Genomic DNA, 111099 nt, shown 5'->3' on the forward strand with positions numbered 1-111099 from the left:
GCCTGCTGTTGCCGCGCGCCCGCGCATTGCTGGACGCCGCCGCCGACGTGCAAGGCTTGTTCGCGGGCGACGCGCTGGCGCTGCGGATAGGCGCCAGCACCACCATCGCCAACTATCTGCTGCCGCCGCTGCTGGCGGCATTCCGGAAGGATTGGCCGCGGGCGCGGCTGGAGCTGGAGGTGGCCAATACCCGCGACATCGTCGAGGCGGTGGCGGCCTTCCGCGTCGATTTCGGCCTGATAGAAGGCCCGTGCCACCATCCGGAGCTGCTGGCCAGCGCTTGGCGGCAGGACGAATTGCTCGTGTTCGTCGGCGCCGGCCATCCGCTGGCCGGGCGCAAGGTGGCGGCGGCGGAACTGGCCGAGGCCGAATGGATATTGCGCGAAGCCGGCTCCGGCACGCGCGAGGAGGTGGAGCGGGTGCTGCTGCCGCACTTGATGCGGCTGGCCATCAGCATGGAGCTGGGCCATTCCGAGGCGATCAAGCACGCGGTGGCGGCGGGCCTGGGCGTCAGCTGCCTGTCGCGCCACGTGGTGGCCGACCTGCTGGCGGCGGGCGTCGTCGTCGAGGTGGACGCCGACTTGCCGGCGCTGACGCGCATCCTGTACCGGATACAGCACCGCGACAAGGCGGTCAGCCGCGGCATGGCGGCGTTCGGCGGCCAGCTGCGATGAAAAACGGGCGGGGCCGCAAGGCCCTCGCCCGTTGTCGCTTCGGCGATCTGAAACGACCGTCAGTGCGCGCCGCTGTCGCCGCCGGAGGCGGAGAACGGCGGCTTGGCGAACCAAACCAGGCCGATCAGGATCACGAAAAGGATGCCGGACAGCCAGAAGATCTCGTTGGCGGCCATGACATAACCCTGCTTGGTGACCTGCAGCTGGGTCAGCGCCGCCTGCTGGCCGGAGTTCAGCCCCAGCTTGTCCAGTACGCCGAACCACTCTTGCGAGGCCTGATCGTACAGGCTGACGTGCTCGGTCAGCTTGGAGTGGTGCAGCGCCTCGCGCCGGTCCCACATGGTGGTGGTGATCGAGGTGCCGATGCTGCCGGCCAGGATGCGCAGGAAGTTGGACAGGCTGGAGGCGCTGGCGATGCGCGACGCCGGCAGGCCGGACAGCGTGATGGCGGTCAGCGGCATGAAGAAGCAGGCCACGCCTATGCCTTGCACCACCTGCGGCCATACCACGTAGGAAAAGTCCATGTCCGGGTTGAAGGTGCTGCGCCAGAAGAAGCAGATGGCGTAGACGCTGAAGCTCACCGTCACCACCCAGCGCATGTCCCAGCGGTGCGCGTTCTTGCCGATGATGGGCGACAGCACCACCGGGATCAGGCCTATCGGCGCGGCGGCGAGGCCGGCCCAGGTGGCGGTGTAGCCCAGCTGGGTCTGCAACATCAAGGGCAGCAGCACCACAGTGCCGAAGTACAGCATGAAGCCCAGGCTGATGGCGATGGTGCCGACGGTGAAGTTGCGCCGGCTGAACAGCGACAGGTCGACGATGGGGTGTTCCTCGCCCAGTTCCCAGATCACCAGGTAGACCAGCGCCAGCACCGCCACCACCGCCAGGGTGACGACCTCGACGGAGTTGAACCAGTCCAGCTCCTTGCCGCGGTCGAGCACCATTTGCAGCGAACCGACACCGATCACCAACAGCGCCAGGCCGATCTTGTCGATCGGCAAGTCGACGGTGTCGGTTTCTCGCGGCTTCATGATGCGCCAGGAAATGAAGGCCGCCGCCAGTCCCACCGGCACGTTGATGAAGAAGATCCAGCCCCAGTGCCAGTTGTCGCTGATCACCCCGCCCAGAATCGGGCCGAATACCGGCGCGACGATCACCGTCATCGCCCAGAGCGACAGCGCCAGTCCTTTCTTGGCTGCCGGATAGCAGGAGAGCAGCAGGCTTTGCGACAGCGGAATCATCGGACCGGCCACCGCGCCTTGCAGTATGCGGAAGAAGATCAGCATTTCCAGGCTGCTGGACATGCCGCACAGCCAGGAGGTGAGCACGAACAGCAAGGTGGAGGCGGTGAACAGCTTCACCTCGCCGATGCGTTTGGCCAGCCAGCCGGTGAGCGGCACCGCGATGGCGTTGGCCACGCCGAAGGAGGTGATCACCCAGGTGCCCTGGCTGGTGGCCGCGCCCAGGTTGCCCGATATCGTGGGCAGCGCCACGTTGGCGATGGTGGTGTCCAGCACCTGCATGAACACCGACATCGACAGCGCCAGCGTGATCCAGACCAGTTTCGAGCCGGTCAGTGGCGGATGGTTCATGGCGAAGGGTTCCTTACTTGCCGGCTTCGGCGTTGGCGGCCAGGATGTCGGCCACCAGCTTGTCGGCCTGCTTCAGGTCGGGCAGCGTGTTGTTGTTCTCGCTGGGGGCGTGTGCCGGAGCGGCCTCGGCCAGCGACTTGCCGTCCTGGTTGCTGGTGTCCACCACCGCGTCTATCGACAGGCCGACCCGCAGCGGGTGGTCTTTCAGCTCCTGCGCATCCAGCGCGATGCGCACCGGCACGCGCTGCACCACCTTGATCCAGTTGCCGGTGGCGTTCTGCGGCGGCAGCAGCGAGAAGGCGCTGCCGCTGCCGGCGGCCAGGCCCTGTACCTTGCCGTGGTAGGTGACCTTGCCGCCGTAGAGGTCGGACTTGATCTCCACCGGCTGGCCGACGCGGATCTTGGCCAACTGGCTTTCCTTGAAGTTGGCGTCCACCCACAGGTTTTCCAGCGGTACTACCGCCATCAGCGGGGTGCCGGCGGCGATGCGCTGGCCCACCTGCACGTTGCGGCGGGCGATGGTACCGGAGAGCGGCGCCTTGATCTCGGTGCGCTGCAGATTGAGCCAGGCTTCCTTCAGGCGGCTGGCGGCGGCCTTTACCGTGGGCTGCTGCGCCAGCGCGTCTTTGCCTACCAGGGCCAGGCCGGCCTTGGCCTGCTCTTGGGCGGCGGTGAGGGAGGCCTGGGCTGCGGCGACCGCATCGTTGGCATGGCCCAGCTCTTCGGCGGACATCGCCTCGCTGCCGGCGATCTGCTTGCGGCGTTTCAGGTCGGCTTCGGCGCGGGACAGCTCCGCCTGGCGCAACGCCACCTGGGCGTTGAGCTGCTGGGTGTTGGTCATCAGCTGGCGGGTCTGGCGCACGGTCTGGGCGAATTCGTTGCGGGCGCGCTCGAACGCCAGTTGGGCGTCGCTGTTGTCGTAGCTCAGCAGCAGTTGGCCGGCCGTCACTGCCTGGGTGTCGTCCACCAGGATCTTGGCGACGGTGCCGCCCACTTCCGGCGTGACCTGCACCAGGTGGCCGCCGACGTAGGCGTCGTCGGTGTTTTCCTGATGGCTCAGCACCAGGGTCCAGTAGGCGCCGTAGCCGATGGCGATGGCGGCGAACAGGGTGGTGGCCACCAGCAGATTGCGTTTGCGGTTGTTCGCGGTTTCTATTTTCTGATCCATTGCTTGGTGTCCTTAGTGGCTGGCGGGCAGGGAGTCGAAGCCGCCACCCAGTGCGGTATTCAGGGAAGCCCAGGCCAGACGGTTGGCGGCCTTGGCGTCGATGTAGGAGGATTGCTGGCTCAGCAGGGCGTCCTGAGCGTCAAGCAGCGACAGCTTGTTGACCAGGCCGGCGCGCAGGCGCGAAACCATCGCGTCGTTGGCCCTGCGGCTGCTGGCGAGCGCGCGCTCGGCCTGCTTCAGCTGGCGCTGGCTGTTCTGCCAGCCGGATACCGAGTCGGCGGCGTCGCGCAGCGCGTCCAGCACGGTCTGGTTGTACTGCTGCACCGCCATGTCGTAGCCGGCCTGCTGTTTGGACAGGTTGGACTGCAGCTGGCCGGAGTGGAACAGCGGCAGATTGATCGCCGGCATGAAGCCCCACAGCGAAGAGCCGCTCTTGAACAACTGGTCCATTTCCAGCGAGCTTTGGCCGGCGAACACCGTCAGCTTCACATTGGGGTAGAACTCGGCACGGGCTTCCTTGACCGAGCTGTCCATTGCCTCGACGCGCGCGCGCTGGGCGGCGATGTCGGGACGGCGGCCCAGCAGATTGGCGTCCAGGCTGTCCAACTGCGGCGCCGGCGGAACGTCCAGCTTGCCAGGTTGCAGCACGGCCTGGGCTTGCGGGCCCTGGCCGGTCAGCGCGGCCAGCGCGTGGCGGCTGCGCTCGATGTCGTTGGCGAACGCGCTTTGCTGCTGCAGCAGCTTTTCGATCGACACCTCGTTGCCGCGCTGGTTGTCGCCCGGCAGCAGGCCGGCGTTGATGCGGGCTTGGGTCAGCTTCTCGCGGCTTTGCGCGATGGCCAGCCGTTGCGTCAACAGATCGGCCTGGGCCTGGCTGCGCTGCAGCTGGGTGTATTGGGCGATCACCGCGTGGGTCAGCGTCAGGCGGGTCTGCTCGCCTTCAAAGGCGATCGCTTGTTGCTGGCCGAGCGCGGCGCTGACCGCGGCGTGGTTTTTGCCCCAGAAGTCGAATTCCCAGCTGCCGATCAGCGCCGCGGTGTAGGCGGTGACGTAGTCTTCATGCAGCAGCGGTTTGAGCTGGTCGGTGTGGATCTGCGCGATGTTGGCGGTGGCATCCAGCTGCGGGCCGTCCTTGCTTTCAACGATGCCGACCGCGGCGCGGGCCTGACGCAGGCGCGCGGCCGCCAGTTTCATCGACGGCGCGTCCTTCAGCGTGCTCTCCACCAGCCGGTTCAGCGCAGGGTCGTTCAGTTGCTGCCACCAATCGCCGCTCAGGCTCTGTTTGCCGGGCGCGGCCAGCTTCAGCTGTTCGGCGCCCAGAGCCTGGTCGGGGGTGACATCGGGGCCGAAGCTGGCGCAGCCGCCCAGCACGGCGCTGATCAGCAGCACGCCGGCGGTCTGTGGCCAAGATTTCTTGTTCACCTTGTCGGTCTCCATCAATGATGTATGCGATGCTGTGATATATCTGATGATAATCACACAAGTTATTATTTGGGCGAAAAAAGCATCTACTAGCTCAACCGCCGAGCTTGCTCAGCAGCTTGCGCATCAGCCGTTCCATCTGCATTTTTTCTTCGTCGTCAAAATCGGCCCACAATTCCTTGTGGATCTTGCGGGAGTAGGGCAGCAGGCTTTCCACCAGGGTTACGCCCGCTGGCGTCAGCTCCAGCACGATCTTGCGGCGGTCCTCGGAGCTGGTCGAGCGCGCCGCCCAGCCGTTCTTCACCAATTCGTCGGCGATGCGAGTGGCGTTGGTGCGCGAGGAGTCCAGCGTATCGCTGATGTCGCTCGGATTGAGCGCCTGGTTCGGGCAAGCGTACAAGGCCAGCAACGCCATCCACACGGTTTCGTTCAAGCCGTGTTGCTTCAGGCTTTCGCACATATGGCTGCTCAGCCGCGGCACGATGTGGAAGATCAGCCTGGTGAGGATCACTTCCTGGCGCGGCACGCCGGGAAAGCGGGCCTCGACGTGGTTGATCGCCTGTTCCAATTGGGCAAAGGACTTGTTTGGGCTCATGTCGGATATTTTAGTAACGTACGGTATTATTTTGCAAGTAATAATAAACCCGTTAATGGCTCATCTGCGCGAGCTGTGGTTAAGATGCCAATGGCATTGAAGGTGGTGTGGTCTTGCGCCGCGAGCGAGGCGTGGGAGAGCCATGCAAAACGGCCTGCGCCGTGAAGGGCAGGCCGCGGGATGGCAAGCGCGGGCGCTTATCGGGTCAGCAGGAGCAGCACCTGTTCCGGCGGACGGCCGATGATGGCGCGGTTATCGCCGATGGCGATCGGGCGCTCGATCAGATTGGGATTGTCCACCATCGCGGCGATCAGATGCTTGCGTTCCAGCGTGATGTCGTCCAGATAGAGGTCAGCGTATTCCTCTTCCTTCTGGCGCATCAACTCGCGCGGTTCCAGCCCCAGCAGTTGCAACAGCCGATCCAGCTCCTCATGGCTGGGCGGGTGCTTCAGGTATTCGACGACTTCGATCTCGGCGCCGGCCTCTTCCAGCAGGGCCAGCGCCGCGCGCGACTTCGAGCATTTGGGATTGTGGTAAAGACGGATCATGTGGCTTCTCCCTTGTTATGGGGCGGGGATCTGCGGCATTGACGCAGCATAACCCTGTCGCTGGGTGATGGGAAGATGGCGGCATCGTGGCATGAAAGACCGCGCCTGCCAAGCCTGCTGCTAGCGTTTGGCAAGCGGAGTGCTTATCGTTAACATGACGATATTGCTTATGATTATTGCCTCATGTCCTCATCATCGCGCAGTCATTTCGGCTTGGTCTTCCTGCTGGCAGCCCTGTCCACCATCGGTCCTTTTTCCATAGATACTTTTTTGCCGGCCATGCGCGCCATCGGCGACAGCCTGGCGGCGACGCCGCTGCAGATGCAGCAGGCGCTGACGGTTTATCTGTTCTGCTACGCGCTGATGATGTTGTGGCACGGCTCCATCTCAGACGCGGTGGGCCGTCGGCCGGTGGTGCTGGTCACCACGCTGCTGTTCGGCCTGGCGTCCCTGGGCTGCGCCTTGTCCGACAGCCTGGCCATGCTGCTGCTGTTCCGCGGTTTGCAGGGCTTGTGCGGCGGGGCCGGCCTGGTGGTGGGGCGGGCGATCATCCGCGACCGGCTGGACGGCGCGCATGCGCAGCGGCTGATGTCCCAGGTGACCATGCTGTTTTCCTTGTCGCCGGCCATCGCGCCGGTGGTGGGCGGCTGGTTGTTCGGCGCCTTCGGCTGGCATTCCATCTTCGTGTTCATGGCGCTGGTGGGATTCGCGCTGTTTGCGCTGTGCTGGTTCGGCCTGGAGGAGTCCCATGCCCATGAAGCCCGCCAGCCCTTGAAGGCGCGCCATCTGCTGGCCAATTACTGGCAAGTGGCGAAGAAGCGCGACTTTCAGCTGCTGACCGCCGCAGTGTCGTTCAATTTTGCCGGATTTTTCCTGTATGTGCCGTCTGCGCCGGTATTTCTGATGCAGCATCTGCATCTGGGACCCAGCCAGTTTCTGTGGATGTTCGGGCCGGCGGTGTCGGGCATCATGTTCGGCGCCTACTTGTCCGGGCGGATGGCCGGCCATTTCTCGCAGCGCGAGATCGTGTCGCGCGGTTATTGGCTGATGTTCGCCGCGGCGGCGCTCAACCTGGGCTATAACCTGGCAGCCAGCCAGCTGGCTTTGCCGTGGGCGGTGCTGCCGCTGGCGCTGTACACCACTGGCATGTCGCTGGCGGCGCCGTCGATCACCATCAATCTGATGGATCAGTTTCCTTCGCTGCGCGGCACGGTGTCGTCGCTGCAGGGTTTTTGCCAGACCATGCTGTCCAGCCTGGTGGCCGGGGCGATCGCGCCCCTGGCCTGGTCCAGCTCTCTGCGGCTGGCGCTGTGGATGTGCCTACTGCTGGTGCTGGGCTTTGCCTGCCGGATGGGTTACCGGCTGCGGATGAGGGCGTTGGGGCGATAGGGGCCACCGCCGCCTGCCGTCCATTTGGCAGGCATCCGGCTGGCGTCTTTGCTCAGTTGTTGTTCTTCATCGCCAGGACCATTTCGCGCTGGTGTCCCTGCTCTTGCTGTTTCACCAGGCGGTCGCGCAGCAAGGCGGTCAGCACGCCAAGGCACAAGCCGGCGAACAGGCCCAGCGCCATGATCAGGCTGCGCTTGGGTTTGCTTTTCAATTCAGGCGGCACCGCCGGGTCCAGCACCTGGATCAGCGAGGAGTCCTTGGCTTCGTCTATCCGCGCCAGTTCGTATTGCTTGGACAGCAGTTCGAAGATGGTTTCCTGGTACTTGACTTCGCGCAGCTTGCGCAGGTATTCCAGCCCGCTTTGCGCCACCTTGCCAGTGGGAACCAGCAGGTCGTGGCCGTTGCCGTTGCCGGTCTCCATCTTCGAGAGTTGTTCGCGTAGTCCCGCCAGTTCCTGTTCGGTGCGGATGTAGAGCGGGTTTTGCGCGGTGGCATAGCTCTTCATCGCCTCCAATTGCACCTCCTTGGCGGCGATGTTGGCGCGCAGCTGGGTGATCGAGCCGACGATGGCCGGCAACTGGCCTTCCGGCAGCACCATGCCGGTGCTTTCCTGGGTCTTGCGCAGCGCGATTTCGGCGTCGGCCAGTTGGTCCTTGATCTGCTTCAATTGCTGCTCGAAGAACAATCTGCGCTTGGCGGCATCGGTCACCGCCAGCGACTGGTTCAACGCCTTCAATTCCCCGACATAGCCATTGGCCAGCATGGCGGCGAATTTCGGATCGTGATCGTCGACGCTGATGGTGATCAGTCCGTCCTTGCCGTTGCTGAAATTGCTCAAATTTTGCAGCGCCTTGCGGGTGCCATCCAGAGTGTTTTCCTGATAGCGCTGCTTCAACTGATAACGCTGGATCAGCTTGTCCGCCACGCTGCGGCTTTGCAGCATGCCGACGTAGAGATCATTGGGGTTTTTCAGTCCCGAGAGCCCTCCCGCCGTGCTGGCCAGCCCGCCCAGCTGTCCCAGCAGCGCGCTCATGCCGTTGTTTTGCTGCTGCGGCGGCATGATGCTGGTGGTGGCGGTGAACACCGGCCTGGCCAGCAGGCAGTAGGCCAGCGCCAGCGCGCCGAGCAACAGCGTGCAGCCAAATATCCAGCGTTTGTGGCGGGTCAGCCGCAGCAGCAGGGCCAGCAGGTCGACTTCGTTCTTGTCGGCGGCGTGGGTTGCGTTTTGCATCTGCGTCTCCTTCTCGATCTGGCCGTTGCTCACTTCAGAACCTTCAGGCCGGCGGCGCCTAGGCCGAATTGGTACAGGATGGAAGTCCATTCCTTCAACGCCTGGGTCCAGCTGCCGGCGTTCAGCTCTTCCGGCACGACGATGGTGTCGCCGGGGTTGATGCGTTTGCCGCCGACGCCGGAAAACCAGTTGCCGTTGTTGCTGCTGGCTACAGTGCCGTCGGCGCGCAATACATAAATGGAGGATTTGTCGCCGCTGTCGACTACGCCGCCGGCCAGCGCCAGATAATCGCTGACCGAGCGCTGCGGCCTATAGATGAAGGCATTGCTCTGGTACACCGCCCCCAGCACGTTGACGGTGCCCGGGCGGCGCGGAATCTCCACCTGGTCGCCGTCCTGCAGTTCCAGATCGGGCAGATCCTTGACCTGGGCGTTGGCGTCTTGCAACTCCAGCACCACTCGGCCCTCGGCCTTGACCGTGCGCATCTTGGCGGCGATCTGGCGCTGGCGCTCCACCTCGGCGGTGACCGAGGCGATCGCATCCTTGTCGGTGAGCCGGGACAGGCGGCCGGCGGCGTTCTGCTCCAATTCCTTTTCGAAACGGCCGGAAACCTCGTCCAGCTTCTGCTGCTGCATCTGGCGTATGCTTTCGCGCTTGAGTTGGGTGGCGAACACATAGCCGTCGTCGTTGACGCCGCCCAGGCGCATGATCAGCTGACGCAGGGTTTCGCCCTTGCGGATCTGGAAGGTGCCGGTGTGTTCGACCTCGCCGCCCACGCTGACGAATTCGTCGTTCTTCTGCACGCTGACCGGCTGGGCGCCGGGCACGTGCAAGCGGAAGATGTCGCCGGCGGTGAGGGCAAGGCTGGACAGCGTCTGGTAGTCGCCTTGCAGGCGGCCCACATTGGCGAAGCGGTTGTTCACGCTTTTCTCTATCCAGAGCTCCTTGCCTTCGGCGGCGGACTCCAGCCCGCCGGCCCAGTGCAGCAGGTTGCGGACGTTTTCGCCGTCGCGGAATTCGTAGATGGCCGGCGTCTTGACATCGCCAAGCAGCGCCACCCTAGGTCCGGCGGCGGGAATCTGGATCACGTCGCCGTCGCGCAGGGTCTGATCCTCGGATTTGTCGCCATCCACCAGGATCGCGTATAGGTCGACCTTGGCCACTTCCTTGCCATCGCGCATCAACGCGACGCGGCGCAGGCTGCCGCTGTCGTCGGGGCCGCCGGCTTTCAGCAGGGCGTTGAGCAGCGTGCTCATCGCATTGAGCGTATAGCTGCCAGGCTGGCGGGCGTGCCCGACCACGTAGACCTGGACGGAACGGCTCTGCGCCAGGCTGACGCTGAGATCGAAGTTGTTGAACACCCGGCTGACGCTTTTTTTCAGCAGGCCCTGCAAGTCGCGGTAGCGCACGCCTGCCACGGCGATGCTGCCGACGCGCGGCAGATAGATGGAGCCGTTGCGATCGACGGTCAGCGCCAGGTCGATGTCCACCATGCCCCAACCCTTGACCTGCAGCTGGTCGCCGCTGCCGATCACATAATCGGGATTGACCTGCACGCCGTCGGCTGATTCGAAATTATTGTATGGATTGCGGAACAGTTTGCTGCCGAATATCGGCAGGGTTTTCTCGGTGGCTTTCTGCACATAGTCGGTGAACGGCGGCAGCTTGGGCTTGCCGTCAAGCGGGTTCAGCTCATAGCCGTTGTCGTCCAGATTGAGCGGGATGCGCTGCGGGTAGGGGGAGTTGCCCCGGCCAGTTTGGGGCGTTTGCGGTTGTTGTTGCCTGTCGTAGCCCGCCTGGGTTGCGGGAAAGGCGTTGATCGATGGCAGCCCGTTGCTGTTGTCGGTTTCATAACCGGGCATGGTGGTGCTGGGGTAGCTGACATTGCCGCCGCCTGCCGCCTGCAAACCGCTGCTGGCCGCCAGCAGGCATAGCGCGAGTATGGTTTTTCCGCTCGATTTCAAGATGCTTGCAGTCATGGCTTGGCTTCCCGCTATTGAGACTTATTGAATAGGAACTTGGACCTGTACCCCAACCTGCTTCGGACTGATGATCACATTGCTGCGGTAGCGGCTGTCGTCGCGCTGGGCTTGCCATAGCCAGTTGCCCATCACATAGCCGAGCAGGCCGCCGACAGCGACGTCCGACAGCCAATGGTCGCGGCTGGCCAACCGGCCGGCCGCGCCGAAGGCGGCGACGCCGTACAGCCAGGGTTGGTCGTACTCCTTGGCGAACGGGGTGACGGCGGCGAACATCACCGCGGCGTGGTTGGAGGTGAAGCTGCTGCTCAACCGCGACTGTCCGGCCGGCTGCGTGCGCCACGGACTGTCGCTGCTGCCCGGCCGTTCGCGATTGACCACGCCCTTGAGCAATTCGCTGCCGGCCAGCGCCGCGGCGCTGGACTCCAGCGCGATCAGGCCGGTATTGCTCAGCCTGTCGTCGCCCAGCGCGAAGGCCGCGCCGGAGAGGGCAACGGCGGCATAGGGCAGATCCTTGCCCAGCTTGCCCCAGTCCTTGACCAGGCGATTCTGCTGGTGGTTCTGGAACAGCCGGTTCACCGGGCGATCCAAGCCCATGGCCGCCAGCGTGGCAACCGCTGCCGTGCCCAGCGCGGCGGCCTTGTCGTCGATCTGCAGCCATTGGGTGCCGGAATCCTCCAATCGCATCCGTATCATCGGCCACGGGTGATAGCTGGGCTGCGGCGGATTGACGGCCGGTAGGCTTTGCTCATCGGGCCGTTCGGCAAAGTTGCCCAGGCCGTCGTAGGAGTTGATGTCGCGTTTGGGGTCGCTGAGAATCTCGTATAGATCGCCCGGCGTCATCACCATCTGGCCGACGTCGCGGGTCCAGGGCGATAGCGAGAAGTCGCCGGCGGTGCGGCTATCGAATGTCAGCAGGCTGTTGAGCGGGATGGTGAAGAACATTCCCTTGTCGTTGTAGGGCTTGGCGGGGGTGCCCGGACTGGTGATGTCGTTGCCGTTGGTCTTGGTGTACCAGAAGCCGGCTTCGATGCCGGAGTGGAATCGCCGCTTGAGTTCGAAGCGCACGCCGTCGTCCTTGGCCAGGAAGCGGCCGGCGCGCATGGTGGCGGTCACGCCCATGGGCAACTGGTAATGCAAGGCAGCCAGCGCGGTGATGGTCTGGTAGTCGCGCTTGCCGAACCAGCCCTGAACGTCGCGTTGCTGCAGCGCGTCCACGGTCAGGTCTAGCGCCCAGTTCTTCACGCTGGGGTAATACAGGATCTGGCCGCCAGCGCCGCGGAACATTTCCTCGTAGATGCCGGCCGAAGCCCGAGCATAGGTGTTGGGAGTCAAGGCCATGTACTGGCTGAGCAGGAAGCGGTTCAGCTTGGGCGTCTTGATACGCTTGTAGTCGGCGATGTCGGAGCGGACGTGGGGCAGCAGGCTGTTGGACGGCTGCGTCACCGCCGTGATGGTGTTGTATAGGTCGGCGCTCAGCGCGCTGTCCAGATACAGGCCGCTGCCCAGGCGACGCTTGTAGGTGGCTTCCGCCATGATGTCGTAGTGGAAGGCGCCGCTGGGGTCGTTGAAATAGACGCCGAACTTGGGCGCCAGGTGGAAGTGGTTGTCTTCCGGGTCGTTGCTGGTGACCTGGACCAGATCACCTTCCTGATTGGTCAGCAGGTTGAGCTGGATGTTCTCCTGCAGTCCTTGGGCCAGGGATTTGCTTTCCAGCGGCTGGGTTTCCTCGTCGCGTCCCGGGCGGATGTTCACGGTTTCGAGAAAGCGGTTGCGATTGACCTTGCCCAGCAGATAGTCGTTGAGCGTCGGCATGTCGTAGAAGCTGTAAGTGGCCACCGGCTGTTCGAACTCGGTGTAGACCACCTTGATTTCCCGTGTTTCCAGCGGCGCGAAATAGAGCGCGGTACGCACCGCGCGGCCTACCGCGCGGCCGACATTGGAGATGCGGCTATTGCTCAGCTCCATCACCAGCGCGTCGCGCTGCATGCCGATGCGAATGTTTTTGAAGTCCTGCTTGCTGAGGGCCGTGGCGAGTTGGCTGGCGTAGTCGGGACTGTTCTTCCATTGCGCCAAAGTGGGGCGGGCAGGCAGATCGGGGCCGCCGCGGAAGTAGTCGGGCTCCTGGATCTTGGGAACGAATTCCTTCACGTTCAGCGGGATGTCGATATGGGCGTTGATGCTGTTGAGGGTTTTCTGGCGGGCGACCTGCAGCCCCAGCCAGCCCCATTGGTATTCGATGCCGACAACCGGCCCCTTTTTGCGGTCCGCAGCCAAGGTAGTCGATTCGTAGGGGTCCTGGCGGTAGTTGTTAGCGTCGTATTCGGCTACCAGCGACCAGTTGGGTAGCGCCTGAGGGGTGTAGCGCAGGCCGCCGAACGCGCCCTGTATGCGGTCTTTGCCGTAGCCCAGCGATGCTTCCAGACCAGGCAGCAGGTTCTTGCTGGCAACCAGGTAAGTGCTTTTCCACAAGCGGTTGCCGACGATGTCGGTGGTGCCCAGCGCAATTTCCGGCATCAGGCCGGACTCGTCCCACAGCTTGAATTTCAGGTCTATGGCCTTGTCTTTATAACGGCCATAATTGCCGCCGTATTGCGGATTGTCAAAGCCAGGAATGCCCGAGATGGAGGTATAGCGGCCGGATACCTCAAGCCAAGGCAATACTGTGGTGGAGGTCCACAGGACGCCGTATGGCTTGTCGTAGCCGTAACCAAGACTGAAGGTGCCATCTTCGCCCACTCTAGCCGATGGCATGTTGATATAGCCGATCTGTCCAGTCAGAGATGGCTGGGCAAACGCACCGCAGGCCAAGATGAGCGGCAGCCCTCCTTGCAGCACCCCCGTAACCAGATAGCGTCTGGATTTATTCTGCATTACTGCGGTCCGGATTTATTAGATGCAGCTGTCGCTGCTTATGTGCCGGCCTGATCGGCGGCCCCCTTTATATGCATCATCAGCGATAAGCAAGAGAGGCCTGAAAACGGTGAGGGTGATCCTGTGCGAACCGGTGGCTGCCGTGCATCTCTAGACGGGTGTGACCGGAATGCAAAACGGATCAAACTTTCAGAACAGTCCCTTGAGTCGCATCAGTTGCGGTATTGCTTGACGGTGTATTTTGCTGTTTTTCGTGTTGGAAGTAATGCCAAAAAATATTATTAAATCTTATTTAAACTCTTTGGCATTTTGCCAGGCGGCACGGTGTAGACCACCAGCCTGCCTGGCGTTTCAGCAGTACGGTTTGCATCCGTGCTTAGTGGTGCGTGGCAGCGGAGTGGGAGGACGAGGAGTTGCTGTTGCTGGATACCGCAACGGCCGCGGCAACGGCGGCGCCGATGGCCGCGATGGTACCGATGCTCAGGCCTGCCAAGCCTGCGGTGGTGCCTGCTACGCCGGCGGCGGCGGTAGTGGTGCCCACGGTGCCGGCAGTACCAGCCGTACCGGCAGTACCAGCCGTACCGCTAGTTCCCGCAGTGCCGGCAGCTTCTTCAGCGGCGAAGGCCGGAGTGGCGAGCATCACGGCCAGGGTAATGGTGATGATTTTTTTTAGCAGCATGATGAATCCTTTGCTCAAGTTGAACTACGGAAATCAAAAAACAGCTACTACTCATCACTGATGGTATGTGAATTTTTACGATTTTCAAGTCGAATCCGATGACAACATTGTGAACGTGGCAATGAGGTCACCGGACAGCCGACTCAGTCCAGCCAGAAATCTACCCGTTGATGGTGGCTATGCAACAGATCGCGGAAGATGGCGGGGTCCTTGGTGTAGGTCAATTCGCCGGTCACCGGCTGGTAAAGATCTTGCAGGCGGGATACCCAGAAACGCAGTGCCGCGGCGCGCAGCATCACCGGCCAGCTGTCGCGCTCGTCCTGATTGAGCGGCCGCTCCGATTGATAGCCGTCCAGCAGTGCTCGGGCCAGGGCGTCGTCGAGACTGCCGTCGTCGCGCCGCGCCCAGTCGTTTACCGCGATGGCGACATCGTACAGCAGGATGTCGTTGCAGGCGTAATAGAAGTCGATGAAGCCGGCGATCTGATCGCCGTCCATCAACACATTGTCGCGGAACAGGTCGGCGTGGATCACACCCGATGGCAGGTGATCGAAGCGGCGGCTGTCCTGGAACTGGATCTCGGCGCGCAGCGTCTCCGCCTCGTCAGCCGGCAGCTGCGGATACAGCCGCTGCGCGATGCGGTTCCACCAGCGCGGCCCGCGAGGATTCTTCATTTGCAGCGGGAAGGTGGCCGAGGCCTTGTGCATTTGCGCCAGCATCTCGCCCACGGCACGGCATTGGGCGGGGCTGGGCGCGCTGACATCGGCGCCTTGCAGGCAACTGACCAGGCAGGCCGGCTTGCCGGACAGCAGCGAGGCAAAGCGGTCGGCATGATCGGCGATCGGAGCCGGACAGGCGACGCCGTGCCTGGCCAGGTGGCTCATCAGCGACAGGTAGTAGGGCAACTCGTCCAGTTGCAGGGTTTCGAACAGCGTCAGCACATAGCGGCCGTGGCTGGTGGTGACGAAGTAATTGGTATTGGTGATGCCTGCGGCGATGCCTTGCAGTTCCTGCAGACTGCCCAATGCATAACCCTGCAGCCATTGCTGCAGGGTTTCACGGCTGACCGTGGTGTAAACCGACATGCAAACTCCTCAGAAACGCACCAGCACCCAGCGTGGGATGAGGATGCGTGTGGCCGGGTCGACCTGTTTCATGGTGCCGGAGCCGTTGTCGTCTATCAGGTAATACGGCACGCCATGGCCCGGCGTCACCTTTATCATGTACAACTGGCCGTTCAGCCGGTACTCCTCGATCTTCTCGTCGCCCTTCTGGATCAGGCGCACTTCCGGTTCCGATTCGGCGGAGTTGTCCGGGCTGATGACGGGCGGCGGCGGCACCAACGCCTTGGCCGGCGCGGATGCGTCGGCGGCGAAGGCGGGGGCCAGCGGCAGGAGGAGAAGCAGGGCGGTGAGGCGGCGCATAGATTGTCCTTATTGATATGCGTTATAGGTTGAGCAGCTGTTCGCGTTCTTCGGGCAGCGCGGCGAAGCCGCGGGTTTCGTAGTGCTTGAAAATGGTGTCGACGATTTGCTGCGGATCGTCGATCAGCTGGATCAGGTTCAGGTCGTCGGCGTTGATCATGCCTTCGCTGACCAGGCGGTCCCTCACCCAGTCCAGGAGGCCGGCCCAGAATTCGCTGCAGCACAGGATGATGGGGATCTTGCGGCATTTGCCGGTCTGGATCAGCGTCAGCGCCTCGAACATCTCGTCCAGCGTGCCGAAGCCGCCGGGCATCACCACGTAGGCGATGGCGTGCTTGACGAACATCACCTTGCGGCTGAAGAAGTGGTTGAACTTGACCGACAGATCTTGGTAATCGTTGGGTTTTTGTTCATGCGGCAGCACGATGTTGAGCGCCACCGACAGACTTCTGCCGTAAAATGCCCCTTTGTTGGCGGCTTCCATGATGCCGGGGCCGCCGCCGGATATCACCGAGAAGCCGGAGTCGGACAGACGCCGCGCCACATCCTCGGTCAGTTTGTAGTATTTGTGATCGCGCGGTGTGCGCGCGCTGCCGAATATGCTTACCGCCGGGGTAATGCCTTGCAGTTCCTCGGCCGACTCGACAAACTCCGACAATATCTTCATCACGTGCCAGGCCTCGCGGGAACGGAAGCGCTGCATCATGGCGTGACGGTCACTGGTCTGCGGCAACTTATCGGACAAGCTCATACTTCTGCCTCTTATGAAAACATTGTTATTGATCGACGGCTCTTCTTACTTGTACCGCGCCTTTCACGCGATGCCCGATTTGCGTTCTCCGGACGGCCGACCGGTGGGAGCTGTCTATGGCATGGTGAACATGCTCAGGCGGCTGGAGAAGGAGGTTGAGTTCGATTATAGCGCCTGCGTCTTCGACGCGAAGGGCAAGACCTTCCGCGACGACCTGTACCCCGAATACAAGGCCAATCGCCCGTCGATGCCCGAGGAGCTTGCCTCCCAGATTACGGCGGTCCACGACGTGGTGCAAGCTTCGGGCTGGCCGATGCTGGTGGTGCCGGGAGTGGAGGCCGACGACGTGATCGGCACGCTGGCGCACGTGGCCGCCGCGGCCGGCATGCAGGTGATCGTCTCCACCGGCGACAAGGACATGGCGCAGCTGGTGACGCCGGCGGTGACGCTGGTCAACACCATGACCAACGAGCTACTGGACGAAGCCGGAGTGAAGGAAAAGTTCGGCGTGCCGCCGAACCGCATCGTCGACTACCTGACCCTGATAGGCGACAAGGTGGACAATGTGCCCGGCGTCGACAAGTGCGGCCCCAAAACCGCTGTTAAATGGCTGGAGCAGTACGACAATCTGGACGCGGTCATCGCTGGCGCGGCCGACATCGGCGGCAAGGTGGGTGAGAACCTGCGCGCGGCGCTGGAATGGCTGCCAAAGGGACGAGAGCTGATCACCATCAAGTGCGACGTCGACCTGGCCGCCGATCTGCCGCATGGCCTGCCCGGCCTGCAGCACGGCCAGAAGGACAAGCCGCGGCTGGCCGAACTGTTCCAGGACCTGGGCTTCCGCACCTTCTACCGCGAAGTGACCGAGGGGGCCCAGATGCCTGCGGTCGCCCAGCGCCTTGACGACAGGCCGGCGGCAATCCCCGCGCCATCGCATCAGGCAGACATGTTCTCCGAGCCTGCAGCCGCAGCGCCTGTCCTGCAAGCCGCTCTGCCCGAGGGCGAGCTGGCGCGCCAGTACGAAACCATTCTCACCGAGGCCCAGCTGGACGCCTGGCTGGAGGCGCTGATGGCCGCGCCCATGGTGTCGTTCGACACCGAAACCACCAGCCTGGAGCCGATGCTGGCGCGCATCGTCGGCGTCAGCTTCTCGATAGAGGCCGGCAAGGCGGCCTACCTGCCGCTGGCCCACCATTATGCCGGTGTGCCCGAGCAACTGCCGCTGGACGCGACACTGGCCCGGCTCAAACCCTGGCTGGAGGACGCGTCCAGGAAGAAATGCGGCCAGAACCTGAAGTACGACTGCCATGTGCTGGCCAATCACGGCATCGCCCTGCGCGGCATCGCCGATGACTCGATGCTGGCCTCCTACGTGGTGGAAAGCCACCAGCGCCACAATATGGACGACCTGGCGCGCCGCCATCTGGGCGAGAACACCGTCAGCTACGAGGACATCTGCGGCAAGGGCGCCAAGCAGATCGGATTCGCCGAGGTGGACGTCGCCATCGCCGCCAACTACGCGGCGGAGGACGCCGACATCACGCTGCGGCTTAACCAGTATTTCGCCGGCGAGCTATCCGGCGCGTTGGAGAAGGTGTACCGCGACATCGAGCTGCCGGTGGCCGAAGTGCTGTTCAAGATGGAGCGCCACGGCGTGCTGATAGACCGCGACCGGCTGGCGGCGCAGAGCCACCAGCTGGGCGGCCAGATGCTGACGCTGGAGCAGCAGGCTTACGAGCTGGCCGGACAGCCGTTCAACCTCAACTCGCCGAAACAGTTGCAGGAGATTCTGTTCGGCAAGCTGGCCATTGCCACCAAGGGCGTCAAGAAGACGCCGTCCGGCGGCTATTCCACCGACGAGTCGGTGCTGGAGCAGCTGGCGCTCGACCACCCGCTGCCCAAGTGCATCTTGGAATACCGCGGCCTAGCCAAGCTGAAGTCCACTTACACCGACAAGCTGCCGCTGCTGATTTATCCACAGACCGGCCGCGTGCACACCACTTATTCACAGGCGGTGGCGATCACCGGCCGCTTATCGAGCAACGACCCCAATCTGCAGAACATCCCGGTGCGCACCGCCGAGGGCCGCCGCGTGCGCGAAGCCTTCATCGCGCCGCCGGGCTGCAGCATCGTCTCCGCCGACTATTCGCAGATCGAGCTGCGCATCATGGCTCACCTGTCGGATGATCCGGGCATGCTGAGGGCCTTCGCCAGCGGCGAGGACATTCACAGGGCGACCGCCGCCGAAGTGTTCGGCGTCGAGTTGTCCGCCGTCACCGCCGACCAGCGCCGCGCCGCCAAGGCGATCAACTTCGGCCTGATCTACGGCATGAGCGCCTTCGGGCTGGCCGCGCAGCTGGACATCGAGCGCAGCGCCGCCCAGCAGTACATCGACCGCTACTTCATGCGCTATCCGGGCGTGGCCGAGTACATGCAGACCACCCGCGAGACCGCGCGCGAGCAGGGCTATGTGGAGACGGTGTTCGGCCGCCGCCTGTACTTGCCGGAAATCAGGCAGGCCAACCCGGCGCGCCGCGCCGGCGCCGAGCGCGCCGCCATCAACGCGCCGATGCAGGGCACCGCGGCGGACCTGATCAAGCTGGCGATGATCGCGGTGCAAAACTGGCTGGAGCAGGATGGCCTCTCAAGCAAGCTGATCATGCAGGTGCATGACGAACTGGTGCTGGAAGTGCCCCAGGCCGAGCTGGAGCTGGTCAAGCGCCGCCTGCCCGAGATCATGGCTGGCGTGGCCGCACTCAAAGTGCCGCTGCTGGCGGAAGTGGGCGCCGGCGACAACTGGGAGGCCGCGCACTGAGGCTGAGCGGCAACTCATCCGCAACGGCGCCCGCGGGCGCCGTTTTTTTTCCGCAGCCGTTCGGTTGGCGATTTTCTCTTCCGCATCACTTTCAACCTGCACTTTAGTCGCACTGACGATGGCGGCTTTCCGGCTTTGGAACAGGTGGGGACGGCGAAGGGCGCGTTCGTTTTCCAGACTATGGACTCGTCCCATCGTCATCGGAGGATTCATGGGCATCGCCAGCCAAGCCGGCCTCACCTTGCTGGAGCTGATGACGGCGCTCGCCATCGCGGCCATAGGCGGCAGCCTCGCCATGCCGCTGCTAGGCCAGTCGCTGGAGCGGCAGCGGCTGCGCAGCCATGGCCTGGCGTTGCTGGGCTGCCTGCAGTACGCCCGCGCCGAAGCCTTGCGGCGCAATCAGCCAGTCTATCTGTGCGCGGCCAACCTGAAGCGCAACCGCGAATTGCAGGGTTGCCTGCCATCGCCGGGCGGGGCCCGCCAGACCTGGCCGGAAGGAGCGCTGGTGTTCGCCGACCGCGGCGGCGTCGGCAACGGTTATTACGATAGCGGCGAGCGCCTGAGGCTGGCGATGTTCGATGGCGCTCAGGTGGCTGTCCGCGTGCCGATGCGGCAGCTGGCGCTGACGGCGGAGGGGAGGCTGCAGGCGGCGGAGGCGGTGGTCTTCCGCCTGGCCAGTTTGAGTGGCCGCCATTGCCTGAGCCTGACGGTGGCGGCGGATGGCCGCGCCAGCCTGGGAGCGATGGACGATGCTTGCCGCTAGTCCGCGTCAGGCCGGTTTCAGCCTGCTGGAAACCATGGTGGCCTTGGTGATTTGGATGGTGGCCCTACTGGCGCTGGCCGGCATGCAGGCGCGTTCGCTGCAGCATGCACGCGACGCCGAATTGCGCGGCCGCATCGACGATGCGGTCGGCGATCTGGCCAGCGCCATCCAGGCCCGGCCGGAGAGCCATTGGCTGCACTACCTGGAAAGCGGCTATGACGATCATCTGACGGCTGGCGATTGCGCCGGCCAGTGCTCGTCGGCGCAACTGGCGGCGGCCGATCTGGGGCGTTTCAAGCGGGCGCTGCGGTCCGGCAGCAGCCGCATGGAGCAAGTCAGGGCGGTGGTCTGCCGCGGGGATGGCCGCGTGATGCCTTCCGCCGCCAGTTCGGGTTGCGGCGCGAGCGGCGAGCTGGCGATACGGGTGGCCTGGCGCAGCCGCAACGGCAAGGAATGGCAGGAGCATGCCGGTGTCTGGCCGTTGCAGCCCTGAGCGCAGGCGGCAGCGCGGCTCGCTGCTGCTGGGGCAGTTGCTGGGCCTGGCGTTGTTGTCTTTCGTCTTGGCGCAGGCCATGGCGTCGTTCTGCATGGTCCAGCGCACCACTCTCTTGGCCGAGCAGCGCTTGAGCCGCCGCGAAGAGGCGCGTTGGGTTTTGCGGCAGCTGGCGCAGGATCTGTCTTTGCATGGCCGGCTGGGGTGTTTGCAAGTGGCTTGGCGCCGCGATGATTTCAGTCCGCAGGCATGGGCGCTGGCATTGCCAGGGCGCTTGTTGCGGCATCGGTCGCCGGAGCTGGATCAGGAGGGGAGTCTGCGCCGCCTGCCGCTGGAGGCGCAGGACGGCGGCAACTGGCGGGATTGGCGCGACAGCCGGTTGGTCAGTTGCGGCCGGTCTTATCGTCTGGCGGGTACGGGTGGGCATTGGAGCGACGCCGCGGGGGCTTTGGCGCTGGATCTGGAGCCGGCTTTGCCGGCCTGGAGCGCCGATGGCCTGCATCTGCCATCGCTGCAGCTATGGCTGCCGCGGCAGCGCCATTACCGCTTGCAGGGCCGGGGCGCGGATGGGCGGCTGTTGCAGAGGGATGCGCTGGGCGGCATCGATGAGGGCGGCGAGCGGGTGCTGCTGGAGGGGGTGAGGTCGTTGTCGCTGCAGGTGTTGGCGCAGACGGCGTGCGGCCAGGATGCGCGTTGGGCATGGCGCGACATCAATGCGCTGACGGATGGCGAGGCGGACCGTCTGGTGGCGGCGCGGGTCGCGATGGAGTGGTATCCGGACAAGGAGGGAAAGGTGATCCAGCTGAACCACGATGTGGCGTTGACACCGCTCCAGCCCTGCGGGGCCGGGCTGTGAGCGCAGGGCGGCAGGCGGGCGGAGCGCTGTTGCTGGTGATGTCGCTGCTGGCGGCGTTGAGCATGCTGGTGCTGTCCTCGTCGCAGTTGATCATCAGCGCGCAGCGGCTGGTCGACAATGTGCAGGACCGGCGGCGGGCGCGGATTCTGGCGCAGCAGGCTCTGCTGGGCGCAGAGGAGTGGGTGTGGCGGCTGGACCGCCGGCTCGACATGGCCAGCCGCGCCGCCAAGCCGGCCGATCTGTATGGCGAGGGCAGCCTGTTCTCCCCGAGTTGCCGCGGGCCGCAGGGCAAGGGGCTGTGCGAACCGCAAGAGCCGCCGGAGCGCCGCCGCAGCGGCGAAGTGCCCTTGCTGCATCCATGCGGCAACAGCCGCGAATTTGCGCTGGAGCCGGCGCCGGCGCAGTCCTGGTGCCCGCAGCAGGTGCGTAGCGGCGCGCTCAGCTGGGCCAACCCGCGCTACGTGGTGGAGCTGATCGATCCCGGCTTCCGCGCGCCGGATGGTTCGCCGGGGCGCTTGTACCGGATCACGGTGCGGGCCTGGGGCCGCAATGCATACAGCGCCGTCACCCTGCAAAGCTGGTATCGAGTCGGCGAGGGCTCGGCCGAAGGCCGGCGCCTGAACTGGGGGGAGAGCAAGGAATGAAGACGGCCGGAAGCGGAGGCTTCAGCCTGCCGGAGTTGATGGGCTGCCTGGCCATCGCGGCGCTGCTGCTGGCGATGGCGCTGCCCGGCTATCAGTCTTATCTGCAGCGCGCCAGGCTGGCGGAGGCGCGCGCGGCCCTGCTGGAGGACAACCACTTCATGCAGCGCTGGTATCACGAAAGGGGCGTGTTCCATCAGGAGGGGCCGCTTGCCTGGCCGGAGTTGCCGGTGATCGAGACCGCCGCCTTCGACATCGGCTTCAACAGCGCGGTGCCGTCGGCGGAAAATATCGAGCAGACCAGCTTCATCATCGAGGCCCGGCCCAAGACCGGCTCCGGCCTGGAAGAGTGGCTGCTGAAGCTGGACCAGGACGGCAATATCCGCCAGTGCCGGCAGGAGGACGGCGGCGAGCAGTGCCGGTTGTGACGCTTCAGGCCTGTTGCGGCGCCGGGTCGTCGCCCCAGGGCGCCACTTTCACCAGCAGCATCATGCCCGGTATCGCCAGCGCGGTGCACAGGAAGAAGAACGAGGTCCAGCCCACGCTGTCGACGATATAGCCGGTGGCGGCGTTGGCCAGCGTGCGCGGTACCGCCGCCAGGCTGGTGAACAGCGCGAACTGGGTGGCGGTGTAGGCGGGGTGGGTGCTGCGGGCGATGAAGGCGACGAAGGCGGCGGTGCCCAGGCCCACGCCCAGCGCTTCGAAGCCTATCACCACCGCCAGCATGCCGAGCTGCTCGGCGCCCACCTGGCTGAAATGGCCGAAGCTGGACAGCCAGGCGAAGCCCAGTATCGACAGTACCTGCACCACGCCGAAGGCCCACAGCGCGCGGTTGATGCCAAGCCGGAGCATCCACAAGCCGCCCAATAGCCCGCCGGCCACCGCCGGCCATAGCCCGGCATGCTTGGCGACCAGGCCGATCTGCGATTTGGCGTAGCCCATGTCCAGGTAGAACGGCGTGGCCAGCGAGGTGGCCATGCTGTCGCCGAGCTTGTACAGGAAGATGAAGCCCAGTATCCACAGCGCGCCTTGCCAGCCTTGGCGGGTGAGGAATTCGTGAAACGGCTCCACCACCGCCTCGCGCAGCGTCTTGGGGCTGTGAGCGGCCAGTCTGGGTTCTTTCACTAGCAGGGTCATCGCGGCGCCGGGCAGCATGAACAGCGCGGTGATGACGAACACGCTGCCCCAGGCGATGTGGTCGGCGAGGATCAGCGACAGCGAGCCCGGCACCAGGCCGGCCAGCCGGTAGGCGTTGATGTGCACGGTGTTGCCCAGGCCCAGTTCGGCGTCGCCGAGGATTTCGCGGCGGAAGGCATCCAGCACGATGTCCTGGCTGGCGGAGAAGAAGGCCACCGCCAGCGCCAGCGCGGCAATGCTCCAGATGTCCTCGCGCGGCTGGAACAGGCCAAACAGCGCGAGGCTAGCCAGCAGCGCCAGCTGGCTGGCCAGCATCCAGCCGCGGCGGCGTCCCAGCCAGGGCAGCGTGTAGCGGTCCATCAGCGGCGACCAGAGGAATTTCCAGGTGTAGGGCAGGCCGATCAGCGCGAACAGGCCGATGGACTTCAGATCGACGCCCTCGCTGCGCAGCCAGGCCGGCAGCAGGTTGATCAGGGTGTACAGCGGCAGGCCGGAGGCGAAGCCGGTGAACAGGCAGACGAGCATGGTGCGCGAGAACACGTCGCGCCGCCAGTTGATGGGTGCCAGGGTCATGGAGTTCTTGTCGGTAGGGTTGCGGGGGACGCGGCCGACCCCGGCTGGGGCCGGTCCGAACGGCGTCAGCGCCGCAGCGCCTTGGCGATTTTCTGGTCGGTCTTGTACTGGCTGAGCGCGTACACCGACCACAAGGCGGCCGGAATCCAGCCGACTATGGTCAGTTGCAGGATCAGGCAGAATAATCCGGCGAATGGCCGGCCTATGGTGAAAAACTGCAGCCACGGCAGGAAAATAGCCAACAGCAGACGCATGCTCCACTCCTTAATGCTTGACGGTATCAGCCGCGGGCCACCCGGTAGAAAGCCAGGCTGCCGCGCAGGTTGGGCCACAAGGATACCCGCTTGCCCTTGTCCATGACCACCCTCTGGACTATCCGGATGCGGTTCTTGGCGCACAGCGCCTCGAAGTCGCCAAGCATGCACCAGTGGATGTTGGGAGTGTCGTACCATTGGTAGGGAATGGTGTCGGACACCGGCATGTGCCCCTGCAGGATCTGCCAGCGGTTCTGCCAGTAGCCGAAATTGGGGAAGCTGACGATGGCCTCGCGGCCGACGCGCAGCATTTCGTTGAGGATGGCCTCGGTGTGGCGCATCGCCTGTATCGTCTGCGACAGCACCACGTGGTCGAAGCGCTGGTCCTGGAATTCGGCCAGGCCGGTCTCCAGGTCGCCCTGGATGGCGTTGACGCCGGCGGCGACGCAGCGCACCACGTTGGCGACGTCCAGGTCCACGCCGTAGCCCTGCACCTGCTTGCCATCCTGCAGCGCCGCCAGCAGCTCGCCCTGGCCGCAACCCAGGTCCAGCACCCGGCTGCTGGGAGAGACCCAGTCGTAGATCATTTGCAGGTCGGGACGGAGAGTGTTCTGGCTCATGCGTTTACCTCCTTGGCCACGCGGTCGAGATAGGCGCGCATCAGGTCGACATAGGGCGGGTCGGTCATCAGGAAGGCGTCATGGCCGTGCGCGGACTCGATCTCGGCGTAGCTGACGCGCTTGCCGGCGGCGATCAGCGCTTTCACCGTCTCGCGCGAGCGCTCGGGCGCGAAGCGCCAGTCGCTGGTGAAGCTGGCCACCAGGAAGCTGGCTGTCGCCTGCTTCAGCGCGGCGGCCAGGTCGCCGCCGTGGTCCTTGGCCGGGTCGAAGTAGTCCAGCGCCTTGGTCATCAGCAGATAGGTGTTGGCGTCGAAATAGTCGGAAAACTTGTCGCCCTGGTAGCGCAGATAGCTTTCGATCTCGAACTCGACGTCGTAGCCGAAGCGGTATTCGCCGGAACGCAGCATGCGGCCGAATTTCTCGCCCATGCCGTCGTCGGACAGATAGGTGATGTGGCCCAGCATGCGCGCCAGCCGCAGGCCGCGCCGCGGCACTACGCCGTGGGCGTAGAAGTCGCCGCCGTGGAATTCGGGGTCGGTGAGGATGGCCTGGCGCGCCACGTCGTTGAAGGCGATGTTCTGCGCCGACAGTTTGGGCGCGGAGGCGATCACCAGCGCGTGGGCGATGCGTTGCGGATAGGCGATGCTCCAGTGCAGCGCTTGCATGCCGCCCAGCGAGCCGCCTATCACCGCCGCCCAGCGGGCGATGCCCAGCCGGTCGGCCAGTCGCGCCTGCGCGGTCACCCAGTCGGGCACGGTCACCACCGGGAAGGCCGAGCCCCAGGGCTGGCCGCTGGCGGGATTCAGGCTTGAGGGGCCGCTGCTGCCGTGGCAGCCGCCCAGATTGTTGACGCCCACCACGAAGAAGCGGTCGGTGTCTATCGGCTTGCCGGGGCCTATCATGGTGTCCCACCAGCCGGCGGCTTTGTCGTCGGCGTGGTAGCGGCCGGCGACATGGTGGTGGCCGGACAGCGCATGGCAGATCAGGATGGCGTTGCTGGCGTCGCGGTTGAGCCGGCCATAGGTTTCGAAGCGCAGCTGGTACCCCGGCAGCACGGCGCCGCTAGCCAGCGGCAAGGGCGTGTCGAACACGGCGTCTTGGGCCGCGACGATGCCTACCGAACAGTTGGTGTCGGTCATATGTGGTGGTGGCCTCTTTTAATTATCTCCGCGCGCCACCCTCTGTCGGGGCCGGCTGGGCGAAGTCTCCTGCGGCTACTGGACGATTATATCCGCAAGCCGGGCTTGCGCGGGGGGAGATCGCGCCGGGATAATCGCGGCACCTTTTACCTGACTGCCATCATGTTTGGACGCTTGTTCAAGTTTTTCGTGCTGTGCCTGGTGCTGTGGGCGGTGGCCCGCTGGCTGCTGCGGCCCAGCCAGCGCCGCACGCTGCATGAGCTGTTTTCCGCGCTGGCGATCGCGCTGCTGATCAGCGCCGGGCTGTTCTGCGTGCTGTACTGGCTGGGCTGGCACAATATTTGACGCTTGGCGGCGCTCCGCCGGATAGCGGCTGCCGGACAGGCCAGACCGCCCGGCGCCGGCAAGGCCGGCGGGCGGCGAGCAGTGGATGATCAGTCGGCGGCGCTGGCGGGTTTCGTGTCGCTGCCATCGTCGTCGCCATCGGTGCGATTGCCGCCGATATGCCGCACCAGATTGTCCATCCAGCGGTTGACGGTGGGATGGACGTTGGCGCCGAATTCGGTCTGCTGGTAGTTCAGGTTTTCGCTGGAGGCGTAGCTGACCTGATAGCCGGCGGCATCGTAGGCGACGTTCAGCACCAGCGCGTAAGCGCCTTTGACGTGCTTGAGGGTGAGCTTGCCGGGCTGGTCGGCCACTACGTTCCATTGCAGACCGCTCGCGGCGCGGACGATGACCGCCTTGGTTTTGCCGATGTCGCCATTGGGGGCGGTGAGGGCGATGCGCTGGGGTTGCGCCAGCGCATCGCTGCGGGCGAAGGCGGATTGGCAGAGCAGCAGGCTGAGCAGGGTCAGGGTAATGGCGATTAGTTTCTTCATGACATTGTCTGATTGTAGTTGTTGGTCTAAACCGGCACGGATTGCCATGGCGGACGGTCGCCGATGGCCGACCCAGTTTATCACGATGGCATCGGCGCTGAGCGATCTGGCAAGGATAGCCTTTGCTAACACTTTAGCGCTGAACGGTTTGCATCGACCGGTGTCAGAATCGGCATGTTGATCCGACCAAGTCGAAACGACAGGAGCGCCTTCATGCTGATCAGGAAACCCGCCGACCACTTGCCGTCGGAAATCACGCCGGAAAAAGTGTATTTCAACCGCCGCCAGTTCATGCTGGGCGCCGCCGGCTTGATGCTGTCCGCCGAGACCTTGGCCGGACTCAACGCCAGGAAGAGCCCGCTGTCGACGCTTGCCGCCAACGACAAGCCCAACAGCCTGAAGGAAATCACCAGCTACAACAACTTCTACGAATTCGGCACCGACAAGGCCGATCCAGCGGAAAACGCCCACACTCTGCATACCCGGCCGTGGAGCGTGCTGGTGGACGGCGAGGTGGCCAAGCCGCGCCGCATCGCCATCGAGGATCTGCTCAAGTTTCCGCTGGAGGAGCGCGTCTACCGGCTGCGCTGCGTGGAGGGCTGGAGCATGGTGATTCCGTGGGTGGGCTTTCCGCTCGCCAGCCTGCTCAAGCAGATGAACCCGACCTCGCGCGCCAAATACGTGGCGTTTGAGACGCTGCAGCGCCCAAGCGAAATGCCCGGCCAGCGGGACGCGGTGTTGGATTGGCCGTACCGCGAGGGCTTGCGCATCGACGAGGCGATGCATCCGCTCTCCATCCTGGCGGTAGGCCTGTACGGCAATGCGCTGCCGAACCAGAGCGGCGCGCCGATCCGCCTGGTGGTGCCGTGGAAGTACGGCTTCAAGAGCATCAAGTCCATCGTCCGCATCCGTCTGCAGGAAACCCTGCCGGCCACCAGCTGGAACCTGGCCAACGCGCATGAATACGGCTTCTATTCCAATGTGAATCCGGAGGTGGACCACCCGCGCTGGAGCCAGGGCAGCGAGCGTCGCATCGGCGAATTCTTCAAGCGCAAGACACTAATGTTCAACGGCTACGGCGACCAGGTGGCCGGCCTGTACCGCGGCATGGACCTTAGAAAGAACTATTGATGACGACCTTGAGTATGAAGCCCGCCAAGCCGGCATCCGCCGCCGACCGCAGACTGGCCATCGGCAAAGCGCTGTTGTTCATCGCCTGCCTGCTGCCGCTCTCGCGCACCGCCTGGATCGTGCTGTCCGGCGCGGCGGTGAATCCTATCGAATTCATCACCCGCTCCACCGGCACCTGGACGCTGGTATGGCTGCTGGCGACGCTGTCGATGACGCCGCTGCGCCGTTTGAGCGGCCAGGCCTGGCCGCTCAAATGCCGGCGCATGCTGGGCCTATTCGCCTTTTTCTACGCCAGCCTGCACTTCACCACCTATCTCTGGCTAGACCAGTTTTTCGACTGGCATCACATTCTGAAGGACATCGCCAAGCGGCCGTTCATCACCGTCGGCTTCGCCGCGCTGCTGCTGATGAGTCCGCTGGCCCTCACTTCGACCCAGGGCTGGATGCGGCGGCTGAAGCGCAACTGGGGCAAGCTGCACCGGCTGGTGTATCCGGTGGCCATTCTGGCGGTGACCCACTATTGGTGGCTGGTGAAGAAGGACATCACCCAGCCCCTGATCTATGCCGGGGTGCTGGCGTTGCTGCTGGGCCTGCGGTTGTGGTGGAAGTGGAGAAGGCCGTCGCCTTGACCCGCGGGCTTGGCAGCCGGCCGTGCCGGTTTTAAAGTCGGGGTTTTCAGTAATCCGATTACACACCATGTCCAAGGAAAAAGCCCCGGTCACCCAGGCCATCCGCGTGCTGCGCGAGCAGCAGGTCAGCTACAGCGAGCATCTGTACAAATACGAGGAAAAGGGCGGCACCACGGTGTCGGCGCGCGAGCTGGGCGTGGCCGAGCACGCGGTGGTGAAGACGCTGATCATGGAAGACGAGAACAAGCGGCCCTTGATCGTGCTGATGCACGGCGATCGCGAAGTCGGCACAGGCATGCTGGCCAAGCAGATCGGCGCGAAGAAGGTGCATCCCTGCGACCCGAAAACCGCCGACAGGCACAGCGGCTACCAGGTGGGAGGCACCAGTCCCTTCGGTACCCGGCACCAGATGCCGGTGTATATGGAGGCCAGCATCGCGGAACTGGACACCATCTACATCAACGGCGGCAAACGCGGTTTCCTGATCGGCGTCAGTCCGCGGGAAGTGATGCGCGTGTTGCGGCCCACGCTGGTCAACGCTGCGGCGTAGCTTCCGGGAAGTTGCGCTGATAGATCGCCTTCAGGCTGCCGTCATTCTGCATCTGCTCCAGCGCGCGGGCGAAGTCTTCGCGGATGCGCGCCACCTGCGGATAGCTGCGCGAAAACATCAGCCCCAGCGGCGTCTCCTTGTCCAGCGGCGTGGGGATGAAGCCAAACTCCTTCTCATGCCCAGGCAGATTGCTGTGGATCAGAAACAGCCCGCGCTCCAGCGTCATCGGCGCCAGATCCAGATGGCCTAGATAGAGCTGCCGCAGCGCGTGCAGTTCGTCGCTGGTCAGCAGCGTGTTCAGCTTGTGCTGCTGGAACAGCGGGATATACCAATAGCCCAGCTGGGTGGCGATGCGGTAGCCGCGCAACTCGTCCAGCGATTTGAACTGCTGCGGCGGATGCGGCAGGTGCGGCTTGTGGAAGAACAGGTAGCTGGTGGAGCGCATCAGCGCAGCGGAGAAATCGAAATCCGCTCCCCGCTCCGGCGTCGGGCGGTAGGGAAAGGCGGCAGCGGCCTTGCCGGACTTGGTCAGCCATTCCGCCTGCGGCCAGCTCTGGAAGGTGAGGTGCGGCTGATAACCGGCGCGGCGGAAGGCCTCCTGCACGATTTCGGTGAAGACGCCTTGCCCGGGCAGGGTTTGCGAGACATATGGCGGCCATTCCCCGGTGGCGAGCTCGACCACTGGATCGGACGCGGCCGCGGAACGGCACAGCAAGAGAACCAGCGCGGGGAACAGCAGGCGCCACATGGTGTTTCCTTGCGAGGAGGGGATATTGTGTTATCGCACAGTGCTCCCCTCCAACCAAGGACTTACCACCACCAGAACATGAAGCCCCAGGCGCAGTCGACCAGCGCCAGCGCCGCCAGCATGGGCAGCAGCGCCAGATAGCGCGCCGCCGATCCGCCCCAGTGCCGCATGATGCCGCGCGCCAGATGCAGCGACCACAGATTGGCGCCGGCCAGCAGCAGCAGGCGGGCGTGATTGGCCCATTGCATCGGCACGCCCTCGGCCTTCAGCAGCGTGACGGTCAGCGCCGACAGGCCGAGAAACACGCCGCAGCCGGCCAGCGGGATCAAGGCCTGCGCCAGATGGTGCAGGCGCCGGGTCTGCCAGCGGCCGGCGGCGCATACCGCCAGCGCGAGGCAGGCGAGAATGCCGCTGCCCAGCGCCAGCGCGGTGGTGGCGACATAGGTGATCAGCGCGGCCCCGTCCAGCCAGGAGAACACGTCGTTGTGCTGCGGGTAGTGGGTGAGCAGCCACCACGGTGCGCCGGTATCCAGCGGCCACATGATGTCCTTGTCCACCAGCCATTCCGCCGCGGTCTGCTTCAGCGATACGAACCACGGGCTCATGGTCCAGTGGAAGGCGCCCATCGCTACGCCCAGCAGGCCGTAGACGATCAGCGCGGTCTGCCAGCCGTCTGCCTCCCTCTCCGCCACCCGCACCACTTCGTCGCTGGGCGAGCGCAGGCTCAGCTCGATGGCGCCGCGGTGGTCGCTGCAGCGGCCGCACATATGGCAGCCACTGCCGCCCTGCATGTGCCTGAGCGGCTGCAGCGGCGCGCAATCCACCGCCGCCACCCGTTCCCGCTTCTGCTGCGATTGCTTCCAGGCTGCCTCGTCGACGCGGTAATGCATAGGCGCCAGCTTGGACAGCAGGCCGAACACGCCGTTGACCGGGCACAGGTGGCGGCACCAGGCGCGCTTGCCGCGGGTGTAGACGAAGCCGACGGCCACCGCGGCCACGGTGGAGCCGCCCAGCACCAGGAGAGCGGCCTTGGGATATTGGTAGACGCTGACCAACTGGCCGTAGACGGTGGTCAGCACGAAGGCGACGAAAGGCCAGCCGCCCCAGCGCATCCAGCGCGGTATCGGCCGGCCCAGGCCCTTGCGGGCCGCCCATTCCGACAGCGCGCCTTCCGGGCACAGCACGCCGCACCACAGCCGGCCGAACAGCACCATAGACAGCAGCACGAACGGCCACCAGATGCCCCAGAACACGAACTGGGCAAAGATGGTGAGGTTGTTCCACATCCGCGCGCTGTCTTCCGGCAGCTCCAAACAGGCGGGAACGATCAAGAGGAAGGCGTAGACCAGCACCACCGCCCATTGCAGCTTGCGCAGCAGGCCGGCGCGGTCGCGCAGCCAGCCGCCTACGGCCGCCAGCACGCCGCCTGGCTGCCGGCCGTTGCTACAGGAACCGCCGCCCTGGGGGGCGGCGACGATGGGAATCACGCGTTGCGGGCGGACCGGTTTCATGCGGAGATGGCCTGGCGGCGGTTGCGCCACTGGAACAGCGCCCAGATGGCGGCCCAGAACAGCGCGTAGCCTATCAGGCTGGTCAGCGCCGGGTGCGAGCGGTAGCCGGTCAGCGAGGCGACCACGCCGCCGAAGGGGCTCATGTCGTCAAGCAGCGCCGAACTGTCCCACAGCGGGTCCACCAGCGCCGGCAGAATGTCCAGCGAGATCAGTTTCTCCACGCCGCTGAGAAACAGCGAGGCGCCCAGCAGCAGCAGCATGATCTCGGTGACGCGGAAGAACAGTCGCCACGACAGCACCTTGCCGCCCAGCTGCAGCAGATAGAAGGTGAAAAAGGCCAGCAGCAGGCCGACGGCGCCGGCCCCGGCCATCTTGGCCAGCTCCACGCCATTGGCTTCCGCCAGCATGCCGTACAGGAACACCACGCACTCGCTGCCTTCGCGGGCGATGGCCAGGGCGGCCAATACCGTCACCCCCCACCAGTTGTCGCTGCGGGCCTTTTCCGACAGCCCGCTTTCCAGCTCCTGCTTCAGCGTGCGGCCATGCTCGCGCATCCACAGCACCATCTGCACGATCAGCGCGGCGGCGACGAACACCATGCCGAGCTGGAAGTAGTCTTGCGCGCCGGCCATCAGGCTCCCCGCGGCGAACAGCGCCACCGCCAGCGCGACGGCCAGCGCCAGGCCCAGCGCCACGCCCCCCCACAGATAGGGCTTGCCGGCGCGGCCGGCCGCGTTCTGGTTCATCCAGGCATTGAGGATGCCGACCACCAGCAAGGCTTCGACGCTTTCACGCCAGACGATGAAAAGTACCTGTCCCATATTGGCTCCTGCGGTTTATTTGGCGACGATCACGCCCTGGCCGGTTTTCATGTGGAATTCGTCGAAGAACTTGTATTCGCCGGGCGACAGCGGCTGGAACACCAAGAAGGATTCCGCTCCGGGGCCCAGCACCTTCTCCTTGCGCAGCGGCGTGCTTTCGAACTCGGCCGGCGTCTTGCCGGTGTTCATCACTTCCACCTTGAATTTCTTGCCGGCGGGCACCACCAGCCGGGCGGGCTTGAAGATGCCGTCCTTGATTTCCAGCTTGAATACCGGCATGTCTTCGGCGCTGGCGGCCAGCGACAGCAGGCTAAAGCATAGGGCGGCCAACAGGGGGCGCAGAGCTTTCATGGGATGTGTTCCAAATGCGGAACAGCGCAGGCAGAGGCGCGTGCGCTGTTGTGGTTTTCATCGCGCGAGAATGCGGCGGCGCGCATTCTCATCGCCCGGGCTTAGTAGCCGCCCTTCTTGCCGATGCCGGCGAAGGTGAACTCGTAGTTGATCTCGAACGGCTTGAACCACGGACCCACGCCGGTTTCCTTGTCGACGTGGCGGCCGAAGTGGGCGTGCTCGTTGGCCGACGGCGCCATCACGGTGTACTTCAGCTTGTACTTGCCGGGACCTTGCAGCTTGACGTTGTCGCCGTAGTGCGGGCCATCGTTGGCCACCATCGGCATCAGCTCGCCTTTCTGGGTTTTGCCGCCGACCTTGGCCAGTTCGTACTTGACCACCAGGTAAGGCATCCACGCGCCTTCCTCGAAGCCGTTGGGGTTGTTCTTGGTGGCGTGGATGTCTGCTTCCAGATGGATGTCGGAAGCCTCTGGCTTCAGCATCATGCCGTCCGGCTCCATCTTGGTTGGCTGCAGGTAGACGGCGCCGATCTCCATGCCGTTCTTCAGCGTGGGTTTGCCGATCGGGTATTCCTTGGCCATGGCGGAGAAGGAGGCGGACAGGGCGACGCTGGCGATGGCCAGCTGGCAGACAAAGCGGCGCATTATGTTTTCCTTATTCGAGTTGGCCTGACTGACAGGCGCAGAAAGCCATGATAATGCTAGTAATTATCGTTTGCAAACTTCCAATCGAATGATATTGGCCGAACTTGGCTGAACTTTGATGATAATGTCAATTTTGCGCGGCTAAGTTGCGATCGAGCCGGCGATATGGGCGTAAATTAAAACCATTTTTATCATGTGGGAAATAAGCTGCCTGAGGGACAAAGCGTGCGGAATAGGCGAAAACGCGCACGAGAAACGCGCGTTTTCGCCTATTGGAAGAATTTAGTTGCCGGCGTTGCGATGCAGGTCGGGCAGCGCCATCGCTACCACGCCCAGCAGCGGCAGGAAGGAGCACAGCAGGTAGACGAACTCGATGCCATGGCTGTCGGCCAATTGGCCCAGCACCGCCGCGCCGACTGAGGGACAAAGCGTGCGGGATAGGCGAAAACGCGCACGAGAAACGCGCGTTTTCGCCTATTGGAAGAATTTAGTTGCCGGCGTTGCGATGCAGGTCGGGCAGCGCCATCGCTACCACGCCCAGCAGCGGCAGGAAGGAGCACAGCAGGTAGACGAACTCGATGCCATGGCTGTCGGCCAATTGGCCCAGCACCGCCGCGCCGATGCCGCCGATGCCGAAGGCGAAGCCGAAGAACATGCCGGACACCATCCCCACCTTGCCCGGCAGCAGTTCCTGCGCGTAGATCAGGATGGCCGGAAAGGCCGAGGCCAAGATGAAGCCGATTGGCAGCGACAGCAGGCTGGTCCAGAACAGGTTGGCGTGCGGCAGCAGCAAGGTCAGCGGCGCCACCCCCAGGATAGAGAACCAGATCACTCGCTTGCGGCCGATGGCGTCGCCGATGGGGCCGCCCAGCACGGTGCCGGCCGCGACGGCGAACAGGAACATGAACAGATGCAGCTGCGCCGACTGGATGCCGATATTGAAATGGTGGATCAGGTAGAAGGTGTAGTAGCTGGTGATGCTGGCCAGGTAAAAGTGTTTGGAAAACACCAGCAGCAATAGCAGCAACAGCGTCAACTTGACGCGGCCGGAGGACAGCGCCGGCGCGCGGACCGCGGACGTTTTCCTGGCCTGGCGGTGCTGATGGGCATACCACTGGCCGACGCGGAACAGCACGTACATCGCCAAGAGCGCGGCCAGGCCGAACCAGGCGACGCTGTGCTGGCCCAGCGGAATCACGATCAGCGCAGCCAGCAGCGGGCCGGTGGCGCTGCCGGCGTTGCCGCCCACCTGGAAGATGGACTGGGCGAGGCCGGGGCGGCCACCGGAAGCCATCCGGGCCACTCGCGACGATTCGGGGTGGAAGATGGACGAGCCGGTGCCGATCAGCGCCGCGGCAAGCAGCAACAGCGGGAAGCTGGCGGCGCTGGACAGCAGCAGCAGGCCGCACAGCGTCGAGCCCATGCCGAACACCAGCGAAAACGGCTGCGGCTTCTTGTCGGTATAGATGCCCACCAGCGGCTGCAGCAGCGAGGCGGTGCACTGGTAGGTGAAGGTCAGCAGGCCGATTTCGGCGAAGCTTAGGTGGTAATTGCCCTTGAGCAGCGGATAGAGCGCCAGCAGCAGCGACTGCAGCATGTCGTTGAGAAAGTGGGAAAAGCTGATGGCGCCCAGCACGCGGAAACGTGTGTCCTGTGCCGGGGCGGCGGTCTGGATGCTTGCGGACATGAAGTGGATACTCGATACGGGTGGATGAACTCATGCTAACAAGCGCGATCGCGACAGTCCTGCGAAAATAGGGCAAACATCTTTTCGAAAGAGGCGTTATGGGAGAGTTCGATCATTTGCACCAGTATGATCATGGCCTTGCGCCGGTGGTGGGCAAATGGCGCGACTACCCGGCCGGCAAGCAGACTCCGCGCCATCTGCACTCCACCGCGCAGCTGCTGTACGCGGTGGAGGGCTTGTTCATGGTGAGCACCGGGCGCGGCCAGTGGATCGTGCCGCCCTCGCGTGGCATTTGGCTGCCGGCGGGGACCTGGCACGAGGTACGCATGGTCAGCAAGGTGAAGATGCGCAATCTGTATGTGCGGCAGGATGTATTAGCCGGACTGCCGACCGACTGTTGCGTGCTGGAGATTTCCGCCTTGCTGCGCGAGCTGATCCAGACCGCCTGCGCCATCGACATTCCGTATCCGGAGGACGCGCGCGACGGCAGGGTGATGCGGCTGCTGCTCGACGAATTGCGCCGTGCCCCGGTGCTGGCATTGTCCTTGCCGCGTCCACACAGCAGCGCCTTGCAGCAATTGTGCGATGCCTGGCTGCAAAAACCGGACGACGAGCGCGGGGTGGCCGAGTGGGCGCGCGAGCTGGCGCTGGATCCGCGCACGCTGCAGCGCCGCTTCCGCCGCGAGACCGGCCTCAGTTTCGGCCAGTGGCGGCGCCAAGCGCGGCTGATGCGGGCGATGGAGCGATTGGCTTGCGGCGAGAGCGTGCTGAAAGTGGCGCTGGACCTTGGCTATGCCAGCCCTAGCGCCTTCGCCACCATGTTCAAGCGCGAGCTGGGCGTGCCGCCGAGCAGTTTCTTTTCCTCATCGTAGGGCGGAAGCCCGGCAAGGCCGGGTGTTCCGCCATTGTGCAATGGTTATGTGACAGTAGGTCTTGCCCGCGCTCGTATCTATGCCGACCCTCGCGATTCATAGGAGTCCGCTTCGCGGACGATGCTTGGGGCCGGTTCCGCACGGCGGACGGGTCCATTTCTTTTGCGTCGCCAAAAGAAATGGACGAAAGAAAAGGCGACCCAACCGCGCGGCGAAACCCCGTCTCCAAAGCCATTCCCAAGGCGCCGCCCAACTCGCGGGGCGCTAACGTCGCCCCGCTCAAACAAAGGGCGTCTTAAAACCTTGGGAATGGCTTTGGAGACGGCTTGCGCTGATGGGGGAGGGGCGCGTCGGTTCGGTTTCAGGTTATTGGAAGCGGGCAAGCCACATGGGACTGAAGGCAGATTCAGACAGTGCTGCTAGATTCAGGCGGGGGGATGACGGAACGCCAAGAAGGTCGGGCTTCTGTCCTACAAGATGTAGAACGGAAGCGACGCGCCTCTTCCCCTTTCAGCGCGCGCCGGCAAAAAGGCGATGGGCAAGGTTTTAAGCCGCCGATTTGTTCGAAGCCGCGCGACGGTAGCGCGCGGCAAGTTTCGGCGGCTCCTTGCCCAGCGTCTTTTTGTCGGGGTTTCGCGGGCTGAAGGGGCGGCTTGGGGATGAAAGGGGGCTGGCCGCGCAGCCCCCTTTCCCGTTCGCCGGGCGGAATCGGCCCTCAAGCATCGTCCGCGAAGCGGTCTCATCAAATTGTTAAGAAGGAGAGTCTGGTTGAGTGCGCAGGGCGGGCAAGACCTGATGGTCTGCCCGCCCTGCCTGGCTAAGGTCTATTGATTGGTGGAGCGCCAGATGACCAAAGGCCAAAAGTAAATGACGAGTCTTCGTCTTTTGGAGTTATCTGGAGGTCTTTTCGTATCTCAAAGAACAATCTCGACATGAGTCGATCGTGATTCTCTTGAGTTTTTTGACTATTGCTGACCTTGATCTCCTGCTGAAAGTCCTGCATTGCTTTCACGATAGCTTGAGGGGCAACCAAATTGAGCTTATTGCAGGTACGCGCGAACTCACGTTGACCTTCAGGACTTTCTTCACCGATGACGATGCCGCTCAGACTTGCAACGAATTCTTTATAGTGTTCGAGTTTCTCTTTCCGAAGCTCTGCTTCTCGTTCACGTTTTTTTGTAAACCAGTACGTGGCTCCGGCAAGCGCAAATGCCCCTGAGGATGCGATGAGTGCTGTGGCGATTTCGGCTGCCATGTGTGTACTCTCCTGAGATTGTTTCGGTGGGGAAAAGCTCTGGAATAATATTCACATTAATGACAGCGCTTGTATTCGCTGGATAGCTCTAATCGTTTTCAAAATGGCAGGACGGGATCAATTCCGAATTGGTGGCAATCTCTCCTGACGGGGGCTGAACCAGGGGCTTTGCCTATGCGTCCAAGCAGACGTCAGTCTCATCTCACTGCCAGTTTCCCCGCCAACTCCGCCAACCGCTTCCCCTGAGCCAGCGCCAGCGCCTTCTCATGCTCACTAATCGGCTGCCGATTATCTATCCCCGACACATGACTCACCCCATACGGTGTGCCGCCGCTCTGGGTGGCGGCGAGCGCGGCTTCCGAATAGGGCAGGCCGGCGATCACCATGCCGTGGTGCAACAGCGGGATCATCATGGTCAATAGCGTCGACTCCTGGCCGCCGTGCATCGACGCCGAACTAGTGAACACGCAGGCGGGTTTACCGGACAGCGCGCCCTGCATCCATTCGCCGCTGGTGCCGTCCAGAAAGTATTTCATCGCCGCCGCCATATTGCCGAAGCGGGTGGGGCTGCCCAGCGCCAGGCCGGCGCAGTCGGCCAGATCCTGTCTTTCCACATAGGGCGCGCCGCTTTCTGGAATGGCCGGCTCGCTGGCCTCGCATACGGTGGAAACCTTGGGCACGGTGCGCAGCCGCGCCTGGCAGCCAGGCACGCTGTCGACGCCGCGCGCGATCAGCCGCGCCAGTTCGCGGGTGGAGCCGTGCTGGCTGTAATACAGCACTAGGATGTCTAGCATGAAAACCTCGCAATCACGGATAACCGCCGCATGATAGGGCAAAGCGGCTTGTCTTGCCTCATCGCCGCTTTGCCATTACCTTTGCGCCCATGCAAGTTCAACGATTAGAACCCTATTTCGGTTTTGCCCGCTTCCTGGCGCGGCGCATGGGCGGCCTGCGCGTGCTGCAGGTGTCGGGCAGCCTGACCTTCACCACGCTGTTGGCGCTGGTGCCGTTGTTCACCATCGCGCTGACGGTGATTTCGGCGTTTCCGGTGTTTTCCGACTACAGCACCCGCTTCAAGATCATGCTGCTGTCGACACTGGTGCCGGAGTTCGCCGGCAAGGTGATCACCGTCTACATGCGCCAGTTCGCCGACAACGCGGAAAAGCTCACCGCCGCCGGCATCGTGATGCTGGGCGTCACCGCGCTGATGCTGATGTCCACCATAGAGCGCACCTTCAACGCCATCTGGGGCGTGCGCCGCGGCCGGCCCTGGCTGCAGCAGGGCATGGTGTACTGGACGGTGCTGACGCTGGGGCCGCTGGTGCTGGGCGGCAGCCTGCTGTCCTGGCGCTGGCTGTTCCGGGTGACGCGTTTCGAGAAGAACCTGCCTTTTCTGGCCAGCCTGGTGGAGGCCGGCGGCACCATCGTGCTGACCGCGCTGGTGCTGTCGCTGCTGTACCGCATCGTGCCCAACCGCTTCGTGCCGATCAAGCACGCGATTTGGGGCGCGCTGGCGACGGCGGTGCTGTTGGAGGCCACCAAGGCCGGCTTCGGTTTCTATATCGGCCAGATCGCCAGCTACCAGCTGGTGTACGGCGCTTTCGCCAGCATTCCGATCTTTCTGTTGTGGGTGTATTGCCTGTGGCTGGTGGTATTGGCCGGCGCGGTGTTCACTTCGGCCTTGTCCTATTGGGAGGGTGACGCCTGGCGCCGCCGCAACCAGCCGCAGCGTCGCTTTTTGGATGCGCTGGAAGTGCTGCTGCTGCTGGACGCCGCCCATGAGCGCGGCGAGGCGCTGACGCCGCCGCAGCTGCGGGAGGCGGTGAAGGTGGGCTACGACGAGCTGGGCCTGGTATTGGACAAGCTGGCGCAGCTGGGCTACGTGCAGAAAGGCCATGGCGATGCCTGGGTGCTGATGAAGCGCGCGGCGGCGATCCGTCTGTCCGAGTTGTTCGAGTTGTTTGTCTATCGTCGGGAGAACGAGCGCGGCGACCTGCTGGGCGAGGCTTTGACGCAGTTGCTTGCTCCGCTGACCGATGGGCTTCAGGCGGAAACCGTGGAGGATTTCGCCCGCCGCGTCGGGCAGAAATAGGCGGTATTGTCGTAGAAGGCCGGATCTTCGTTGTCCGGCCACCAGCCCGGTATGCCCAGCAGCGGCAGCGGGCACATCGCGCGCGGGCTGGCTATTTGTCTGTCGTCGTCCAGCAGCGCGGCCAGTCTTTGGTCCAGCCGCTGTTGCCGCTGTTCCGCCTTGAGCGCGAAGAACTCCGGCTCCACATCCAGAATCAGCGCCTTGCCGCACCACCCTATGTGCGGCGTCAGTCCCATTTCCATCACCGCGTGGCCCAGCGTGCGCGCTTCCATGTTCAGGCCCCAGTCGGCGCGGCGCGCCATGAACAGCAGCTTCCATTGCATGTCGTCCAGCGCGCGGCCCAGCGCGGGATCGGATGTCGCCACGATCACCCCGCATTCGTCCAGCAAGGTGGCGGCGTCGCGCAGCGGCCCGCGCCGCGCTTCGCCACGCCGGATCGCGCGGACATGGCGTCGGTTGAGCGCCTGTTTGGCGCGCGGCCAGGCCAGCCAGGCCAGCGCGTTGAACCAGTCGTGCCAGTTTTGCAGCCGGGTGGGCACCTGGCCGGTGTCGGCGATGTGGCTTTCGTAATAGTCGTCCGGCTCCAGGCCGCAGACGAAGCGAAGGTTCGCCGGCAGCGGCTGGCCCATGGCGCGGGCGGCGGCCAGCAGGTGGTCGTAATCGCGCTGTTGCGGCCAGCTGCTCGGCTCAATGCCGGCCAGAACCGGGCGCAGCGGTTGGTACAGCGGGTGGGCTAGGTAATCGGTGTGCCAGGCGTTCACGGCGGAGAGGGCGTCGAGAAAAGGCGCCATTCTAGCCGGAAACCGGCAGGTCAGCCGGCAGGATGTCCAGATCGCTGCAGATGCGGTTGCGCCCGGTGCGCTTGGCCTGGTACAGCAGCTTGTCGGCGCGGCCGAGCACTTCGTCTATGTCCGACTCGGCCGGCTGCCGCATCGCCGCGCCGATGCTGACGGTGTAGCCCAGTTCGCCGTTGCCGCCCGGCAGCCGGGTGGCGGCGACCGCTGCGCGCAGCCGTTCCGCCACCAGCAGCGCGTCTTCCAGCCGGGTGTCGGGCAGCACCGCGGCGAATTCCTCGCCGCCCAGGCGGCCGCACAGATCGCTGGCGCGCAGCACCTCGCGGCACAGTTGGGCGAAGTGGCGGATCACGTCGTCGCCTTGCGCGTGGCCGTGTAGGTCGTTGATGTCCTTGAAATGGTCCAGGTCCATCATCAGCACCGTCAGCGGGCCGTCGTTGCGGCGGCTGCGCTCGATTTCGCGGTCGGCCAGCTCGATGAACTGGCGGCGGTTGTTCAGCTCGGTCAGGCCGTCCTGGGTCGCCAGGCGGAACAGCTGCTTCTCGTGGCCGTGGCGCTGCAGCGCGATGGCGATGATGTGGGTGCTGCGGTGGGCTAGCGCCAGGTCTTCCGGCGTCGGGCTGCGCGGTTCGCGGTAATAGGTGGCGAAAGTGCCCAGCAGGCGGCGGTCGCTGGAGAAGATAGGCGTCGACCAGCAGGCGCGCAGGCCGAAGGGCTGCGCCTTGTGCAGCGCGTGCGTCCATAGCGGGCTTTGCTGGATGTCGTCCACCACGATGGTGCGTTTCCAGTGCGCCGAGGTGCCGCAGGAACCGGCGCTGGGGCCGACCGCTACCCGCTCCACTTCCTTGCGGTAGGCCGGCGGCAGGCTCAGGCCGGCGGCGAAGCGCAGCGACGCGCCGTCTTCTTCCAGCAGCATGATGCTGCACATGCCGCGCGGCTGCTGCGATTCCATCATCTGGCAGATCTGGTTCAGCGTCTGCGGCAGCGGATGGTTGCCGGCTATCATCTCCAGCACCGCGTTCTCCTCCGCCAGCAGGCGCTCGCCCTGGCGGCTGGCGGTGACTTCGCGGTCCACCGACAGGATGGTCTTCAGCATGCCGGCGCTGTCGAATTCCGGGAACAGCCGGATCTCGAAGATATGGCGCTGCTGGTTCTTGTACAGCTCCAGCTCGAAGCTGCGCGCCTCCCAGTTGTTGATCAGCTGGCGGCATTCCATTTCGAAGCGGGTGCTGGCCTCATCGGTCCAGCCTTTTTCGCGCGGGGTCTTTCCCAGGTGCTCTTCCAGCGGCAGGTCGGAGAAGCGCACCACGCTGCGGTTGATGAACAGGCAGTGCAGCTCCAGATCGTAGCGGGCGATGATGTCTTCGGAGTTTTCCACCAGTGTGCGGAACTGCTGCTCGCGCCGCATCATCGCCGCCTCGCTGTGCTTGCGCGCGGTGACGACGCGGCAGATCGCCGTCAAGCGGTGCACCTTGCCGGCGCGCCAGGCGGGCTGCAGGCTCATTTCCAGCCATTCCCAGTGGCCGCTGTGGTGGCGGATGCGCAATTCGTAGCCAGCTTCCGGCATCTGCGGCGGTTGTTGCAGCAGTTGGCTGAAGCCCGACCGGTCTTCCGGGTGAAGCAGGGTCAGCCAGCGCACGCAGTCCATGCCGCGGGTGTGCGCCGGCAGGCCCAGCAGGCGTTGCAGGGTGTGGACGCTGCCGTGCACGTATTGGCGCGGCAGGTTGAACTCCAAGAGGCCCAGGCAGGCGTCCTGCAGGGTGGCGCGGGCCTTGCGCTGCCGCTGGCGGCTCTGCAGCCAGAGCGCGGTGACCAGCATGGCCAGCAGCCAGCCCGCCTGGCTCATCGACGCGCCATGGTTGCCGGCCGCCCAGGCCAGTTGCGGACTGGCGAGGGCGAGGCAGGGCAGGATGGCCGGCGCCGGCAGGCGCAGGGAGAATCGGTGAGTCAAACAGCGCTCCACATGAATGGCGGCAGGCCAAAACGGGAATTTTGACATCAGCGGCGGGGTCTTCCGCGGAGTCGTCGTCGCGCTGCCAGCCAAGCGTCGTATTTATGCAACAAATACAGTATCCTTGATGACGAAAAGGCGGATTATTCCGCGTGGGCAAGCGAAATGGCTGGCGGGGCGGCGAAAGCTGCGCGGCGTGGAGTGCTGAATGGATTTCTTTCCGATTTTTCTCAAGCTGCAACAGCAGCCCTGTCTGGTGGTGGGCGGCGGCGAGGCCGCCTTGCGCAAGGCGCGGCTGCTGGCGGCGGCGGGCGCCCGCCTGCAGGTGGCGGCACCGGAATTGGCGCCGGAACTGGCGGAGATGGCCGCGCGCGGCGAGCTGATCCACCTGGCCGCGGCATACGCGGCGGAGCAATTGCAGGGGCAGCGGTTGGTGGTGGCCGCCAGCGGCGACGCGGATTTGAATCGCCGGGTGGCTGCCGATGCCGAGGTCTTGGGGGTGCTGGTGAATGTGGTGGACGACGCCGAGGCATCGCGCTACATCACGCCGGCCATCATCGATCGCTCGCCGTTGATGATCGCCATCGCCAGCGGCGGCAGCGTGCCGGTGCTGGTGCGGATGGCGCGCGCGCGGCTGGAGAGCATGATTCCCGCGGCCTACGGCCGGCTGGCGCGCTTCGCTGCGCAGTTCCGCGAGCGCAGCAAGGCCCGTTTCCCGGACGTGGACCAGCGCCGCCGCTTCTGGGAGGGCGTGCTGGAGGGGCCGCTGGCCGACGCGGTGCTGAACGGGCATGACGAGCAGGCCGCGGCGGAAATGGAGCGGCAGCTGGCCGGCGCGGGGCCGGACGCCGCCGGCGCGGTCTATCTGGTGGGCGCCGGGCCGGGCAATCCCGACCTGCTGACCTTTCGCGCGCTCAGGCTGATGCAGCAGGCCGACGTGGTGCTGTACGACAAGCTGGTGGCGCCGGAGCTGTTGCAGCTGGTGCGGCGCGACGCCGAGCGCGTTTATGTGGGCAAGGCGCGCGCCAACCACGCGCTGCCGCAGGACGACATCAATCAATTGATGGTGACGCTGGCCAAGCAGGGCAAGCGGGTGTTGCGGCTCAAAGGCGGCGATCCCTTCACCTTCGGCCGCGGCGGCGAGGAGATCGCCACCTTGGCCGAGCATGGCGTGGCCTTCGAAGTGGTGCCCGGCATCACCTCGGCCAGCGGCGCGGCGGCCTATGCCGGCATTCCGTTGACCCATCGCGACTACGCGCAGTCGGTGACGTTTGTCACAGGCCATAAGCAAGATGGCAGCATCGCGCTTGACTGGCCGGCGCTGACCCGGCCGCAGCAGACGGTGGTGGTGTACATGGGCGTGTCCAGCGCCGCCGAGCTGTGCCAGGCTTTTGTCGACAACGGCCGAGGGGCGGCGACGCCTGCCGCCGCGGTTGAGTGGGCCACCACCGAGCGCCAGCGCACGGTGTGCGGCACTTTATCCACCTTGCCCGGTCTGATGGCTTCGCACAGCATCGCTTCGCCGGCGTTGATCATCGTCGGCGAAGTGGTGCAATTGGCGGACAAGCTGTCCTGGTACCGCCGCAGTGAGAATTCAGCTGTTACAATTCAGGAAGATTGATCTGCGGATGCGTGGGCGGAACATGGCCCGCGCGGTTCGAGCTTTGCTCAAATAACGTGGCCGGCAGGCGCTTGGCCGCACCAATTCGAAGACTCAGGCATGGTAGGTGTTCTGATAATTGCACATGGAGACCTGGGGCGTAGCCTGGCGGATTGCGCCAAGCACATCTTGGGCCGAGAACCGGAAAATCTGGCGGTGATGGTGGTGGACAAGACCGAAGACCCGGAACGCAAGCTGGCAGAAGCGCAAAGCCTGGTGGATGGCCTGGACCAGGGCGACGGCGTGATGGTGCTGACCGACATGTACGGCGGCACGCCATCCAATATCGCCAGCCGGCTGATCCGGCCTGGCCGAGTCGAGGCGGTGGCCGGCGCCAGCTTGCCGATGCTGGTGCGCGCGCTGTGCTACAGCAGCCAGCCGCTGGAGATCGTCGTCAGCAAGGCGATCACCGGCGGCTTGGAGGGCGTGCTTTACATTATTCCGGGGGAAGGAAATGTTGCGATCTGAAGTCGAAATCATCAACAAGCTGGGCCTGCACGCGCGTGCGTCCAGCAAGTTCACCCAACTGGCCAGCCGCTACAAGAGCGATATCTTCATTGCCCGCAACAACCGCCGCGTCAACGGCAAGAGCATCATGGGAGTGATGATGCTGGCCGCGGCCAAGGGCGCCAAGGTGGAGCTGGAGATCAGCGGCGAGGACGAACAGCAGGCGCTGGAAGCGCTGATCGCGCTGATCAACAACCGTTTCGACGAGGCGGAGTGATGCGGCGCTGAGTGGGTGGCCGGCTTTCCCCGGCCGTTCAGGGAGTCTGCCGCCAGCGGCGGCAGGGATAGAGGCAGGCACAGCGAAAATAACACGGCCTGCCAGGGGAGGGGGCAATGAGCATCATCCTGCACGGGGTGGCCATCGGCGGCGGCATCGCCATCGGTCGGGCCCATCTGATTTCGCGCAGCATGGACGATGTTGCGCACTATCTGCTGGAAGAGGGCGAGATTCCGGCGGAAAAGGCACGTTTTGACGAAGCAGTGCGCTCCACCCGCAAGGAGCTGGAGATGCTGTGGGGCAGCATCCCGGAGAACGCACCGGCCGAGCTGGGCGCCTTTTTGTCGCTGCACATCATGCTGCTGGGCGACGTCACCATCTCGCGCGAGCCGCGCGAGATCATAGAAAAGCAGCATTGCAACGCCGAATGGGCGCTCAAGCTGCAGTGCGACCATCTGATCGAACAGTTCGACGCCATCGAAGAGGACTACCTGCGCGAGCGCAAGAACGACGTGCTGCAGGTGGTGGAGCGCATCTTCAAGAACCTGGATGGCGATGCGCCGCAGCTGCCGGCGCCCGAAGACCTGGTGGAAGACCACATCCTGGTGGCGCACGACCTGTCGCCGGCCGACATGGTGTACTTCAAGGATTCCAATTTCGCCGCCTTCATCACCGACGTCGGCGGCGCCACTTCGCATACCGCCATCTTGGGGCGCAGCCTGGACTTGCCGTCGGTGATCGCGCTGCATCACGGCCGCGAGCTGATCCGCGAGGACGAGATGATCATCGTCGACGGCCTGCAGGGCGTGGTGATCATCAATCCGGACGTGCTGGTGCTGGCCGAATACCGGCGCCGGCTGCGCGCCTGGCGCGGCGCGCGGCGTAAGCTGTCGTCCATCCGCAAGTCCAACGCCGTCACCCGCGACGGCTCGGTGATCGAGCTCTTGGCCAATATCGAGCGGCCGCAGGACGTCGAGGACGTGCGCGAGTCCGGCGCGGTGGGGGTGGGGCTGTTCCGCAGCGAGTTCCTGTTCCTGGGCCGCGACACTCTGCCCACCGAGGACGAGCAGTTCGAGGCCTACCGCCATGTGGCGATGGCGCTCAAGGGCATGCCGGTGACCATCCGCACCATGGACCTGGGCGCCGACAAGAGCCCGAAATGGCTGGGTCACGACCAGGCCGACAATCCGGCGCTGGGCCTGACCGGCATCCGCCTGTGCCTGGCAGAGCCGCTGATGTTCCGCGCCCAGCTGCGCGCCTTGCTGCGCGCCTCGGTGCACGGCCGCATCCGCGTGCTGTTCCCGATGCTCAATTCACTGCCGGAGCTCAAGCAGGCGCTGGCGCAGTTCGAATACGCCAAGGAAGAGCTGCGCGACGAGGGGATAGGCTACGCCGACGACATCGAAGTGGGCGCGATGATAGAAATCCCGTCGGCGGCGCTGGTGGCGGGCAGCTTTGCCAAGCATGTCGATTTCCTGTCGGTGGGCACCAACGATCTGATCCAGTACACGCTGGCGATAGACCGCAACGACGATACCGTCAGCCACTTGTACGATCCCGTCCACCCGGCGGTGCTGAAGCTGATCCTGCATACCATCAAGTGCGGCATCAAGGCCAATGTGCCGGTGTCGGTGTGCGGCGAGATGGCGGGCGATGCCAAGCTCACCCGCCTGCTTCTGGGTATGGGGCTGCGCAAGTTCTCGATGCACCCCGCCAATCTGCTGTCGGTGAAGCAGCAGGTGCTGACCACCCACCTGGACGAGATCGCCTCGATCACGACGCGCATGCTTAGATCGGAAGACCCTGATAAAATAGCCGATTTACTGCAACTGCTGAATGCAGAGCCGGGCGACTAGGCCCGGTTTTTATTTATGCTAAACGACGCGATCGATCTATCCCAGGTCAGGCGGGCGCTGGTGATACGGTTGATGCATCACGGCGACGTGTTGCTGACCTCTCCGGTGTTTACCGTACTGAAGAGCCATGCGCCGCATATCGAGATTGATGCGCTGGTCTACCATGAAACCCGGGAAATGCTGACCTTGCACCCGGCCGTCTCCCATGTTTTCACCATCGACCGCAATTGGAAGAAGCTGGGCGCCTGGCAGCGGCTGCGCCATGAGTTGGCGCTGTATTCCAGCCTGAAGGCGCGCGGATACCAGCTGGTCGTGGTGTTGAACTCCAGCAATCGGACGACTGCGCTGGTCCGGCTGCTCAAGCCGCGCTGGTCGGTGGTGCCGGACATGCCGGGAAGCGGCCGTTTCTTCCGGAAAACCTTCAGCCATCGTCATGGCTTGCCTCCCGCCAATACCCGGCATATCGTCGAAATGCATCTAGACGCTTTGCGCCGGCTGGGTGTTTATCCCGCCGAGAATGAGATGCGCTTGGCCATTGTCGCCGGGGACGAGGCCGAGCGGACGGTGCGGCGATTGCTGGCTGGGAACGAAGTGCGCCCGGGCCGGTTCATACTGGTGCATCCCGGATCGCGCTGGTTCTACAAGTGCTGGCCGGCTGACAAGATGGCCGGCCTGGTGAATGCCCTGCATGAGCAAGGCTGGCAAGTGGTGCTCAGCGGCGCGCCGTCCGCGGAGGAGGCCGCCATGATCCAGGCGGTCAAAGCCGGCTTGGGCCGGCCTGCGGTGGATTTGAGCGGGCAGTTGTCGCTAAAGCAGTTGGCGGCGCTGATTGCGCAAGCGCGCTTGTTCGTCGGTGTCGATTCCTTGCCCATGCACCTGGCCGCCGCGGTGCAAACGCCGGTCGTGGCCTTGTTCGGCCCGTCGCGCGACAAGGTGTGGGGGCCTTGGCGGGTGGCGCACCGGCAGGTGTCGCTGGATCTGCCTTGCCGGCCTTGCAATCTGGCAGGCTGCGGCGGCGGCGAGCGCAGCGAATGCATCGAGCGGATACCGGTCCGGCAGGTGCTGGCCGCAGTCGAGTCGCTGCTGGCTGAAACCGAGCCGCGCCAAGCTTGCTAACAAAAAAAACATGTCAGCACACGGTCGCTTGGATCTTGCCTGCTACGCTGCGGCGAAATGTCATGTCGGCAGCGCGAGCGCCGTACCCGGCGCTTTTGAATTACAACCTGCAGTTTCGATAGAATCCGTCCATGTCATTCTTAGATAACAAAACCAGTTTCGCTCTCTACAAACGGGTGATGCTCTACCTGCGGCCCTACTGGAAGGTCTTCGTCCTGTCGATGCTGACCATGACCATCGCGGCGGCTACCGAACCGATGTTCGCCCGGCTGATGAAGCCGCTGATCGATGGCGGCTTCGTCAATCGCGATCCCCAGGCGATCATTTGGACTCCGTTGGCCATTGTCGGCTTGTTCATCTTGCGCGGGTTGACCAGCTACATCAATGAATACACCTCCAGTTGGCTGTCCGGCCATCTGGTGCAGACGCTGCGGCAGGAAATGTTCTCCCGCATGGTGCGGCTGCCGGTCAACTACTACGACAACAACCAGTCGGGCAGCATCGTGTCGCGAGTGGTATTCGACGTGACGCAGATCAGCGAGGCGGGCTTCAATGTCATCACCGTGGTGGTCAAGGACGGCATCACGGTGATCGGTCTGCTGGGCTTGCTGTTGTATACCGACTGGCGGCTGACGCTGATCTGCCTGGCGGTGATGCCGATCGTGGCGTGGTGCATCCGCTATGTCAGCAAGCGCCTGCGCGGGCTGTCGCGCAAGAATCAGCAGGACATGGCCGAAATGACCCAGATTCTGGGCGAGAGCATTGATTGCCAGCGCGTGGTCAAGGTTTACGGCGGCCAGACTTATGAAGCGGCGCGCTTCGGCCGTTCGGCCGAGGCCATTCGCCACAATATGGTCAAGGAAAGGTCCACCAGCGCCGCCAGCACCGGGGTGACCCAGCTGATCATCGCCTGCGCGCTGGCGGTGATCCTGTATTTCGCCGGCACGCTGGCGCAGCATGGCAGTTTTTCCGCCGGCGACTTCATGTCCTTTCTGACGGCGATGCTGATGCTGTTCGCGCCGATCAAGCGCATCACCAGCATCAGCCAGACGGTACAGAAGGGCTTGGCTGCGGCGGAGAGCGTGTTCAAGTTTCTGGACGAGCACGCCGAGCCGGATGAGGGCAAGCTTCGCCTAGGCGCCACCAAGGGAGCCTTCCGCTTTCGTCAGCTGTCTTTCCAGTACCCTGGCGCGGAGCGCCCGGCGTTGCGCGACATCAATCTGGATATCCGCTCTGGAGAAACCATTGCCCTGGTGGGCTCCAGCGGCGGCGGCAAAACCACGCTGGCCAGCCTGATCCCACGCTTCTATGAGCCGACTTCTGGGGAGATTCTGCTCGATGATGTGCCGCTGACTCGGATTAGCCTGGCCAGTCTGCGCGAACAGATCGCGTTGGTGAGCCAGGACGTGGTGTTGTTCAACGATACGGTGGCGGCAAACATTGCCTATGGAAGGCTGGGGCAGGTCACGCGCGAGGAGATCCGCGAAGCGGCGCGCGCGGCCAATGCGCTGGACTTCATCGACGCCATGCCGCAGGGGCTCGACACGCTGATCGGCGAGAATGGCACCCGGCTGTCCGGCGGCCAGCGCCAGCGTCTCGCGATTGCCCGGGCAATCCTGAAGGATGCGCCTATCCTGATTCTGGACGAGGCGACTAGCGCGCTGGACACTGCGTCGGAGCGCCTGGTGCAATCGGCTCTGGATAATCTGATGAAGAACCGGACGACGATCGTCATCGCCCACCGGCTGTCCACCATCGAAAGTGCCGACCGCATCGTGGTGATGCACCAAGGGCAGATCGCGGAGGTTGGCAAGCACCAGGAGTTGCTCGACAGCAACGGCATTTATTCAAAGCTATACCTGCTGCAATTCGGCAGTTGAGAAGAAAGAACCCAGATGGCTATCAGTGGTTTGGTGATAACGCTCAATGAGGCACACAATATCATCGATTGTCTGCGTTCATTGAAGGAGGTGTGCGACGACATCGTGGTCGTGGACTCAGGCAGCACCGATGGCACCATCGCTCTGGCTGAGGCCGAGGGTGCCATTGTGATCGTACAAAAACCGTTTTTGGGCGATGGTCCGCAGCGCAGCCTGGGCTTGGGCAGCTGCCGCCACGATTGGGTGCTTAACCTGGATGCCGACGAGCGGCTGGAGCCCGATTTCGTAGCCTATCTGAAGCAGACCAATCTGGATGCATTGGGTGTCGATTTGGTGGAGACCCGCCGCCGCAACTACATTGGCGATCGCTTCACGCCATTCGCTGGTCAGTATCCCGACTATGTTAAGCGGCTGTTCAATCGCCGGCGCGCCGACTTCACCCCAGTGGTGGCGCATACCTATGTCAAAGCGGCCAGCGCCACTCGCGCCAACATCCACATTACGCATTATTCATACCGCAACTACCCGGATATGGTTGCAAAATGCAAGTATGCCGAATGGCTTTCCGTGGGCCTCGCCAAGAGCGGAAAGCGGCTCTATCCGTGGGAGCCGGCGATGCACGGCGGCTGGGCCTTTTTCCGCCATTACGTGATCAAGCTGGGCTTCCTCGCAGGGTTGGACGGGCTGACGCTGTCGATTTGCAAGGGTGTCGGCTCCTATCTGAAATATGCGCATGCGATCGAGCTGCGCCGCAGTGGCAAGGCGTAAGCGGGCACGTGTCGCCAATACGCCTTCGTGGATTGTGCTTATGAAAATTTCCGTCGTCATTTCAACGTATAACCGCCCGGATGCTTTGGCTGCCGTGTTGGCCGGTTTCGCTGCGCAGCGCGGCGCCGAGCCGTCCGACTGGGAGATTGTGATCGCCGACGATGGTTCCGACTCCCGTACCGCTGACGTCGTCGAGTCATTCCGGCCACAACTCGGTGATCGGCTGCAGCATGCCTGGCACGAGGACAAGGGTTTCAGGCTGGCCGAGATCCGCAATCTGGCAGCGAGGTTGGCCCGCGGCGACTACCTGGTGTTTCTCGACGGCGACTGTGTGCCGCAGCGCGACTTTATCGCCTGCCACCTGGCATTGGCCGAGCCGGGTTGGGTGGTAGCCGGCAACCGGGTGCTGTTGTCCGAGCCATTTACCCGCGATTATCTGGCTGGCCGCAGCGCGCCGGTCTTTTGCTGGAGCAGGTTTGCCTGGCTGAGCCACCGTGCAGGCCGGCGCGTCAATAATGGTCTAGGGTGGCTGCGGTTACCGCTGCGGGCTTGGCGCAAAGAGCGGCGTGCTGATTGGAAATTATTGCGCGGCTGCAATATCGGCGTGTGGAAAGCAGATTACCTGGCGGTCGATGGTTTTGACGCCACTTTTTCCGGATGGGGTTATGAAGATTCCGATTTCGCGGTTAGATTGATTCGCCACGGCATCGGTATCAAGAATGGCCGTTTCGCCGTCCCGGTGCTCCATCTTTGGCATAAGGAAAACGACCGCAGCTTTCAGGGCGAGAACTGGGAGCGTTTTGAGGCCTCCCTGCACGGTAGCCATGTCCGCGCTTTGCGCGGGCTGTCGAGTTTAGAGGAAGGAACGGTCGGATGAACGTACCCAGTGGGGTCAATCTAGTGTTTCATTCCATCCGCCCGGGAGGGGGGATGGAACGGTATGTGATGGATGTCATAGCGGAACTTTGTCGTCGAGGCATTTCAGTGCGCGGGATCGCGCGCAAAGTTGACTGGCACGATGCGCCGCAAGGTGCGGAGTTCGTAGTAATGCGGGATCGAACACCCGTCTCTAGACTGAACAATTTGTTGTTCGAGCGTAATGCATTGCATGCTTGTCGGCCGGACTGGAAAACGATAGGCATTTCTCGTGTCCCCGGGGCTGTGGATTTGGCAATCGTGGGCGGCACGCATATTGGTCATTTGCACGACAAGGGAAAACGCTACCCTGGTCTTTTTGATCGATTGACAATAAGACATGAAACGCAGTTTTACCGAAAAGCCAAACTCATTATGCCGCACTCGAAAAGAGTGGCAGGCGAGATCAGTCAGTTGTATGACATTCCTGTTTCCAAAGTGGCTGTGCATTATCCCCCTGTCGATACGCAGAAATTTTCGCTAGCTGCCCGAGAAAAACGCGAGGCGATAAGGCAGACTTTGGGTATTCGCTCAGACCAGTTCATGCTGCTTTTTCCTTCCAATAACCATAAGCTGAAAGGTGCAGAGCTGATTCTACAAGCGCTGCAGGCATTTGGCGGGAAGGTTATTCTAGTTGTTGCCGGTAAAGCTCCGCTGCAGGCGCCCCATGTCGTTAATGCTGGCTTTTGTCAGGACATGCCTGCCTTGTATGCTGCGGCCGATGCGACGATTCTGGCTTCGAAGTACGAAGCATTCGGACTGGTGGGGCCAGAGTCGATTTTGTGTGGGACACCGGTTTTATTTGCCAATACCATTGGTGCTGTCGAGGTATTACGGGAGCCTGGATGCTATGTATTCGGCCGAAGCGTGGATGAATTGATGGATTGCTTACAGAAAGTTGTTAATTTAAGAGAAGAGGGACTTCCTCGCAGTCCAGAATGGGTGGGGCAGTCTCTTGACTATCCTTACTCTATTTTCATGCATGTGAATAATCTTCTCTCTTTGCTCGGGTGATTTATGGGGTCTTTGCCAAAAGTTTCGATGCTGTTGCTTAACTATAATCAGCAGCACTATATTATAGATGCCTTGAATGGGGCGCTTGCGCAGGATTATGAAAATCTGGAAATCATCATTACAGATGATTGTTCGACAGATCCATCTTTTGATATGATATCCCAAGTTTGTGCTAATTATTCTGGGCCGCATAAGCTGATATTGCATCGTAATGAGAAGAATGTAGGGGGTGGTCGAAATTTGCATATTGCGGCATCGCTAGCCTCGGGAGAATTATTCGTTTGCACGGATGGTGATGATATTTCCTTGCCAAATCGAGTTTCGATTTTAGTGAAAAATTGGTTGCTGCATGATAAAAAACCAGATTTGCTTGCCTCCTATCTCCGAGACATGGATGCTGAAGGAAATGTGTACGATGTGATACCTGTGGATGATCTTGCCAAGTACAAAGGGATCGATTCATGGTTGCTGGGCCATCCCGGCTTGGTCGGTGCTGCTCAAGCCTATACACGACGTTTGTTTGAGGAGTTCTCGGGTATCCCATGTGGGGTGAGGGCTGGTGATATGGTATTAGCGCTAAGGGCATTTGCTGCTGGAGGAGCCATTACCATTCCAGAGCCTCTGGTGTTGTATCGGAGAGGAGGAAACTCAACTAAAAGATCGCATTTTTCGGTTGAAGAGGTGATACGTGCATTTGATAAAAATATTGACAATACAAAAATAGAGCTTTTGCACATGATCGAAGTGGCTTCTCGAAAAAATGCCTCTCCAGCAACGTTGAGATATTTTGTGAACCTTTATCAGAAAGAGTCTTTGACTGAGTTCATGTTACGGGGACGCAGAAGTTTAACTGAAAAGATAAAATATATCTGTGGGGCATCTGGTGTGAAATTGGGATTTAGAGCAAGGATATTTATGTATTCTGCATTCCCAAATGTTTTGAAGCCATTTTTCAAATTGAAGACGCTGTTGAGGGGGTGATGTGAACTTTCAAAAAATATATGATTTTTTGATATTTGGGCTTGTTTTTTTAATCATTTCTTGTGGTTTTATTTGGCGCGGGACTGCTACTTCGGCAGCTGCGTTACTCGCTTTGATCGGTATTGCTTCTGCCTTTAAACAGAACTACTTTAAGGTTTGCTGGGATCGTTACTGGCCATGGATGCTCGCAATGTGTGCCATTGGCTTGGCTATTGTTACTAGGCAGTTGGTAGACTTGGATTTTAGGATGCGATTTGCCGATTCTGCGACTCGACTGATGATTGCCATTCCTATTTTTGTTGCATTAATTCACACTAATTTTGTTAACTTTAAGACGATGCGCTGGGCATTGTTTGCTGCAATTTTTCTGATGTTGATTTTTGGCTATTATCATGCGGTTGTAGCTGGTGATCCTCGTATCAGGACGGAGTTCACAAATACTATACCCTATTCAGCATTTTGTTTGATATTTGGTGTGGCCTTTTTTATTTGCTCTTACCGACTAGGTGGTTGGGATAGAGTGGCGGCGATTATTGCTATTTTTGGATCTTATTTGGCTCTCTATCTTTCTCAGTCACGCGGGGTTTGGGTGGCCGGTGCGGTTGTTAGCCTGTTCCTGCTATCTTCAGTATTTGGTTTTAGTCGGAAGAAATTTTTTATCTTCTTGTTTGTTTTGATTGCTGCTTTGGTATCGGCTTATTTTTTTAGTGAGGTGATTCGCGATAGGGTGGTGATGGCTGTTTCTGAATGTCACCAGTTCTTTATGGGGCAGAGGCATGGCTCTATTGGTGAGCGATTGGATATGGCTCTGGTTTCGTATTATATTTTCAAGGCATATCCATTATTTGGTGTTGGTCGTGATATCTCACCCGTTTTACACATGTTGCATGAGCAGGGTTTGGTAATCGCAAGTGTTGTCAATGCCACAGACACTCATGGAGAATTATTCTTCAATGCGGCTAGCTTAGGGGTGGTGGGCTTGCTGTGCTATTGTGCTTTTTATATTGGTGGAAGTTATCCTTTCTGGAAGGCAGCTTTTTCCCAAGAGCCCGAGGCTGTTGCTTTGGGGAAAGTCGGGTTGGCATCTAGCATGATTTTGTTCATTGTTGGGTTTACCCATATTACCTTGGGCTTGGTCATGTATGCTTCAATATATGCTACATTTCAGGGATTATTACTTTCATCCTTATATAAGCTGCAGCAGATGAAAGCAAGTCGGTAAATGCCTACATGAGTTACGGTATCTTGTCAGCATGGCTGGATATATGTCGCCAGTCTGTTGGGGTTATTCTGCTGCTAGGTTATTGTAAGATGTTGTGGTTGCCTGAAAGGTATGCAGTTCAGCGAATCCCAGACCAACTGAGAGTCCGTACTAGGTAAGACAAAGGCCGCTGTTGAATCAGCGGCCTTTTTTGTCGGATCGGACGGAGTGCTTGGCGTCGCGGGCGACTCAGATTTTGACTTCGAACAGCGGTTCCTGAGGCGCCAGTTGGCGGCCATTCTCCTGTATGGTGTGCCAGACCGGCTGGCCCTGCACCTGAGCTTGGACGTCGCGTGCCAGCCGCACATAGGCTTGACTGTCGCGTGCGCTGGAGTAGGCCCGCAGCAGGGTGACCTTGGCGTGCAGATTGTCCGGATCGTCTTTCAGAGAGTCTTTCAACACCCGCACAGCTTCTTTGGTGCGGCCATAGGCAAGGTAGACTTCGGCTTCCCCTACCGGATCGATGCCGCGGTGGGTCGGTTTGGTGTAACGCAGGCGGCGCCAGAACTGGCGAAGCGAATAGTAGACAAGCATCAAGGCCAAACTGCTGGCCAGGGCCGTAAATACATCCATTCTGTTTCTCCCCCTCGGTGGTACAACATCTTATGTAGTCTGTTGATTATTCTGAAGAGGAAGGCGGCTTGGCAATCCGTATAAATCCGTAGCATTGCCTGGGCCGCCGCGGACTTAGCTGTTTTCGAGCAAAATCCTCTCCAGCAGGCTGGTGTCAAGGCCCGCCTGGATCGCTGCCTGGCCCAGCGAACGCAGCAGCACGAAGCGAACGGTGCCGGCCTCGACCTTCTTGTCATGGCTCATCAGCTTAAGCCATTGTTCTGCAGGCATAGCCGGCGCCTTCACCGGCAGGCCGGCGGCGGCGATCAGCCGGCGCACCCGCTCCACATCGGCCGCACCAAGCCAGCCTAACTCTGCAGAGGCGGCGGCGGCCAGCACCATGCCGGCGGCGACGGCTTCTCCGTGCAGCCAGGCGCCGAATCCCAGCCCGGCTTCTATCGCATGGCCGAACGTGTGCCCCAGATTGAGCAGCGCGCGCACGCCGTTCTCCTTTTCGTCCTCCGCTACGATGGCGGCCTTCATCTCGCAGCTGCGACGCACAGCGTATTGCAGGGCGGCGCTGTCGCGTTGCCGCAAAGCCGCCATATTCTGTTCCAGCCAGGCGAGGAAGTCGGCGTCGCCGAGCAGGCCGTATTTGATCACTTCCGCCAGGCCCGCGGACAGCTCGCGATCGGGCAAGGTCTCCAGCAGATCCATGTCGGCGATTACCGCCCGGGGCTGGTAGAACGCGCCTATCATGTTCTTGCCCTGCGGGTGGTTGATGGCGGTTTTACCGCCAACCGACGAGTCGACTTGCGCCAGCAGGGTGGTGGGAATCTGGACGAAGGGGGCGCCGCGCTGGTAGCAGGCGGCGGCGAAGCCGGTCATGTCGCCTATCACGCCGCCGCCCAGGGCGATCAGCGTGGTGCGGCGCTCGGCGTTGCCGGCTAGCAGCGAGTCGAAAATCAGGTTCAGCGTCTGCCAGTCCTTGTACCGCTCGCCATCGGGCAGGATCACGCTCGTGCAGGCCACGCCGCGGGCCCCCAGAGCCTGCTGCAGGCGATGGAGATATAGCGGAGCGACGGTTTCGTTGCTGACGATGGCCGCCTTGGGGATTGGCAGGTGGGGGAGCAGCAGGTCGACCTGTTCCAGCAGTCCGTGGCCAATATGTATCGGGTATCGGGTATCGGGCAGGATCAGGTCGAGAGTGATCACGAGTCGGCTTCCTTGGTGGTGGTCGGGGGGGGCAACTGGTCGATCAGGCGGCTGACCAGCAGATTGACGTTTTGCTGGGTGGTGTCGACGATGATGTCGGCAATTTCCCGGTAGAGAGGGTCGCGTTCGTTGAACAGGCTTTCCAGCTTGGCGCGCGGGTCGGCGATTTGCAGCAGCGGACGGTTCTTGTCGTGCTGGGTGCGGGCCAGCAGGTCATCGATCGGCGCGCGCAGGTAGATCACGGTGCCATAGCGCATCAGCACCTGGCGGTTTTCCTCACGCAGGACGGCGCCGCCGCCGGTGGCCAGCACGATGTCGTCTTGCCGGGCCAGGTCGCGGATCACGCAGGTTTCGCGATTGCGGAAACGCAGCTCCCCTTCGATGTCGAAGATGGTCGCCACCCGCACGCCGGTGCGCGCCTCGATTTCCTGGTCGGAATCATAGAACGTCTTGCCGGTGCGGCGCGCCAGCGCCCTGCCTACCGTGGTCTTGCCCGCGCCCATCAGGCCGACCAGAAAAAAATTGCCTGCCAGTCTCTCCATGGCAGGCATTGTAGCCGATGGATCGCGGCTCTGTCTCGGGCCAGTCAGCGCCAGTCAGCGCCCGGCGGCGACCAGATCGTTGACCACTTTGGGCGTGATGAAGATCAGCAGCTCGCTGCGCTTGTCTATCTTCTGGGAGCTGCGGAACAGCACGCCGAGCAAGGGGATGTCGCCGAGGAAGGGCACCTTGTTGACCACATTGTCCAGCTGTTGCTGGTAGATGCCGCCCAGCACCACCGTGCCACCGTTGTCCACCAGCACCTGGGTTTCGATCTTCTCGGTGGTCAGCGACGGGGTGCCGTTGACGGTCTGCTGGAAGTTGGCCGAATCCTTGTTGACCTTGATGTCCAGCATCACGTGGTTGTCGGGGGTGATCTGCGGCTTGACGTTGAGGCTGAGCACCGCCTTCTTGAACGATACCGAGGTGGCGCCGCTGGAGCTGGCTTCCTGGTAGGGAATTTCCGTGCCCTGCTCGATGGTGGCTTCCTGGCGGTCGGCTGTCATCACCCGCGGGCTGGAGATGATGCGGCCCTTGTCTTCGGCCTGCATCGCCTGCAGTTCCAGACCCAGGATCACCGAGTGGCCGACGTTGTACAGCGCGGTCAGCGTGCCGGAGGGGTTGGCGATCGGCAGGTTGACGCCGGACGGCGTGGTCTGGATCACGTAGGGCTGGCCGGTGTTGAGATTGGTGACGTTGGAGACCGCGGTGCCCAGCGGACTGCCGGAGATGATGCCCTTGGGGTCCATCCGGTCGTAGGTCAATTGGATACCGAGGTCGCGCTCCCAGTTGTCGGTGGCCTCCACGATGCGGGCTTCGATCAGCACCTGCTTCACCGGGATGTCGGTTTTGGAAATGACGTCGCGGATTTTGTCTATCACCGCGTTGATGTCGTTGACGATCAGGGTGTTGGTCTTGGGGTCGATCAGCACGCTGCCGCGCTCGGACAGCAGGCTTTCCTTCTTGCCGGAGGTGATGTCGCCGTCCAGCACCTTCTTGAAGTCCTCGGCGGAGCGGTAGCGCAGCACGAAAGTTTCGGAACGCAGCGGCTCCAGCGTGGCCAACTGCTGGCGGGCTTCCTGCAGTTGCTTGTCGCGCGCCAGCAATTCGTCGCGCGGGGCGATCTGGATGATGTTGCCGTTGCGGCGCTGGTCCAGGCCCTTGGTCTGCAGGATCAGGTCCAGCGCCTGGTCCCAGGGCACGTCCTTCAGCCTGAGGGTGATGTTGCCGGTCACCGAGTCGCTGGTGACGATGTTGAGGCCGGTGAACTCGGCTATCACTTGCAGCACGGTGCGCACTTCTATGTTCTGGAAGTTGAGCGATAGCTTGTCGCCCTTGTACACCGGCTTGCCGTTGTCGCTATTGGCCAGCGTTTCCAGCGCCGGGCGGCGCACTTCCACCACCAGCTTGCCGTCGGTCTGGTATGACGAATAGTCCCAGTCGCCCTGCGGCATGATCTGGATGCGGATGCCGTTGCCCTGGTTGACGGCGTCCACCTTGGCCACCGGGGTACCGAAGTCGGTCACATCCAGCCGGCGTATTTGCTGGCGTGGCAGCGCGGCGCCGGCGATGTTGACGATCAGGTTCTTGCCGTCGCGGCGGACGTCCACCGGCGTGTTGGCGCTGGGCAGGCTGAGCTCGATCCGGCCTTCGCCGTTGCCGCCGCGGCGGAAGTCCAGGCTGGCCTGGCCGCCGGACGTCGGATACCTGTTTTGCTGCGGGGCGTTGGCGGTAATGGTTTGTTCTTGCGGGGTGGCTCCCTGGGCCGGCGTCATCGAGCCGTCCAGCGTCAGCAGCAGCTTATTGCCGTTGATGACGCTGCGGTAGGAGGCATTGCGGGCAAGGTTCAGCACCAGCCGCGAGCGGCCGGCGGCTTCCACTGCGATGGCCGATTTTAGCAGCGGGCTGTCGATGTTCAGCGCGGGCTTGTCCAGCTTGACGGTGGTGTCGGCGAAATCGAGCGCGATGCGCGGCGGATTGGACATGGCGAAGCTGCCGGGCTTGACCGCCGGGCCGTCGAAGGTGATTTGCACGGTCTGCAGATTGCCGTCAACCTTGCCGGGCTCGATCGCCGTGATGGCCGGGCCGGCGCAGGCAAGGCCGCCAGCCAGGCACAGCATCAGTCCCGTCAGCCATCTGATCGAAAGTTTTTTCATTTGTTCTGCCCTTGTTCGTCAAGATACAGACTGCTGTTGCGCTGCACCCAATCTCCATTCAGATCCTCGACGGTTTCGGAAAGCACGACTTCCGAGTCGCTGATGCTGCTCACCTTGCCGAAGTTGGGGCCGATATAGTTGCCGGCCTCTATCCGGTAGATGGCGCCCTCCGGCGTGCGGATCAGCGCGTAGAGCGCGTTGCCCCGCTTCAGCGTGCCCACCATCGCAAGTTTGTCCAGATCATAATTTTCCAGCGCTTCGCGCGGGCGCTTCAGGTCGGGGGCGTTGGCCGAGTTCTGCCGCTTGCCGGCCTGCAGCTTTTGCGGATTGAACGGGTCGCTCAGATCGTATGCCTGGTAGTTGAAGGGTTTGTAAGTTTGCACCTGCGGCAAGGGTTCGATCTGGCCGCGCAAGCCCTGGCTGCTGCTGGCCATCCACTGTTGCAGATCCTCGGTGCCGGGGCCGCCGCATGCGCTCAGCAGCAGGGGCAGCAGGCCGATGAATGTTTTCCTCATCCTGGCGCGCCTCTCACTTCTGCTGCGCGGCGGGCAGGCCGCTGCGTTCGCTGGGCTCCAGCGCGCGGTAGGTGCGCGCCGTCGCGTCCATCGTCAACCGGTTGTCCTTGCCACCGCCCGGATTGAGGGCGATATCGCTGATGGTGACGATGCGCGACAGTTGGGCGACGTCGTTGACGAAGGCGGCGAGGTCGTTGTAGCTGCCCGACAGCCGGATGCTGATCGGCACTTCGGCCATTTCCGCCGAGCGCGACTCGGTGCCGGGCTTGAACAATTCGAACTGTAGGCCGCGCCCCAGGCCGGCCTGGTTGATTTCGGTCAGCAAGGTGTCCATGTCCGATTTGGTGGGCAGCTGTTTGAGCAGCGCGCCGAAGGAGGCGTCGATTTCCTTCAGTTGCTGTTGCAGCGCGTCCAGGTTCACCGCCTGGCGCTTCTTGTCGACGAAGGTTTGCTTGAGCTGGGCTTCCTGCAGGTGAGCCTGGTTTAGCTGGTTCAACTGGTCGCCCAGCACGAAGAAATAGCCCAGGCCGACCACCAGCAGGGCCAGAACGCACAGCATCAGACCCTGCGCCTGCAATGGCCAGTTGGGCATGTCCTTGGGATCCAGGCCGCGCAGTTCGTCCAGCGTCATGGCTTGGCTCCTTGCTGGCCGCCGGCCGGGGATTGGCGCAGGCTGGCGTTGAGGGTGAAGGCGCTGACGCGCTGGTTATTGACGACGGAGGACGAAACTTCAATCAACACCGGCGCTTCGAAGGTTTCCGATTGTCCCAGCATGCGCATATAGCTGGAGACGCGGGCGCCGGACTGGGCGTAGCCGGTCAGTACGATCTGGTTGCCGTTCTGCCGGAAGGTCTTGAGATAGACGCCGTCCGGAGTCTGGCGCACCAGTTGGTCGAACAGGCGCACCGCCTGGTTGCGGCCCTCCTGCAATCTCTCCACCAGTTGCTTGCGCGCCAGCAGGTCGTCGCGTTGTTTCTTCAGCTTGCCGATGTCCTTGATCTGGCCGTCCAGCTTGCCGATCTCGGCCTGCAGGTAGTGGTTGCGCTGTTCCTGGCGCGATAGCTGATGTTCCAGCACCATATAGGCCGTGCCCACCACCAGCAGGGCGAAAGCCGCGGTGGCGCCCAGCAGCAGCTGGAAGCGCAGCCGGTGCGCCGCCTTTTTCTGCTCGCGGTGCGGAAGGAGGTTGATCCGTATCATTCAGTCGAACCTCCTGAGCGCCAGGCCGCAGGCGATCAGCAGCGAGGGCGCCTCCATCAGCAGCTCCTTCAGACGGATGGAGCTGGATTGCACCATGGTGGTGAAGGGATTGGCGATCATGGTGCTGATCTGGGTGCGGCCGGCCACCGCGTCGTCCAGGCCCGGCAGCATGCTGCAGCCGCCGGCCAGCAGGATGTAGTCCACTCTCAGGTATTGCGACACGCTGACCGTGGTGTAGAAGAACTGCAGCGCGCGCTGGATTTCCTGAGCCAGCGAGTCGATGAAGGGGTGCATCAGCTCCGACTCGTAGCCGTCCGGCAGCGCCATGCTGCGCTTGCCGCTTTCGGCCTCGTCGAAGCTGATGTTGTAGCGGCGCTGGATGTCGCGCGTCAGCTGATGGCCGCCGAACGCCTGCTCGCGGTAGTAGATCTGCTGGCCGTTGCGGATGATATTGCAGTGGATGCGGGTGGCGCCGATGTCGAACATCGCGAAGGTCTGGTTCATGCCCTGGTCGGGCAGCTGGTGCTGGATCTGCTCGAAGGCGGTCATCATCGCGAACGATTCCACGTCCACCACCAGGGCGTGCAGGCCGGCCATCTCCACCACGGCCACGCGCTCCTCGACCTTTTCCTTGCGCGCCGCGCACAGCAGCACCTCCAGGTCGTCCATGCTGGATGGCGAAGGCCCCAGCACCTGGTGGTCCAGATTCACTTCATCCAGCGGAAAAGGGATGATCTGGTTGGCCTCGGACTCTATCATCTGGTCCATGTCTTCGGTCTGGCTGACCGGAACCAGCAGTTTTTTGTAAATGGCCATCGGCGTGGGAATGGCGATGGCGACATTGCGGATCGGGCTGCCCAGCCGCTTCCAGGCGCGGCGCAGCGCTTCGGCGATGCCGTCGATCTCCACCAGATTGCCATCGTTGACCGCCTCCTTGGGCAGCGGTTCTATCACGTAGCGTTCCACCTGGTAGTTCTTGCCGTTGCGCGACAGTTCAACTAACTTGACTGCCGTGCTGCTGATGTCCAAGCCAAGCAGGGGGGTATTCCGGGATTGCCCCAGTCCCAGTTGTTCTAGCCATGGCCGCCCAAGCCTCAGTTTGTCGACTAGCATCTGCGCCTCAATCCGGTCTCATGCAACAGATTTCCAACTGTCGCCGCCATTGTTTGTCTTGTTGGCTTTCACAAGACGTTATAATCCGGTTTCCAGTGAAAGCCCATCGTAAATATGCTCAGACGATTTCTTGCAATAATGGCAGGCGTGTTTCTAGGTGGTGTGGTGTTGCTGGCGGGAGCCGCCGCAATTGCCATCATCATAACTTATCCGCGTCTGCAAAGCCTTGATGTAATCACGGACTACCGTCCCAAGATCCCGCTCCGGGTTTACTCGGCTGATAATCAGCTGCTGGGGGAGTTCGGCGAGGAGCGGCGGTCGTTTTCCCGCATCCACGAGGTGCCCCAGTTGATGAAACAGGCGGTGCTGGCTGCGGAAGACGAGCGTTTCTACCAGCACAGCGGCATTGATTACCTTGGCATCATGCGCGCGGCAGTCGGCAACCTGGTGTCCGGCCATGCCCGCTCTGGCGCCAGCACCATCACCATGCAGGTGGCGAAGAACTTCTTCCTGTCCAGCGAAAAGACCTTCACCCGCAAATTCAACGAGGCGCTGCTGGCGTTCAAGATCGAACACACGCTGAGCAAGGACCAGATCCTGGAGCTGTACTTCAACCAGATCTACCTTGGGCAGCGGGCCTATGGCTTCGCCGCCGCGGCGCAGGCCTACTACGGCAAACCGATCAACGAACTGAGCGTCGCGCAGATGGCGATGCTGGCCGGCCTGCCCAAGGCACCGTCGGCCTACAACCCGATCGTCAATCCCGAGCGCGCCAAGCTGCGCCAGCAGTACGTGCTGCGCCGCATGCGCGAGCTGAATTTTATCACCCAGCCGCAATATGATGAGGCCTTGAGCGAGCCGTTGAAACTGGCCAGCCAGGCGGCCGATACCAGCCAGCCGGGACAGTATGTTGCGGAAATGGTACGCCAGGCGATGTACGAGCGTTACAAGGAGGCTGCTTACACCGAGGGCTTCAAGGTCTACACCACGCTGGACAGCCGCCATCAGAAATGGGCGTACGACGCTTTGCGCGCCGGCCTGGTTGATTACGACCGCAAGATGGGCTACCGCGGCCCGGAAAGCACCATCGATCTGCCCAGCGGCGACGGCGAGGACCTGACCGAGGCGCTGGACGAGGCGATGGGCGATCTGCGCGACAGCGGCGATATGCTGCCGGCCATCGTGCTGTCGGTCAGCCCGTCGGAAATCCAGGCGTATATGCGCGGCGGCAAAGCCATTTCGATCAAGGGCCCCGGCCTGGAATTCGCGCGCCGCGCGCTGAGCAGCAAGGCGTCGGCGCAGCTGCAGATCCGCCGCGGCGCGGTGATCCGCGTGTCGGCCAATGCCAAGGGCTACTGGGAAATCGTGCAGATGCCCGAGGTGGAAGGCGCCTTCGTATCGCTGGATACCCGCACCGGCGCGATCAAGTCGCTGGTGGGCGGTTTCGATTTCAACCGTCGCAGCTTTAACCATGTGACCCAGGCCTGGCGCCAGCCGGGCTCCTCGTTCAAGCCGTTCATCTATTCGTCCGGCATCGAGCGCGGCATCACGCCGTCCACCATGATCAACGACGCGCCTCTGTCGGTGCCGGGTATCAACGGCCAGAACTGGGAACCGAAGAACGATGACGGCAAATTCTCCGGCCTGATCACCTTGCGGCAGGGCCTGACCCGCTCCAAGAACCTGGTGTCGGTGCGGGTGCTGATGGCGGTGGGCACCGACTACGCGCAGCAGTACATCCAGCGCTTCGGTTTCTCGGCCAAGCAGCACCCAGCCTATCTGCCGATGGCGCTGGGCGCCGGTTCGGTGACGCCGCTGCAGATGGTTGAGGGCTACTCGGTGTTCGCCAACGGCGGCTACCGCACCAAGGCCTACTTCATCGACCGCATCGAAGACCAGTCCGGCCGCGTGCTGGCCAAGACCGTTCCCACCGTGGCCGGGCAGAACGCGCAGCAGGCGATAGATCCGCGCAACGCCTTCATCATGAACTCGATGCTGCGGGATGTGGTGCGCTACGGCACGGGCTCCCGCGCGATGAGCCTGGGCCGCACCGATCTGGCGGGCAAGACCGGCACCACCTCGGATTGGAAGGATGCTTGGTTCGTCGGCTTCAATCCGAACCTGGCTGCCGCGACCTGGGTGGGTTTCGACCAGCCGCGCTCGCTGGGCCGCTACGGTTACGGCGGCACGGCGGCGTTGCCGATCTGGATCAACTACATGGGAAATGCGCTGAAAGGCCAGCCGGAAGTGGAGCGGCCGGTGCCGCAGGGCATCGTGGTGAAGCCGGGCGCGGGCCAGCGCGGCGGCGACGAGTACTACTATGAAGAGTTCCAGAAGACCAATCCGGAACTGCACATCGATAACCAGGGCACCGTGCCGGGCAGCGGCGAGGACGCCAGCGCCCCGGCCGCCGACGACAGCGGCAAGCCTGCGGCCCAGGATGCGGTGGAAAACGTCAAGGACCAGCTGTTCTAGAGCGTGTTGCAGCAATGAAGAACCCCGGCGCATAGCAATCGCGCCGGGGTTTTTTCATGGCTGGTGGGCGTTACTCGATCGGACAGGATTGCCGGCTGGAATCGCGGCTCAGCGCGCATTGGATGTCTGCCGGATGCAGCACGTCGTTTTCTATGCCGCGTCGGATCAGCGACATCAGATAGTGCCGGCCGAAGATGGGCGAGCCTTCCCATTCGCTGCCCTGCTTGCCAAGCATGGTGGGCAGGGTGATCAGGACTTTTTCCCCATCAATGACGTCTACCGCGAATTCATCTTCATGAATGCATTCAGTAAGGTTTGGGCTATGCATGGCGAAGCAACCTCAGGAGTGGCGACAGAGTTTTGGATTTGAAATGTTCTACTGCAATATGGAGGTGATGTCAGGAGCGAAACAATTTACTGTCTTGCTTGATATTATATTATCATTTCCCGGCAGGCAATAAGCAGGGCTGCTAGTCAAGTTTAAAAAATACTAATTAGAAATATATCTATAAAGTTATTTTCAATTAAGATTGCTTTGCTGGTTTTGTTTTTAATTAATACGGGTTGGATAACGGGTCTGGGTTTGCAATGAAAGTTTCGCCGCTTTATATTTGGCGTCCCGATTGCCGTCGCAAGAGCGCGGCGGCAAGTTTTCATGGCGGTTTGATTTCGATTGGCCGGCAATGCGCCGCCATTGATCGAATGGGCGCGGTTTCAGTCAACGGTTTGGGATGAGTGAATGGTGAAAGGCGTGGAAAAGGCGCAGCCGGTCAACGATGGCTTGCTGAACGTTATTGCCGGCAATTTGGCCAGCCTGATGCAAAGGCATGGCGTGGACGCCATGCGGCTGAGCGACGAGACGGGTCTGGGCATTGCCACGATCAACAATCTGCGGCGTGGCGTCGGCAACCCCACGCTTTCCACGCTGGGCGAACTCGCCCGCTACTTTCAAGTCAGCATAGGCGAGCTGGCCGAAGCGCGGCTGGACCCGGCCGCTCGGCCGCGGCAAGCGGTCTTTTCCATGCCCTTGGTCGGTATTGGCCATGTCGGCGATTTCATCGACACCGAGGTGGCCGATCAGGGGCATTACTGCGCGGAGGTCGCCGGCTACGCCGACCGGCCGCTGTTCGCGGTGCTGGTCAACAATGACACGTTGTACCCGCATTACGCGCAAGGCACGGTCTTCGTCATGGTGCGGGAAAGCCGACCGCAGGATGGGGACATCGTGCTGATGCGGATCGGCGCCAATCCGCCGTGCTTGCGGCGGGTTTATGTCGAGGAGGAGTTCTTGCTGTTTTCATCGATAGCGGCGCTGAACGATGTGGCGCCGTCGCTTTATAAAAACTATCAGGTGCTGGCCGTGGTATTGAAGGCCATCAAGACATTGTCGGGGGACGCGCGGTGAACGAGTTTCGCTTGTATGGATTGATAGTTGGCTTGACTGTCACCATCATGATCATTTGCGATTCGCTGGTGTACAAGACGGTGGATATCTACAGTTTGAAAATCACCGCCAGCGGCATCGTGTTTTCGCTGTGCTATCTATTGTCCACCATTTCCACCGAGGTGTACGGCTACAAGCTGGGCGGCCGCACGGTATGGATCATCGTGATCTGCCAGACCCTGTTCGTGCTGATTCTCAACGGCTTCGCGCTGGTCCAGCCGGACAACAATGCCATCTCCAAGCAGTACTATCAGCTGTTCCACGAATTCTGGCGGGTGATGGTGGGGACCTGGATTTCGGTGCCGGCCTCCTACTTCTGCAACGGTTTCATCGTTTCGCGGCTGAAAATATTCTTCGCCGGCCGTTTCTTCTTCGTGCGCTATCTGCTCGCCTCGATGCTGGCGCAGGCGGTGCTGTTGCTCACCGCCTATCCGATCAGCCTGTCCTCCAAGTACAGCGGGCATGAGCTGGTCAACATCATTGCCACCACCTGGTCGTACAAGGTGGTGATGTCGGTGCTGCTGCTGCCGCTGGGCTACTACCTGGTTTCGGTGATCAAGAAGATAGAGCGCACCGACTATTTCGACTGGGAAGTCTCCTACAACCCGCTGACGGTATTCCGCGATAACAATGGCGATATCGAGCGCAACCGGTTTGAAAGCGCCAAGGCATGAACATCCTGCAATTGACCGATCTCCACCTGTTTGCCGCCCCGGGCGGCCGGCTGCTGGGTCATGACACCCACGCGGCCTTGCAAAAGGTGCTGGCTGCGGTGCGGGCGTTGGGGCCGGATGCGGTGGATGCGGTATTCCTCACCGGCGACGTGTCGCAGGACGAATCCGAAGAATCGTACCGGCTGGCGGCCGAGGCGCTGGCCGGTCTGCAACGTCCCGTCTATTGGATGGCCGGCAATCACGATTGCCGGCCGACGATGGCCAGGGCGTTTGCCGATTATCCTTTCTTGCAGCCGCTGGAGGTGTTGGCGTTGGCCGGCTGGACCTTCATCGGCGTGGACAGCTGCGTGGCGGGGCGGGACGAGGGGCGGATCAGCGCCGACAGTCTGGCCCGCTTGAGCGAGCGGCTGGCGGCGGTGGAGCAGGGCCGCGCCGCGGTGGTGCTGCATCACCATCCGCTGGCGGTGGGCACCCCGCTGCTGGACGATTGCATGCTGCGGCAGAGCTCGCAGTTCTGGCAGGCGGCGCAGGCGGAGCGCCTGGAACTGGTGATTTGCGGCCATGTGCACGGCGACCATAGCATGCCTTACCGCGGCCGCATGCTGGAGGTTGGTCCAGCCACCTGTTTCCAGTGGCAAAAGGGCGCCAGCGACATCGATATCGATGACAAGCAGGGTTACCGGCTGTTCAGCTTCTCCCCGGATGGCTACCGGGTGGCCACCTCATTTGCGTGAGCGCAGCGGCACCACATTGGCGGCGGCTTCGCCGGCCTCGGTCCGGCCCTGCTCGGCCAGCGCGCGCAGCTGGCCAGATACCTTGCGGCCTTTGTTGAACCCGGTTTCGTAGGCGATCTTGCAGATCTCGTGCGGCGGCAGGCGCTGAAACAGATCCAGATTGCCGCAGATGCTTTCCCCGGAATACACCTCTTCGCGGCCATGGCTGGCAATCCGGTACTGATTGCCGCGCAGGGTTTCCGTCACCTGGCATTCGCCGGCGCTTTCTTTCAGATTGTTCTCGTACAGTGCGATGCCGATCAGATCCTTGGGATTGATCGCGGCCAGAATCTGGACATTGCCGATGATGTCCCTGTGGCGAAGTTTGATGATGTCATGCGTGCCGTATTGCTTGAAAACGTAGACGGTGGCGTTGCTCTCCCGGCTGGGCAGGATTTCGCACAGCGAGAGCTGGTATGGCGGGTTGAACACACCCACAATCCAGTGCTTGAGGTTGCGCAGGCTTTGAAGCGGCATCGGGTTCTCGTGAACTGCAGCGAAGGCCTTGCCGGCATGGCTTTGCGGCAGAGCTTCAGGTTTTGGTTTTGGGGGTAAGGGCGTGGGGCCGGACTCATCGAACTTTCGGGCTCGGCCAGGATGGCATGACGTCGGGTCCGAGCCTCAAGCCGGGCATGGCGCAGTATAACCAGGGAAAACGTAAATGTCATATCAATTTTATTATTAATATCAGTATGATTCTTATGAGAATTATTTTGGGGTGTGAGTGAGATGCGCAAGGTGGAGGCATGGCAGAGTGCCTGACCTTTATCATTAATTTTCATGCCAAGTTCTGCGTAGGAGGCTGCGGCGCTTTACAATAGGCCGCTAGCCTTAACAGGAATACCTGATGCCTTATATCAAGCTTCTGGTGGTGGCGATCTTTATCCTCTCCACCATCTATGTCCATTTTCGCGGCCGGGTGCGGCTGGGCTTCTGGCGCCAGTTGAGCGACCATTCCACCTTCATGGCCCCGATCAACTGCTTCATGTACCTGTTTTCCAAGGTGCCGGCCAAGCCCTACCTGCCGCTGGAGCGCTTCCCGGAGCTGCAGACCCTTACCGCCGACTGGCGGAAGATCCGCGAGGAGGCCGTGGCCCTCTACGAGATGGGCAGCATCAAGGCGTCCAGCCAGTACGACGACCTGGGCTTCAACTCCTTCTTCAAGACCGGCTGGAAGCGCTTCTACCTGAAGTGGTACGGCCAGGACCACCCGTCGGCGCAGGCTTTGTGCCCATATACCACCCAGTTGCTGCGGCAGTACCCCAATATCAAGGCGGCGATGTTCGCCGCGCTGCCGCCGGGTAGCCGGCTGGTGCGCCATCGCGACCCGTTCGCCGGCTCGGTGCGCTACCACCTGGGTCTGATCACGCCCAACGACGACGACTGCTACATCGACGTGGACGGCGAAAAGTACAGCTGGCGTGACGGCGAGGCGGTGATCTTCGACGAAACCTATCTGCACTACGCGGAAAACACTACCGACCATAACCGCATCATCCTGTTCTGCGACGTGGAGCGGCCGATGTGGTTCTGGCCGGCTTTGTGGGTCAACCGCCTGGTCAGCCGCATCCTGGTGGGCGCGGCCAATTCGCCCAATCAGGAGGGCGACCGCGTCGGCGGTCTCAACCGCGCCTTCCGCTATGTGCAGCAGGTGCGTCTGTTCGGCAAGAAGATCAAGGCGCAGAGCCGCTTCACTTACTATCTGCTCAAGTGGCTGATCTTGGGCGGCCCCATCGTGCTGTGGCTGTTCTGGGGCAGTTGGGGCTGAAATCGACCGGGTGCGAACAAAAAAACCGCGTGGCTGTGCCGCGCGGTTTTTTGTTGCCAGAGCCCGGTGGCTAAGCCATGTCGGCGCTCAAGCTCCGCAGCAGCGGGATGAAGGCACGCATCGCCGCGCTTTGGTAAGCGCCCTGGCGGCTGAGCAGGGCGGCGCCGCGTTCCGGCAACGGAAACTGCAGCGCCGCGGCGCGCAGTTGCGGGTGTTGTCGCGCGATGGCTTGCGGCAGAATGGTGGCCATCCGGCCTTGGCGGACGATTTCCAGAATGGCGCTGATGGTGTTGGCCTCGACGGCGATGCGCGGCGCGATGTTCTGTTGGCGCAGATACTGGTTGATATGGCCGCGGGTGGCGAAATCCTTGCTCAGCAGCGCCAATGGCGTTTGCTCCAGCTGTTGCGGACCTATCGGGGGCCTGCCGCCGCTCCAGGGATGGTTGTGGCCGACCACCACCGCCAGTTTCTCGGCGAACAGCAGCTGTTGTTCGATCTCGGCCCCGCGCGCGCCGTGGAAGGCGATGCCCAGGTCTATCCCATCCGCCGCCAGTGCCGCCTCGATGGTGTCCTGCGTCATTTCGCGTATCTCCAGGTCCACGCCGGGATGGCTGGCGGCAAAGCGCTCCGCCAGCGGACCCAGGAGATAGCTGGTGAAGGTGGGCGTCATCGCCAGCCTCAGCTTGCCGCGCGACAGGTCGCCCACGTCGCGGGTGGCCCGCTGTCCGGCCGCCAGCTCACGTAGCGCCCGCTGCGCATATTCCAGATAGGCCGCGCCGGCGTCGGTGGGCCGTACCGTCCGCCCACTGCGGTCCAGCAACTGCGCGCCCACGGTTTCCTCCAGTTGCCTGATCTGTTGCGACAGCGTGGGCTGCGAGACATGCAGCGCCTCGGCGGCGCGGGTGAAGTTACCGTGCTCCACCACGGCCTGCAGGTAGCGGATGTGTCTGAGTATCATGCTGCTTGTTATTGGTAAAAATTATGGTTTTGATTATATATCGGTCTTGGACGCTATAGTCCAATCGGTTCATCCTTGCGCCATTACTTCATCAGCCAGGGAGAACCCCATGCAAGCAGTCATAGACGGATTCCTCAAGTTCCAGCAGGAAGCCTTTCCCAAACGCTCCGAGTTGTTCCGCAAACTGGCCACCAGCCAGACCCCGGGCGTGCTGTTCGTCACCTGCTCCGACAGCCGGGTGGTGCCGGAACTGCTGACCCAGCAGGAGCCGGGCGACCTGTTCGTGATCCGCAACGCCGGCAACATCGTTCCCGGTTACGGCCCGGAGCCGGGCGGCGTGTCCGCCACTGTGGAGTATGCGGTGGCTGCGTTGGGCGTCAGCGACATCGTCATCTGCGGCCACTCCGACTGCGGCGCGATGACCGCCATTGCCAGTTGCAAGTGCCTGGACCATTTGCCAGCGGTGGCGGGTTGGCTGCGCCACGCCGATTCGGCCAAGGTGGTGAACGCCGCCCGCAGCCATGCGTCGCCCAAGGACAAACTGGACGGCATGGTCAGGGAAAACGTCGTCGCCCAATTGGCCAATATCAAGACCCATCCGTCGGTCGCGCTGGCAATGGAGCAGGGCAGGCTCACGCTGCACGGCTGGGTGTACGACATCGAAACCGGCTCCATCGAAGCCCTGGACGGCGACAGCAAGCGCTTCGTCTCCCTGGCACGATTCCCGCAAACCAGCGCCACCCCACGCAATTGAAATCAGACCAATCGAAAGGACATGCCATGCAACAATCCCACTCCACCCAGGACGCCCGCATCGAACTGACCAGCCGCGTCATCGCCGCCAAGGCCTTGAAAGACCTGAGCTGGGAGCAACTGGCGGAAGGCTCAGGCCTCAGCCTGGCCTACGTCACCGCCGCGCTGCTGGGCCAGCACGCTCTGCCCAAGGCCGCCGCCGATCTGGTGTGCGACAAGCTGGGTCTGGGCGCGGCCGACTCCGCCAATTTGCAGGCCATTCCGCTGCGCGGCAGCATTCCGGGAGGCATTCCCACCGACCCCACCATCTACCGCTTCTACGAAATGATCCAGATCTACGGCACCACGCTGAAGGCCTTGGTACATGAGAAGTTGGGCGATGGTATCATCAGCGCCATCAATTTCCGGCTGGACATCCAGAAGGTGGCCGATCCCGACGGCGGCGAACGCGCGGTGATCACGCTGGACGGCAAGTTCCTGCCCAATAAGCCGTATTGATCCCGGTCCTGTGGCGGCCGCGTCTCCGACGCGGCCGTTTTTGTTTCCCCGCTTTTCCCTAGGATGGTCATGGATACCCCTTCCCCTGGCTTGAGCCGCGGCATGGCGCTGCTGTTCGCCGTTTCCTGCGGTGCCGTCATCGGCAACATCTATTACTCGCAGCCGCTGCTGGCCGTTATTGCCCACGGTTTCGGCCAGTCGGCCGCCAGCCTGGGCTTTGTCGTCACCCTGACCCAATTGGGTTATGCCTGCGGCCTGCTGCTCTTGGTTCCGCTGGGCGACGTATTGGATCGTCGCCGCCTGATCGTGATTCTTTTGGGTTGCAGCGCGCTGGCGCTGCTGGCGGTGGCCTTGAGTCCTGGCCTGGTCTGGTTCGCCGCCGCCTGCGTGGCGCTGGGACTGTGCACCTGCGCGGCCCAGCTACTGGTGCCGTTCGCCGCTTCGCTGGCGGCGGAACGCGAACGCGGCCGAGTGGTGGGCACGGTGATGAGCGGCCTGCTGCTCGGTATTCTGCTGGCGCGCACCTTCTCCGGACTGGTCGCCCAATTGGGCGGCTGGCGGTTGGTGTACTGGTTGGCCGCCGCGGTGGTGGTGTTGTTCACCGCCATCCTGGCATCGGCGCTGCCTGGCGACAGCCGCAAGCCGCCGTTGCGCTACCGCGCGCTGTTGGCATCGCTGCTGACGTTGGCGCGGGCCCATCCGGCGCTGCGGCTGCGTGCGTTATATGGCGCGCTGGCCTTCGCTTGCTTCAGCCTGTTCTGGACCGGGCTGACCTTTCTGCTCAGCCAGCCGCCGTATGCTTACAGCGAGGCGCAGATCGGCGCCTTCGGCCTGGTAGGCGCGGCTGGCACGCTGGCGGCCAGCGGCGCCGGCCGCCTGGCGGATCGCGGCCACGGCTGGCTCGTTACGCGCGCATGCTGCCTGGGAATTTTGTTGTCGTTCGGCTTGTTGTGGCTGGGCGGCCAGTGGTTGGCGGCGCTGCTGGCCGGGGTGCTGTTGCTGGACGTGTGCGTGCAAGCGCTGCACATTTCCAATCAGAGCGTGATCTACGCATTGGCGCCGGAGGCCCGCAGCCGCATCACCACGGTCTATCTGGTCGGCTATTTCCTGGGGGGCGCGTTGGGATCCGGCACGGCCAGCCTGGCCTATGCCGGCGCCGGCTGGCTGGGGGTGTGTCTGGCGGGCGCGGTGTTTGCCGGTGCGCTGCTGGCGCTGTGTCTGGCGGCCCGTCTGCGCGAGGAGAGCCAAACGGCGCCCTGCTGGAATTGACGACAGCAAGGCGCCATCATGCGGGGAGGCTATGCGTACTACGCCAAGCTGCCATCCGCCGGCTGGGTGGCCAGTAGATCCTGCCAGCGCTCTGCAAGGTGGTTGAACACGCAGCGGATGCGCGCGCTTTGCTTCAGCTCGCGGTGGCATACCAGCCATACCGGCAGCACGGTCCGGGTCAGCAAGGGCAGGATGGAGCGCATCGACGGATAACGGCGGGCGACGACATCGGGTGCAAACGCCACGCCGGCGGCCCCAAGAGCCAGTTGCCAGCCGACGATCTGGTTGTCGCAACGCAAGGAGAAGAAGTCGCGCCCGGTGGTGATGCCGAAGTCCCGCAGCCGTCTGAGCATGAAGTCGGAACGGTCCAAGCCTATCCAGTCGTAGTCTTCCAGCTGTTCGCCCTGGAAGTCCGTTCCCTGGCGCGCCAGATAGTCCTGATGCGCCCAAGCCTGCACTTGCAGCTCTCCCAGCTCGCGGGCGAACAACGCGCCCTGCGCCGGTCGGGTATGGCGGATGGCGATATCCGCTTCGCGCTCCAGCAGATTGTCGACATCGTTGCTCGCCACGATATCGATTTCAATCTGCGGATGCTCGATGCGCAAATCGCGCAGCATCTCCGGCAGCAGAAAGGCGGTAGCCATCTCGCTGGCGGTGATGCGGACGCTGCCCTGCAGCAACTGTTGTTCCTGATCCGCCGCAATGGCCACCTCGGATGCCGCCGTGCGCATCGCCCGGGCGGGGGCGACCAGCGCTTCGCCCGCCTGCGTCAGTCGCAAGCCGCGGGAGCCGCGTTCGAATAGGCTCACCCCCATGGCGGCTTCCAGCGCGGCAACCTGCCGGCTCAAGGTGGGCTGGCTCAACTGCATGGTGGCGGCCGCCGCGCTCATCGAGCCGGCTTCCGCCACTGTCAGGAAAGATTGCACCAGATTCCAGTCCATCCGATAACCATTCAGATATGAATAAGCGGTATCCAATTATGCACCTTCCTTGTCTTTAGGCGACAGCTAGAGAATAAGGCTTCCATTCCAACAGGAGCCCGCCAGATGAATGCACTCGCAGCCGCACGCTTGCTCGGCGCCTTTGGCCGCTTTGGCATGCCGGAGTGCCTGTCATGCGCAGCCTGAACAACGGCTTGTACCGCCATGCCTCCATACCCGCTGCGCTGGTTTTGTTGTTGATGACCGCAGCTTTCATGTACCTGTTCAATTTCTCCTCCGGCGCGCTGTCGATCAGCGCGTTGGCGCGGCAATACGGCGAACCCATCCTGGACCCGCAGTCCTGGTGTTCCACCGATGCCGTGCGGCATCTGCTGGATGCCTATGGCCCGGATGGCCGCCTGCGCTAGCTGTTTTTCTTCGCTTCGACAGCCTGTTCCTGCTGCGCTGCGGCAGCGGATTCGCCATGCTGTTGAGCCTGCTGCGCCGCCATCTGCCGCGACCCGGCTTGTACAACCTGCTGCTGTTGGCGGTGGCTTGCGCCGACGTGCTGGAAAACCTGTGCAGCTTGCACGCTTATCCGGCGTGTTATCCGCCGCTTGCCAGGCTGGGCTACGCAATGACCGCGAGCAAACATCTGCTGACGGCTGCCACGCTGCTGTGTCTGGCATTTTCCTGCCGGAGCGCGCGCATCGCCGGCTGACACGCCGGCGGCGGGATGCGCGTTTCCTTATGGAGCGGGCCTCCGTTGCTGCTGTGCATGCGGGCGCTCTCCGGGCCGAGGACAATATGGCTATTTGTGCCTCCGGTGATGATGTTCCTCCTGCTCGTGGCGGAACAGCTTGTCGGCGATGGCCTTCTGCTCATCCGATAGCACGCCATAAAGCGCATGGAAGGAGGCGGCCAGTTTTTTCATATTGTCGGCATGCAACTGGGCCAAGTCGGCGTAGGACTTCATCGCCTCGTCGGCATTCAATGTGGGCAGCTTCTGACCGCGGTCGCGGAAGGCCTGGTCGGTGCTGTCGGCGTTGTCGCGCATGGTCTTGGCGTAGGCATCCCATTGTGTGGATTGCTTGTCGGTGATCTTGAGCTTGGCGTGAAGCTCCCTGATCCGTTTTTCCAGATAGTCCGCGCGCTTTTGCGCTTTTTGTTCGCTTACCCGCGTGCCGGCATGATTCGGGCTTGCGGTCTGAGCAGTCGCGGATATGGAGAGCGAGGCCAGCAGCAACAGCGCGGGCGCCGTGGCCTTCAATACGAATGTGTTCATTTCGCGGTTTTCCCTAAGAGGGTGACGGTTGCGGTCCTGGCCGGATGGCCTGGTTGTTATCGATATCGATACACCGGCGGATAGCGACTGGGATAGGGGGCGGGATAATAGTAGTAAGCGGCTCCAGGCGGAGGGGGGGGAGGTTCCGAGTACACCACGACCGGCGGTGGCGGCTCGGAGCCGACAATCGTCGCGCCCACCACCGCGCCCAGCAGCGCCCCGACAACCAAGCCATCCCCGCTATGGCCGTGACCATAGTGGTAGTTTCGATGGTAAGCCGGCGTCCTATGGTTTTCGCCGTGGTGGTAAGTCGGCGCCGCAAGCGCCGCCAAGGGGGTGGTGATGGCGACAGCCGCCGCGGGCAGCCAGCGAAGCAGAGGCCAATGCGAATTCATCAACATGAATCAAGCCCTTTTCTGTGTCGGCGCCAGCCAATCAAGCGGCCCGGCGCTAATTTTTCCGGCAGTGCGGCAGGCGCCTGGAGACACCGGCGCTACAAGCGGCCCAGCAAGATCAGCACGATCAATATCAGCAGGATCAGCCCGACTCCGCCGCTGGGGCCGTATCCCCAATCCCTACTGTGCGGCCAGCGTGGAAACAGGCCGATCAGCAGAATGATCATGACGACCAGCAATATCGTTCCCAGCGACATTTCATTCTCCTGACAATGAGCCGGCGGGCCGCTTGAGCCGCGAGGCAGGGCGCCGCTTTGCCACAGTTCCAGCATTAGTTCCAGCATTGCCGGCCCTCGCTGGCAATACTACGCAGCTGGATAAGGGCGTCTGTACGGAGCCGTACATAGGAAAAACTGTGGCGGGAATGGCGTTTGAACGGGGGAAGGCGACTACTGACCGGCCTTCTCCGCGGGCGTGTCGTTTTCCGGCTATGCGCCGGAGAATGGCGCCGCGCACACCTGCCGCACGCAGTCGCGCAGCCAGCGGTGCGCCAGGTCGGCGTCCAGGCGCGGGTGCCACAGCATGGAGAGGGTGATTTCCGGCGCCGCCAGCGGCAGGGAGAAGCTGTGCATGCCGGCGCGCAGCGTGCCGGTGTCGCGCTCCGGCACGCTGGCGATCAGGTCCGACGTCCTAGCCAGCGCCAGCGCGCTGGAGAAGCCGCCCACTATGGTGGAGATCCGCCGCTCCAGCCCCAGCGCCGCCAGCGCGTCGTCAATCGGCCCCTTGTCCAGGCCGCGCCGCGACACCAGGATATGTTTGCCGGCCGCATAGCGGGCGGGCGTGATCTGGCCCCGGCTCAGCGGATGGCCGCTGCGCACCACGCCGATGAAGCGGTCGCGGAACAAGGCCCGAGCGCGCACTTCGGGGCTGGTGGCTTTGCCCACCACGCCAATCTCCAGATCCACGCTGCCGTCGCGCAGCGGCCCGCTGTCTTTGTCCGGTTTGGGCGCGAAACGCAGCCGCACGCCGGGCGCCTCTGCGCCGATGCGGGCCAGCAGGTCCGGCCCGAAGTTCTCCACAAAACCCTCGTTGACTCGCAGCGTGAAGGTTCTGGCCAACTGGCTGAGGTCCAGTGCCCGCGCCGGGCGCAGCACCGCCTCCGCATCCTGCACCAGGCGGCTGACCTGTTCGCGCAGCTCCAGCGCGCGGGGCGTGGGTACCAGGCCGCGGCCGGCCCGCGCCAGCAACGGGTCGCCGGTGGTTTCGCGCAGGCGCGCCAAGGCCCGGCTCATGGCCGACGGGCTAAGCCGCAGCCGTTGCGCCGCGCGCGCCACATTGCCTTCCGCCAGCAGCGCGTCCAGGGTAATCAGCAGGTTCAGATCGGGCTTGGACATGGATGGACCTTAGCACATATGGCGTCATACGCATCAATCAAGTGCAAATGCTGTGTCTTTCGCCATATCAGGCAAAGGGCTACCTTCTAGGCAAGTCCGCGTTGCGGCAACTGCCAGATCAGAAGGAGCCGATGTTGAAGCCGAATACCCAAGAATCCAGCACGGTCTTGCCGCCTGCCGCCCGTTGGGCGCTGGCCAGCCTGTCGCTGTCCACGCTGATGCCCTCGCTGGATACCAGCATCGCCAATGCTGGCTTGCCGGCGCTGGCCCAGGCATTGAACGCCTCATTCCAGCAAGCGCAGTGGATTGTGTTGGCTTATCTGCTGGCCATCACCACGCTTATCGTCAGTGTCGGCCGGCTGGGAGACTTGCTGGGCCGCCGCCGTTTGCTCTTGGCCGGCATCGTCCTATTCAGCGCGGCATCGCTGCTGTGCGGCATGGCGCCCACGCTGGGGCTGCTGATTGCGGCCCGCGCGGCGCAGGGCCTGGGCGCGGCCATCATGCTGGCGCTCACGGTGGCGATGCTAGGGGAGGCGGTGCCGAGGGACAAGGCCGGCAGCGCGATGGGTCTGCTGGGCACCATGTCCGCCATCGGCACCACGCTTGGCCCGTCGCTAGGCGGTTTATTGATCGACGGCCTGGGCTGGCGCGCCATCTTCCTGGTCAATGTGCCGCTGGGCATGATCAATTTCGCGCTGGCGTGCCGCTATCTGCCGGCGGACTGTCAGGCGGATAAGGCGGAGAGGGTGGGTTTCGACCATCTTGGCACGTTATGGCTGGCGCTGACGCTAGCGGCGTACGCGCTGGCCATGACCATGGGGCGCGGCTATTTCGGCGCGCTCAATATCGGGTTGCTGCTGGCCGCCGTTGGCGGAGCCATTCTATTTATATGGGTAGAGTCCAGAGCGGCATCGCCGCTGGTCAGGCTGGCCATGTTCCGTGTGCCGGCCTTGAGCGCCAGCCTGACGATGAGCGCGCTGGTGTCCACAGTGATCATGTCCACTCTGGTGGTGGGGCCGTTCTATCTCTCCCGCGCTTTGGAACTGGGCACGGCGCGGGTGGGGCTGGTGTTGTCGGCCGGCCCGCTAGTGTCCGCGTGCAGCGGCGTGCCGGCGGGCCGACTGGTGGACCGTTTCGGCACGCAGCGCATGAGTCTCGCCGGCTTGGCAGGCATGGCGGGCGGAACCCTGCTCTTGTCGATGCTGCCGACCAGCCTGGGCGTCGCCGGCTATATCGGCCCGATCATGATCACCACCGCCAGCTACGCCTTGTTCCAGGCGGCCAACAACACCGCCATCATGGCGAGCGCCGGCGCGGGACCGCGCGGGGTGGTGTCCGGCATGCTCAGCCTGTCGCGCAATTTGGGTTTGATCACAGGGGCGGCGGCGATGGGCGCGGTGTTTGCGGCGGCATCGGCAAGCGATGGAGGTGGAATGGCGAGCGCGCAGGCGGTGGCCAGCGGCATGCGGACAACCTTCGCGGTGGCCGCGGGGTTGATCGCGGCGGCTCTGGCCATCGCCACGGCCAGCCAGGCATTGGCGCGCAGGAGGTTGGCGGCGCGCGGCGGTTAGGGCGCGGCCGCATCTGGCAGGCAATGGCATCTCGCGCAATGGGGCTGGGCATTCAAGAGACAGCGCGGTTCGGGGTAGGATATACAATCAGTCTCTATATCCTCCGCGAAGGGTTGCCATGAACCGTCATCGTTTCGCCTTGCCCGGCAGCTTCCGCTTGCGGCTGGCCGCCTTGTTCGGCGGGCTGTTCCTCGCCTCGGCGCTGTTGGCCGGGCTATACCTGGACCAGGTATTGTCCGACCGCGTGCTAAAGGACCAGGGCGAGGCGATGGACAGTCTGACCGGAAGCATCGCCCAGGCCATCGAAAGCAATCTGCGCGAGCGGCGCCGCGAGGTGATCCTGCTGGCGCAGTCGCCGGCCTATGTGCATGCGCCGCTGGACGGCGACGAGTTGCGTCAGAGTCTGGAACGCACCAAGCAAGCCTATCGCTATTATGCCTGGATAGGCGTTGCCGACACCAACGGCAAGGTGTTGTCCTCCACCGGCGGCATGCTGCTGGGCCAAAGCGTGGCCCAGCGGCCGTGGTTTATCCGGGGCCAGCATGCGCCTTTCGTCGGCGACATCCATCAGGCGGTGTTGCTGGCCAAATTGCTCCCTTCCGCCAAACCCCAGGGCGAGCCGCTCCGCTTTGTCGATTTCGCCTCGCCGCTCTACGACTCGTCGGGCAAGCTGCGCGGCGTGCTGGCCACCCACGCGCTATGGGACTGGGTGGAGGAGATCATACATTCGCGCCTGCCGGCCAAGGGCGGCCTGGAGGCGTTCATCGTCGACCGGGAGAGCAATATTCTGTCGCCGTTCGAGGCGGTGGGGCGGGTGCGGGCGCCGGCACCGCTGCCGGCGGGACAAACATTTCGGCTGGGCGCTTGGCCCGGTGGCGGCGACTACCTGTACAGCGAAGCCTGGGCGCAGCACGCCGGGGTGGGGTGGCGCATAATCGTCCGCCAGCCGCGGCAGCAGGCGCTGGCGGCACTGAACCAGCTGCGCGGCGCGCTGCTGCTGCTGGGCCTGGCGGCCAGCTTCTTGCTGATGGCCGCGGTATACCGGCTGGCGACCTCGTTCAGCCGGCCGTTGGAGGAATTGGCCGACATCGCCGAGCGCATTGGCCGTGGAGAGGAGGGAGCCGTTTGGGAAATCTGTGGCGGCGCGCAGGAGTTGCGCCAGTTGTCGGAATCGATGCGGAACATGACATCCGCGCTGTTGGCGCGCAAGCAGCAATTGGCAGACATCAACGCCAGCCTGGAGGGGGTGGTGGCGGAGCGCACCAACGAATTGCGAGAAGCCAATCGCTTGCTGGTTGCCAAGGCCACCCAGTTGGCGAAGCTGGCGCGCAACGACGCGCTGACCGGATTGAACAACCGCATGGCCGCCAACGAGCAGCTGCAGGATGAACACCAGCGCTATGGCCGCAGCGGCGAGCCCTATGCGGTGCTGTTGCTGGACATCGACCATTTCAAGCGCGTCAATGACTGCTGCGGCCACGACGCCGGTGACCGCGTGCTGGCGCATATTGCAGCGATCATCCGGCATGCCGCCCGCGGCACCGATTTCGTCGCACGCTATGGCGGAGAGGAATTTCTGCTGCTGCTGCCGGCAACCGATGCCGGCGGCGCGGCGGTGCTGGCCGAGAAGATCCGCGCCGCGGTCGAGCAATCGCAAACCCCGGATGTCGGCCGGATCACCGCCAGCATCGGCCTGGCGGTGGCAGGTCGCGCCGACGCGCAACCCGAGGACGTGGTGAAGCGCGCCGACCAGGCGTTGTACCAGGCCAAGGCTGGCGGCCGCAATCGGGTGAAAGCCAGCGCCGGCTGAGCGGACGGTAGCGCATCGATCCGGCTATCTTTCATCAGACCTGGCTGCTGGCGGCCTTGCTCTCAGTCTTTCCATCCTGCTTACGGGCGGGATCTGGCCGCTGTGAAAGTCGGTCCGGCCAGTCAGGCGGCGCCGGCAGCGAGCGACCGCCTGGCATGATCCGTCCTTAAGAAATTTATATGACTTTGTTATTGAGATGGGCGGCGATGCGCAGCCTATCCGGTCGGCGGCTTGGTTGCAGACGCCGGATGGTTATCGCCCCGACAGGGATCGAACTAAATGCTCAGATCATTGTTTTTAAATTGATTTTTTCCGGCCCGTTGGTTGGATACCCCTAAAGATACCCCCAATACTATTTTTGCTAGCAGGAATGGCAGCTTTCGACCTTAAGCTACCGTTTTCTGGTCATCGAGGATAGCGACAGCTTTGAAGCATGATGCCGCCGTTGCATGGGCTCGGTAGTCGGTAGATCGCGGTATGTTATACAGACAAGTTCATCAATATTAATTGATCTATGGGGTTTGGTGTTTTTTGAATTAACAGGCATTGGGGCACAAAGCGATTATGGTGCCAGAAAGGCTTGTGAAAATGGTGAAATGATAATAATTTTTGGTGTACAGATTTAGCTGTGGTAGAAATTTTCTTATATTTAACATGCTATTCATATTGGTTGGTATGCTCACTCTTTAGATAATTTTTATTAGAAATAAACGATTCAAAGGCATCTATTATCAAGTCGACTACTTGTTGAATCTCCTGAGTTTTCTTACGAAGAATATCTGACCTGTGCCTTTCGCCGATATTTGCTGGCGTTTCACGGCCATGAGCTACCGCGTTGCGATTGTTAACGATCTCATCTATGGTGTAGCGCACTTGCGGACCAAAATCAATGGAAGGTATTCCAAAGCATTCAAGAGTTTCTTGTATGGTCTTATGCCATACATTTTGAAGGCTTGTCGTCAATAAGGTGTTATTTATATCGGAAGACTCATCTGAATCAATTGCACGGAAAATGGCGATTGATTTTGCAATGTATTCTTTGTAACCGGCATTCTTAAATGCCATCATTTTATTATTTAATGATATTGCATTGAATGTGGTTGTGTAATGCTTATTTGTAATTTGTTTGCTATTAATCAAAATCAGGGTGTTTTCCACAACCTCGTTTATTGCCTTTTCTAAGGCGGCATATAGATGAACATAATATAAACCACGAAGGATCTTTGTCTGAATAGATGTTTCATCTTGGGGTGTTTTTGGCTCGGTCGATGTTATATGTGCAAGATTTGTATGAACTTCAGTAAATCGAGCTCGGGAGTTTCTTCTAATGATTTCAAATGACATTTTTTAAATGGCTTTCAACCATGGTTATTCTATCGTTCACCATTTTTTTATTATTAGTTGCACCAGTGGTTAGCCTTTTTAGATTCGAGTCATTGAGCAATTTTTCTGCTGATTCCATTTGTAGTTGCACTCCGCTCTCGAGAGCTAACGCACAGCCGACAGAAATGGCTTCAAAAAGCACAATAGGGGTAATGTTCTTACGCGCCCCTCGAACTATACCGTTTGGCAAGCTAGTTCTTAGGCAATTAAATGTATCATGAAATACTTTCTTTAGGTGTGTCTTGTTTTTCAGAGACTTTGTTTTTTTCTCCATGTATTTGTTTAGGAAATCAGTGACGCTGTGAATAAAGTTTTCCCTATCTTCATAGTAGGCGAAAAATCTAAGGACAAGCTCTTCGTAACTTCCATTTCGCTCAGCCGTTTCTGTCATTTTAACCATCGAGCGGAATGCTTCATCAGTCGCTAGCTCTTTTATCAGGTCATTAAACTCACCGATGTAGATGCAATTTCTTATTTCTTGTTCGTGAAGAGTAATTCCGCCAGTATTAAGTCTTTCAAATAGATCATAGCGGACATTGAAATCACTTCTATCATTTAGCACGGTGACTCTTAGAGGCCTGGTCTGGAGCATGAATTGCATTGACTTTGGTAAGTCTTTGTACTCTGTGCCATTCATTGCGTCGAGTTTTTCCAGCCCATTTAGCTTGAGAGGCGTATGATTTATTTTTGCCTTTTCCATCAGCACAGGGTCACCGATAAAATTCAAAATTGTAGTTAATCGCTGTACACCATCGATTACCTCCCAAGATGAATCCGGATTTGTAGCCATAAATAGACTTGGTATTGGTATTCCGAGCAATAGTGACTCAATTAGAGCAGACTGGCGGGGGGTATCCCATTTGAAATGCCGCTGGTACTCTGGGGCAATATCAATCATTCCCTCCAGAATCATGTCGTACATTTGCTTTACTGATATGTCATAACTGTCAAATGATACTGATCGACGGTTTGCATCTATTTGCTCTTGAATTTTAATGATATTCATTTTGTTAAATTATTCCTTTTCTTTTTTTCTGGGATCGGAAAAATTTTAATACAATTTACACGGATGCTATGATCTGTATATCAATTGATGCGTACCGATAGTCATCGTTGTACACAAATGTCATGTGTTTCAAGCTCTTAACTAAGAGCTTATTCGCATAACAAGCCTCAGTTTACGGCTACCACCGTGTCTTCTTATCTCCTGCAATAGCGACATCATGCCTCAATGTAGTTGCTATTCGCTATGACTGGGAAGAGGCGTCTTCGTGACAGAAGTGAGTGTTCCGCGTTGCCGGCATATGACGAGTGGTGCTAGAGGCAGAGAAATGACTGTTAAGTTTCACTAAGCAAAGCTCGAGATAGGGTGAATCAACGGCAGACTTGTTGGCGGGCAATCTACAGTAACTGGCCGTTAGCTATCGATTGTAAACCGCGTTTTTCGCGTCGCCCAGCCAGGCACTCACACCTAAAATCCCCCCGAAACCGTGGATTGAACCCTAAGTCATTGTCCTGTAATAGATTTTCATCCACGGTTTGTCCACAACCTCTCCACCAAATTCCGTGGATGTTCCAGAAACCTCAATAAAATCAATGCCATGAAGGGAAGGGCGAATCCACCATTTCCACAACATGGGCCGGCAAACCCGTGGATTAATTTTTAAGCAGCTCTCTGAAACCGTGGATGGCCTCTTGCTTCCTTTTTCACTGCTTTCCTTCTCTATCTCTTTGTTTTTTATAAAAGAAGAAGAGAAGAAGAGGGGCGGAAGCGTAAAACGGCGATGTGGAAGAATCGGGGCAAACCGTGGAAGTGGGAGGGGAAACCGTGGATTTCAGAGGGCAAACCGTGGATGGGTTGTTCTCAATAATCAATGGCTTAGGTGGTGAATAGGGGCCGATCCACGGAATTTTTTCACATCCTCCCATACCCAATGGCGTGGAAACCGGCGATTTCCGGCCGTTCTCGCTGCCTGTTGCGTGCCAATGTCATATTTCATGTAGGGAAGGGTTTGCTGTTGCGCAGTTTGTACGGGGCAAAGCGTGACAGCCCACACAAGACGGGCTGTCGAGGGGACGGGCTGGTTTGGATTTAGGGCTGGACGTCCGGCGCGGCGTACAGGCCCAGCTTTTCCAGCTGCGCCAGGCTGATGGCGGTCAGATGGCCCTGACGGCGGCCGTGGATGGTCTTCTCGACGCCATCGGCCAGCACCACCGGACTTTGCAGTAGCTGGTTCTTGAATATGCGCCCAGTCTTCACTGGCAGCGCGTCGAACTTGGCGCGCAGATGCGGCGCGGTGGAGAGATGGTCCATCACATGGTTCGGCCGGATGAACAGCGCCATTTCGGTGTGGCCGTCTGCATGCTTGACCCGGTCCCAGCAGTGCGGGTAGTCGTAGCGCCGGGCCTCCAGCTCGGACAGCAGGATTTCCATGATCCACACCCAGGGCAGGCGGCTGCCGTCGGTGTCCACGATGTGGCTGTTCATCTCGGCCAGCAGGTCTTCGATGAAGCTGCCTTGCTGCGGGTCGAGGTCGGCGAACTCGCACAGCAAGGCCCAGCTGCACAGCAGGGCGGCGTAGTTCTCCATCATCCGCCGCGCGGTGGCGTCGCCGGCCGGGGCGCGGCTGTGCCGTTCGCACACGCCCAGGTAGTGGCGATGCAGATCGCGCAGCCGGGCCGGCTCGACGTCAGCCAGGAACTGCAGCCACGGCCACAGCGGAAAGACCGGCAGATCATGCGGAATGATCGCCCCTTGCCGCTCTTTCGACAGGCTGCTGCGGCACAGCTTGGATTGCAGGCTTTGCGCGTCCACCTCTTCGCCGGCCAGCAGCACCGGCGCGCACATCAGGTAAGGCGTCAGGCTGGCGCCGACGCGGGTGAACTCAAAGCGATAGGTCGATTGCAGCAGCGCGTCGATGTCGGACAGCACTGTCTTCGGCAGCTTGGAGAATTCATCCCAGCCCACCGGCTGGGAGGTGAAGGAGACCGACGCCCGCCGGCGGTGGTCGGTCTTCAGCATCTGGCCGGACAGCACCTGAAACGCCAACGTCGTCTGCAGGCTCTCCAGCAGCTTGGACTTGCCCGATCCCTTCTCGGCTTGCATCTGGAAGTGCGGATAGAAGCCCAGCAGGTTTTTCAGATGGGTGCCCAAGCCCCAGACCAGCACGATGGCGGCCGCATTGTCGCGGAAGGTGTCCTGATACGCCTGAATCACCGTCCGCGCCTGCTGCTGCGTGCCGCGTGGGAAGGTCAGGTTGTAATAGAGGCATTGCTTCTGCGGCTCGACGAAATAGCAGTCTTGCCCCTCCTGCGCCGCCAGCGCGCCGGCCTTCCACGACAGGCCGACGAAGTTGACCACATCGCGCGCGCCCAGGTCGGCCGCCCGCTCCATCAGATTGACCAGGCGCTGGAACTGCGCCGGCTTCCAGATCGCGCCGAAACGGCCCTTCCACCATTCCAGGTTGTACAGCTTGTCGTCGGTGGCCACCTCTCGATGCAACACCGTGCCATGGCGCGCCAGTTGGGCGCTGATGCCGAACACCGTTTCCGGCTGATGGTCAGCCGCGCCGCTGATGGTGGCCAGATGGCTCTGAATGCGCAGCCGCGACAGGCTGGCCACGCGGAAGGAACACAGATCGCCCAAGGTTTCCGAGCGCTTGCCGTCGTCGTCGGTCTTGAACTCGTCCACATATTGAGTGAAGTCCTCCTTCACCCGGAAACGCCAATACACCGCGAAGTCATGGCCCGGCAGCTGCACCCGCCGCGTGCCTTCCAGTCGCTCGCCGCCGCCGGGCATGCCGGGCACCAGCCACGGCTCCAGCTTGCGCAAGCGCGCGGTCAGTTCGTCCTTGCCATGGCGCTGCAGCACATCGTTGATGTCCTCGCCTTCGTCCCACTCCTGCATGTCCACCAACAGATGGCCGATGTCGGCGGCAATCAGCTTCTCCGACAAGCGCCAGGCGGCGGCCAGGCCCGGCCGCAAGCCGGTGGCTGGGTTGACCGGGTCGCTGTGGTCCAGCGCCACCAGCACCCGCTTGCCGCGCAAGGCGGTCCAGTCGATGCTGTCCACGTTGCCGACGCCGCGCAGCGCCAGCGCCGCCACATCGGACGACGCGCAGCACTCCACCGACAAGGCATTGATCGGACTTTCCACGATCACCACCATCCGCGCCCGCTTCAGCCGCGCCGGATCGCTGCACCAGCCGTGGCCCTCGCGCTCGCCCTGGCATTGCGCTTTGACGCCGCCGTTCAAGGCCGGATCGGCATAGCGCAGATCCACCGCCGCCAGTCGGCCGCCGCTGCGCACCAGAAAGGCGACGGCCGGGCCGCCGTGGCCGACTTCGCCGGCCGCCACCTTGGCGCTGTGCCAATCGTTCCAGCCCAGCGTCTTGCACTGGATGGCGCGGCGGATCACCGCCTCGTCTATGCCTCGGCCGGTCAGGTAAGCGATGGCCGCATCGGCTTGAGCCAGGCAGCGCTCGGCAATGTAATCGAGGGTGGACTTGCGCGCCGGCGCGGCCCTTTCCTTCATCGCCGGTTTCGGTTGCGGCATGCCGTACCAGTCGCCCAGCAGCCGCGCCGCCGCCAGCGGGGTGTCCAGCTCCGGCCGGCAGAACTGCACCAGGTCGATGCAGCTGCCGCCGGCGTCGCCGCTCCAGTCCTTCCAGCCGCGGCCGTCGGCGAAGATCGACAGCGAGGCGTTGCTGTCCGGGTGATGCGGGCTGTGATAGTTGCCCTTGCCCTGGCGCGTCAGGCCCAACCGGGCCGCCAGGTCGTGCAAGTCGATGCTGTCCTTCAGTTGGTCGAACCACTGGCCAAGCGCGGTTTGCGAACCGCCAGACAAGCCGGGGGCGTCTCGCCCGGTGCGCGGGAGAGGGTTTCTAGCATTCATGGGAGTTCCTTACAGAATCTGGCCGATTTCGGAGCAGGCGTGGACCACCTGCTGTTGCAGCGGAGCCAGCAAGCCGGCGACGCGATGGGCCGGCAACGGCTGGTCCTCGGCATGGCGCAGCAGATCGAGCAGCCCTTGCAGCGTCTCGCTGGTGCCGGACAGGCGGCAGATGCCGCCGGACACCACGTCTTCCACCGATTCGCACAGGCCGGCCAGCTGGGCCACCGGCTCGCGCAAGGCGGCGTGTTCCGGCTGGGTGGTCAGTTGCTGCAGGAGGGTCAGTTCGCGTTGGATGGCGGCCAGGGCCAGCGGAGCGATCAGCGGCAGGGCGTTCATGCGATCACCTCCACGGCGAAACCGGCGGCAGTGCGACGAATCAAGGCGCGTTGACCCTGGGCGACCAGCAAAGCGGCGAGCGCGCGAGCTTGGGCCTCGTTGGGCAGCGTGGAAACGGGACGGGTGACTTGCGGGAATAGGGCGCGGAAAGCGTGCAGAATGATGCCAGGCATGGAAGCCTCCTTCGTAAGCGTTACGCTTGCCATCCCGACGCCAATCGGGGGTGGCAGGCACATGGCAGGATTGGCGTACCGGTACGAAGGAACCGGCGCGTGCATGCACGCTCCCACCAAGGCCCGCCATAGAAGAAGACGCACCAACGGTGTGTAACGGACGTAAAAAATGCCGTAAAAGACGGCTATCCGCCTTCGTAATCAGGACGCCAATCCCGGTCGCGCTATTGAACACGACGCGATAATGGTGCGGGAATCTGACAGGGCTGTCAAGCATGCAAAATAGTTTTGTTTTGTTGGTTACTCGATTGTTTTGGAATATAATTTTACGATTTATTTTATTGTTGTTCATAAATGGCTGGGTGAGGTGTTTGTGAAGAGGTCAGAATACGGCGAGTATCTGAGTAAGAAATTGAAGAAAATACAGAGGAAAAAAATAGCTAACGGTGTACGTAAGCCGCCTAACTTTTTCTGCCGAGATTGCGATGAAAAAATGTCTATTCGAACAAGTCGGATGGCAGATGAAAATCATAAAGAGTATTTTCTGATATGCTCGAATTGTGGGATGCAATATACTGAGCTGGAGAGGTTGTTTGATCATCGGTACATCTTTCTTGATGACACTTCATTGCCTGATATTGGGAAATATATTACTCAAAGAGATTTAATAGAAAATCACCAGGAGATGGAGAGCCGAATTGCTCAAGAGTATTCATCTATTGATTACCTGTATTCTTTTCATCTTCAAGGCTTAATGGATACTGTGAAGAAATTTCAAACATTAGAAATGAAGATTGATTTGCTGAATCAAATATTGAATAAGAAATAAGAATGGCCCGCCCTCCAGCGGGCCTTTTTCATTACTTCAAGACTTTGTGTTGAATCCGGCCGGGTGTAACGGTCAGCGCTGGCAGCGGCGCGGGTTTGGCCAAGCTAGACAGTGTGCGCAGCCGCTCCGGCGGTATCTGCGCGCCGCCCTTGATCGGCTGGGCCACGGTGCGCGGCTCGCTTTCCATCGTCTTGTACTGGTGGCAGCAGTCGTCATTGCTGCAGTTGTAGTAAATCTCCTTGGCGGTGGCGGTCAGCATGCGGCTGGTCCGCACTCTCGACACCGCGCCGCACAGCGGGCAGGGAAAGGCCATTTCCGTCTCCTCAGTCCACGATTTCCACGTCTTCAATCAGCGCGCAGGCGGCCAGGTTCTCGACCACGTAGGCGTCTTCGCTGGAGTGGTAGAACAGCACGCTGTTGATGGCGGGGTCTTCCTGATAGCGGTAGCGCACGGCGTTTTGGTTGAAGTACAGCGATAGGTTGTCCAGCCGGGTAATTAGGATGCTGTCGCCGGGGAAGAAGGCGGCCGTCGCCGCTTGCAGGCCGCCCAGGCGCTGCTTGTGGAATACCAGATCGTCCCACGGCTCGGCCTGGCCGCTCGGCTCGCATACCGCGTCCGGCAGCAGGTCTACGCCGACCAGCGCCACCAACAGCGGATCATCGCGCCAGGCCGGCGCCAGCAGATTGTTGACGGCATGGCGCACCAGGCGGTGCAGGCTGCGGAAGCGCTGGCCTTCGCCGACGCGCACGCGCTCCAGGCAGGCTTTGGGCGCTTGCTCGCGGATCTGTTGCAGCCAGCCGATATTGACGTCTTGCAGCTGCGGGTTTTGCTCGCGGTCAGAGTCCTGGGCGCGCATCAGTCCACGGAAACCAATCATCACCCGATCCAACAAGATGCGGCGCTCCAGGGTCTGCCGCGCGCGCGCTTCGAACAAGGCTTGGTCCTGCGCCTCGTTCATCCAGGCGTCCAAGGTGGCGTAATCAAAGGCGGCGTCGAAGTTGGTCTGCTGGCAGACATACTGCGCCGGCCTCCAGGTCTGTTGCGCCGGCTGGCGCGGATGGCGGTTGGTATCCACCGTGGCGGCCAAGGTGCCGGCGATGTCGAAGTTTTGCGAGCGGCCTTTGATCTCGGCCACCCCCAGCACATTGATGGCGGACAGCAGCCGGCTTTTGGCTTTCAGCGCCTGAATGCGGGCCTGCGCGGCTTGCGGCTCCGGGGCCGCATGGCAAATCCCTGGGGATTGATGCGCGTCCATATGGCTGAAGTAGCAGCCGATGAAGTGATCCAGGGCTTGGCGGGTCGTGTTTTGCATGATGGGGTGCTCGCTTAACGGTTGATCAGGGCTTGGTATTGCGCGTCGCGCTCGGCTTGATAGCGCATGCGGGTGATGGGGCTCTGGTGCTGGGTGGAGGGCGTCGCCAGCGCCGGCAGCGGCTTATTGAGCAGGGTCAGCAAGTCGTCCGGTTCCGCCTGCGCGGCGGATTTCAGCGCCTGTTGCAGCTCGCCCGGCTGCAGCGCGGCATAGGTTTGCTCATGATTGCTGTGCAATTCGGCGCGGCCGAACAGCCGCTCGATGCACGCCTTCGGCGCTTCAGCCAACAGCAGCGCCAGCACCGGCAGCTGTTGCCCCCATTGCGCGATCTGGTCGTCCAGCACCGCATCCCAATACTGGCGGCGTAGCGCGTCGCGCTCCTTGAGCAGGGCTTGGCGCTGCTCGAACAGCGCCTCCTGCTGCACTTCGGCTTGAATCTTTTCTTCCTCGGCGATCTTCAGCGTTTCTTCGGCCAATTCCAGATTGGCCATTTCCTTGTTTTTCAGCTCGCGCACTGCCTTGGTGGGTATGCCCAAGGTCGAGCGCATCGCCTGGCGGCAGTCCTTGCGCGCCTGCTCGGCTTCGCTGCGCAGCGCTTCGGCGGTTTGGACACGGCGGGCGGCGTTGTCGGCTAGGGCCTGCCAGGCGTTCAGGTCTTGCTCAAAGGCGGCCAGGCGCTCGGTCAGGCTGGCGACGGCGAAAGCGACGGTTTCTTGGGTGTTGGGGTTCTGGATATGCATGTTCTGAGTCCGGGTGCGTTGATTGGGGTTTTAGGCGTGGCGCGCCGCGATGCGATCCACCATCCAGGCATCGATTTCAGACGACAGCCAGGCCACGCTTTTACCGCCCAACGGCACCGGGGCCGGAAAGCTGCCGCGCTTGATGGCGTCGTATACCGACGAGCGTGACAAGCCGCAGGTGGAAATGACTTCCGGCAAGCGCATAAAGCGCAGCGGCTGGGCGGTGAGCGAAGGGGCGGTAGCGGTCATTGGATTTGTCCTTATCGTTTGATCTGAATAGCGGTGGATGCAATCGGATACGCCGATCAGCGAACGCAGTATTTCAGAAATTTCAAATCGAGTTTGGCGGGCTTGTTGTGTGGAATCACCACACAACAACGAAACTTGAAAAGCCGAAAAAACGCGGATTCGGCTATTGACGACGGGAGAGAAAACGGAAAGCAGCGGGGCGATTTTTGAATAACCGGACCATATCGGAAGAATACGGACCGTACCGGACACACTCGGCGGCAGATTTAGGCGGGAAGCGAGAGGAAAGGGCGAAAAGGTCAGTCAGCGAAAAGCGCGACTGCATGCATAGACTGCATGAAAACGCATGAATCAGGACAGGGGGAAGTCTACGCGCCAAGCCATACGGCAAGGGCCTGGCGCGGGTTCATGCAGGTGCATGATTAGCGGCACATGAAGCGCGGGGGCGAGGCGGGGCTTCGATAGCGCGCGCTGGGGATATGTAGTGCCGCCAATTCAATTGGCATGTACCAATATTTATTTGTCATTTTATTTATTGATTTATAAGTTATGAGGAGAGTTTATGCCTTAAAATCTTTATTAGGGCTTATTGATATTTGCCATAGAGGCAATTGCTTTCCTTTGTAATTAAGCGGTATTTCAAGTGAGAGGAGTTCAGGATTGATATTTTTATCAATCGAAGTGATAGTGCCTTCATCGGATGTAAATTTAGTGTAGGCATCGCTGATCATTGAACTTAGGTTGCCGATGATTGCAAATCCTTGTTCTTCCCAGTTTTCTTGGTCAGATGAAAATTCATACTTTATTGACTTTATTCTTTCTCCTTTCATTGTGATTATTGGTTCTCCTACTTCTAATCGTCCAAATCTCATTAGATAGAATGCAATATTTTTTTCATTTTTCTCTGTAATCTCCTTATCGGCACAGTAAATTTTTATATCGGAGATGATTATTCTTGCCTCTCCAGATTTGTTGATGAAGGCCGGTCTGTTTTCGTCTGCGATTAATTCAAGAGCTAACCTGGGAATGGTGCCAATCATTCTGTCATTGAAAATGATGAATTCACTTTTTGCTATGGCTTCGACCATGGTTATCATGTATTTGTTTTTTTGTTCTATCATTGACTCTTTGGATATAAGGCTCCATTGTTTAATTGCTGGGAAATAAATTGCTAACTTTAAATCTCTGTTAAATAGTTTTGCATAATTCTCCAGCTTATTAAAATCTTCTTTTCTAATTGAGTATTGCGATTTTGGATTTTTGAGATTGCTGTTTTTTACTTCCACATAGAAGTTGCTTCCGTCTTTTAGTATCACGTTGTAGTCTGGAATTGCTAGATTCTCATCTTTAAAGAACATGTCGCCTGTGTCTTCATTTTTGACTAATGTGCAATTGCCAAGTCCGCATATGACATATTTAAATAGAGATTCGACTCGTTTTCCGTAAATAAGAGTGGGGTTATTAAAGGATTCCTTGAGAGATTGCTTGAGTGTTAGTAATAAGTCATCAAGGTCTTCTTGTTTTTGAATTGTGTAATCCTTTTCTCGACTGATTGATGTGTACAGGTCGAATATGTCAAACTTTATAGGATTCCTGTTTAATCTTTTCATTTGGTATATTCCGCGAATATTAATTCAAGTATCCAGTTAAATTGTTGGCCCACCATTGCATCATCCTTTTACGCTCCTCCATATATTCAGCTCGGTTGTAAGCCGCTCGTACCTTATTTGTTTCGATGTGAGATAGTTGGCGTTCAATCGCATCAGGATTGAAGCCTTCTTCATTCAGGATGGTCGATGCCGTAGAGCGGAAACCGTGGACATCGGCTTTGCCTCGGAAGCCCATGCTGTGAAGGGCGCGACGTAGGGTTTCCGGCGACATGGGCCGGCGTGGGCTGTTGCGGTTGGGAAAAATGTGCTCGCGGCCGCCGCTGATGGCGTGCAGCTGGCGCAGTACGTCCAGGGCTTGCTTGGATAGAGGGACCAGATGCGCCGGCGCGGTTTTCTTGGATTTTTCAGGCAGCTTGCGATGTTCCGGCGGGATGGTCCACAGCGCCTTGTCGAAATCGATCTCTTCCCATCTGGCCATGGCCATTTCTCCGACGCGGGTGAAGGTCAGCAGTATCAGCTTCATCATCAGCTTGGTTTGCACGTTGCCATCGTACTTCTCCAGCGCTTCCAGAAAGGCGGGGATGTCCTCGCGCATCAGCGCCTTGCGCGGGGTGGATTGCTGGCTCTTGAGGGCGTCGGTCAGCGGCGCGGCTGGGTCGCTGTCGCAACGGCCGGTCAGGATGGCCAGGCGGAAAACGGCTGAGCAGCGTTGCCGCAGGCGCTTGGTGGTGTCGATGTTGCCGGCGCTTTCCACCTTGCGCAGCACTTCCAGCAGCTCAAGCGGGCGAATCTCGTGGATTGGCCTGTCGCCGATGTAAGGGAAGATGTGGGTCTTCATGGCTGCTAGGACGCGCTCGCTGTGGGCGGCGGACCATTCGTGGCTTTCTCTTGCATGCCACTCCAGCGCGATGGCTTCAAAGGTGTTGGCGGCGGCTGCCAGCTTGATCACCTTATCTATCTTGCGCATCGCAGCTGGGTCTTCTCCATCGGCGATCTGCTTGCGGGCGGCATCGCGCTTCAGTCTGGCTTCCTTCAGGCTCACTTCCGGGTAGACGCCCAGCGCCAACAGCTTCTCTTTGCCATTGATCCGATACTTCAGCCGCCAATACTTCGCGCCGGTGGGCATGACCCATAGCGACAGCCCTTGTCCATCCGTGAGCTTGAGGTGTTTGCCATCCTCGCGGGGCTTGGCGCTTTTGATGGCGGCGTCGGTAAGGGGCATGGGGGTACTCCTTGTTGTGGGGGTATCGAAATGTGGGGGTACACAAGATACCACCAATCATACCCCCACGTACCCCCGGCTTTGTCAGGATGGTTTCGGACGGTTTTGGACGTAAAAAAACCCGCAAAGCCTTATTTGGCGCGGGTTTGTGGACTTTCTCGGACTGCTCTGGAAGTGCTGGTGGTGCCCCCGACAGGAATCGAACCTGTAACTGCCCCTTAGGAGGGGGCCGTTATATCCATTTAACTACGGAGACACTTCAAAAAACTGTGGTCAGGCGCTGCGGTCCACCGACAGGCGGGCCAACTCTATCAGAGCCTGGCGGGTTTCCGTATCGGGGATGGTTTGCAAGGCCGCGATGGCCTTGCCGGCCATTTTGGCGGCTTCGTTCTTGGCGTAGTCCAGCGCGCCGCAGGATTGTACCGCAGCGAGCACATCCTGGAAACCGTCGCGGCTGGCATTTTCCAGCGCGCCGCGCACGGTGGTCGATGCTTCCGGACTGCCGTGGCGCATCGTATAGATGAGGGGCAGCGTGGGTTTGCCTTCGGCCAGGTCGTCGCCCAGGCTCTTGCCTATGGTTTCGGCGTCGCCGCTGTAGTCCAGTACGTCGTCGATGATCTGGAAGGCGGTGCCTAGGTACATGCCGTAGTCGGCCATTGCTTGCACCTGTTCCGGCGTGGCGTCCGCGATCAGCGCGCCCACGCGGGCGGCGGCCTCGAACAGTTTGGCGGTCTTGTACTGGATCACCTTCAGGTATTCGTCTTCGCTGACGTCGGTGTTGCCGATGTTCAGGAGCTGCAGCACCTCGCCTTCGGCGATGATGTTGGTGGCTTCGGCCATCACTTCCAGGATTGTCATGTTGCGGGTGGTGACCATCATTTGGAAGGCGCGGGTGTAGAGGAAGTCGCCCACCAGCACGCTTGCGGCGTTGCCGAACAGCGCGTTGGCGGTCTTGCGGCCGCGGCGCAGGTCGGATTCGTCCACCACGTCGTCGTGCAGCAGGGTGGCGGTGTGGATGAACTCTATCATCGCCGCCAGTTCAAACAGGTATTCCCCCTGGTAGCCCAGCGCGCGGCCGGATAATAGGGTCAACGCCGGACGCAGGCGCTTGCCTCCGGCGGAGATGATGTATTCCGCCACCTGGCGGATCAGGACCACGTCGGAGTGCAGGCGGGCGCGGATGACGCAGTCAACCGTCTGCATGTCGTCGGCTATCAGGGTACGGAAAGGCGGGGTGGACACGTTTTCAACCAGTATCGTTGCGATGGTTACGCCAAAGTGCAGAATCTTACCAGAAAAGGCCCGCAGCCCGCCATGCCACTGTGGTTGCAGCCTTAAGTTGATGAAATCATTGACAACTTGAGTTGGGGCACGTATATTCTCGCGTTCCCTGCGCAACAGGCGTGGGGATTTTCAAATCAGGAGCTCATGCGAATGTATGCGGTCATAAAAACCGGCGGCAAGCAGTACAAGGTTGTCGTTGGTGAAAAACTCAAAGTAGAACAGATACCTGCAGACGTCGACAGCCAGATCGTACTTGAAGAAGTGCTGATGATTGCTGACGGTGAACAGGTTGTTGTAGGCGCGCCGATGATTGTTGGCGCCACTGTTAAGGCTACCGTTGTTTCCCACGGTCGTGGCGACAAGATCCGCATTTTCAAGATGCGTCGTCGTAAGCACTACCAGAAACACCAGGGTCATCGTCAAAACTTCACCGAAATCCGCATCGACGCGATTTCGAAGTAAGGATAAACAGTCATGGCACACAAAAAAGCAGGCGGTAGCTCCCGCAACGGTCGTGACTCCGAAGCCAAACGCCTGGGCGTTAAGGTTTACGGTAGCGAACTGATTCCGGCTGGTTCCATCATCGTGCGTCAGCGCGGCACCCGCTTCCATGCCGGTGAAAACGTTGGTCAGGGCAAGGATCACACCCTGTTCGCCAAGGTTGATGGCTACGTTGAATTCACCGTTAAGGGCGCGCAACAGCGCAAGACCGTTAACGTGATTCCGTACACCGGTGTAGACGGCGAATAATTCGCTTTCTAGCATCCAAGAAAGCCCTATCCTGCGATAGGGCTTTTTTCATACCGAGGGGCAAGGCGTGAGGGTTGGCGCTGTCCAGTCCTGACCCCTGACTCCTCGCTGAACAGAGGTTGTAAACATGAAGTTTATCGATGAAGCCCGGATTGAAGTGATGGCCGGACGCGGCGGCAATGGCGTGGCCAGCTTCCGCCGTGAAAAATACATTCCGTTTGGCGGCCCGGACGGCGGCGACGGCGGCAAGGGCGGCAGCGTGTTCGCGGTGGCCGACGAGAACGTCAACACCCTGGTTGAATTCCGTTTCGTCAAAAAATACCTGGCCGAACACGGCGAGCGCGGCCGCGGCGCCGATTGCTACGGCAAGGGCGGCGACGACATCGAACTGAAAATGCCGGTGGGCACGGTGATTACCGACCACGACACCGGCGAGCTGGTGGCCGACCTCACCCACCACGGCCAGCGCGTCATGATCGCCAAGGGCGGCAAGGGCGGCCTGGGCAACATCCATTTCAAGTCGTCAACCAACCGTTCGCCGCGTCAATGCACGCCTGGCGAGCAGGGCGAGCAGCGCACCTTCAAGCTGGAGCTGAAGGTATTGGCCGACGTCGGCTTGCTGGGCATGCCCAACGCCGGCAAGTCCACCTTCATCCGCTCGGTGTCCGCCGCGCGCCCCAAGGTGGCCGACTATCCGTTCACTACGTTGCACCCCAATCTGGGCGTGGTGCGGATGGACGATACCCGCAGCTTCGTGATCGCCGACATTCCGGGCCTGATCGAAGGCGCAGCGGAAGGCGCCGGTCTCGGCCACCGCTTCCTCAAGCACCTGCAGCGCACCGGCCTGCTGCTGCACGTGGTGGACATCGCCCCGTTCGACCCGGATGTCGATCCGGTGCGCGAGGCGCGCGCCATTGTAGAAGAGCTGAAGAAGTACGATGAGGAGCTGCATGACAAGCCGCGCTGGCTGGTGCTCAACAAAGTGGACATGTTGCCGCTGGATGAGCGCGAGCTGACGGTGTCGGCCTTCCTTAACGCTTACGGCTGGCCCACCGAAAAGCCGGACGACAGCTTGGGCTTCGACATCAAGGCGCCGCGCGTGTTCACCATCTCCGCGCTGAACCACGAAGGCACCCGCGAGCTGACTTTCGCCATCATGGCCTATCTGGACGTGGTGCGCGCGGCTGCCCGTAAGCAGGCCGAGGCTGAAAGGGAGCAGGCTGCGGCCGCGCGCCAGACCGTGATCGCGCCGGAAGCGCCGTCATCGGCAACGGAAGGCGACCAAGCGTAACGGAAGGTTCATGTTTGTGTGGTAGTAAAGCGGGTCAGAGGCATATCTGACCCGCTTTTTTATTCAATTTGGGCAAAATGCAGGAGTTTGACCGATTTTTGCCAATTTTTGTCGCTTTGCTGTACACCGATCTCTTCACGTGTCGTTACTTCTCAAGTCGATTGGATGTTGTATTTTGTCCTCAGACAAACACCACGGCGGCAGCCGGTTTTCCTTAGAGATGGCATGAATTCTGCTAAGTGAAGCGCCATATGCTTCAGTAATGAATATGGCATTTCCGGAAAATCGGGCTTGCTAGACAAATTGCTCTAACTATATAACATGGTGCGGCCATCCTCTGGAGGAGCAGGGGCTGGCCACCGATGTGGCGTCAGTTGCAGTTTGCTGTTCCGGTCCGGGCGCGGTTTGCCTGGGAGACAAAGTCCGGCGAAAAGCTGGACAGACCAACAAAGATGTTTGCTTTGATGAGGAGAATCACATGAAGAAGGCACTTGCTGCGCTGGCCGTAGGTTTGCTGGCCGCATCGATGGGGGCTTACGCCAAAGACTGGAAAGAAGTGCGTTTCGGGGTGGACGCCAGCTACGCGCCGTTTGAATCCAAGGCCGCCAATGGCCAGATCGTCGGTTTCGACATCGATCTGGGCACCGAGATCTGTCACCGGATGAAGGCCAAGTGCGTCTGGGTGGAAAACGATTTCGACGGCATGATCCCGGCGTTGAAGGCCAAGAAGTTTGACGGCGTGCTGTCGTCGATGTCGATGACCGAAGCCCGGATGAAGGAAATCGCCTTCTCCGCCAAGCTGTTCAACACCCCGACCCGCATGGTTGCCAAGGTGGGTTCCGGCCTGATGCCGACTCCGGCTTCGCTGAAAGGCAAGCGCGTGGGCGTGGAGCAGGGCACCATCCAGGAAGCCTACGCCAAGAAGCACTGGGCGCCGGCCGGCGTGGAAGTGGTTCCTTATCAGAACCAAACCCTGGTGCTGGCCGACCTGACCGCGGGCCGTCTGGACGCATCGCTGCAGGACGCGGTGCAGGCTGACATGGGCTTCCTGAAGAAGCCGGAAGGCAAGGGCTTCGCGTTCGCCGGCAAGGATCTGGTCGACGCGCAAACTCTGGGCGAAGGCGCCGGCATCGGCCTGCGCAAGGAAGATGCCGACCTGAAGGCCGCCATCGACAAGGCCATCGCCGGCATGCTCAAAGACGGCACCTACAAGAAGATCGAGAAGAAGTACTTCTCTTTCGACGTATACGGCAACTAAGTGCTGACGGACGGGCGGCGCGCCGCTTGTCTGCTGTTGCGATGCGCCCCGGTCCGCCGGGGCGTATTAATCTGGAGGACCCGTCGCCATCCGGCAAGATAAGCCGCAGGGACGGGCCGCTCGAAGGGGGAACATCATGTTTCTGGACGGATTCGGTCCCATTATCTGGCAAGGGACCCTGGTGACGCTGGAGCTGTCGGTGCTGTCGCTGCTCCTGGCTTTCGTCATCGGCCTGCTTGGCGCAGGCGCCAAATTGTCCAGCAATCCCGTGCTGGGCGGGATTTCCACCCTCTACACCACTTTGGTGCGCGGGGTGCCCGATCTGGTGCTAATGCTGCTGATCTTCTACAGCCTGCAGATCGGCATGAACAAGCTGACCGAGGCGCTGCAGATCGAGCAGATCAACCTGGATCCATTCGTCTCCGGCATCGCCACGCTGGGTTTCATCTATGGCGCCTATTTCACCGAGACGCTGCGCGGCGCCTTCATGTCGGTGCCCAAGGGCCAGATCGAGGCCGGCATCGCCTACGGCATGAGCAGCTGGCAGGTTTTCAGCCGCGTGCAGTTTCCGCAGATGATGCGGTTTGCGCTGCCCGGCATTTCCAATAACTGGCAGGTGATGCTCAAAGCCACCGCCCTGGTGTCCATCATCGGCCTGGCCGACGTGGTGAAGGCATCGGTTGACGCCGGCAAGAGCACCTACAAGGTGTTCTTCTTCACCCTGGTGGCGGGCGCCATCTACCTGCTGCTGACCACGCTGTCCAATTTCGTGCTGGTGAGGCTGGAACGCCGCTATTCGATGGGTGTGAGGGAGGCGGAGCTATGATAGACATCATCCAGCAATACTGGCGCGCGTTTCTGTGGAGCGACGGCTACCACCTGTCCGGTCTGGCTGTTACCATGTGGCTGTTGGTGCTGTCGATCGCCTTCGGTTTCGTGGTTTCGGTGCCGCTGGCGGTGGCGCGGGTGTCCAAGGTGAAATGGCTGGCGCGCGGCGTGGGGCTGTACACCTATGTATTCCGCGGCACGCCGCTGTACGTGCAACTGCTGTTCTTCTACAGCGGCATGTACAGCCTGGAGGTGGTGCGCGAGGTCGGCTTCCTCAACCACTTCTTCCGCGAAGGCTACAACTGCACCATCCTGGCGTTTGCGCTCAATACCTGCGCCTACACCACCGAGATCTTCGCTGGCGCGATCAAGGCGACGCCCTACGGCGAGATCGAGGCGGGACGCGCCTACGGCATGAGCACCTTCACCTTGTACCGCCGGGTCATCATCCCGTCGGCGCTGCGCCGCGCTTTGCCGGCCTACAGCAATGAAGTGATCCTGATGCTGCACGCCACCACCGTGGCCTTTACCGCCACCGTGCCGGACATCTTGAAGGTCGCGCGCGACGCCAACGCCGCCACCTACGATTCCTTCAACGCCTTTGGCCTGGCCGCGCTGCTGTACCTGAGCATCACCTTTATCCTGGTCGGATTGTTCCGCAAGGCGGAGTCGCGCTGGCTCGCCTATTTGCGGCCGATCAAGAGCTGAGAATTACTGGGGAATCTTTAAGATGGACAAGCTGAACATCAGCAACATTCACAAGCGCTACGGCGACCACGAAGTACTGAAAGGCATCTCGCTGCAGGCCAAGGCCGGCGACGTGATCAGCATCATCGGCTCGTCCGGCTCCGGCAAGAGCACTTTCCTGCGCTGCATCAATTTCCTGGAAAAACCGAATCAGGGCAGCATCGCGCTCAACGGCGAGGAAATCCGTCTGTCCAAGGACAAGCGCGGAGAACTGATCCCGGCCGACCAGAAGCAGCTGCAGACCATGCGCACCAAGCTCGCCATGGTGTTCCAGCACTTCAATCTGTGGGGCCACATGACTGTGCTGGAAAACGTCATCGAGGCGCCGGTGCACGTGCTGGGCCTGCCGCGCGACGAAGCGGTCGCCCGCGCCAAGAAATACCTGGAAAAAGTGGGCCTGGACGAGCGCGCCCAGGCCAAGTATCCGGCCCACCTGTCCGGCGGCCAGCAGCAGCGCGTGGCCATCGCCCGCGCGCTGGCGATGGAGCCGGAAGTGATGCTGTTCGACGAGCCGACCTCGGCGCTGGACCCGGAGCTGGTGGGCGAAGTGCTGAAGGTGATGCAGGCGCTGGCCGAGGAAGGCCGCACCATGATCGTGGTGACGCACGAGATGGGCTTCGCCCGCAACGTGTCCAACCACGTGATGTTCCTGCACAAGGGCCTGGTGGAGGAGGAAGGCCACCCGGACGAGGTGTTCGGCAACACCAAGAGCGAACGGTTGAAGGCTTTTCTGTCAGGTAGTCTAAAGTAAAACTATCCCTGCCCAAGGGGGTAGGAAACCCGCCGGAGCTGTCAGCCGGCGGGTTTGTTTTTGTCTGTTGCTGTGGGTAACTTTTGAATTTGCGGATTTCTGTGGATAAGTCGTCCGGCGACCATCCCGGGCTCTCCGGCGAGCCGGCGCTTCAGCCCGGATGCTTCTCGCGGAAATAGGCCCACTCTTCAATCTCGCGTCCGTCCGGCAGCCGGCACAGCGCGTATTCGCCGCCGCTGGCGTCTTTTTGCGGAATCAGCTTGCCGCCTTGCTGCACGCAGTACACCGAGGCCGGGTTGGCCATGCCCACCGGGCGCGGCGGGGTGGGGGAGGTTTGCGCGCAGGCGGCGAGACCCAGCGCCAGCGCGGCGGCGGTCAGAATCTTCGTCATTTTCATTTCCAGTTGGGATCGGCTTTCAGCTGATCGTTGAGATAGGCCTTGAGCTTGGCGCTCGGCTTGCCGAACCAGCGGTAGTGGGCGTGGCGGGCCGGATGCTCCATCGCGTCCGGGGCGTCGGCCACCGTCACCAGCAGCCCCCAGGCCTGGCGCTTGTCGGCGCCGAACATGCCGTAGAAGCGGCTGGCGCTGCAGTCGTGCGGTTTGCACATCTCGCCGGCCAGGTAATCCTTGTCTTTTATTCGCACCGGGTGATACGGCGCGCTGGTGGCGCGCGCCTGGCTCAGCCAGCGCGGCACCTTCTTTTCGCCGGCCAGCATGGTTTGCCAGGCGGCGTGGTAGGCCGGTTGGGCCGGCAGTTCGGCGAATACCGCGGTTGCCGTGTCGCCTGCCCGGGCGGGCGGCGCGGACAGCAGCGGAAACAGCAGGATGGGCAATAGGGCGAGGTATCGAAGTTTCATGGTGGCGGCCATGCGGCGGCGGATCAAAAGCGGTTGGATGGCCGCCGCCGGCAAAAATTCCATCAGGCGGTCAACAGCTTGCCCTGCTTGAAGGCGGTGCTGCCCGCCACCCGGGCGATGCCGAGGCCCGCGGTGGCGTAGGGCCGGTCGCTGGTGGCGTACAGCACGCCGCCGCGCTGGGTGCGCACCTGGCTGGAGATGTCGCGCAGCGGGTCGATCACGTCGGCCACCAGGTCGCCTGGGGCCAGTTGGCTGCCCGGCTCGGCGTGGTACACCACCACGCCGGGGTGCGGCGCCAGCAGGTCTTCCGATCCGGCCAGCGGGGTGGCGGGGTGGCGCAGAGGTGGCAGACGCGGCGCACCGCCGGCGATCACGCCGCGGTGCTGCAGGAAGTGGATGATGCCGTCGGCGTCGCGGGCGGCGTATTCGTGGTTGACGTCGTTTTCGCCGCGCAATTCGATGGTGACGGCCAGGCAGGCCATCTCAATCGGAGCGGACAGGCCGGCCTTGGCGGCCAGGTCGCGCAGCTGCCACCACGGCTGGCTGCAGGCTTCGTCGAAGGGCTGGTCGCCGGAGTCTTCCGCCAGCAGGCTGGCGCAGGCGCCGAGGTAGCGCGCCAGCGGCTCGCACTGCTCCCACAGCGGAGTGCCGGTGTAGAGGTGCAGGTCGGCGCGGCTGTCGCAGTGCAGGTCCAGCATGATGTCGGCGTCGCAGGCCAGGCTGTGCAGCGCGTGGCGCAGCGATTGCAGCTCGCTCTGGGCCTGATAGCGCGCCAACTCCGCCTTCATCGCGGCGCGGATCAGCCGGGTATTGGCCTTGGCGTCGCCGCCCAGCTTGCCGAATACGGCGGCGGACACCGGTTCGGCCAAGGCCAGGTAGTGGCGGTTGAAGTTCTGGCCGCTCATCAGTTCGAAACGGCCCTGCAGCCGGCTGCTCAGATTCTGGTTCAGGCCTATCGGGTTGGCGACCGGCAGCACGGCGATTTCTCCCAGGATGGCGCCTTCGCTTTCCAGCTGCAGCAGCCGCTGTTTCAGGTGCCAGGCCACCAACATGCCCGGCAGCTCGTCGGCGTGCAGGCTGGCCTGGATGTGCACCTTCTCGCCGTGGCCGGGCTGGCCGAAGTGAAAGCTGACGAGGCTGCGCTGGCTGCCCAGACTGGGCGACAGCAGCGGATGATGGCGGGTTTGCATGGCGTCTCCTTTATAAATTGTTATGTTTGCCGGCTGGATAAAACGCGCCGCCGCGTTGACTAAGCGGCAAGCGGTCGGGACAATCGCTGCTTTGATTCATCCCAGCTTGTGGAGCGCGTTTGGATTCATTGTCCGATTTCTTCCAGCCAGGCATCGAGCCTGGCTCGCTGCAGGCGGTATCGCGGCTGCAGGGGGCCTGGTCTTATCTGTCCGTATTCGTCACGCTGTTCCGTGGCGGCGACGAGGAAGTGCTGATGCGCCTCCTGGTGCTGCGCGAACTGGGCGGCCGCGCCGAGGCGCCGCTGTGGACGCCGCAGGAAATCGCCCAGCGCTTCTCCTATCTTAACGATACCAAATTGGCCACCATTCTGGGGCGTCTGCGCGAAGGCGAGTTGCTGGTGTACGACAGCGACGGCGGCGTCTACCAGCTGTCCGAGGGCGCGCGGGTGGCGCTGGCGGCGCTGGCCACCATCATCGACTTTTCCGGCGACGACGTCGAACTGGGCTATCTCGCCAGCCAGGTGGCGGCCGGCCAGGCGGTGGGCCAGGTGTCGGACGAGGCGCTCAGGCACCTGCTGGCGCGGCTGAACGAGCTGTACGCGGAATTCGAGGAGGCGCTGGAGTCGCAGTCGGAATTCCGCATCCGCGCCGCCCAGCACCGGCTGGAGGCGGTGTGGCGCTGGGTGGCCAAGTCCACCGAGGTGGTGAAGGGCCTGACCCAGGACGATACGCTCAGCCTGCTGGTGCTGAACCAGGCGCAGGCCATCGCGCTGGCGCAAAGCCGGATGCTGGCGCTGGCCGGCACCTTCGAGCGCCGGTTGGCGCAGCTGGCTTCGCAGCGCGTGCATCTGGGCGGCTCCGGCCTCACCTCCACCGACATCGCCGACTGGCTGCGCCACCTGGCGGTGGGCCAGTTGGCCGACAGGCTGGATGGCTGCCTGGCCATCAATCCCGAGCCCGCCTTCCTGTCCACGCCGGAATTGGCCGATGTGGCCGAATTCGAACTGCTGGCGCGCGAACGCGCCAAGGCCGGCGAGCACATCCTGCCCGGCGGTGAGGCGGCGCCGCTGTCCGACGCGCCGGAAATGGAACGCTTGCTGGAAGCGGAGGCGATGTACGACCTGCTGCTGGAGCTGGGCATGAGCGGACGAGCCGACGCGCATATCGGAACGGCGGTGCTGGCCGACAGCTACAACGAAACCGCCTACCGTCTGTCGCTGCTGTCGCTGATCGGCGACCCGGAAACCAGCAACGACCAGAGCATAGTGGCCGCGCTGGCCAAGCTGCCGTTCAGCCTGCATGGCGGCGAGGATGTCATTCATCCCGACCACCCGGAAGTGGCGACGCTGTCAGACGCCCGGCTGGTGGCGAACGGCAGCCGGCAACAGGACCGGTGACGGCCAGCGCCGCTCCGGATCTCCGGCGCGGCGCACAAGATAAAGAAGCGATATGGAACACGAAATCAAGACCCTCACCGCCCGGCTATTGGCCCAGCGGGTGGTGCCGCGCGCCGACGCGCTGGCCAAGAAAGCGCTGCTGGACGACATTTTCCGCCAGGAGCTGGACAAGAGCCTGGCCGCCGTCGGCCTGCGCCTGGTGGAGAATCCCTACGCCGAATACATCGCGGCGGCGCTGCTGCCGGAAATGACCGAGCCGGTGTTCGGTTCGGGCGACGCCTGGATCAACAACAATCTGGGCCTGCCGCGCGACGGCGTGGCGCTGCTGGTGATCCTGTGGGCGTTGATCATCCTGCCCAAGCGCGAGAGGCAGATCGCCCGCGTCGAGGCCGGCAAGGAAAGCCAGAGCGACATGTTCGGCGCGCAAAAGCCGCTGGAAACCGGCGAAACCGTCTCCACCGGCGTATCCGAGGACGCGCTGTACGCCGACTTCGGCAAGGCGCTGGGCGGCCGCACCCGCTTCGCAGCGAATCTGGGCCGGCTGGTCAACCTGGGCTTCATCGTGCGCCGCAACCGCTGGCTGGACGAGGGACCGATGCTGGACCTGATGATAGATTACGCCCAGCTGGCGCCGCGCATCATCGAGGGCGCGCTGGCAGACGTGCTGTTGCGCCGCGAGGGCCGCCACGCGCTGGTGGACAAAAGCGCGGACGCGGAGGCGGACGCAGAGGAAATCGAGGCCGCCGGACTGGATTCGGCAGGCCCCTTGTTTGACTTGCCGCCGGACGACGCGGCGGATGGGGAGACGCGCTGATGTTCCAGATGAAATCGGTGGAGATGGTGCACTGGGACTTCTGGCAGCGCCTGAGCGTGCCGCTGGACGCGCAGATCGTCACCATCATCGGGCCCAACGGCTCCGGCAAGACCACCTTGCTGGACGCGATGCGCACGCTGTTGGCGATCAAGTGCTCCGGCAAGCGCGACTACAAGCGCTATGTGCGCAACAACAAGGAAGCCTTCGCCTACCTGCGCGGCGTGGTGGACAACCCGCGCCGTCCCAGCGGCGGCCTGTATCCGACGCCGTTTTTCCCCATCGTGTCCGAGGCGGTGACGCTGATGTGCCGCATCAAGAAGCAAGGCGGCGACTGGGTGCGCCATTACGCGATCCTGGACGGCGACATCGCGCTGGAGCATGCCGAAGGCCAGGCGCAATGGCTGGGGGTGCAGGAATACCGTCGCCGGCTGGAAATGGCCGGCCTCACTCCGGCGGTGGCCGAGGTGTTGGCGCTGGAGCAGGGCGACACCGACAAGCTGACCGAGTACAGCCCGCGCCAGCTGCTGGACCTGGTGTTCCAGGTGTTCGGCGACAAGGACGTGATGGACAACTACCAGCGCGCCCGCGACGAACAGCGCGCCACCGAGCTGGAGCTGGACACGCTGGGCCGTCAGGAAGAGGCGCTGCAGGTGCGGGTGGAGGCGATGAAGACCCGCGCCAACCGTTATCTGGAATGGCGGCAACTGCAAACCGGCATCGCCCGGCTGCGCGACGAGGCGCTGCCGGTGCTGGCCTATCTGGACGCCAAGGCTTCCTTCGGCAATGTCTGGAACGGCTACCGCGCCAGCTACCGCGTGCTGAACCAGGCGCTGGGCGAGCATGCCGACACGCTGCAGTTGGTGGACAAGCTGAAGGTGGCCGAAGTCAGCGCCGCCGCGGCGCGCCAGGCGGCGGAAACCGCCCGCGCCGGCGCGCAGGAGGCTTTCATGGCGGCCAAGGGCGAGCACGCCAGCGTGGCCGGCCAGTTGAAGGAGCGCGACCGGTTGCAGGCGCTGGCCGGCAAGGAATACGGCGCTGACGCCGCCGGCCTGGCCGACAAGCTGGCCGCGCTGCGCGGCGAGGCCGAGCAGTTGAAGGACGGCCTGCGCGGATTGAAAAAGCAGCGCCAGGAAAGTTCGGAACACCTGCAAGCGCTGGAGATAGGCCGCGGCCGCTCGCCGGAGGACGTCCGCCAGTTCAAGGCGGCGCTGGACGAGGCCGGCATCCCGCATGCCATGCTGTCCGACATCGTGGAAGTGATGGATTCCAACTGGCAGGGCGCGGTGGAAGCGCTGCTGCGCGGCTATCGCCATGTGGTGCTGCTGGACCGGGAAGCCGATCGCCGCGAGGCCTGGCGCATAGGCGAGAAGCTGCGCTACCGCCATTTCGTGGTACCGGAGCGCTCGTCGCCGCCGCGCGCCAACCACGGCAGCCTGCTGGAAGTGGTGGGCTTCTCCGCCGATGCGCCGGACTGGCTTTATCGCCAGATGAACAGCGTGACGCGGGTGGACAGTGCCCAGCACGGCGCCGACGTGGACGGCGACTGGATCACCCGCGACGGCTATTTCCGCGAGCGGCGCGGCGCGCGCCACATCGGCGTGCCGGCGCACGAGTACGCTTTCGGCGAGGCGGCGCGGCAATCGCGGCTGTTGGCGGTGCGCGACGAGCTGAAGGCGCTGAACGTCCGCATCCTGGCCGATGAGGAGCGGCTGGTGGCGGTGACGCGCGAGGCGGCCGGACTGGCCGAGTACCTGGGCGGCATGGACGCCATCCGCATGCTGGACAGCCGCGCCGAGGAATTCGCCGCGCTGGAGGCGCGCAAGCAGGGGCTGGAGCAGGAAGTGGCCCGGCTGGGCGCGGCCTTGGCCGACGCCAGCGCTGAAAAGGAGGCGGCCGACGCCCGCTACGGCGACGCGCGGCTGGCGCACGACCGCGTCTGCCAGCGCGAGCAGGAAAGCCTGGGCAAATTCCAGCACAAGCAGCAGGAAGTGGAACAGGCGCGCCGCCAACTGCGCCGGTTGTTGTCCGAGCTGCGCGAATGGATGCAAAGGCTGCCGGCCGATGCGCTGGCGGCGGAAAACGTCGCGGCGCTGGAAGACGAGTTCGACACCGCCGCCGACGCCCGCCATCAGCTGAACTATCTGGAGGAGCGACTGCAGAACGGCGACTGGGAGCAGGATGATTCGGTGCTGGCGCTGAAGGACAAGCTGGTGGAGGACCTGACCTCGCTAGACCGCGAGCGCCAGCGGCGCCAGAGCGAAGTGGACCGTTCGCGCGAACTCACCGACGAGGCGCGCGCCGCCTATATGGGCAAGCTGCGCGCCACCGTGCGCGCCTACGGCCACAATGTGAAGCGGTTGGGCGAGCTGGCGGGCATCCAGGTGGAAGTGGAATTGCCCAAGCTGGAGAACGACGACGCGGTGCTGGCCCAGGCCGGGCTGGTGTTGAAGTTCAACTTCGACCAGAAGGGCATGATGGGCATGAACGACGGCGAGGCCTCCGGCGGCCAGCAGGTGATGAAGTCGCTGATCCTGCTGATCGGCCTGATGATGGACGAGTCCAACCCGTCTGGCTTTGTCTTCATCGACGAGCCGTTCGCCCACCTCGACATCTTCAACATCGACCGCGTGGCCGGCTTTTTGAAGGCAACCGAGGCTCAATACCTGATCACCACGCCCAACACGCACAACATCAATATCTTCGCCCCGTCCGAGCTGACGCTGGCCACCCGCAAGAAGCGGCCCGGCGAGCAGTGGGCGCCGCCGATACTGCAGACGCGGCGGCGCCTGGATGAGCCGGCGGCGGACTCCGGGGAAGGCTGAGGCTGAGGGAGCTTAGGCTCCCAGCAGCTCCGCCAGCTGCCTGAAGTCGGACGCCACCCAGTCCCAATCCTGTTCCGGCGCAAGGTCGGTGTGCTGGCCGGGGCCGAACTCCTGCGGGCGGGCGACGAAGGCGGTTTTCAGGCCGTGGCCGCGGGCGGCTGTCAGATCGTAGTTGTGGGCCGCCACCAGGCAGACTTGCTCCGGCCGCAGGTCCAGCAGCTCCAGCGTGCGCAGATAGGCTTGCGGCGCCGCTTGTAGGCTTGCGCAGCCTCTGCGCCCAGTATCGCGTCCCACGGCAGGCCCGCGTAGCGGGCCAGGTTCAGCATCAGGCTGGTGTTGCCGTTGCTGAGGGTGGCGATGGCGTAGCGCGCCTTCAGCCGCGTCAGCCCGGCCACCGCGTCCGGCCATGGTTCCAGCCGGTGCCAGGCGCGGTTCAGCCATTTCAGCTCATCCTCCGGCAGCGTGGTCGCGGCGAGGCCGAAATCGGGCAGGATGGCCTCCAGGTTTTCACGGTGCAGTTGGTCCAGCCGGGTGAAGGGCCGGCGTCCGCTGCGGACCTCCTCCATCGCCGGCGAGTAGCGGCGGCGCCAGGCATCGGCGAAGGCGAAGCCATCGGTCTGCTTCGCGCCATGGCGCTGCAGGAAGGCGGCTGCGTCGCGCGCCACGCCGCTGCGCCAATCCACCACCGTGCCGAACACATCGAAAACCAGCGCTTGGATTGTGGATGGCTGCATCGCGGGCTTCGCTTCATGTCATTGGTATGCTTGAAGTGTGGTGCAGCCGCCATGGGGCGTCAAACGAAATAAAAGGCCGTTGCCGGCCTTTTGCCCATCCATCGCGGTTCAGCCGGCCAGCGGGTCGGCGCCCAGCCACCAGCTGGGGTTGGCGCTGCCGTCGACGATTTTGCCGTCGCGCTGCAGATAGTGGCGGACGTCGCGGCCGGGTTGGTTCAGCGCCGGATCGCCGTTCAGCGCGCGCTCCAGCCATTCTGCGCCGTAGCGGAAGATTTCCGCCGCCACTCCGCCCAGCGGGTGGAATTCGTTTTCGTAGACGCGCATCTCCTTGGGGGCGCCGATGCGCTGGTAGCAGGCCAGCGCCTGTTCCAGCGGGGTCAGCTCGTCGAACTCGCCGATGCCCATCAGCACGGGGATGCGGATGTCGGCCACCAGCGCGCCCAGCGGCATCGCGTCGCGCAAGTCGCGGTCGAATGCCGCCTCGTCGCCATAGCCGCTCATATACATGTAGTTCTTCTTGAAGCTGGGCTGGGCGCGCTCGAAGATGGTGAGGAAGTCGCCGGCCACCGCCTCGTAGGCCGCTAGCGCCGCCAGCCTGGGCTCGCGGGCGGCCGCGCGCAGCCCCCAATAGCCGCTCATGCTGATGCCGAACATGCCGATGCGGGTCGCATCGATTTCCGGCCGCGCGGCCAGGTAGTCGATGTAGGCGCTGATCGCGCGCTCGTAATTGTCCAGCGTGACCATCAGGCCGCCGGCGCGGCTTTCGCCCTGGCCCGGGCCTTCTATCGACAGCGCCACCATGCCGCGCGAAGTATAGTAGCGCTCGGCGGCGTACAGATAATCCTCCTTGATCATGTCCATGCCCGGTCCCAGGATCACCGCGGCGGCTTGGCTGGCCTTGCCTTCCGGCAGGTGCAGCAGGCCGTGGATATGGCCGCCTTCGAATGGAATCGCCACTCTCTGCACCCGGTTGTCGCGCAAGGCGCCGATGCGCTCCACGCAGTGGTCGCAACGCGCGCGCAGCGCGGCCTTGCGCGGGTCGCGGGTGTTGAAGATCGAGTACTGCGCGCGGCCCCACATCACGGCGGCGCGAAGGTAGAGGTCGGCGGCGGTGCGGGCGTAGCCGTCGCGTTCGTAATGGGCGGCGCGGCTTTCCGCCCGCGCGGCCACTTGCGACCAGGCTTTGGGCAGCATCGCGCCGCTTTTGACTTGCGCGAACACCGCGTCGAAATCGGCCGGGTCATGGCCCAGCTGCAACAGCGTGTTCTTGCCTTCCGGGTGCAGGGCGTCGAAGCCCCCTTGCGCCAGCGCGATATCCAGCGACCAGCTTTGCGCTTCTGAACGTGACATAATTTCACCTCGTTAAATTGACCGTACCGAAATTAACTAAGTACTTAGTTATATTATTGTGGAGCCACAACGCATGTCAACACTGCAGTCGGGGGAAGAGCGCGCCGCCGCAAGCGCCATGCCGGATGAAGAGGCGCGCCAGGCGGCGCTGGCCACCCTGAGCCGCGCCGCCTACAGTCTGAGCGCCGCGGATGCGCGCTTGCGCGGCCGGGCCACGCGCCAGGCCGGCGCGCTGTCGCTGTCTCATGCTCGGGTGCTGCGGATGCTGGCGGAGGAGGGGCCGGTGTCGGTGGCGCGGCTGGCCGAACTGAGCGAAACCACTGGCGCCGGGGTGACCCAGCTGGTGAACGGCCTGAGCGAAGCTGGCTATGTCGAGAAGGCCAAGTCGCTGCAGGACAAGCGCTCGGTGCAGGTGCAACTGACCGAGCTGGGCCGCCGGCGCCACGAAGAGCGCGAGCGTCTGCTGGAACAGGTGTTGGCGCAGGCGTTGCAGGGCATGAGCGTGGAGGCGATCGCCGCGGCGTCAGGCGTGCTGCGCGCGCTGTCCGGCGTGTACGACCAGTTATGAGCGGCGCGACGGCCCGCGCGGGCCGCCGTCCTGGCGCGCGGATCAGGTTTTCAGGTTTTGTTGCGCGAACTCCCAATCGACCAGCTTGTCCAGCACCGCGTTGACGTAGTCGGCGCGGCGGTTCTGGTAGTCCAGGTAGTAGGCATGCTCCCACACGTCCAGGTTCAGCAGCGGCCGCATGCTGCCGGTGAGGGGCGTGTCGGCGTTGCTGGTCTTCACCACTTTCAGCGCGTCGCCGTCCTGCACCAGCCAGGCCCAGCCGCTGCCGAACTGCGCGATGGCAGCGCCGGCCAGCTGTTGCTTACAGGCGTCCACGCTGCCGAAATAGGCTTCCATTTTTTCGCGCAGCGCCTGCGGAGGAATGCCGCCGCCCTTGGCGCGCATGCTGTTCCAGTAAAAAGAGTGGTTCCATAGCTGAGCGCCGTTGTTGAACACGGCGGCGTCGGCCGTTTTCTTGACGGAGGCGGAGATGATGCCTTCCAGCGACATGTCGGCGTAGTCGCGGCCGGCTATCAGCTTGTTGAGGTTGTCGAGGTAGGCCTTGTGGTGCTTGCCGTAGTGAAAGCCTATGGTGCGGGCCGAGATCACCGGCTCCAGCGCGTTGTCGGCATAGGGCAGCGGCGGCAGCACCTGCGCGGAAGAGGCGTGGGCGCGGGCGGACAGCATGGGCAGCGCCAGTGCGGCCAGGCCGCCGGCGGCGGCGAGCAGGAAGCCGCGGCGGTTCAGTTCCGGTAGCGGGGTGGATGTGCTGTGCATCTGAATTCTCCCAAAGGATGGGGGGCGGAGAAAGCCGTTGCGCGACCGCATGGCGGCGACGCGATGGCCGGATCATATTAATCCAGCATGCAAGCACGATTTGCGGCGATCGGGCGATGGCCTTGTCTGTCCGGACAGGCTGGAGCGGCGGAAAGCGCAAACCGCCAGGCCGGTGGGCGCTGGCGGTTTGCGTGCCGAGCTGCGGGCTTAACGCAGGTTCAGCGACTTCACGGTGTGGCGCAGTTCATCGGACAGCTGGATGTCCTGGCCAATCACTTCGGTCCAGTGGCCGTGTTGCAGGAAGGCGTAGCGGGCCTTGGAGCCGGCATCAGCCTGCCAGCCGCCTTTCAGATGGCCGTCGAAGTGGAAATCCTCGCCCGGCAGCGCGTGAGCCTGCTGTTGGCCTTGCTGGCCTTGGGTCTGCAGCAGGTTGTGGCCGGCGAGGAACAGTTCAATATTGCTGCCGTTCTCCTCGTAGTGGCCGTGCACCGGGCTCTTGAATACCAGCGGTTGGGCGGTGGCGTGGGTGATGACGGCTTCGCCGCTGACGCGGCGCGACGGCGGGTAGACTGACAGCTTCAGCTGCAGATTGTAGCCGCCGGCCACGCCGGGTTTGGAAACGTTGTAGCTTACGATGAACAAGCCGGCTTTTTGATCGCGATCCAGTTGGTTGGCCATGATAGGACTCCTTGGAAATCGGATGACAGTTGATGGCGCCGGTAAGCGCGCATCCCATATTGCTTGCCGTGGCGCCACGGTAGCGGTCGCCACCCGCTCTTTATATAACAAATGGTTAGATTTTTCACTGCCACTTAGGTCAGTATGGAATTTGGTGCGGGTAGCGATGGTCCGCTGCCGGGTGGTATCCACGGCAACCATATCGGACATGGGGTTGAATTCCGCCGGCTTTGCGCCACACTAGCGCCATCCCCAACCCTGAATAGGACTGAGACATGGCAACTGTTACCCTGCGCGGCAATCCGGTGGAAGTGGCGGGCGCGCTGCCGGCCAAGGGCACGGCCGCTCCGGCGCTGCAACTGACTAATGGCGATCTGGCCGAGGTGACGCTGGCCGACTACGCCGGCAAACGCAAGATACTGAACATCTTCCCGAGCGTGGACACCCCGACCTGCGCCATGTCGGTGCGCAAGTTCAACGAGAAGGCCGCCAGCCTGGCCGACGCGGTGGTGCTGTGCGTCTCCGCCGATCTGCCGTTCGCGCAGAAGCGCTTCTGCGGCGCCGAAGGCATCGAGGGCGTGGTGAACCTGTCCACCTTCCGCAATCCGGCTTTCGCCGAGGCCTACGGCGTGAAGCTGGCCTCCGGTCCGCTGGCCGGCCTGACCGCCCGCGCGGTGGTGGTGCTGGATGCCGACAACAAGGTGCTGCACAGCCAGTTGGTGGGCGAGATCGCCGACGAGCCGGACTACGCCGCCGCCCTGGCCGCGCTGTAATCCAGCCGCAGGCAAACAAAAAGCCGACTGCATCGCAGTCGGCTTTTTTTGTCGGCGAAGACGCCGGGTTCAGACGCGTTGGCCAGCCAGCTTGCCGGACGGCTGCTGTTCGGCCTGCATCGCCTCCACCAGCTTGGCATCGTGCTCGTCGCGCAGGTAGCGGGTGTACCAGCCGCTGTTGACGCCCCAGAAATAGAAACCCAGTGCGGCCGCGGCCACCACGGCCATGTCGGCGCCGTAGGGCAGCAGGCCGATGCCGCCGAAGTCCTTGCTGCCGATATAGGACAGCAGCGCCATCGCCGGCAGGTACAGCACCATCCACAGCGCGCCCTTCAGCTCGCGGCTGAATTCCGGCCAGCCGGCACGGGCCTGGTACCAGATGTATACCGGCAGCGCCGCCACGATCAGGAAGATGATGTGGCCGGTCAGCGGCCAGCGCGCCCAGTACAGCACCAGCGAGGCGCAGACGAAGGCGAACGGGGCGACCACGCCGAGGCCGGACAGGCGCAACGGGCGC

General features: G+C 62.2%; 114 protein-coding genes and 1 tRNA gene (2 of these 115 only partly in view). 50 read left to right on the top strand and 65 right to left on the bottom strand.

What is annotated here, in order from left to right:
* Positions 1-674, top strand: partial view of a LysR family transcriptional regulator gene (locus BI347_RS03255; protein WP_071111247.1) — the 3' portion only. 196 nt of this gene lie to the left of the window's left edge; the window shows 674 of its 870 coding nt (coding positions 197-870); its start codon lies off the left edge, out of view; it ends in the stop codon at positions 672-674.
* A 59-nt stretch (positions 675-733) separates the two neighbouring features.
* Here the strand turns inward: BI347_RS03255 and BI347_RS03260 are convergent, their stop codons facing one another.
* The 5 genes from BI347_RS03260 to arsC form a co-directional block, all read right to left on the bottom strand.
* Positions 734-2266: a DHA2 family efflux MFS transporter permease subunit gene (locus tag BI347_RS03260; RefSeq protein WP_071111246.1), complete on the bottom strand. Its 1533-nt coding sequence runs from the start codon at positions 2264-2266 to the stop codon at positions 734-736.
* A gap of 13 nt (positions 2267-2279) precedes the next feature.
* On the bottom strand, positions 2280-3434 hold the full coding sequence (locus tag BI347_RS03265) for an HlyD/EmrA/EmrK family protein (protein WP_071115290.1): 1155 nt from the start codon (positions 3432-3434) through the stop codon (positions 2280-2282).
* A 12-nt stretch (positions 3435-3446) separates the two neighbouring features.
* Complete coding sequence (locus BI347_RS03270) at positions 3447-4856, bottom strand: efflux transporter outer membrane subunit (RefSeq protein WP_239690811.1); 1410 nt, start codon at positions 4854-4856, stop codon at positions 3447-3449.
* A 94-nt stretch (positions 4857-4950) separates the two neighbouring features.
* Entirely contained in the window at positions 4951-5451 is a 501-nt protein-coding gene (locus tag BI347_RS03275; protein ID WP_071111243.1) for a MarR family transcriptional regulator, read from the bottom strand.
* Positions 5452-5648: 197 nt separating this feature from the next.
* On the bottom strand, positions 5649-5999 hold the full coding sequence (gene arsC / locus BI347_RS03280) for an arsenate reductase (glutaredoxin) (protein WP_071111242.1): 351 nt from the start codon (positions 5997-5999) through the stop codon (positions 5649-5651).
* A gap of 183 nt (positions 6000-6182) precedes the next feature.
* Here arsC and BI347_RS03285 point away from each other — a divergent pair, with 183 nt between their 5' ends.
* Positions 6183-7388, top strand: coding sequence for a multidrug effflux MFS transporter (locus BI347_RS03285; protein ID WP_071111241.1), 1206 nt, complete (start codon positions 6183-6185; stop codon positions 7386-7388).
* 52 nt (positions 7389-7440) lie between these two features.
* Here the strand turns inward: BI347_RS03285 and BI347_RS03290 are convergent, their stop codons facing one another.
* From BI347_RS03290 to BI347_RS03320, 7 genes are all read right to left on the bottom strand, one after another.
* Positions 7441-8619, bottom strand: a complete 1179-nt coding sequence (locus BI347_RS03290; protein WP_071116327.1) for a GumC family protein — start codon at positions 8617-8619, stop codon at positions 7441-7443.
* Between the two features lie 29 nt (positions 8620-8648).
* Positions 8649-10598 (bottom strand): SLBB domain-containing protein, encoded by a 1950-nt coding sequence (locus tag BI347_RS03295; RefSeq protein WP_071111240.1) that lies wholly within the window; start codon positions 10596-10598, stop codon positions 8649-8651.
* A gap of 24 nt (positions 10599-10622) precedes the next feature.
* Positions 10623-13472, bottom strand: coding sequence for a YjbH domain-containing protein (locus tag BI347_RS03300; RefSeq protein ID WP_071111239.1), 2850 nt, complete (start codon positions 13470-13472; stop codon positions 10623-10625).
* A gap of 376 nt (positions 13473-13848) precedes the next feature.
* Positions 13849-14151 (bottom strand): hypothetical protein, encoded by a 303-nt coding sequence (locus tag BI347_RS03305; protein ID WP_083338661.1) that lies wholly within the window; start codon positions 14149-14151, stop codon positions 13849-13851.
* Positions 14152-14294: 143 nt separating this feature from the next.
* On the bottom strand, positions 14295-15236 hold the full coding sequence (thrB, locus tag BI347_RS03310) for a homoserine kinase (RefSeq protein ID WP_071111238.1): 942 nt from the start codon (positions 15234-15236) through the stop codon (positions 14295-14297).
* Positions 15237-15245: 9 nt separating this feature from the next.
* Positions 15246-15575, bottom strand: a complete 330-nt coding sequence (locus BI347_RS03315) for a DUF2782 domain-containing protein (RefSeq protein WP_071115292.1) — start codon at positions 15573-15575, stop codon at positions 15246-15248.
* A 22-nt stretch (positions 15576-15597) separates the two neighbouring features.
* Complete coding sequence (locus tag BI347_RS03320) at positions 15598-16326, bottom strand: LOG family protein (protein ID WP_071115293.1); 729 nt, start codon at positions 16324-16326, stop codon at positions 15598-15600.
* Positions 16327-16339: 13 nt separating this feature from the next.
* On the opposite strand from BI347_RS03320, the gene polA reads away from it, so the two are divergent.
* The 6 genes from polA to BI347_RS03350 all read left to right on the top strand — a co-directional run bounded on the left by polA (position 16340) and on the right by BI347_RS03350 (position 22322).
* A complete protein-coding gene (gene polA / locus BI347_RS03325) occupies positions 16340-19141 on the top strand; it encodes a DNA polymerase I (RefSeq protein ID WP_083338662.1) in 2802 nt (933 codons plus the stop codon).
* Between the two features lie 211 nt (positions 19142-19352).
* Complete coding sequence (locus BI347_RS03330) at positions 19353-19904, top strand: GspH/FimT family pseudopilin (protein WP_071115294.1); 552 nt, start codon at positions 19353-19355, stop codon at positions 19902-19904.
* Positions 19891-20397 carry a prepilin-type N-terminal cleavage/methylation domain-containing protein gene (locus tag BI347_RS03335; protein ID WP_071115295.1) on the top strand — a complete coding sequence of 169 codons (507 nt, stop codon included), beginning with the start codon at positions 19891-19893 and terminating at the stop codon, positions 20395-20397. The genes BI347_RS03330 and BI347_RS03335 overlap by 14 nt, the downstream gene beginning before the upstream one ends.
* Positions 20369-21253, top strand: coding sequence for a hypothetical protein (locus BI347_RS23930; RefSeq protein WP_071111233.1), 885 nt, complete (start codon positions 20369-20371; stop codon positions 21251-21253). The genes BI347_RS03335 and BI347_RS23930 overlap by 29 nt, the downstream gene beginning before the upstream one ends.
* Positions 21250-21897: a pilus assembly PilX family protein gene (locus tag BI347_RS03345; protein ID WP_083338665.1), complete on the top strand. Its 648-nt coding sequence runs from the start codon at positions 21250-21252 to the stop codon at positions 21895-21897. Before BI347_RS23930 ends, BI347_RS03345 begins: the two co-directional genes overlap by 4 nt.
* Positions 21894-22322 carry a type IV pilin protein gene (locus BI347_RS03350; protein WP_071115296.1) on the top strand — a complete coding sequence of 143 codons (429 nt, stop codon included), beginning with the start codon at positions 21894-21896 and terminating at the stop codon, positions 22320-22322. The genes BI347_RS03345 and BI347_RS03350 overlap by 4 nt, the downstream gene beginning before the upstream one ends.
* A gap of 4 nt (positions 22323-22326) precedes the next feature.
* Here BI347_RS03350 and BI347_RS03355 read toward each other — a convergent pair whose 3' ends face one another.
* From BI347_RS03355 to metX, 4 genes are all read right to left on the bottom strand, one after another.
* On the bottom strand, positions 22327-23604 hold the full coding sequence (locus tag BI347_RS03355; protein ID WP_071115297.1) for an AmpG family muropeptide MFS transporter: 1278 nt from the start codon (positions 23602-23604) through the stop codon (positions 22327-22329).
* A gap of 65 nt (positions 23605-23669) precedes the next feature.
* Positions 23670-23858: a YqaE/Pmp3 family membrane protein gene (locus BI347_RS03360; protein ID WP_071111230.1), complete on the bottom strand. Its 189-nt coding sequence runs from the start codon at positions 23856-23858 to the stop codon at positions 23670-23672.
* A gap of 26 nt (positions 23859-23884) precedes the next feature.
* Positions 23885-24478, bottom strand: a complete 594-nt coding sequence (gene metW / locus BI347_RS03365; protein ID WP_071111229.1) for a methionine biosynthesis protein MetW — start codon at positions 24476-24478, stop codon at positions 23885-23887.
* Complete coding sequence (gene metX, locus BI347_RS03370) at positions 24475-25617, bottom strand: homoserine O-succinyltransferase MetX (protein ID WP_071111228.1); 1143 nt, start codon at positions 25615-25617, stop codon at positions 24475-24477. Before metX ends, metW begins: the two co-directional genes overlap by 4 nt.
* Positions 25618-25779: 162 nt before the next feature.
* Here metX and BI347_RS03375 point away from each other — a divergent pair, with 162 nt between their 5' ends.
* The gene (locus BI347_RS03375; RefSeq protein ID WP_071111227.1) at positions 25780-25962 is read left to right on the top strand and encodes a protein MIGRI; all 183 of its coding nucleotides are present in this window, start codon (positions 25780-25782) and stop codon (positions 25960-25962) included.
* A gap of 89 nt (positions 25963-26051) precedes the next feature.
* Here the strand turns inward: BI347_RS03375 and BI347_RS03380 are convergent, their stop codons facing one another.
* A complete protein-coding gene (locus BI347_RS03380; RefSeq protein ID WP_071111226.1) occupies positions 26052-26495 on the bottom strand; it encodes a hypothetical protein in 444 nt (147 codons plus the stop codon).
* A 213-nt stretch (positions 26496-26708) separates the two neighbouring features.
* Here BI347_RS03380 and msrP point away from each other — a divergent pair, with 213 nt between their 5' ends.
* From msrP to ybaK, 3 genes are all read left to right on the top strand, one after another.
* Positions 26709-27626, top strand: coding sequence for a protein-methionine-sulfoxide reductase catalytic subunit MsrP (gene msrP / locus BI347_RS03385; RefSeq protein ID WP_071115298.1), 918 nt, complete (start codon positions 26709-26711; stop codon positions 27624-27626).
* The gene (locus BI347_RS03390; RefSeq protein WP_071115299.1) at positions 27626-28255 is read left to right on the top strand and encodes a protein-methionine-sulfoxide reductase heme-binding subunit MsrQ; all 630 of its coding nucleotides are present in this window, start codon (positions 27626-27628) and stop codon (positions 28253-28255) included. Before msrP ends, BI347_RS03390 begins: the two co-directional genes overlap by 1 nt.
* Positions 28256-28322: 67 nt before the next feature.
* Positions 28323-28805 (top strand): Cys-tRNA(Pro) deacylase, encoded by a 483-nt coding sequence (ybaK, locus tag BI347_RS03395; protein ID WP_071115300.1) that lies wholly within the window; start codon positions 28323-28325, stop codon positions 28803-28805.
* Here ybaK and BI347_RS03400 read toward each other — a convergent pair.
* From BI347_RS03400 to BI347_RS03425, 7 genes are all read right to left on the bottom strand, one after another.
* Positions 28789-29553: a substrate-binding periplasmic protein gene (locus BI347_RS03400; RefSeq protein WP_071111222.1), complete on the bottom strand. Its 765-nt coding sequence runs from the start codon at positions 29551-29553 to the stop codon at positions 28789-28791. The two genes, ybaK and BI347_RS03400, sit on opposite strands and share 17 nt — an antisense overlap.
* A 62-nt stretch (positions 29554-29615) precedes the next feature.
* Positions 29616-31064 carry a 4Fe-4S binding protein gene (locus tag BI347_RS03405; RefSeq protein WP_083338666.1) on the bottom strand — a complete coding sequence of 483 codons (1449 nt, stop codon included), beginning with the start codon at positions 31062-31064 and terminating at the stop codon, positions 29616-29618.
* A complete protein-coding gene (locus BI347_RS03410; RefSeq protein ID WP_071115301.1) occupies positions 31061-31885 on the bottom strand; it encodes an FTR1 family iron permease in 825 nt (274 codons plus the stop codon). Before BI347_RS03410 ends, BI347_RS03405 begins: the two co-directional genes overlap by 4 nt.
* A 15-nt stretch (positions 31886-31900) precedes the next feature.
* Positions 31901-32236, bottom strand: a complete 336-nt coding sequence (locus tag BI347_RS03415) for a cupredoxin domain-containing protein (RefSeq protein WP_071111220.1) — start codon at positions 32234-32236, stop codon at positions 31901-31903.
* 101 nt (positions 32237-32337) lie between these two features.
* Entirely contained in the window at positions 32338-32880 is a 543-nt protein-coding gene (locus BI347_RS03420) for an iron transporter (RefSeq protein ID WP_071115302.1), read from the bottom strand.
* Between the two features lie 282 nt (positions 32881-33162).
* Positions 33163-33285, bottom strand: coding sequence for a hypothetical protein (locus BI347_RS24755; protein ID WP_275636828.1), 123 nt, complete (start codon positions 33283-33285; stop codon positions 33163-33165).
* Positions 33286-33367: 82 nt separating this feature from the next.
* On the bottom strand, positions 33368-34567 hold the full coding sequence (locus BI347_RS03425; RefSeq protein ID WP_071111218.1) for an MFS transporter: 1200 nt from the start codon (positions 34565-34567) through the stop codon (positions 33368-33370).
* A 98-nt stretch (positions 34568-34665) separates the two neighbouring features.
* Between BI347_RS03425 and BI347_RS03430 the strand changes: the two genes are divergently transcribed.
* Positions 34666-35439: an AraC family transcriptional regulator gene (locus BI347_RS03430; RefSeq protein ID WP_071115303.1), complete on the top strand. Its 774-nt coding sequence runs from the start codon at positions 34666-34668 to the stop codon at positions 35437-35439.
* An 817-nt stretch (positions 35440-36256) separates the two neighbouring features.
* On the opposite strand, the gene BI347_RS23430 is transcribed toward BI347_RS03430, so the two are convergent.
* Together BI347_RS23430 and wrbA are read right to left on the bottom strand one after the other, a co-directional pair.
* The gene (locus BI347_RS23430) at positions 36257-36694 is read right to left on the bottom strand and encodes a hypothetical protein (protein WP_139167169.1); all 438 of its coding nucleotides are present in this window, start codon (positions 36692-36694) and stop codon (positions 36257-36259) included.
* A gap of 197 nt (positions 36695-36891) precedes the next feature.
* Positions 36892-37488: an NAD(P)H:quinone oxidoreductase gene (wrbA, locus tag BI347_RS03440; RefSeq protein ID WP_071111165.1), complete on the bottom strand. Its 597-nt coding sequence runs from the start codon at positions 37486-37488 to the stop codon at positions 36892-36894.
* Between the two features lie 89 nt (positions 37489-37577).
* On the opposite strand from wrbA, the gene BI347_RS03445 reads away from it, so the two are divergent.
* The gene (locus BI347_RS03445) at positions 37578-38786 is read left to right on the top strand and encodes a YihY family inner membrane protein (protein ID WP_071111164.1); all 1209 of its coding nucleotides are present in this window, start codon (positions 37578-37580) and stop codon (positions 38784-38786) included.
* Here the strand turns inward: BI347_RS03445 and BI347_RS03450 are convergent.
* Both BI347_RS03450 and BI347_RS03455 read right to left on the bottom strand, forming a co-directional pair.
* On the bottom strand, positions 38738-39577 hold the full coding sequence (locus tag BI347_RS03450) for a DUF3025 domain-containing protein (protein ID WP_071111163.1): 840 nt from the start codon (positions 39575-39577) through the stop codon (positions 38738-38740). The genes BI347_RS03445 and BI347_RS03450 overlap by 49 nt on opposite strands.
* Position 39578: 1 nt before the next feature.
* Complete coding sequence (locus tag BI347_RS03455; RefSeq protein ID WP_071115304.1) at positions 39579-41531, bottom strand: sensor domain-containing diguanylate cyclase; 1953 nt, start codon at positions 41529-41531, stop codon at positions 39579-39581.
* A 208-nt stretch (positions 41532-41739) separates the two neighbouring features.
* Here BI347_RS03455 and cysG point away from each other — a divergent pair, with 208 nt between their 5' ends.
* The 11 genes from cysG (at position 41740) to BI347_RS03505 (ending at position 53667) form a co-directional block, all read left to right on the top strand.
* Positions 41740-43152, top strand: a complete 1413-nt coding sequence (cysG, locus tag BI347_RS03460) for a siroheme synthase CysG (RefSeq protein WP_071115305.1) — start codon at positions 41740-41742, stop codon at positions 43150-43152.
* Positions 43153-43251: 99 nt separating this feature from the next.
* Positions 43252-43659, top strand: a complete 408-nt coding sequence (locus tag BI347_RS03465) for a PTS sugar transporter subunit IIA (protein ID WP_071111160.1) — start codon at positions 43252-43254, stop codon at positions 43657-43659.
* Positions 43646-43915, top strand: a complete 270-nt coding sequence (locus BI347_RS03470) for an HPr family phosphocarrier protein (protein WP_043576934.1) — start codon at positions 43646-43648, stop codon at positions 43913-43915. Before BI347_RS03465 ends, BI347_RS03470 begins: the two co-directional genes overlap by 14 nt.
* A 116-nt stretch (positions 43916-44031) precedes the next feature.
* Complete coding sequence (gene ptsP, locus BI347_RS03475) at positions 44032-45771, top strand: phosphoenolpyruvate--protein phosphotransferase (protein WP_071111159.1); 1740 nt, start codon at positions 44032-44034, stop codon at positions 45769-45771.
* Positions 45772-45786: 15 nt separating this feature from the next.
* Positions 45787-46887 (top strand): putative lipopolysaccharide heptosyltransferase III, encoded by a 1101-nt coding sequence (gene rfaQ / locus BI347_RS03480; RefSeq protein WP_071115306.1) that lies wholly within the window; start codon positions 45787-45789, stop codon positions 46885-46887.
* 131 nt (positions 46888-47018) lie between these two features.
* Positions 47019-48767 (top strand): lipid A export permease/ATP-binding protein MsbA, encoded by a 1749-nt coding sequence (gene msbA / locus BI347_RS03485; protein ID WP_071115307.1) that lies wholly within the window; start codon positions 47019-47021, stop codon positions 48765-48767.
* Positions 48768-48782: 15 nt separating this feature from the next.
* Positions 48783-49535, top strand: a complete 753-nt coding sequence (locus BI347_RS03490) for a glycosyltransferase family 2 protein (protein WP_071111156.1) — start codon at positions 48783-48785, stop codon at positions 49533-49535.
* A 40-nt stretch (positions 49536-49575) separates the two neighbouring features.
* Positions 49576-50412 carry a glycosyltransferase family 2 protein gene (locus BI347_RS03495; RefSeq protein WP_071115308.1) on the top strand — a complete coding sequence of 279 codons (837 nt, stop codon included), beginning with the start codon at positions 49576-49578 and terminating at the stop codon, positions 50410-50412.
* Entirely contained in the window at positions 50409-51464 is a 1056-nt protein-coding gene (locus BI347_RS03500) for a glycosyltransferase family 4 protein (RefSeq protein ID WP_071115309.1), read from the top strand. Before BI347_RS03495 ends, BI347_RS03500 begins: the two co-directional genes overlap by 4 nt.
* 27 nt (positions 51465-51491) lie before the next feature.
* A complete protein-coding gene (locus tag BI347_RS22470; RefSeq protein WP_158020715.1) occupies positions 51492-52445 on the top strand; it encodes a glycosyltransferase in 954 nt (317 codons plus the stop codon).
* A 1-nt stretch (position 52446) separates the two neighbouring features.
* Positions 52447-53667: an O-antigen ligase family protein gene (locus BI347_RS03505; protein WP_083338670.1), complete on the top strand. Its 1221-nt coding sequence runs from the start codon at positions 52447-52449 to the stop codon at positions 53665-53667.
* 228 nt (positions 53668-53895) lie between these two features.
* Here the strand turns inward: BI347_RS03505 and BI347_RS03510 are convergent, their stop codons facing one another.
* The 8 genes from BI347_RS03510 to BI347_RS03545 form a co-directional block, all read right to left on the bottom strand.
* On the bottom strand, positions 53896-54279 hold the full coding sequence (locus tag BI347_RS03510; protein ID WP_239690812.1) for a type IV pilus assembly protein FimV: 384 nt from the start codon (positions 54277-54279) through the stop codon (positions 53896-53898).
* 114 nt (positions 54280-54393) lie between these two features.
* Positions 54394-55473 (bottom strand): 3-dehydroquinate synthase, encoded by a 1080-nt coding sequence (aroB, locus tag BI347_RS03515; RefSeq protein WP_071111152.1) that lies wholly within the window; start codon positions 55471-55473, stop codon positions 54394-54396.
* On the bottom strand, positions 55470-56024 hold the full coding sequence (aroK, locus tag BI347_RS03520) for a shikimate kinase AroK (protein WP_071111151.1): 555 nt from the start codon (positions 56022-56024) through the stop codon (positions 55470-55472). Before aroK ends, aroB begins: the two co-directional genes overlap by 4 nt.
* Before the next feature lie 45 nt (positions 56025-56069).
* Positions 56070-58169, bottom strand: a complete 2100-nt coding sequence (locus BI347_RS03525; protein WP_071115311.1) for a type IV pilus secretin PilQ — start codon at positions 58167-58169, stop codon at positions 56070-56072.
* Entirely contained in the window at positions 58166-58684 is a 519-nt protein-coding gene (locus tag BI347_RS03530) for a pilus assembly protein PilP (RefSeq protein WP_071111149.1), read from the bottom strand. The genes BI347_RS03525 and BI347_RS03530 overlap by 4 nt, the downstream gene beginning before the upstream one ends.
* Positions 58685-58697: 13 nt before the next feature.
* On the bottom strand, positions 58698-59315 hold the full coding sequence (locus BI347_RS03535; RefSeq protein WP_071111148.1) for a type IV pilus inner membrane component PilO: 618 nt from the start codon (positions 59313-59315) through the stop codon (positions 58698-58700).
* Positions 59312-59884: a PilN domain-containing protein gene (locus BI347_RS03540; protein WP_071111147.1), complete on the bottom strand. Its 573-nt coding sequence runs from the start codon at positions 59882-59884 to the stop codon at positions 59312-59314. Before BI347_RS03540 ends, BI347_RS03535 begins: the two co-directional genes overlap by 4 nt.
* Positions 59885-60997 carry a pilus assembly protein PilM gene (locus BI347_RS03545; RefSeq protein WP_071111146.1) on the bottom strand — a complete coding sequence of 371 codons (1113 nt, stop codon included), beginning with the start codon at positions 60995-60997 and terminating at the stop codon, positions 59885-59887.
* Between the two features lie 114 nt (positions 60998-61111).
* Between BI347_RS03545 and BI347_RS03550 the strand changes: the two genes are divergently transcribed.
* The gene (locus BI347_RS03550; RefSeq protein ID WP_071115312.1) at positions 61112-63472 is read left to right on the top strand and encodes a penicillin-binding protein 1A; all 2361 of its coding nucleotides are present in this window, start codon (positions 61112-61114) and stop codon (positions 63470-63472) included.
* A gap of 70 nt (positions 63473-63542) precedes the next feature.
* On the opposite strand, the gene BI347_RS23435 is transcribed toward BI347_RS03550, so the two are convergent.
* Positions 63543-63800 (bottom strand): hypothetical protein, encoded by a 258-nt coding sequence (locus tag BI347_RS23435; RefSeq protein WP_071111144.1) that lies wholly within the window; start codon positions 63798-63800, stop codon positions 63543-63545.
* A 411-nt stretch (positions 63801-64211) separates the two neighbouring features.
* Here BI347_RS23435 and BI347_RS03555 point away from each other — a divergent pair, with 411 nt between their 5' ends.
* The 3 genes from BI347_RS03555 to BI347_RS03565 are packed head-to-tail and all read left to right on the top strand — an operon-like array spanning position 64212 to position 66324.
* Positions 64212-64877, top strand: coding sequence for a helix-turn-helix domain-containing protein (locus tag BI347_RS03555; protein WP_071115313.1), 666 nt, complete (start codon positions 64212-64214; stop codon positions 64875-64877).
* Between the two features lie 32 nt (positions 64878-64909).
* A complete protein-coding gene (locus tag BI347_RS03560; RefSeq protein ID WP_204377995.1) occupies positions 64910-65590 on the top strand; it encodes a VUT family protein in 681 nt (226 codons plus the stop codon).
* Complete coding sequence (locus tag BI347_RS03565; protein ID WP_071115314.1) at positions 65587-66324, top strand: metallophosphoesterase; 738 nt, start codon at positions 65587-65589, stop codon at positions 66322-66324. The genes BI347_RS03560 and BI347_RS03565 overlap by 4 nt, the downstream gene beginning before the upstream one ends.
* Here the strand turns inward: BI347_RS03565 and BI347_RS03570 are convergent.
* Positions 66313-66840 carry a hypothetical protein gene (locus BI347_RS03570; protein WP_071111140.1) on the bottom strand — a complete coding sequence of 176 codons (528 nt, stop codon included), beginning with the start codon at positions 66838-66840 and terminating at the stop codon, positions 66313-66315. The genes BI347_RS03565 and BI347_RS03570 overlap by 12 nt on opposite strands.
* Positions 66841-67210: 370 nt before the next feature.
* Here BI347_RS03570 and lpxO point away from each other — a divergent pair, with 370 nt between their 5' ends.
* Positions 67211-68131, top strand: coding sequence for a lipid A hydroxylase LpxO (lpxO, locus tag BI347_RS03575; RefSeq protein WP_204377996.1), 921 nt, complete (start codon positions 67211-67213; stop codon positions 68129-68131).
* Positions 68132-68201: 70 nt separating this feature from the next.
* On the opposite strand, the gene cynR is transcribed toward lpxO, so the two are convergent.
* Positions 68202-69089, bottom strand: coding sequence for a transcriptional regulator CynR (cynR, locus tag BI347_RS03580; protein ID WP_071115315.1), 888 nt, complete (start codon positions 69087-69089; stop codon positions 68202-68204).
* A gap of 109 nt (positions 69090-69198) precedes the next feature.
* On the opposite strand from cynR, the gene BI347_RS03585 reads away from it, so the two are divergent.
* The 3 genes from BI347_RS03585 (at position 69199) to BI347_RS03595 (ending at position 71609) form a co-directional block, all read left to right on the top strand.
* Positions 69199-69843, top strand: coding sequence for a carbonic anhydrase (locus tag BI347_RS03585; protein WP_071111138.1), 645 nt, complete (start codon positions 69199-69201; stop codon positions 69841-69843).
* Between the two features lie 26 nt (positions 69844-69869).
* Positions 69870-70340: a cyanase gene (gene cynS / locus BI347_RS03590; RefSeq protein WP_071115316.1), complete on the top strand. Its 471-nt coding sequence runs from the start codon at positions 69870-69872 to the stop codon at positions 70338-70340.
* Positions 70341-70409: 69 nt separating this feature from the next.
* Positions 70410-71609 (top strand): MFS transporter, encoded by a 1200-nt coding sequence (locus BI347_RS03595; protein WP_204377997.1) that lies wholly within the window; start codon positions 70410-70412, stop codon positions 71607-71609.
* A 38-nt stretch (positions 71610-71647) separates the two neighbouring features.
* Here the strand turns inward: BI347_RS03595 and BI347_RS03600 are convergent, their stop codons facing one another.
* Positions 71648-72550, bottom strand: a complete 903-nt coding sequence (locus tag BI347_RS03600; RefSeq protein ID WP_071111135.1) for a LysR family transcriptional regulator — start codon at positions 72548-72550, stop codon at positions 71648-71650.
* A gap of 173 nt (positions 72551-72723) precedes the next feature.
* Between BI347_RS03600 and BI347_RS03605 the strand changes: the two genes are divergently transcribed.
* Both BI347_RS03605 and BI347_RS03610 read left to right on the top strand, forming a co-directional pair.
* On the top strand, positions 72724-72957 hold the full coding sequence (locus BI347_RS03605) for a hypothetical protein (RefSeq protein ID WP_071111134.1): 234 nt from the start codon (positions 72724-72726) through the stop codon (positions 72955-72957).
* A 56-nt stretch (positions 72958-73013) separates the two neighbouring features.
* Positions 73014-73250 (top strand): hypothetical protein, encoded by a 237-nt coding sequence (locus BI347_RS03610; RefSeq protein WP_071115318.1) that lies wholly within the window; start codon positions 73014-73016, stop codon positions 73248-73250.
* A gap of 90 nt (positions 73251-73340) precedes the next feature.
* On the opposite strand, the gene BI347_RS03615 is transcribed toward BI347_RS03610, so the two are convergent.
* From BI347_RS03615 to BI347_RS03625, 3 genes are all read right to left on the bottom strand, one after another.
* Positions 73341-73799 carry a Spy/CpxP family protein refolding chaperone gene (locus tag BI347_RS03615; protein WP_204377998.1) on the bottom strand — a complete coding sequence of 153 codons (459 nt, stop codon included), beginning with the start codon at positions 73797-73799 and terminating at the stop codon, positions 73341-73343.
* Between the two features lie 508 nt (positions 73800-74307).
* Complete coding sequence (locus BI347_RS03620; RefSeq protein WP_071111131.1) at positions 74308-74466, bottom strand: DUF3309 family protein; 159 nt, start codon at positions 74464-74466, stop codon at positions 74308-74310.
* A gap of 231 nt (positions 74467-74697) precedes the next feature.
* On the bottom strand, positions 74698-75603 hold the full coding sequence (locus BI347_RS03625) for a LysR family transcriptional regulator (protein ID WP_071115319.1): 906 nt from the start codon (positions 75601-75603) through the stop codon (positions 74698-74700).
* Positions 75604-75734: 131 nt separating this feature from the next.
* On the opposite strand from BI347_RS03625, the gene BI347_RS03630 reads away from it, so the two are divergent.
* A complete protein-coding gene (locus BI347_RS03630) occupies positions 75735-77174 on the top strand; it encodes an MFS transporter (RefSeq protein ID WP_071116328.1) in 1440 nt (479 codons plus the stop codon).
* 118 nt (positions 77175-77292) lie between these two features.
* Positions 77293-78984, top strand: coding sequence for a sensor domain-containing diguanylate cyclase (locus BI347_RS03635; RefSeq protein ID WP_071115320.1), 1692 nt, complete (start codon positions 77293-77295; stop codon positions 78982-78984).
* A 657-nt stretch (positions 78985-79641) separates the two neighbouring features.
* Here the strand turns inward: BI347_RS03635 and BI347_RS23440 are convergent.
* The 5 genes from BI347_RS23440 to BI347_RS24105 all read right to left on the bottom strand — a co-directional run bounded on the left by BI347_RS23440 (position 79642) and on the right by BI347_RS24105 (position 85770).
* The gene (locus BI347_RS23440; protein WP_139167170.1) at positions 79642-80328 is read right to left on the bottom strand and encodes an MAE_28990/MAE_18760 family HEPN-like nuclease; all 687 of its coding nucleotides are present in this window, start codon (positions 80326-80328) and stop codon (positions 79642-79644) included.
* The gene (locus BI347_RS03640) at positions 80318-81373 is read right to left on the bottom strand and encodes a DUF262 domain-containing protein (protein ID WP_071115321.1); all 1056 of its coding nucleotides are present in this window, start codon (positions 81371-81373) and stop codon (positions 80318-80320) included. Before BI347_RS03640 ends, BI347_RS23440 begins: the two co-directional genes overlap by 11 nt.
* Before the next feature lie 1086 nt (positions 81374-82459).
* Complete coding sequence (locus tag BI347_RS03645; protein ID WP_083338671.1) at positions 82460-85261, bottom strand: toprim domain-containing protein; 2802 nt, start codon at positions 85259-85261, stop codon at positions 82460-82462.
* A gap of 9 nt (positions 85262-85270) precedes the next feature.
* Positions 85271-85597, bottom strand: a complete 327-nt coding sequence (locus BI347_RS03650) for a DUF1484 family protein (protein ID WP_046167363.1) — start codon at positions 85595-85597, stop codon at positions 85271-85273.
* Entirely contained in the window at positions 85594-85770 is a 177-nt protein-coding gene (locus BI347_RS24105) for a hypothetical protein (RefSeq protein ID WP_167359400.1), read from the bottom strand. The genes BI347_RS03650 and BI347_RS24105 overlap by 4 nt, the downstream gene beginning before the upstream one ends.
* A 412-nt stretch (positions 85771-86182) precedes the next feature.
* Here BI347_RS24105 and BI347_RS03655 point away from each other — a divergent pair, with 412 nt between their 5' ends.
* Entirely contained in the window at positions 86183-86599 is a 417-nt protein-coding gene (locus tag BI347_RS03655) for an ogr/Delta-like zinc finger family protein (RefSeq protein ID WP_139167171.1), read from the top strand.
* A gap of 31 nt (positions 86600-86630) precedes the next feature.
* Here BI347_RS03655 and BI347_RS03660 read toward each other — a convergent pair whose 3' ends face one another.
* The 8 genes from BI347_RS03660 to ispB form a co-directional block, all read right to left on the bottom strand.
* The gene (locus BI347_RS03660) at positions 86631-86912 is read right to left on the bottom strand and encodes an Ogr/Delta-like zinc finger protein (protein WP_071115324.1); all 282 of its coding nucleotides are present in this window, start codon (positions 86910-86912) and stop codon (positions 86631-86633) included.
* Positions 86913-86922: 10 nt separating this feature from the next.
* The gene (locus BI347_RS03665) at positions 86923-87912 is read right to left on the bottom strand and encodes a P2 family phage major capsid protein (RefSeq protein ID WP_071115325.1); all 990 of its coding nucleotides are present in this window, start codon (positions 87910-87912) and stop codon (positions 86923-86925) included.
* Between the two features lie 14 nt (positions 87913-87926).
* Positions 87927-88652, bottom strand: a complete 726-nt coding sequence (locus tag BI347_RS03670; protein WP_071115326.1) for a coiled-coil domain-containing protein — start codon at positions 88650-88652, stop codon at positions 87927-87929.
* 30 nt (positions 88653-88682) lie between these two features.
* Positions 88683-88901 (bottom strand): helix-turn-helix transcriptional regulator, encoded by a 219-nt coding sequence (locus BI347_RS03675; RefSeq protein ID WP_047257709.1) that lies wholly within the window; start codon positions 88899-88901, stop codon positions 88683-88685.
* Between the two features lie 560 nt (positions 88902-89461).
* Positions 89462-90511 carry a hypothetical protein gene (locus BI347_RS03680; protein ID WP_139167172.1) on the bottom strand — a complete coding sequence of 350 codons (1050 nt, stop codon included), beginning with the start codon at positions 90509-90511 and terminating at the stop codon, positions 89462-89464.
* Between the two features lie 19 nt (positions 90512-90530).
* Positions 90531-91733: a tyrosine-type recombinase/integrase gene (locus BI347_RS03685; protein ID WP_071115327.1), complete on the bottom strand. Its 1203-nt coding sequence runs from the start codon at positions 91731-91733 to the stop codon at positions 90531-90533.
* A 181-nt stretch (positions 91734-91914) separates the two neighbouring features.
* A tRNA-Arg gene (locus tag BI347_RS03690) sits at positions 91915-91989 on the bottom strand.
* Between the two features lie 17 nt (positions 91990-92006).
* A complete protein-coding gene (gene ispB / locus BI347_RS03695) occupies positions 92007-92987 on the bottom strand; it encodes an octaprenyl diphosphate synthase (RefSeq protein ID WP_071116330.1) in 981 nt (326 codons plus the stop codon).
* A 180-nt stretch (positions 92988-93167) separates the two neighbouring features.
* On the opposite strand from ispB, the gene rplU reads away from it, so the two are divergent.
* The 7 genes from rplU (at position 93168) to BI347_RS03725 (ending at position 98642) form a co-directional block, all read left to right on the top strand.
* Positions 93168-93479 carry a 50S ribosomal protein L21 gene (gene rplU, locus BI347_RS22475; RefSeq protein ID WP_083338673.1) on the top strand — a complete coding sequence of 104 codons (312 nt, stop codon included), beginning with the start codon at positions 93168-93170 and terminating at the stop codon, positions 93477-93479.
* A gap of 12 nt (positions 93480-93491) precedes the next feature.
* Complete coding sequence (gene rpmA, locus BI347_RS22480) at positions 93492-93767, top strand: 50S ribosomal protein L27 (RefSeq protein ID WP_021476841.1); 276 nt, start codon at positions 93492-93494, stop codon at positions 93765-93767.
* A gap of 127 nt (positions 93768-93894) precedes the next feature.
* Positions 93895-95058, top strand: a complete 1164-nt coding sequence (gene obgE / locus BI347_RS03705) for a GTPase ObgE (protein ID WP_071111106.1) — start codon at positions 93895-93897, stop codon at positions 95056-95058.
* A gap of 478 nt (positions 95059-95536) precedes the next feature.
* Positions 95537-96316: an ABC transporter substrate-binding protein gene (locus tag BI347_RS03710; RefSeq protein WP_071111105.1), complete on the top strand. Its 780-nt coding sequence runs from the start codon at positions 95537-95539 to the stop codon at positions 96314-96316.
* 136 nt (positions 96317-96452) lie between these two features.
* Complete coding sequence (locus BI347_RS03715) at positions 96453-97142, top strand: ABC transporter permease (protein WP_071111104.1); 690 nt, start codon at positions 96453-96455, stop codon at positions 97140-97142.
* Entirely contained in the window at positions 97139-97852 is a 714-nt protein-coding gene (locus BI347_RS03720) for an ABC transporter permease (RefSeq protein WP_071111103.1), read from the top strand. Before BI347_RS03715 ends, BI347_RS03720 begins: the two co-directional genes overlap by 4 nt.
* Positions 97853-97874: 22 nt before the next feature.
* Positions 97875-98642 (top strand): ABC transporter ATP-binding protein, encoded by a 768-nt coding sequence (locus tag BI347_RS03725; protein WP_071111102.1) that lies wholly within the window; start codon positions 97875-97877, stop codon positions 98640-98642.
* 151 nt (positions 98643-98793) lie between these two features.
* On the opposite strand, the gene BI347_RS03730 is transcribed toward BI347_RS03725, so the two are convergent.
* From BI347_RS03730 to BI347_RS03740, 3 genes are all read right to left on the bottom strand, one after another.
* Positions 98794-99039, bottom strand: coding sequence for a putative hemolysin (locus BI347_RS03730; protein WP_083338674.1), 246 nt, complete (start codon positions 99037-99039; stop codon positions 98794-98796).
* Positions 99036-99500: an inhibitor of vertebrate lysozyme family protein gene (locus tag BI347_RS03735; protein ID WP_239690814.1), complete on the bottom strand. Its 465-nt coding sequence runs from the start codon at positions 99498-99500 to the stop codon at positions 99036-99038. Before BI347_RS03735 ends, BI347_RS03730 begins: the two co-directional genes overlap by 4 nt.
* Positions 99501-99562: 62 nt before the next feature.
* Positions 99563-100690 (bottom strand): succinylglutamate desuccinylase/aspartoacylase family protein, encoded by a 1128-nt coding sequence (locus BI347_RS03740; protein ID WP_071115329.1) that lies wholly within the window; start codon positions 100688-100690, stop codon positions 99563-99565.
* Positions 100691-100809: 119 nt separating this feature from the next.
* Here BI347_RS03740 and BI347_RS03745 point away from each other — a divergent pair, with 119 nt between their 5' ends.
* Genes BI347_RS03745 through BI347_RS03755 form a run of 3 tightly spaced genes read left to right on the top strand, consistent with a single transcriptional unit; the run spans position 100810 to position 105723 of the window.
* Complete coding sequence (locus BI347_RS03745; protein ID WP_071115330.1) at positions 100810-102087, top strand: replication factor C small subunit; 1278 nt, start codon at positions 100810-100812, stop codon at positions 102085-102087.
* 52 nt (positions 102088-102139) lie between these two features.
* Positions 102140-102901, top strand: coding sequence for a hypothetical protein (locus tag BI347_RS03750; protein ID WP_071115331.1), 762 nt, complete (start codon positions 102140-102142; stop codon positions 102899-102901).
* Positions 102901-105723: an ATP-binding protein gene (locus BI347_RS03755; protein ID WP_071115332.1), complete on the top strand. Its 2823-nt coding sequence runs from the start codon at positions 102901-102903 to the stop codon at positions 105721-105723. Before BI347_RS03750 ends, BI347_RS03755 begins: the two co-directional genes overlap by 1 nt.
* Positions 105724-105735: 12 nt before the next feature.
* Here the strand turns inward: BI347_RS03755 and BI347_RS24335 are convergent, their stop codons facing one another.
* The 3 genes from BI347_RS24335 to BI347_RS03765 all read right to left on the bottom strand — a co-directional run bounded on the left by BI347_RS24335 (position 105736) and on the right by BI347_RS03765 (position 107807).
* A complete protein-coding gene (locus BI347_RS24335) occupies positions 105736-105909 on the bottom strand; it encodes an HAD family hydrolase (protein ID WP_204377999.1) in 174 nt (57 codons plus the stop codon).
* The gene (locus tag BI347_RS03760) at positions 105885-106457 is read right to left on the bottom strand and encodes an HAD-IA family hydrolase (protein WP_204378000.1); all 573 of its coding nucleotides are present in this window, start codon (positions 106455-106457) and stop codon (positions 105885-105887) included. Before BI347_RS03760 ends, BI347_RS24335 begins: the two co-directional genes overlap by 25 nt.
* A 108-nt stretch (positions 106458-106565) precedes the next feature.
* Positions 106566-107807 (bottom strand): alpha/beta hydrolase, encoded by a 1242-nt coding sequence (locus BI347_RS03765; protein ID WP_204378001.1) that lies wholly within the window; start codon positions 107805-107807, stop codon positions 106566-106568.
* Between the two features lie 73 nt (positions 107808-107880).
* Between BI347_RS03765 and BI347_RS03770 the strand changes: the two genes are divergently transcribed.
* Positions 107881-108375 carry a MarR family winged helix-turn-helix transcriptional regulator gene (locus BI347_RS03770; protein ID WP_083338675.1) on the top strand — a complete coding sequence of 165 codons (495 nt, stop codon included), beginning with the start codon at positions 107881-107883 and terminating at the stop codon, positions 108373-108375.
* 42 nt (positions 108376-108417) lie between these two features.
* Here the strand turns inward: BI347_RS03770 and BI347_RS03775 are convergent, their stop codons facing one another.
* Both BI347_RS03775 and BI347_RS03780 read right to left on the bottom strand, forming a co-directional pair.
* A complete protein-coding gene (locus BI347_RS03775; RefSeq protein ID WP_083338676.1) occupies positions 108418-109131 on the bottom strand; it encodes a superoxide dismutase in 714 nt (237 codons plus the stop codon).
* Positions 109132-109338: 207 nt separating this feature from the next.
* Positions 109339-109809, bottom strand: coding sequence for a DUF1842 domain-containing protein (locus tag BI347_RS03780; protein WP_071111093.1), 471 nt, complete (start codon positions 109807-109809; stop codon positions 109339-109341).
* A 275-nt stretch (positions 109810-110084) separates the two neighbouring features.
* Here BI347_RS03780 and tpx point away from each other — a divergent pair, with 275 nt between their 5' ends.
* Positions 110085-110582 (top strand): thiol peroxidase, encoded by a 498-nt coding sequence (gene tpx / locus BI347_RS03785; RefSeq protein WP_071111092.1) that lies wholly within the window; start codon positions 110085-110087, stop codon positions 110580-110582.
* Positions 110583-110651: 69 nt separating this feature from the next.
* Here the strand turns inward: tpx and BI347_RS03790 are convergent, their stop codons facing one another.
* Positions 110652-111099, bottom strand: partial view of an APC family permease gene (locus BI347_RS03790; protein ID WP_239690815.1) — the 3' end only. Its footprint extends 1187 nt past the window's final position; the window shows 448 of its 1635 coding nt (coding positions 1188-1635); the start codon falls outside the window, past its right edge; the stop codon is at positions 110652-110654.

Source organism: Chromobacterium sphagni, from assembly GCF_001855575.1.
GTDB classification, from domain to species: domain Bacteria; phylum Pseudomonadota; class Gammaproteobacteria; order Burkholderiales; family Chromobacteriaceae; genus Chromobacterium; species Chromobacterium sphagni.

Bases quoted from the DNA above. Each gene is read 5' to 3' on its own strand.
- BI347_RS03260 (WP_071111246.1), bottom strand. From the start codon at position 2,266: ATGAACCATCCGCCACTGACCGGCTCGAAACTGGTCTGGATCACGCTG.
- BI347_RS03265 (WP_071115290.1), bottom strand. From the start codon at position 3,434: ATGGATCAGAAAATAGAAACCGCGAACAACCGCAAACGCAATCTGCTG.
- BI347_RS03275 (WP_071111243.1), bottom strand. From the start codon at position 5,451: ATGAGCCCAAACAAGTCCTTTGCCCAATTGGAACAGGCGATCAACCAC.
- arsC (WP_071111242.1), bottom strand. From the start codon at position 5,999: ATGATCCGTCTTTACCACAATCCCAAATGCTCGAAGTCGCGCGCGGCG.
- BI347_RS03285 (WP_071111241.1), top strand. From the start codon at position 6,183: ATGTCCTCATCATCGCGCAGTCATTTCGGCTTGGTCTTCCTGCTGGCA.
- BI347_RS03290 (WP_071116327.1), bottom strand. From the start codon at position 8,619: ATGCAAAACGCAACCCACGCCGCCGACAAGAACGAAGTCGACCTGCTG.
- BI347_RS03295 (WP_071111240.1), bottom strand. From the start codon at position 10,598: ATGACTGCAAGCATCTTGAAATCGAGCGGAAAAACCATACTCGCGCTA.
- BI347_RS03300 (WP_071111239.1), bottom strand. From the start codon at position 13,472: ATGCAGAATAAATCCAGACGCTATCTGGTTACGGGGGTGCTGCAAGGA.
- BI347_RS03305 (WP_083338661.1), bottom strand. From the start codon at position 14,151: ATGCTGCTAAAAAAAATCATCACCATTACCCTGGCCGTGATGCTCGCC.
- thrB (WP_071111238.1), bottom strand. From the start codon at position 15,236: ATGTCGGTTTACACCACGGTCAGCCGTGAAACCCTGCAGCAATGGCTG.
- BI347_RS03315 (WP_071115292.1), bottom strand. From the start codon at position 15,575: ATGCGCCGCCTCACCGCCCTGCTTCTCCTCCTGCCGCTGGCCCCCGCC.
- BI347_RS03320 (WP_071115293.1), bottom strand. From the start codon at position 16,326: ATGAGCTTGTCCGATAAGTTGCCGCAGACCAGTGACCGTCACGCCATG.
- polA (WP_083338662.1), top strand. From the start codon at position 16,340: ATGAAAACATTGTTATTGATCGACGGCTCTTCTTACTTGTACCGCGCC.
- BI347_RS03330 (WP_071115294.1), top strand. From the start codon at position 19,353: ATGGGCATCGCCAGCCAAGCCGGCCTCACCTTGCTGGAGCTGATGACG.
- BI347_RS03335 (WP_071115295.1), top strand. From the start codon at position 19,891: ATGCTTGCCGCTAGTCCGCGTCAGGCCGGTTTCAGCCTGCTGGAAACC.
- BI347_RS23930 (WP_071111233.1), top strand. From the start codon at position 20,369: ATGCCGGTGTCTGGCCGTTGCAGCCCTGAGCGCAGGCGGCAGCGCGGC.
- BI347_RS03350 (WP_071115296.1), top strand. From the start codon at position 21,894: ATGAAGACGGCCGGAAGCGGAGGCTTCAGCCTGCCGGAGTTGATGGGC.
- BI347_RS03355 (WP_071115297.1), bottom strand. From the start codon at position 23,604: ATGACCCTGGCACCCATCAACTGGCGGCGCGACGTGTTCTCGCGCACC.
- BI347_RS03360 (WP_071111230.1), bottom strand. From the start codon at position 23,858: ATGCGTCTGCTGTTGGCTATTTTCCTGCCGTGGCTGCAGTTTTTCACC.
- metW (WP_071111229.1), bottom strand. From the start codon at position 24,478: ATGAGCCAGAACACTCTCCGTCCCGACCTGCAAATGATCTACGACTGG.
- metX (WP_071111228.1), bottom strand. From the start codon at position 25,617: ATGACCGACACCAACTGTTCGGTAGGCATCGTCGCGGCCCAAGACGCC.
- BI347_RS03375 (WP_071111227.1), top strand. From the start codon at position 25,780: ATGTTTGGACGCTTGTTCAAGTTTTTCGTGCTGTGCCTGGTGCTGTGG.
- BI347_RS03380 (WP_071111226.1), bottom strand. From the start codon at position 26,495: ATGAAGAAACTAATCGCCATTACCCTGACCCTGCTCAGCCTGCTGCTC.
- msrP (WP_071115298.1), top strand. From the start codon at position 26,709: ATGCTGATCAGGAAACCCGCCGACCACTTGCCGTCGGAAATCACGCCG.
- BI347_RS03390 (WP_071115299.1), top strand. From the start codon at position 27,626: ATGACGACCTTGAGTATGAAGCCCGCCAAGCCGGCATCCGCCGCCGAC.
- ybaK (WP_071115300.1), top strand. From the start codon at position 28,323: ATGTCCAAGGAAAAAGCCCCGGTCACCCAGGCCATCCGCGTGCTGCGC.
- BI347_RS03400 (WP_071111222.1), bottom strand. From the start codon at position 29,553: ATGTGGCGCCTGCTGTTCCCCGCGCTGGTTCTCTTGCTGTGCCGTTCC.
- BI347_RS03405 (WP_083338666.1), bottom strand. From the start codon at position 31,064: ATGAAACCGGTCCGCCCGCAACGCGTGATTCCCATCGTCGCCGCCCCC.
- BI347_RS03410 (WP_071115301.1), bottom strand. From the start codon at position 31,885: ATGGGACAGGTACTTTTCATCGTCTGGCGTGAAAGCGTCGAAGCCTTG.
- BI347_RS03415 (WP_071111220.1), bottom strand. From the start codon at position 32,236: ATGAAAGCTCTGCGCCCCCTGTTGGCCGCCCTATGCTTTAGCCTGCTG.
- BI347_RS03420 (WP_071115302.1), bottom strand. From the start codon at position 32,880: ATGCGCCGCTTTGTCTGCCAGCTGGCCATCGCCAGCGTCGCCCTGTCC.
- BI347_RS03425 (WP_071111218.1), bottom strand. From the start codon at position 34,567: ATGTCCGCAAGCATCCAGACCGCCGCCCCGGCACAGGACACACGTTTC.
- BI347_RS03430 (WP_071115303.1), top strand. From the start codon at position 34,666: ATGGGAGAGTTCGATCATTTGCACCAGTATGATCATGGCCTTGCGCCG.
- BI347_RS23430 (WP_139167169.1), bottom strand. From the start codon at position 36,694: ATGGCAGCCGAAATCGCCACAGCACTCATCGCATCCTCAGGGGCATTT.
- wrbA (WP_071111165.1), bottom strand. From the start codon at position 37,488: ATGCTAGACATCCTAGTGCTGTATTACAGCCAGCACGGCTCCACCCGC.
- BI347_RS03445 (WP_071111164.1), top strand. From the start codon at position 37,578: ATGCAAGTTCAACGATTAGAACCCTATTTCGGTTTTGCCCGCTTCCTG.
- BI347_RS03450 (WP_071111163.1), bottom strand. From the start codon at position 39,577: ATGGCGCCTTTTCTCGACGCCCTCTCCGCCGTGAACGCCTGGCACACC.
- cysG (WP_071115305.1), top strand. From the start codon at position 41,740: ATGGATTTCTTTCCGATTTTTCTCAAGCTGCAACAGCAGCCCTGTCTG.
- BI347_RS03465 (WP_071111160.1), top strand. From the start codon at position 43,252: ATGGTAGGTGTTCTGATAATTGCACATGGAGACCTGGGGCGTAGCCTG.
- BI347_RS03470 (WP_043576934.1), top strand. From the start codon at position 43,646: ATGTTGCGATCTGAAGTCGAAATCATCAACAAGCTGGGCCTGCACGCG.
- ptsP (WP_071111159.1), top strand. From the start codon at position 44,032: ATGAGCATCATCCTGCACGGGGTGGCCATCGGCGGCGGCATCGCCATC.
- rfaQ (WP_071115306.1), top strand. From the start codon at position 45,787: ATGCTAAACGACGCGATCGATCTATCCCAGGTCAGGCGGGCGCTGGTG.
- msbA (WP_071115307.1), top strand. From the start codon at position 47,019: ATGTCATTCTTAGATAACAAAACCAGTTTCGCTCTCTACAAACGGGTG.
- BI347_RS03490 (WP_071111156.1), top strand. From the start codon at position 48,783: ATGGCTATCAGTGGTTTGGTGATAACGCTCAATGAGGCACACAATATC.
- BI347_RS03495 (WP_071115308.1), top strand. From the start codon at position 49,576: ATGAAAATTTCCGTCGTCATTTCAACGTATAACCGCCCGGATGCTTTG.
- BI347_RS03500 (WP_071115309.1), top strand. From the start codon at position 50,409: ATGAACGTACCCAGTGGGGTCAATCTAGTGTTTCATTCCATCCGCCCG.
- BI347_RS22470 (WP_158020715.1), top strand. From the start codon at position 51,492: ATGCTGTTGCTTAACTATAATCAGCAGCACTATATTATAGATGCCTTG.
- BI347_RS03510 (WP_239690812.1), bottom strand. From the start codon at position 54,279: ATGGATGTATTTACGGCCCTGGCCAGCAGTTTGGCCTTGATGCTTGTC.
- aroK (WP_071111151.1), bottom strand. From the start codon at position 56,024: ATGCCTGCCATGGAGAGACTGGCAGGCAATTTTTTTCTGGTCGGCCTG.
- BI347_RS03525 (WP_071115311.1), bottom strand. From the start codon at position 58,169: ATGAAAAAACTTTCGATCAGATGGCTGACGGGACTGATGCTGTGCCTG.
- BI347_RS03530 (WP_071111149.1), bottom strand. From the start codon at position 58,684: ATGAGGAAAACATTCATCGGCCTGCTGCCCCTGCTGCTGAGCGCATGC.
- BI347_RS03535 (WP_071111148.1), bottom strand. From the start codon at position 59,315: ATGACGCTGGACGAACTGCGCGGCCTGGATCCCAAGGACATGCCCAAC.
- BI347_RS03540 (WP_071111147.1), bottom strand. From the start codon at position 59,884: ATGATACGGATCAACCTCCTTCCGCACCGCGAGCAGAAAAAGGCGGCG.
- BI347_RS03545 (WP_071111146.1), bottom strand. From the start codon at position 60,997: ATGCTAGTCGACAAACTGAGGCTTGGGCGGCCATGGCTAGAACAACTG.
- BI347_RS03550 (WP_071115312.1), top strand. From the start codon at position 61,112: ATGCTCAGACGATTTCTTGCAATAATGGCAGGCGTGTTTCTAGGTGGT.
- BI347_RS23435 (WP_071111144.1), bottom strand. From the start codon at position 63,800: ATGCATAGCCCAAACCTTACTGAATGCATTCATGAAGATGAATTCGCG.
- BI347_RS03555 (WP_071115313.1), top strand. From the start codon at position 64,212: ATGGTGAAAGGCGTGGAAAAGGCGCAGCCGGTCAACGATGGCTTGCTG.
- BI347_RS03565 (WP_071115314.1), top strand. From the start codon at position 65,587: ATGAACATCCTGCAATTGACCGATCTCCACCTGTTTGCCGCCCCGGGC.
- BI347_RS03570 (WP_071111140.1), bottom strand. From the start codon at position 66,840: ATGCCGCTTCAAAGCCTGCGCAACCTCAAGCACTGGATTGTGGGTGTG.
- lpxO (WP_204377996.1), top strand. From the start codon at position 67,211: ATGCCTTATATCAAGCTTCTGGTGGTGGCGATCTTTATCCTCTCCACC.
- cynR (WP_071115315.1), bottom strand. From the start codon at position 69,089: ATGATACTCAGACACATCCGCTACCTGCAGGCCGTGGTGGAGCACGGT.
- BI347_RS03585 (WP_071111138.1), top strand. From the start codon at position 69,199: ATGCAAGCAGTCATAGACGGATTCCTCAAGTTCCAGCAGGAAGCCTTT.
- cynS (WP_071115316.1), top strand. From the start codon at position 69,870: ATGCAACAATCCCACTCCACCCAGGACGCCCGCATCGAACTGACCAGC.
- BI347_RS03595 (WP_204377997.1), top strand. From the start codon at position 70,410: ATGGATACCCCTTCCCCTGGCTTGAGCCGCGGCATGGCGCTGCTGTTC.
- BI347_RS03600 (WP_071111135.1), bottom strand. From the start codon at position 72,550: ATGGACTGGAATCTGGTGCAATCTTTCCTGACAGTGGCGGAAGCCGGC.
- BI347_RS03605 (WP_071111134.1), top strand. From the start codon at position 72,724: ATGCGCAGCCTGAACAACGGCTTGTACCGCCATGCCTCCATACCCGCT.
- BI347_RS03610 (WP_071115318.1), top strand. From the start codon at position 73,014: ATGCTGTTGAGCCTGCTGCGCCGCCATCTGCCGCGACCCGGCTTGTAC.
- BI347_RS03620 (WP_071111131.1), bottom strand. From the start codon at position 74,466: ATGTCGCTGGGAACGATATTGCTGGTCGTCATGATCATTCTGCTGATC.
- BI347_RS03625 (WP_071115319.1), bottom strand. From the start codon at position 75,603: ATGTCCAAGCCCGATCTGAACCTGCTGATTACCCTGGACGCGCTGCTG.
- BI347_RS03630 (WP_071116328.1), top strand. From the start codon at position 75,735: ATGTTGAAGCCGAATACCCAAGAATCCAGCACGGTCTTGCCGCCTGCC.
- BI347_RS03635 (WP_071115320.1), top strand. From the start codon at position 77,293: ATGAACCGTCATCGTTTCGCCTTGCCCGGCAGCTTCCGCTTGCGGCTG.
- BI347_RS23440 (WP_139167170.1), bottom strand. From the start codon at position 80,328: ATGTCATTTGAAATCATTAGAAGAAACTCCCGAGCTCGATTTACTGAA.
- BI347_RS03640 (WP_071115321.1), bottom strand. From the start codon at position 81,373: ATGAATATCATTAAAATTCAAGAGCAAATAGATGCAAACCGTCGATCA.
- BI347_RS03645 (WP_083338671.1), bottom strand. From the start codon at position 85,261: ATGAATGCTAGAAACCCTCTCCCGCGCACCGGGCGAGACGCCCCCGGC.
- BI347_RS03650 (WP_046167363.1), bottom strand. From the start codon at position 85,597: ATGAACGCCCTGCCGCTGATCGCTCCGCTGGCCCTGGCCGCCATCCAA.
- BI347_RS24105 (WP_167359400.1), bottom strand. From the start codon at position 85,770: ATGCCTGGCATCATTCTGCACGCTTTCCGCGCCCTATTCCCGCAAGTC.
- BI347_RS03660 (WP_071115324.1), bottom strand. From the start codon at position 86,912: ATGGCCTTTCCCTGCCCGCTGTGCGGCGCGGTGTCGAGAGTGCGGACC.
- BI347_RS03665 (WP_071115325.1), bottom strand. From the start codon at position 87,912: ATGCAAAACACGACCCGCCAAGCCCTGGATCACTTCATCGGCTGCTAC.
- BI347_RS03670 (WP_071115326.1), bottom strand. From the start codon at position 88,652: ATGCATATCCAGAACCCCAACACCCAAGAAACCGTCGCTTTCGCCGTC.
- BI347_RS03675 (WP_047257709.1), bottom strand. From the start codon at position 88,901: ATGACCGCTACCGCCCCTTCGCTCACCGCCCAGCCGCTGCGCTTTATG.
- BI347_RS03680 (WP_139167172.1), bottom strand. From the start codon at position 90,511: ATGAAAAGATTAAACAGGAATCCTATAAAGTTTGACATATTCGACCTG.
- BI347_RS03685 (WP_071115327.1), bottom strand. From the start codon at position 91,733: ATGCCCCTTACCGACGCCGCCATCAAAAGCGCCAAGCCCCGCGAGGAT.
- rplU (WP_083338673.1), top strand. From the start codon at position 93,168: ATGTATGCGGTCATAAAAACCGGCGGCAAGCAGTACAAGGTTGTCGTT.
- rpmA (WP_021476841.1), top strand. From the start codon at position 93,492: ATGGCACACAAAAAAGCAGGCGGTAGCTCCCGCAACGGTCGTGACTCC.
- obgE (WP_071111106.1), top strand. From the start codon at position 93,895: ATGAAGTTTATCGATGAAGCCCGGATTGAAGTGATGGCCGGACGCGGC.
- BI347_RS03710 (WP_071111105.1), top strand. From the start codon at position 95,537: ATGAAGAAGGCACTTGCTGCGCTGGCCGTAGGTTTGCTGGCCGCATCG.
- BI347_RS03715 (WP_071111104.1), top strand. From the start codon at position 96,453: ATGTTTCTGGACGGATTCGGTCCCATTATCTGGCAAGGGACCCTGGTG.
- BI347_RS03720 (WP_071111103.1), top strand. From the start codon at position 97,139: ATGATAGACATCATCCAGCAATACTGGCGCGCGTTTCTGTGGAGCGAC.
- BI347_RS03725 (WP_071111102.1), top strand. From the start codon at position 97,875: ATGGACAAGCTGAACATCAGCAACATTCACAAGCGCTACGGCGACCAC.
- BI347_RS03730 (WP_083338674.1), bottom strand. From the start codon at position 99,039: ATGAAAATGACGAAGATTCTGACCGCCGCCGCGCTGGCGCTGGGTCTC.
- BI347_RS03735 (WP_239690814.1), bottom strand. From the start codon at position 99,500: ATGAAACTTCGATACCTCGCCCTATTGCCCATCCTGCTGTTTCCGCTG.
- BI347_RS03740 (WP_071115329.1), bottom strand. From the start codon at position 100,690: ATGCAAACCCGCCATCATCCGCTGCTGTCGCCCAGTCTGGGCAGCCAG.
- BI347_RS03750 (WP_071115331.1), top strand. From the start codon at position 102,140: ATGGAACACGAAATCAAGACCCTCACCGCCCGGCTATTGGCCCAGCGG.
- BI347_RS03755 (WP_071115332.1), top strand. From the start codon at position 102,901: ATGTTCCAGATGAAATCGGTGGAGATGGTGCACTGGGACTTCTGGCAG.
- BI347_RS03760 (WP_204378000.1), bottom strand. From the start codon at position 106,457: ATGCAGCCATCCACAATCCAAGCGCTGGTTTTCGATGTGTTCGGCACG.
- BI347_RS03765 (WP_204378001.1), bottom strand. From the start codon at position 107,807: ATGTCACGTTCAGAAGCGCAAAGCTGGTCGCTGGATATCGCGCTGGCG.
- BI347_RS03770 (WP_083338675.1), top strand. From the start codon at position 107,881: ATGTCAACACTGCAGTCGGGGGAAGAGCGCGCCGCCGCAAGCGCCATG.
- BI347_RS03775 (WP_083338676.1), bottom strand. From the start codon at position 109,131: ATGCACAGCACATCCACCCCGCTACCGGAACTGAACCGCCGCGGCTTC.
- BI347_RS03780 (WP_071111093.1), bottom strand. From the start codon at position 109,809: ATGGCCAACCAACTGGATCGCGATCAAAAAGCCGGCTTGTTCATCGTA.
- tpx (WP_071111092.1), top strand. From the start codon at position 110,085: ATGGCAACTGTTACCCTGCGCGGCAATCCGGTGGAAGTGGCGGGCGCG.